A 110,622-nucleotide genomic window follows, 5' to 3' on the forward strand; every position below is an offset into this window, starting at 1 on the left:
GCGGCGCGGTCTGGCCGACGCTGAAGTTGCCATCGGTCACGTAGAGGACCGGATAGTCCGTCTGCTCGTCCTGGGCATACGTCGGCGAGGTCGTCACCCAGACTGCGAACCGGGCGCCCACGGACGTCGACTCCATCTCGAAGTACTCCGTCGCGCCGAACACCTGGTCTGGAGTCATCGCGGAGACGGCCTTGCTCACGTGCTGTTCGCCGTTCTCGGTTTCCTTGTTCATGACAACTCCCTCAGTTCAGCCGGTTCTTGATGATTTCCCCGCCGCGCATGATCAGGTCGAGGTTCCGGCCCTCCACGGCGAGAAGGCCGATGTCCGTGAGCGGGTCGCCGTCGACGACGATCAGGTCGGCATGGGCGTCTGGCGCCACGCAGCCCAGCTTCCCCGTCTGCATCAGGATCTCCGCGCCGACCGACGTGGCCTGTCGCAAGAGCTCGAGCGGCGTGAAGACCTCACGGCGGATCTCGAACTCTCGAGTCTGCTGGGTGTAGAAGCCAGCAAGCAGGTCCGTTCCGAAGGCGAGCTTGACGCCCGCACTTCGCATCAGGTCCAGCCCAGCCATCGAGTCCTCGTGGACAGCGCGGAGATTGTCCATGCGATCGGGCGGCAACCCCATCTCCAGTCCCTGCTCGACGAGCGAGAAGAGGCAGACCATCGTGGGTACGACGTACGCGCCACGGTCCGCGACGAACGCAGCCGTCTCGACGTCGATCAGCGCGGCATGCTCGATGCACCGCACTCCGAACTCGACCGCCCTGCGCGTCGATTCGCTCGACAGGCAGTGCGCGGAGACATAGGTGCGCCGCTCCACGCATTCACGGACGATCGCGCGGATCTCGTCCTCTCGGAACTGGTTCATCCAGATCGGGTCACTCGGCGACATGACGCCACCAGACGCCACGATCTTGATGCAGTGGGCGCCACGGCGCAGTTCCTCTCGCGTGGCCTTGATGCACTCGTCGACACCATCGGCGATCACGCCCGCCCAGTTCATCGAGCCGCACGAGCAGTAGCCGTGCGTGTGGTGCTTCTCGTTGGGGGTGCGGTAGTCGACGTGGCCGCCGGTCATCGACAGGATCTTGCCTGCGTAGAAGAACCGTGGCGCCCTGATCAATCCATCGGCGATGGCAGCAGCCAGGGGGTAGTCACCTCCGCCGATGTCGCGCACGGTGGTGAACCCACTGTCGAGTGCGTGGCCGAGCTTCCTGATCGCATAGGCGGTCCGGTAAGGCGCGTCGCGGTCGTTGAGGACGCGTGGATCGAGGTCGGAGAAGTAGGAGTGGACGTGCATGTCGATCAGGCCCGGCATCAGCGTCTTGCCGGCGACATCGATCCTCTGCGCGTCGCTCGACCGGATCGGGCGATCGGAGACCTCGCGGATCGTCCCGTCCTCGATGAGCACGGTCATGCCCTCGGGACACTCCTCGGACACGCCGTCGAAGATCCGGGCGTTCTCCAGAAGGACCTGCGTCATCGTCGCCACTCTCTTCCATCGTCGGTCGATGCCAGACCAGCCTCCGGCTCGCGGTACCACAACAGCACCACAGCGAGCGCCACGAACGCCATCGATGCGACGAAGACAGAGAAGGCCAGGCGGGAGCCCGTGGCTTCGGTGAGCCACACCGCCACGAAGGGCGTGAAGCCACCGACGATGACGGTGAGGTTGTACGCCGCGGCGCCGGCCGTGACACGGACCTTCGCCGGGAACAGCTCCACGACGTTGATGACAGCGGGAGTGATGAACACCGACAGGGGGATGGCGAAGATCAGTGCTCCCAGGAGCCCGAGGACGAACGTGCCGGTGGCACCCAGCAGGAAGGTGGGCACGACGCCCACTGCCATCGCACCGGCACCGGCGATCAGGACCGGCCTCCGCCCGACGCGGTCGGCCAGGCCGCCCGAGAGCAGGATTCCCACGATGATGACGAGACCGGAGATCGTGTTGATCGTCAACGCTGCTTCCTTCGAGAAGCCGCTGGCGAGCATGTAGGCGAGGTAGGCGGCGACACTGACGTAGACCGCGATCGAGTAGAACGTCCCGAATCCCAGGTACAACAAGATGGCGCGGTGGTTCTGTCGCATGGCGGGCCAGAAGCCTTCCGGGCTCGGCACGGCCTTCGCGGTGTCTCGCTGGGCGTGCATCAGCTGGAACTCGGGCGTCTCCTTGAGCGAGCGCCTGATGTAGAGGCCGATGAAACCGAGAGGCAGTGCCGTGGCGAAGACCACGCGCCACCCCCACGACTGCATCTCCTCGGCCGGCAGCGCGACGGTGAGCAGCGTCCCCAGGGTCGACCCCAGGACCAGGGCACAGAACGTGCTCACCCCCAGGAAGCTCACCATCCGTGCCCGACGATCCGCCGGTGCATGCTCGTAGAGGAACGCGGCTGCGCCGGCCAGCTCGCCACCGGCTGCGATGCCCTGGGCGATGCGGGCGCAGATCAGCAGGATCGGCGCGGCGATCCCGATGGCGGCGTACGACGGGATCAGCGCGACGCAGAACGTCGCGACCGACATCGTGGTGATCGTGACGTAGAGGATGTGACGGCGACCGTAGCGATCACCGATGCGAGCCAGGATCACGCCGCCGACCGGACGCACGAGGAACGCGACCCCGTACGCCGCCCAGGTGTTCAGCATGGCAGCCGTGGGATCGTCGGACGGGAACATTGCCACCGAGATGAAGGCGGCGACCACGCCGTAGACGGCGAACTCGTACCACTCCACGAAGTTCCCGACCGACGCCGCGACGACGGTGCGGCGCAGGCCGGGTTCGTCCGCGACGACCTGACGCTGCTCCAGTCCCTGAACGCTCACGGGATTCTCCCTTCGCTACGGATTCGGTGCTTCACACAACGATGGCCTGTCCTGACCGGTTGAGCAGTACGCATCTGTCGCGACTTCAAATGGGGTTCTGCGACAGGTGTCGACGCGCTGCCGGCACAGGCATCGACGCGAGCAGCTCACGCGTGTAGTCCGAGGCAGGGCTGGAGAAGACACGAGCCGTGGGACCTTGCTCGACGATGCGCCCGCCGGCCATCACCGCGACATGCGTCGCCACGTAACGCACCACAGCCAGGTTGTGGGAGATGAAGAGCACCGTGAGTCCGGTCTCCCGTTGCATCTCCCTGACCAGGTTCAAGATGGCGCCCTGGACGGAGACGTCCAGGGCCGAGGTGATCTCGTCAGCGAGAATGACGGCCGGACGTCCAGCCAGGGCCCGGGCGATGGCGACCCGCTGTCGCTGACCTCCGGAGAGCCGGCTCGGCGCATCGGCCGCCCTGGCAGGGTCCAGGTGAACGAGCTGCAGGAGACGGGCGATCTCGGCCGCCCGCGGCGCTCGCCGGAGCCGCTCGGGCAGTGCCTCGACGATGCTCTGGCCGATGCTCATGCGGGGATCGAGCGAGGAGAACGGGTCCTGGAAGACCATCTGGACCGGGCGGCGACGCCCCTGGTGCCTGACGGGCCGCCCGTCGAGCAGGACCCGCCCCCCGGCCAGGGGCGCGAGACCGACCGCCGCTCTGGCGAGGGTGGACTTCCCCGATCCTGACTCGCCCACCAGCCCCATGATCTGGCCCTCGGGCACGGTCAAGCTGACCCCGTCCAACACGGTGTGGTGTCCGTAGCGGACCGTGACGTCCTCGAAGTCCAGCCTGCTCATCTGACGGCCTCCAGGGTCTCGGCGCGGGCGGGTTCGTCGGCGTGCCAGCACGCCACCTCGCCGATCGCGTCGGCCTCCAACGTGGGCTCCTCCTGGCGACAGCGCTCGCTCACCAGGGGACAGCGGGCGGCGTACGCGCAGCCGACCGGCAGGTGTCGGGGGTCCACCGGATGTCCGGAGATGGTGTCGAGAGGGGCGTGGAGATCGGTCGCCATGTCCGGCACCGCCCCGATGAGCGCGCGGGTGTAGGGGTGGCGGGCCTTGGTGTGCAGGTCTGCGGACGGAAGGTCCTCCACGATCCGCCCGGCGTACATGACGAGCACGCGGTCGCAGATGCTCGAGACGACCGAGACGTCGTGGCTGATCATCAGCAGGGCGGTGCCGTGATCGTGACGCGTCTCCTCGAGCAGGTCGAGCACCTGACGCTGCACGGTCATGTCGAGCGCGGTGGTCGGTTCGTCGGCAACGATCAGTCGTGGTGTACCCATGAGTCCCATCCCGATCATGGCGCGCTGTCGCATGCCGCCGGAGAGCTCGTGGGGATACTGGCGAGCGCGGCGCTCGGGGTCACGCAGGTGGACGGCGCGGAGCCGGTCGACCGCGCGAGCAGCCGCGTCCTGCCGGGTGAGCCCCTGGTGGCGGCGCGCTCCTTCTGCGAGCTGGCCCCCGATCCGCATGACGGGGTTGAGCGAGGTCATCGGGTCCTGGAACACGACGGCGAGAGAAGTCCCGAGCAGCGCGTCGGTCGCGGCACGCGAGCCGGAGCGGAGATCGGTCCTGCAGAAGTCGAGCCGTTCGGCCGTGACCCTTCCCGGCTCCTCGATGAGCTGCGCGATGGCCAGCGCCGTCATCGACTTCCCCGAGCCGGACTCACCCACCACCCCGACGGCTTCGCCAGACCGCAGCGTGATCGAGACCCCGCGCACCGGTGAGATCGAGCCGCACGGCCCCGGGAAGGAGACGACCAGGTCGCGGACGTCGAGCACGACGTCGGCACGGGCGTCCTCCTGCTCATCAGGCCTGCTCGGTCGCACTGCGACCCGTCGGGTCCTCGTCGGCCTCCACCGGGCCCTGCTCCGGGCCTTCGCGCCGAAGGTGCCGGCGGCGGCCTCGCCCGTCAGGTTGAACGCGAGTCCCGTGAGGACGAAGGCGATCCCGGGCACGAGTGCGGCGAGCGGATTGGTGTAGATGCTGGAGAGGCCGTCCTGCATGAGACGGCCCCAGTCGTACTGCGGCGGCTGCACGCCGATGCCGAGGAACGACAGGCCACCGAAGGCGAGGAGCACGCTGCTCGCGGTGACGGTGGCGTTGACCACCAGTGGCTCGGCGACATTGGGCAGCACGTGCCGCACGACGACCCGCAGGGGATGCACACCGGAGATGCGCGCCGCCGCGACGTAGTCGAGGTCCGCAACGCCGGCGCCGAGCGTGTGGGCGAGCCGGGCGAAGGGCGGTGCGATCGCGATCCCGATCGCCAGGACTGCACTCGTCGTGCTGACCCCGAGGATGACCGCGAGGAAGAGGACCATCAGCAGGCTCGGGAAGCCGAGGAGCAGGTTGACGAAGGCCACGACTGGCCGGCCCAACCGCCGCGGGAGGAGCAGCGGGGCCATACCGAGCAGGAGACCGAGCCCGACACCGAGAGTGGTGGCCATCAGCGTGAGGACGAGCGAGAGTCGGGTCGCGACGAGGGTGCGGAAGAAGATGTCGCGGCCGAGGTTGTCGGTGCCTGCCCAGTGCTGCGCTGACGGGCCCGCGAGGATGTCGTAGGTGTCGGTCGCTGTCGCGCGCTCCCCCCAGAGCAGGGGCGCAAGGACGGCGAGCACTGCGAGGACCCCCAGCAGGGTGATCCCGACGATGCCCACGGGGGTGCGCAGCACCTCGGGCCGGTCACGGCGCATCAGGAGTCTCCGATCGTCGAGCGCGGGTCGATGGCGGCGATCGCCACGTCAGCGAGTGTGTTCACCGTGAGCGCGATCGCTCCGTAGGTGAGGACCGCGCTCTGCACCAGCGGGTAGTCCCTGCTCTGGATCGAGGAGACGATGGTGCCTCCCAGGCCGGGCCAGGCGAACACGGCTTCCACCAGCACCGTTCCGGCGACCATGGTGGCGAGCATGATGCCGCTAAGCGTGAGTGTGGCGGTCAGGGCGTTGGGCAGCGCGTGACGCAGGTTGACCCGAAGCGAGCTCAGCCTCTTGGCACGGGCGGTCCGGATGTAGTCGGCGTCCAGCACGGCCAGCATCTCGACGCGGACGATCCGCGCCATCACGGCAGCCGGTCCGACGGACAGGGCCAGCACCGGCAGCACGTAGGACTCGATGCCGTCACGGCCGGCTGCCGGGAAGATTCCCAGGTTCACTGCGAACACCGCGACCAGCGCGACACAGACGACGAACTCGGGAATCGAGCCGAGCACGATGCTGGTGCCGACGAAGGTGAGCTCCGTACGGCGCCGCCGGCCACGCCGGGTCGCGACGGCCATCACGACGCCGACCGGTACGGCGATCGCGAAGGTGAGCACGAAGGCCGGCAAGGCCAGTGAGAGCGTCGCCAGCAACCGCTGACCGATCGTCTCCGCCACCGGGAGCTGGGTCAGGATGGATTCGCCCAGGTCCCCCGTGAGCAGGTTCTGGAGATAGCCCAGGTACTGGTTCAGCAGCGGCTCGTCGAGCCCCAGCTGCGAACGCCTGCTCGCGACGAGGTCGGCGGGAGCACTGGTGCCCAGCGCGGCGCGGACCGGGTCACCGGGGACGAGCTGGATCATCAGGAACGATGCCGTCACCAAGATCCAGAGCGAGACCAGCAACCGCCTCGCCCGCCGGGCTGCGAACCTTCCCCAGTGCCCGCGCGTCCCGCGGGCCGATTCCTCGACCAACACTGTCGGCTCGACCAACACGGTCGGATCAGCCCAGCATTCTGATACTGGTGGGCACCCACAGGAGGCCGGTCCGCTCGAGCTCGGCGCCCTTGTGGAAGGTCATCACGGTGATGTTGGCGAACGGGACGACATCAGCTCTCTGGAAGAGCGCCGCCTCGGCAGCCTCCCACTCGGGGCAGCTGTCGTTGCCGATCTTGGTCATCGCCGCCTGCACGTGGGAGTCGTAGTCGGCGTTGGCGACGGACCCGAAGTTGTTGCCGCCCTGGGCGGGCGAAGGCCCCGACAGGAAGGGCACGAGCACCAGGGGGTTGGGAGCCTTCGGCGATGACCACGTGACGTCCCAGTCACCGGTCTCGAAGAGCGCCGCCGTCTGCTCGGCGACGTCCAGTCCCTTGGCGTCGACGTCCACGCCGAGCTTCTTCCACGCTGCGACCACCAGCTCGGCGGCCGCGGTCTGGCCGGGGCCTTGGCTGCTGTAGATGAACCTGATGGACAGCTTCTCCCCGTCCTTGGTGAGGACTCCGTCGCCGTTCTTGGTCCAGCCGTCCGCCGCAAGAGCCTCTGCGGCTGCCTTCGGATCGGTGGTCGGCAGGTTGCCGTCGACGGTGTTGCCGCCGCAGACGCCGGCGTCCCAGACGGCCAGTGAGGTGGGGCTCGAGCCCCTGCCGGACGTGATCACTCGTAGCAGCTCGGCCAGGTCGAGCGCCTGGGTGAGCGCCTTGCGCACCACCGGGTCGCTGCCGGGTCGGCCGGGTGCCATGTTGTACCAGTGATGGGCGTAGGCGCTCTGGGTCTCCACGGCGTCGATGTTCGCCTTCGAGAGCCGGTCGCCATCAGGTCCGAAGAAGGGGGCTGCGTTGACCTGTCCGCCGAGGATCAGGTTGGCGGCCGTGGCCTCGTTGGCGACGACCTTGAGGACGACTGTCTCCGGAGTTCCGGTCTCGGAGGTCGTGGCGCCGCCGGGACCCCACGCGTAGTCCTCGCGGACGGCAAGGGTGTAGTGGTCGCCCGGCACGGACTCCGTCACCGTGAAGGGCCCTGTCCCGACGGTGCCGTCCTTGAGGCTGTCCCTGTCGTCGAGTCCTGACTGGCACACCATGGGAAGGCGGGTGAAGCCTTCCAGGACGAAGGGGGCGGGAGAGGGGAGAGCGACGGTGACGGTCGATCCCGACGCGCTGGCGTCGGCGTCCGCCGGGACGTAGACACCACGGAAGGGGCTGGCGTTGTCGATGTCGGCGACGTAGTCGATGTTGGCGACGACGGTCTGTGCGTCGAACGCCGATCCGTCCGAGCAGGTGACGTCGTCACGGATCTCGAAGGTGACGGCTTTGTCCGTGACGGTCCACGACGAGGCGAGCTGCCGCTGGATGTCCCCCTTGGAGTCGACGGCCACGAGGGTGTCGTACGCAAAGCTCGCGAGCTCGGTCGCGACGAACGAGGCGTGGGGGTCGAGGTTTCCGGGATCCCCCAGTGTGGCCAACGTGAACGTCTCTCCGTCGACGTAGGCACCGGTGCCGGTCGAGTCGTTGGAGCCACCGCAGGCGGTGAGCCCGGCGGCGACGAGGAGCAGTGGAAACATACGAGCAGCTTGGACGCGGATGGACATGATCAGCGGCCCTCGATTCGGCGATGGTGTGCGGGCGACGGGACACGCAGGTACCTGCACCACGATCTGGGCCTGGTCCGTCAGTCCCGGAGATCGCAGGTGGTGCGCGGCTGCGTTCGAGCCAGTATTGGGTCGCGGAAGCGGCCCTTCATAGCGTCGTCTGTCGCCGTTACGAGGGTGGGAACAACGACAATCGTCGACTGGGTCGGGACCGTCAGTTGTGGCCGTGTGCGTTGACGCGGAAGGCGATCGCGAGGGCGCGCAGCTTCAGGCCGAGGTGGAGAGCGAGGCGATCGTCACCGTTCTGGAGGTTGCGACCAGTCACCTGTTCGATCCGCCTGAGACGCTGGTACAGCGTCGCGCGATGGATGTTCAGGGCCTCGGCGGCGTGCTGGGCGCTACCGCCGAGGTCGAAGAAGGTGGTGAGGGTGGAGATGAGGACTCCGTGCACGTCAGCATCCTCGAGTGCAACGAGGTCCGGGGTCTGGGAAGCCTCGGCCAGATCATCGGGAGCAAGGGTGACCAGCAGCTCGTACGGTCCGAGCTCTCCCCATCGCGCGGTGTTGCCGACGCCGGGCACGAGGACGGCGGTCCGTGCTGCTCGCACCGCCATGCGATAGGAGTCGGCGACCTCATCGAGCCGCTCGACAGTCGGCCCGACCCCGAAGACAAGCGCCGACCGATTGTGCGTCAGATGCTTGAACCTGATGGCGATCCGGTCCGTGATGGCGTCGACCAGGTCGCGGGTCGGCGGCCGTCGCTGCGCGAGGAGTAGCCACGCGCGCGACCGGTGAGTGGCCAGCAGTACGACGTCGTCGGTGACCGCACGGCTGCCTTCTTCGACCGCCGCCTCCAGCTCGACTCCCCTCCCGGCGTGCTCCTCGTCGTCGGCCAGGCATTGCACGGCCAGCACGGTGAGGTGCAGCGGGCTGTCAGGGAAGAGGTCCTCGGCGCGCAGGTCGTCGATCGCCTGCGACCGGATCATCGTGTCCGGCGAGACCAGGTCCCGCAGGATGGCTTCGTGGCGAGCCTGGGAGCGCTGCCGCACCAGGAGACGGCGGTACAGGACGGTTCCGGCGCGATCGGCAGCCTCGCCAGCGGCAGCCACCTCGGCCCGGCTGAGAGTGCCGCCTCGGTCGAGCAGCCACAGGTAGCCGAGGAGCTGGCCCTGGCACCGAACGGGCGCGCACAACCGCGGCGTCGCATCCGGGATCCCCAGCTCGAGCATGCTGGGCTCCGTCCATTGCGCCACACCGTGGGTGCGGACCCGTTCAACGACCTCGGGCGGGACTGTCCGGTTGAGCACGGAGCCAATCCGCACCGGATCTTCGTCGCCGAAGTGTCTGCTCGCTGCCAGGAGCCGGATGCCGGGGTCGTCGATCGCCACCGAACGCTCCAGCCGCTCAGCGAGCTCGTCCACGATGGCCTGCAGCTCGTCCTCAGCCATGGCACGCTCCCCTCGGTGTAGCGACGTGTTCATGGTAGGCGGGCTGCGAGCCGACAATTGTCGTCGAACGAGACGCTTTCGACCGCAGCCAGCGCGTCAGGCCGTGCGGGCCGCCAGCTCCCTTCGCAGGGTAGCGATCTCCGCCTCGGCCGCTGCCAGGCGCTCTCGCATCGAGGCGTGAACCAGCTCGAGCTCCGCCGCGCTGTACCGCGGCGTGATGTGCTGACGGCAGTTCCAGTCGAAGGCCTCGACGGCGACGACGATCCCGCGCTCGACGACGGCGTCCGCGTCCGGCGGCGTGAGACGCTCCACCAGCTCCGGGTCCTCCTCGGCATCGACCACCCGGGCGCGACCGAAGATCTTCAGGCGTTGCTGGCTGGCAGGGTCCAGGACGATCAACGAGACCCGGTCGTCGTGGGCGAGGTTGCCGACGCTGACGTACTGCAGGTTCCCCTTGAAGTCAGCCCACCCGATGGTGTGGTCGTCGAGGACGCGCAGGAAGCCGGGCGGTCCGCCCCGGTGCTGGACGTAGGGCCATCCCGTCGAGCCGACGGACGCGAGGAAGAAGGTGTCCCGCTCGGCGAGGTAGGCCCGCTCGTGCGGGCCGAGTGCGTCCGGTCCGGACAGGTCCGCAAGCGCGCTGGCAGCCTTGGCACCGTAGAAGGTCTGGCTGCCGTAGCGCCCCTGGACCTCCTGGACCTGGTCGGTGAAGGCGATCCCGGCGTAGTGCGTGCTCATCACGGCTCCTGTCTCTGGCGGCGGGACTGCGGACGAACAACATGCTGCGAAACGCTCGGACCCCGAGACTACGAGCCGGAAAGCTGGGGATACAGCTGCTCGAGCGGTCCCGCCAGCGCGTGCTTGACCTGCCGGGAGACGTCGTCGGCGAGCACCTCGTGGGCGCCGGCCAGCAGGCCGTCGTACGCCTGGGCGACGACGTCGGCCGGGTCGTTCTTCTCGACGTCGAGACCGGCCGTCATCGGGGTGTCGGTGTAGCCCAGGTGCAGTGCCGTGACGAGCGTTCCGTTGGCGGCCAGCTGGAGGCGCTGGGTGTTGGTCGCCGACCACAGGGCGGCCTTGGTGGCGCTGTAGCCGTCCCCGATGCCGATCCACGACAGCACCGACAACACGTTGAGGAGTGCTCCTCCTCCGTTCGCGGCGAGCGCGGGCGCGAAGGCATCCGCGACAGCCAGGGGAGCGAAGAAGTTGACCTCGAAGAGGTCGCGCAGCGCGTCCGGCGTCCCGAGCACGGAGGCTCCGTTCGACGCCCCGGCGTTGTTGACGACCAGCGTCACGTCCGGCGCCGCAGCGACCGCGGCGGCCAGGGACGCGGGGTCCGTGACGTCGAGCGTGAGCGGTACGACGCGCTCGTCCGCCCACTCGCGCGGGTTGCGGGCGCTCGCGTAGACCTTCGTCGCGCCGCGGGCGAGGGCCTGGTGCACGAACTCGGTGCCCAGTCCCCCGTTCGCGCCGGTGACCAGGACGACGTCAGTGATGGCCATGTCAGATCCTCTCGATGATGGTGGCGTTGGCGAGGCCGCCGGCCTCGCACATGACCTGCAGGCCGAAGCGGCCCTCGCGCTGCTCGAGCACGTTGAGCAAGGTGGTGGTCAGGCGAGCCCCGGAGCCGCCGAGCGGGTGACCGATGGCGATCGCGCCGCCGTTGACGTTGACCTTCTCAAGGCTGGCGCCGGTCTCGGCCTGCCAGGCGAGCACGACCGAGGAGAACGCCTCGTTGACCTCGAAGGCATCGATGTCGTCGATGGTCAGGCCGGCGCGTTCGAGCACCTTCTGCGTCGCCGGGATGATGCCGGTCAGCATGAAGAGCGGGTCGTCGCCGGCCACTGCGAAGGAGTGGACCCGCGCCCGCGGGCGGAGTCCGAGCCGCTGCGCAGCCTCCTCGGAGGTGACCAGGAGCGCGGCCGCTCCATCGTTGACCGGAGAGCTGTTGCCGGCCGTGACCTTCCAGTCGATCTCGGGGAACCGCTCGGTCCACGCGTCGTCGGCGAAGGCGAGGCGCAGGCCCGCCAGACCCTCGGTGGTCGTGGTCGAGCGGATCGTCTCGTCGGTCGCGAGGTCGTTGACCCGCGCGATCTCGCCGTCGAAGAGCCCGTCCTTCCACGCCCGGGTGGCCCGGTCGTGGGAGAGCGCGGCGAACTCGTCGAGCTGGGTGCGCGAGAAGCCCCACCGCGCGGCAATCCGCTCGGCAGCGATGCCCTGCGGGATCAACGAGGGCGCGTAGCGGGCTGCGACCGTCGGGCCGGCGAAGTCCAGGCCGAGGGTCTGGGAGCCGATCGGGATGCGCGACATCGACTCGACGCCCGAGGCGACCGCGACGTCGTACGCCCCGGCGATGACGCCCTGGGCGGCGAAGTGCAGCGCCTGCTGGCTCGAGCCGCACTGGCGGTCGACGGTCACGCCCGGCACCGATTCGGGGTAGCCGGCCGCGAGGAGTGCCCAGCGCGCGGTGTTGCCCGACTGCTCGCCGACCTGGGCGACGGCACCGCTGATGACGTCGTCGACGACGACCGGGTCGATGCCGGTGCGCTCCACGAGGGCGCGCAGGGGGACGGCGTGCAGGTCCACGGGGTGGATCTCGGCGTAGGCGCCACCGGGCTTGCCCTTGGCAACCGGTGTGCGGACGGCGTCGACGATGACGGCAGACGACATGGTGGATCCCTTCGTGGGGCGGCTTTGTGATCTCCACCCTAGGTCAGTCAGTTGTGTTTTCCAACTGACTTGGTTGTGACTTCCAACCCACTAGACTGATCGCATGTCCACCGACGTCCGCGCCTGCTCGATCGCCCGCACCCTCGAGCTGGTGGGCGAGAAGTGGACCCTGCTGGCCGTGCGCGAGATGGTCCTCGGCAACCACCGCTTCGACGAGTTCGTGCGCTACACCGGCGCCCCGCGCGACATCCTGACCAACCGGCTGCGCAAGCTCGAGGACGCAGGGCTCGTGCACCGCACCCAGTACCAGGACCGGCCGCCGCGGTTCGAGTACCACCTCACCGAAGCCGGCCAGGCGCTGCGGCCGATCATCGGCGCGCTGCGCGCCTGGGGGGACCAGTACGTCGCGCCGCCGGATGGGCCGCCCATGGTGTTCACCCACACTTGCGGGGAGACCTTCCACGCCGCCATGGCTTGCCGCGCCTGCGGACAGATCGCGGAGCCCGGCTCGGTCAGCCTGGTCACCGACACCAGCTGATCGAGTCAGCGGCATCGTGCTGCGGACGCTCCGTCACCCGCGACCAACCGGCCCGCCCCGCTGACTACTGAAAGAAGTGCTGGACGATCGTGCGAGTGCCCCGCGCAAGGCGGCGGACTTCGACGTTGAGGTCCTCGTCGCGACGAACGCCCAGCGCCATCTCGAGGATGTCGTCGTCGCCGTAGGCGTCGCGCAGCAAACGCTCGAACGCGGCGGCGTCTGCGTTCGCCAGTCCTAGAGACCGGGCCAGCTCAGCGATGTCCGGGTAGTCGCGTTCTCGCATCGCGGCCATCTTCATCGCCAGGAGGTGCTCGAGCGGCGCGTACTCCACGTGGAGTCCCGGCGTTGCGGGCAGCGTCTGGGGCGGGCGTGGCGGGATCCACGGTGCGGCGCTCGGATTGAGCCAGGTCGGGGGCAAGCCGTGTTGTCTGGCGATGATCGCTGCCTCGTCGTACACAGCCTGGTCGGTGGCCAGCGCGTCGACGTCGAGGGTGAGCCGGCGGTCGCTGACGGTGAGGGCGATCGCGGCCCCTCCTACGACGTACAGGCCGGCTGAGATGCCGCGCTGGGCCAACCGGTTGTCGAGTTCGGCAAGCAGCGCACGGAGGCGATCGACGTCGAGCTCGATCGGGGCGCTCATGCGGTGATCAGGTCGCGTTGGGCGATGTAGATTCCGCGCTCAGCCAGCCACTCAGGCGTCGCCGCGCGGATGTCGGTCTCCTCGAGCAACAGGTTCGGCAGGACCCACTCGTTCGCCGCACGAAAGTCAGTCCATGCCGGCGGCGTCCGACCGGACGCGGCGAACTCCTGCGCAATGAGGGCTGCGAGCAGCCCATCCCACTTCTCCTCGCCCGTGGTCGACGGTCGGGTCTCCCAGGCGGCGGCCGGTTCATCAGGGCTGGCGAGCATGGCGCGAACCTGGTCTCGGGCCTGGGTGGCGATCTTGAAGGCCCAGCGATCGTCGCCCCGTGCGATCGCCTCCTTCACGGCCTGCCGCGTGCTCTGCGGTGTCATCCACCCGCGCGCGTTGGCCTCGCCCAACGCGGCGCCCTGCCGCAGCGCACGAAGGAAGAAAGCTGCTGAGGGGCTGGCTGCGCCATTGAGGTAGGACGACAGGCGCGAGTGCGAGGTCCCCAGTGCTGCTGCGAAACCGCGCAGGCTCAACCCGCTGCGACGCAAGGCTGCGTGCAGTTGCCTCGCGACGTCCTGCGTGTCCGTGTCCATGGCTCTCCTTCCAGCTCCATGGTACCTGATCAGACACCACACAGCCGGTCGGCAGGACCACGACGCAGCCCGCGTCCCTTACCCGAAAAACGACGAAAGCCCACGTCAACGGCGAGGATGACGTGAGCTTCTGCCTTGTGCGCCTGTAGGGATTCGAACCCCAAACCTTCTGATCCGTAGTCAGATGCTCTATCCGTTGAGCTACAGGCGCCCATCGCTTGCGCGACCGGACGAGAATAGCCGAGGGCGCGCGTCGATGCCGAATCAGGACCACCTGTCGTCGTACGCCGGGTGTGGAAGCATGTCGCCATGGCCGGTTTGCAACCCGAGGACCGGGAGCTCTTCGAGGACGAGGCAACCCGTCTCTACGAGCAGGTTCTTGCCGAAGGCGGGCTCGCTGCGGATGACTCGCGGGTGGCCGGCGCAGCGCCGTTGGGACGCGCCTTCGACCTGTTGGTGCACCTCGGCCTGCTGCAGCTGGACGAGACCCGGAAGACCTGGCGACCCGTCGAGCCGAGCAACGCGCAGTCGCGCGTGGTCACCCCGCTCGGCACCGAGGGCGCCCGGCTGATCGACGAGTCGGCGCGCTGGGCCAAGGCCTTCTCGAACCTGACCCAGAGCTGGCGCCGTTCGCCGGCAGCCACCGAGTCGGGTCCGTTCCTATACCTGCACGGCGAGGCGATCAGTCCGTACCTCACCTCGATCATCGGCGACGCCGAGTCCGAGCTGTTGACGGCACAGCCGCAGACCACCCGCAGCGCCAAGACCGTCGCCGAGGCCGCCACCCGCGACGTGGCAGCGCTGAAGCGCGGGATCTCGATGCGCACGATCTACCAGCACAGCGCCCGGCGTCACCCCGCCACACACAAGTACGTCGCCGACGTGACCCAGCACGGAGCCGAGGTGCGCACGCTCGACGAGTTCTTCAACCGGATGATCGTGGTCGACCGCCGGGTCGCGCTGATCCCGGCCGCCGACAGCCTGGCGACCGCGGTCGTCGTACGCGAGCCGGCGATCGTGGCCTACCTCGTCGACGTCTTCGAGCGTGCCTTCGCGCGCGGCCGGCCGTTCGCCAGCGGCGAGCAGCGGGTGATGAAGGAGATCGCGACCGAGCAGCGTGCGATGACGATGCGGATGCTCATCGAGGGCCACGCGGACGCCGTCAGCGCGAAACGGCTCGGTGTCAGCCCGCGGACCTACGCCGGCTACGTCGCCGAGCTCAAGGACGAGTACGACGCCGAGACGCGCTTCCAGCTCGGTTACATCATGGGGCAGCGCGGAATCGCCGGCCAGGAGACCAGCGGCGGTTGACGCTCAGGGCCGGCGGCCCCAGGGTACGACTCAGTCGCGAATGATCCAGCCCCAGCCACTGTCGGCCTCGGCAGCGGTCGGAACCGCGACGACTCCGACGGCAGCGATGAGTACGGCGAACGCCAGAGCAGCCTTGCGAGCAATGTTCTTCATCGTGATTTCCCCTAGCTAGTGGGGTCCCTCCCGGCTCCCTCCCCCTGGAGTCCGAGACGCGCGACCGTCCCCCAGAAGTGTCGTCGCGCGCGTTTCCATATTGCCGCAACTTCGAGGCATAAGCGAGACCTCCTCCGTGGGCCCGAGTCAGACTGGTGCAAGGTGAGTCAATGACTCTGCATCACACGGTCGAAGGAACTGGGCGACCACTGCTCCTCCTGCACGCCTTCGGACTCTCCGGCAGGACGTGGGCACCCGTGCTGCCGATCCTCGCCGCACAGCGCCAGGTGATCGTCGCTGACCTTCCGGGGCACGGGCGTTCTCCGATGCCCCAGGCACCTGTTGTGCCTGATCCAGCCGGCTACGCGCACGAGGTAGCCGGGTTGCTCGATGCTCTCGGTATCGACCAGGTCGATGTCGCGGGCAACTCCATCGGCGGCTGGACGGCCCTGGAGTTGGCACTCGTCGGGCGAGCAAGATCGGTGGTGGCACTCTCACCCGCGGGCCTGTGGGCCGGCGGCCAGCCGCGGATGCGTGAAGCGGTCTTCCTCGGGCAGCACTTCGGCGCCAGGCTTGCGAACCCGATCATCCCCCGGCTGGCCCGAAGCGCGCGGGGCCGGAGACTCCTGCTCGGCGAGGCCATGACGTCGGCTGCGTCATTGGAGCCGGACGAGGCCGCGGGCCTGGCCCGCGACTTCGCCACCACCGAGCGTCTCCCCACGCACATCCGGACCCGACGCAGTCAGCGGTTCCTGGGCGGCCGCGACCTGACGATCCCGGTCACTGTGGCGTGGGCGGCCGCCGACAGGCTGATCCCGAGATCGGCGCGCCTGCGCGACGAGCTCCCCGCGCACACGACCTGGCTGGAACTGGCCGGCTGCGGCCACGTACCGATGTGGGACGACCCCGGACTGGTCGCTGAGACGATCCTGACCGGAACGGACCGACACACGAGCCGCGCTCCCGAAAAGCAATGAGCCCGAACCCACTTCCGTGGGTCCGGGCCATGCCGATGTCCTGAGACATCACTTGGCGGAGGCGGAGGGATTTGAACCCTCGATGGGGTTGTAGCCCCAAACCCGCTTAGCAGGCGGGCGCCATAGACCGGACTAGGCGACGCCTCCTCCACCATCGGTCGCGAACGACCGAGCAGCGGAGCAAGGTTACAAGCACCGTCGCGCCGCTCCCAATCGACCCGCCCGTGACCCCGCCCGTGACCCCGCCCGTCGTCTCGACGCAGGGGTACGACGGTCAGCGGGCCGCGCCACGCAGGCGGTCGCGGATGTCGCGGGCCAGGTCGTCCTTGTCGGCGGCCACGAGCTCGACCGGGATGGTGGTGGAGCGGCCGTCCCGCAGCCGCAGGACCACGCACTCGATGCCTCGCGGGGCCGCGGCGACCGCGTCCTCGACGTCGCTCCACGGGGCCTCCGCGACACCAGCCGCCCGCACCATCGTGACCCGGTAGCCCGACGAGGTCAGCCGCACCACCACGAGCTTGCTGCGCAGCCACCAGCTCAGCCCGATCAGACCCAGGATGCCGAGTCCCAGGAGAGCCACCAGGACGTCGAGGCTGAGCTCGAAGGTGACGGCCGCGATCGTCGTACCGAGGAGCACGAGGGCCAGCAGCACGAGGTAGACACCGACGAACCGGGCCATCACCAACGGGGCGAGCCGGTACTCGGAAACGGAGGTCGGCCGCACGCTGCTCATGGGGCGATTGAACAAGACGGAACACGGGTCGACCAAAGCGGGAGCGCCCCGTCGTCTAGGCTCGCTTGCTGTCCGAGGCGACGCCTGGCGTCGTACCGGACACGGAGGGGTGCCGGAGTGGCCGATCGGAACCGCCTTGAAAGCGGTCGTAGGGAGACCTACCGCGGGTTCGAATCCCGCCCCCTCTGCTCAATTGGTCGAGCGTGTCTTCGGGGCACTCGGTCGCAGCTGCAACACGTTGTCCGCCTCACTGGGCGCCCGGTCGCGGCTGTAACACGCTGTCCGCCCCACCAGGCGCCCCATGTCAGTGGTAGCCGCCCGTTACAGAGCCCCCTTTGCGCTGACATCGGTCGGCCAGAGGGGCGGACAGCGTGTTACAGCCCACCCGCCGCCGCGCACAGAAGCACGACACGAGGCACGCGGCACGAGGTACGACCGATCGGCTCCGCTGACGCCAGCTCACATCAGCGGCGAGAACCTGCTCGGTTCCGGGCGTACGGCGGCCGCCTGCTCGGCCACGCGACTGCGTCGTCCACGGTTGCCGGTGAGCGCCAGGTCCAGGCGGATCATGGCCAGGCCGATCAGCAGGCCCACCGCCAGTCCGTAGACGACCGACAGCGCCGCTTCCTGGACAGTGACAGCCGGATTGGCGAGCGCGGTCGCGGTGGGCGAGGTCGCGGCGACACCGAACGCGCAGACCCACCAGCCCTGACGGCGTCGGGCCCGCATGTGACACCCGTACGCGAGCGCCGGGACGCCGAGGATGGTCTCGATCGGGCGCGGGAACGCGCCGAGCGTCTCCCGGCTCCAGGTCACCCAGGACAGGAGCTCGTCGACCAGACTGGTCGAGCCGTACCGCCGCAGCAGCTCCGCGTAGAGCAATGTCGCAGCGAGCACCGCGCCGCCGATCGCGACGACGATCAGGCCACGGCGACCCAGGCCGTGGAACCCGGCGCCGAGGCGGAACACGAGCGCGATGGCCCCGAGGAACGCCATCCCCAGGCCGACGTACTCGAAGCGCACGGTCTCGATCACCGGTTCGAACCCGATGGTGGCCAAGGCGCCGATGCCGGCGACGACCAGTCCTGCCGTGCACTCACGCGCCGAGGCGAAGAAGCTCGCGGCGGGGACGGTGATCATGACGCCGAGGACGGCGGCGATGGCCGAGGTGAGCACGGCGGCGCCGGTCAGCAGCAGGTCCTGGTCGCTGATCACAGCGGTCAGGCCGCACCCCAGCGCGAGCAGCCCGAACACCACCGGCCGGCCACCGGTACGGGCAGCGAGAGCCGCGCTGAAGGTGGTGGCGATGACGATCGAGCCGACCCTGCCGAACCAGTCCGGTCCGACGGGGATCATCGCGCAGACCAGTGCCGCGGCTCCGGCGGCGATCAGGACGAGCAGGATCAGCAGCGGCTGGCGGGAGGTCCCGAAGTCACCGAGGCGTTGCTCGATCGGCGCCCGGGAGGGGACACGAGGAGCGCTGCGGGACACGATGCAGGACCTTATCGTCCTCGTCGGCAGCGCGACGGGAGGTGCACGCCCGGCAGCTTGCTGCCCGCCCTGAACCGGAGGCGCGCTCGACCAGTCATCACAGACGCCGGTTGGCCAGGGACGGGTTGACCCGGCGCGCCTCGGCGAGCAGGTCACGATCCAGGACCGCCCGGACGACCTCCGGCGCCTCGACGGACCCCGGGCCGCCTTCAGCCACCACCTCGCCGAACGGATCGACGACCAGCGAGTGGCCGCAGTAGCGCGGCGCGGGCTGGCCGACCGCGACGACGTACACGGTGTTCTCGATGGCGCGCGCGGTGAGCAGGGTGCGCCAGTGGTGCACCTTGCGCGGCCCGGCGACCCAGGCGGCAGGCACCACGATCACCTCGGCCCCGCGGTCGACCAGTGCCCGGGCCAGCTCCGGGAAGCGCAGGTCGTAACAGGTCATCAGGCCGACCTGCCAACCGTTCACCTCGACGACCACCGGCTCGATCGGGCCCGCCGTCAGCCGGTCGGACTCGCGGTAGCCGAAGGAGTCGTACAGGTGCACCTTCCGGTACGACGCCAGGCTGCCCCCACGCACCAGCAGCGTGTTGTAGGGCCGGCTCGGGTCGGGACCCTGCTCGAACATGCCGGCCACGACGGTGGTGCCCTGCCCTGCTGCAGCCGCGGCGAGCGCCGTACCGAACGGGCCGTCCAGCGGCTCGGCGAACGTGCTCAGGTCCGATCCGGCCTCGCCGAAGTCGCGGGCGAAGGCCTCGGGGAAGACGACCAGGTCGGCGTCGGCACCGTGCTCGGCCGTGAGGCGTGCGAGCTCCGCGCGATTGGCGGCCGGGTCGAGCGTGGAGGCGGCCTGCACCAGGGAGACGTGGAGCGTGGGGACCGTCACGGTGCCAGCGTAGGCGTCCGGCTGGGACACTGGCGGGGTGATCGAAGCCGGACTGACCTCGTTCGCCGCCATCATCCTCGCGGGCGGCCAGGCGACGCGGCTCGGCGGCGCGGACAAGGCCTCCATCGAGATCGGCGGCCGCACCCTCCTCGACCGGACGCTCGAAGCCGTCATCGACGCGAGCGAGGTCGTCGTGGTCGGCCACTCGGTGCCCACCGACCGGCCGGTGACCTTCGTCCTCGAGGACCCCCGGCACGGCGGACCCGCGGCCGGCCTGCTCACCGGCCGGGACTCGCTGTTGCGACGCTTCCCGACGCTCGCCGTCCTGGCCGTCGACATGCCGCACCTGACGTCCTCGACGTTCCGCCGCCTGCACGACGCCGCCGTGGGCCACGAGGGCGCCGCCCTCGTCGGCGCGGACGGTCGCCGGCAGCTGACCTACGTGCTGGAGACCGCTCGTCTCGACGCCGTACGGCCCGGACTGGAGGCTCAGCACGGCCTCTCGATCCGCGCCCTCCTCGAGCCGTTCGACCTCGCCGAGGTCGCCCAGGTCGGGCGCGAGGCGCAGGACATCGACACCTGGTCGGACCTGCGCGACGCCGGTTCGGAGACCGACGACCTGCTCTGACCCGGCTCTCACCCTGATCGGCCGTCGTCAGCCCTTGTCAGCACCGGCCCTTGGGGATCACTCTGTTCGGGTGAACCTCCACGACTGGATCGATGAGTTGTGCGACGTCCTCGACATCGAGGCCGAGGCCGACGAAGGCCTCTTGGTGGACCTTGCCGGGATCACGCACGACAACGTGCACCCCGCTGCCGGGGTGGTGACGGCGTTCCTCCTCGGCTTCGCCGCTGGTGAAGGCGGCTCCGACCCGGACGAGGTCGAGAAGCTGGCCGGCCGCGCCCAGGCGCTCGCCGAGGCGTGGGACCGACCGCCCGGCGTGACCGACGAGCCCCAGGTCGACGTGGAGGTCGAGGAGCTCAGCGACGCCGAGTACGACGACCGAGACTCCCTCGTCTGAGTGGTCGCCCGCTGACAGACTGGCCGCATGCGCGCCGTCACCCAGACGGGCCCCGGAGGCCCCGAGACCCTGACCGTCACCGAGCTGCCCGACCTGGTTCCCGGTCCGGGCGAGGTGCTGATCACGGTCGCAGCCACCGCGGTGAACCGTGCCGACCTGCTGCAGCGCCAGGGCTTCTACCCGCCGCCGCCGGGCGCTTCGGAGATCATCGGCCTCGAGTGCAGCGGCACCATCGCGGCACTCGGCGAGGGCGTCGAGACGTGGTCGGTGGGCGAGCAGGTGTGCGCGCTGCTGGCCGGCGGTGGCTACGCGAGCCAGGTCGTCGTACCGGCCGCCCAGGTGATGCCGATCCCGAACGGGGTCGACCTGGTGACCGCCGCCGCACTGCCCGAGGTCGCCTGCACGGTGTGGTCGAACGTCTTCATGGTCGCCGGGCTCGGCCCCGGCGACGTGTTCCTGGTGCACGGCGGTGGCGGCGGGATCGGGACGTTCGCGATCCAGCTGGCCGCTCGCACCGGCGCGCGGGTCTTCACGACCGCCGGGAGCCCGGACAAGCTGGCCCGCTGCCGTGACCTCGGCGCCGAGGTGGCGATCAACTACCACGACGAGGACTTCGTCGAGGTGGTCAAGGCCGCCACCGACGGACGCGGCGCAGACGTCGTCCTGGACAACATGGGCGCGAAGTACCTCGGCCGCAACGTCGACGTCCTCGCCGACGAGGGCCGTCTCGTGATCATCGGCATGCAGGGTGGCATCAAGGCCGAGCTCAACATCGCCCAGCTGCTCGGCAAGCGCGGCGCCGTCATCGCGACCGCGCTCCGCTCGCGGCCCGTCGAGGGCAAGTCGCGGATCTGCGCATCGGTCGTGGAGCACGTGTGGCCACTGGTCGACGACGGCTCGATCGTGCCCGTCGTGTCGGCCGTGCTCCCGCTCGACCAGGTCGGTGACGCCCATCGGCTCATCGAGTCCGGCGACAGTGTGGGCAAGGTCCTCCTGACCCCCTGAACGGGGTTGGCTAGGTTGGATCCATGACCGAGAGCGGCGAAGAGCAGATCGTGGTGGTGGGACCGGACGGGCAGCCGATCGGCACGGTTCCCGCGTCAGCAGTGCAGGCCAGCGAGGACGTCGACGGCAGCGACGTCACCGACGTCACCGACGTCACGAGCGGCGACGACGACGGTGACGACGACGGCGAGCGCTCCCTGGCCGACCTGGTGGAGCAGCCGGCGAAGGTGATGCGGATCGGCAGCATGATCCGCCAGCTCCTCGAAGAGGTGAAGGCCGCGCCGCTCGACGAGGCCAGCCGCAACCGCCTCGCCGCGATCCACCGCTCCTCGATCGCCGAGCTCGAGCAGGGCCTGGCTCCCGAGCTGGTCGAGGAGCTGGAACGGCTGTCGCTGCCGTTCTCCGAGGACGTCACGCCGTCCGAGGCTGAGCTCCGGATCGCCCAGGCACAGCTCGTCGGGTGGCTCGAAGGCCTCTTCCACGGCATCCAGACGGCGATCTACGCCCAGCAGATGGCCGCGCGCGCCCAGTTCGAGCAGATCCGCCGCGCCCTGCCGCCGGGGATGTCGATGGGCGCTCCCGGGCAGTCACCGCTGCAGCAGGAGCAGCCCGGACCGGACGGACAGCCTCATGCCGAGGAGCCTCGCTCCGGCGGGATGTACCTGTAGATCTGGGTCAGAACTTCTGACGGCCCAAGCGACTGATCAGCACCAGGCCGAGCACGCCGATCAGGCTGATCGCACCGCCCGGAGCCAGCAGGCGACCGAGGTCGGGCGTGGAGTCGGCATCGGCCGGCGGCTCGCTGAGGGTGGAGCCGGGGGTCTCGACGGGCGCCGGGGGTACGGCGAGGTACTCGCGCAGCCGGACCACACCGGCCTGGTCGAGGCCGCTCGCGATGACGTACCCGTCGCAGGCGTCCGCACGCAGCTCGGCGGGGGCGCTGCCCCGGGTGAAGAAGATGTAGCGGACGCCGACGCGCAGGGTCCGGTCCGGCACCTCGTCGGTGGGAGTGAACGTGACCTGGACGTACTTGCCCGCAGGCAGGTCGCTCTTCAGCGGCACCTGGACGAACACCCGGTGCTCGCTCGCGCCGGCCGTCCCGCCACCCGGCAGCACGCCCGGGAGCACGCCGTCCACGCGGCCGACGAAGACGTCCTCGGCCGTCGACCCACGTTCGTGGACCGCCGCGCGGTCACTCAGCGCCAGCTCGCCGCATCCGTCGGGCATCCCCGGCGTCGCGCCGGCCGCCGCGGGGAGCAGCGAGAACAGCACGACGGACAGCGCGGAGACGACACGCAGGGGGAGCCTCACGCGCCCATCCCATCAGATTCGAGCGCGGGGAACCAGCGACCCAGCTCCAGCGCGGCGCCGTCCTCGTCGACCGAGGCGGTCACGTCGTCGGCCACTGCCTTCACCTCGTCGACCGATTGGCCCATCGCCACCCCGCGACCGGCCCACTGCAGCATCTCGATGTCGTTGCGTCCGTCACCGATCGCCAGCACGTCCGCGCGGTCGACGCCGAGCTGCCCGGCGACGTACTCGAGGCCGGAGGCCTTGGACACGCCCACCGGGGCCAGGTCGAGCCAGGCGGTCCAGCCGACGACGTAGTCGGTGCCGTGCAGGCCCAGCCGCGACGCGAGCGCCACGAAGTCCTCCGCCGTCGCCTGCGGGTCGCGGATGATCACGCGGCTCACCGGCTCGGCGACCATGTCGGCGACCTCGGCCACGGACGTCGTACCGCCCAGCTCCCCGTCGGGGAACGGAGCGGACACGCGGTAGCCGATGCCGCGCTCCTCGACGGCGACCAGGGCCTCCGGATGCTCCTTGAGTACGGCGGCCACCGCGGCCCGGGCGTCGAAGGTGACCTCGTGCACGACCTCGATGGGCGGGTAGCGCAGCACGACCGCGCCGTTGGACGCGACGATCCAGATCTTCTCGCCGTGACCGTGGAGGTCGAGCTGCTCGGCCACGGACACCATGTTGGCGGCGGAACGTCCCGAGGACAGCACCACGTGGGCGCCCGCGTCGAGCACCCGCTGGATGGACGCATGGACCGCGGGAGTGACCTCCTCGTGGCTCATGCCGAGGCCCTCCACCCACTTGAGCAGGGTGCCGTCGATGTCCAGGGCGACGAGCTTGGGCGTCATCCCTGCACCGGCTCCAGGACCTCGAGGCCATCGAGGTAGGGCTGCAGCGCCTTCGGCACCCGGACCGAGCCGTCGGCCTGCTGGTGCGTCTCGAGGATCGCGACGATGGTGCGGGTGATGGCGGTCAGCGTGCCGTTGAGGGTGGCGACCGGGCCGATCTTGTCGCCGGTGCGGGCCCGGGTGTCGAGGCGCCGCGTCTGGAAGTCGGTGCAGTTCGAGGTCGAGGTGAGCTCGCGGTACTTGCCCTGCGTCGGGATCCACGCCTCGCAGTCGAACTTGCGGATCGCCGAGGAGCCGAGGTCACCCGCGGCGATGTCGACGACGCGGTAGGCGAGCTCGAGCTTCTCGAGGAACTCCTTCTCCCACGCCAGCAGGCGCTGGTGCTCGGCAGCAGCGTCCTCGAGGGTGGTGTAGATGAACATCTCGACCTTGTCGAACCAGTGGACCCGGATGATCCCCTTGGTGTCCTTGCCGTGCGAGCCTGCCTCCTTGCGGAAGCACGGGCTGAACGCCGCATAGCGCAGGGGCAACGACCCGCCGTCGAGGATCTCCTCGGAGTGGTACGCCGCCATCGCGACCTCCGAGGTGCCGACGAGGTACATCTCCTCGCCCTCGAGGCGGTAGACGTCGTCACCGCCACCCTGGTCGAGGTAGCCGGTGCCCTCCATCGCGCTGCGGCGCACGAGCGAGGGAGCGATCACCTGGGTGAACCCGGCGTTGCGGGCCTGGTCCATCGCCATGTTGACCAGCGCGAACTCGAGCTGGGCGCCGACGCCGGTGAGGAAGTAGAAGCGGCTGCCGCTGACCTTGGCGCCGCGCTCGAGGTCGATCGCGCCGAGGATCCGGCCGATCTCGATGTGGTCGCGCGGTTCGAAGCCCTCGGCCGCGAAGTCGCGCGGCGTACCGACCTCCTCGATGACGACGAAGTCGTCCTCGCCGCCGGCCGGGGTCTCCTCGGCCACCACGTTGGGGATCGCCTTGAGGGCCGAGAGCCACTCCTCCTCGGCGACGCCCTGGCTGGCCTCGAGCTCCTTGACCTCGCCGGAGAGCGTCTTCACCTGCGCGAGCAGGGCCTGCTTCTCCTCGCCCGAGGCCTGGGCGACCTGTTTGCCGAAGGCCTTCTGGGCCGAACGCTTCTCCTCGAAGGACGCAATGGCCGCGCGGCGAGCGGTGTCGGCTGCCAGCGCCCGGTCCACGACGTCCGCGGACGCACCACGCTTGGCCTGCGAGGCACGAATGCGGTCGGGCTCGTCACGGAGGATGCGCGGGTCGATCATGCACGCAGGCTATCCGCCCGCCGTACGCCGCCGCTCGCCGGTTTCGGGCATCGCCGAGTTGGGGTTTGTCACGGTCGAGTTGGGGTTTGTCACCCCGACGGCCGTGGCGGGGATACAACTCGACGGTGACAAGCCCCAAGTCGGGGGTGACAAACCCCAACTCGGCATCAAAACGGCGAGATGGGGTCGGGCGACGGGAAGAGCGTGTCGAGCTCGTCGAGGTCCTCGGCGGTGGGCACCCACGCGTTCGCAGCGGCGTTGGCCCAGACCTGGTCGGTCGAGGTGGCCCCGGCGATCACGGACGTCACGGGCTCCTGGGCGAGCAGCCACCCGAACGCCACCGTCGCCTCGGGCACGCCACGGGACCGGGCGAACTCCGAGTAGGCCTTCAGCGTCGGCGAGACCGCGTCCTCGAGCAGGTGCCGGCGGGTGAAGCTGAGCCGCGAACCCTCGGGGGCGACGCCGGAGGCGTACTTGCCGGTGAGCAGTCCGTTCGCCAGCGGGAAGTACGGCAGCACACCCAGCCCGAACTCGCGGGCGGCTGGCAGCACCTCCAGCTCGGCGCGACGGTCGGTGAGGTTGTAGTGGTTCTGTGCCGAGATGAACCGCTCGACGCCGAGCTCGCGGGCGACGTACTCGGCCTGGGCGATCTGCCAGCCGGAGCGGTTGGAGTGGCCGACGTAGCGGACCTTGCCGTCGCGGACCAGGTCGTCGAGTGCCGACAGGGTCTCGTCGATCGGGGTGGCGGGGTCGGGCGTGTGGAACTGGTAGAGGTCGATCCAGTCGGTGCCCAGGCGCCGCAACGACGCCTCGACGGCGTTGCGGATGTAGCGCCGAGAGCCGCGCGCACCGAAGTCCGGGCCGTTGGCGCCGGCAGCGTCCATGCCGAACTTCGTCGCCACGATCACCCCGGACCGGCGCGGGCCGAGCGCGGCACCGAGACGGGTCTCGGCGAGGCCGGGCGTGGCGCCGTACGTGTCGGCGACGTCGAAGAGCGTGATGCCCGCGTCGAGCGCGGCCGCGACGACCCGGTTGGTGCCCTTCTGGGTCTCGGTGGCGGTGCCATGTCGCCCGAGGTTGTTGCAGCCCAGCCCGATCGTGGAGACGACGAGGCCGGAGCGTCCGAGGGCGGCGTACGACGGGGAGGTCATGCCCCGACGGTATCGACCATGCCGATACCTGCGACGGGGTGTCCTAAACTCCGCTGGTGCTCGACCGACCTCGCCGGACTCCGCTCCTGGCCGCCCTGATCTGCCTGGGCCTCTTCTCCGTGATCGCCGTCGCGGTCGCCGCCCAGTGGCCCTGGCTGGTCGACCTCGACCACCGCGGGGAGTCCACGGCCGCCTGGGCCATCGACCAGTCCTGGCTGCGCGACCCGCTGCGAGTGATCGAGGTCGTCTTCGGCACGACCGGGATGACCGTGCTGACGGCCCTGCTCGCGGGCTTCATGTTCCTCAAGGGCCACCGCCGCGCCAGCATCCTGATCGTGGTCGTGATGGTCGCGACCAGCCTGAGCACCTACGGCACCAAGGTCCTCGTCGGCCGGGGTCGCCCCGAGTGGCAGGACCCAGAGTTCTTCCTGCACACCAACGCCTATCCCTCGGGACATGCCACCGGCATCGCCGCGTACGCCGGCCTGGTGATCCTGCTGGCGATCATGCTGATCCGGCGCAGCGGGATCCGCCGGCTGGTCTGCACGCTGGCGGTGCTGGTCGCCGCGACCGTCGCCGCCGACCGCATCCTGCTCGGCCGCCACTACCCGAGCGACGTCGTCGGTGGCGTGTTGTTCGGCGCCGGCATCGTCCTGCTCGGTCTCGCGATCTACAGCCCGCTGCCACGCAGCCACGCCCTCAAGGCCGACCCGCTCCCGGCGGTCTTCCCGCGGGGAGGCAACCTCGCGGTCATCCTCAACCCCATCAAGGTGGAGTCCGTCGAGCAGTTCCAGACGATGGTCAACCAGCTGGCCGCCGACTCCGGCTGGAAGGAACCGCGCTGGCACTTCACCACCGTCGAGGACTCCGGCACCGGGCAGGCCGAGCAGGCGTCCGTCGAGGGCGCCGACCTGGTCATCGTGTGCGGCGGCGACGGCACCGTCCGTGAGGTGTGTGCCGAGCTCGCCGGCACCGGCATCCCGGTCGGCATCGTGCCCGCGGGGACCGGCAACCTGCTGGCCCGCAACCTGCAGATCCCCCTGTTCATCCGGGCCGCGATCGACATCGCCCTGACCGGGCAGGACCGCGCGATCGACATGGTCTCCGTCGATGGCGACGAGCTGGAGCCGACCCACTTCATGGTGATGGCCGGCATGGGCTTCGACGCCGCGCTCATGGAGGGCGTCAACGAGGACATCAAGAAGAAGGTCGGCTGGATCGCCTACGTGCTGTCCGGGCTGAAGGCCCTGATGTTCCCGACGATGAAGCTCGAGATCTCGATCGACGACCTGCCCTTCACCAAGCACCGCGCGCGGACCTGCGTGATCGGCAACGTCGGCAGCCTGCAGGGCGGGATGATGCTGCTCCCGGACGCCGCGATCGATGACGGCCAGATCGACGTCGTGGTGCTGTACCCGCGTCGCTTCCTCAGCTGGATCCCGCTCGTCGCCCGCGTGCTCACCCGTCGTGAGCAGAACGCCGGCGAGGCCGTCGTACGGATGACGGGCCGCAAGGTCGTCGTACGGGCGTCAACGGACGTGCCGCGCCAGCTGGACGGCGACACGATCGGCGCGGGCGCCGAGCTGCGCATGGAGTGCATCCACGGGCGGGTCCTGGTGCGGGTCCCTCGCTGACCGTCGGTGGTCGTGCACTAGCCGTTTACCCTGCCCTGAGCACGCACCTGGTGCGTGCTGGGAGCAGGTAAACGCTCACGGGCAGCGCGGACAGCGCTGAAAGACGCCCCTCCAGCCCCGCCTTTGCAGGATCGTGGCGATCCACCTCGCAGTGCGACAGGCGTCGTTGAAGACCAACCCGTACGTCACCCGCACCGTCACCGCCTCGCTGACTGCCCGTTCGGCGAGGTCGCGCCGCGCATCGACGTCGCGGGCTTCGGGCGAATCGTGGAACGCGAGGCCGTCCGGCTCGACGATGACGCCGTACTCCTCGTAACAGACGTCCTGGTCCGTTCGCTTGCCGGTCGCGTGGCTCGTCCGCTGCCGTTTCCCGCGGGGCAGTCCGTGTGCCCGCTCGACCAGCTGGAGGTAGCCGCGCTCGAGCACCGAGTGCGCGCCCAGCTCCACGTCGTCGATCATTCCCCCGATCAACGAACGACGAGTGACCTTCAGGCGGTCGGCGAGAGCCGGCCGCAGTGTTCGGGGCGTGACCTCACGGGTGTGGCACGCGCGGGTGAGGGCGGCGTAGGCGCCGGCGATGTCGCCCGAGCGGATCCGAGCCTCCATCACATCGATCGTCGCGTGCTCTGGCCCCATGCGAGGTGGTCGTCGACGCCAGTCGACACGTGTCGCGAGATGCGCGGTGCGGTGGACGACCACACCCGCCATCCGTCGAATGGTCCGGTCCTCCCCAACGCACACGTGAACGACGGGCGGGTCACCCCCGGGCATGGCTGACTCGTGACTCAGCGCTGCGGGAGCGCAAGCGAACAGCGCCACCCATTCGCGTTGGGCACGGGTCAGGCGGCCGGTGTGATCGACGTACACCCCAGGACAGGGTGCGGTGAGCTCGCGGCGCCGGACCATTCGGGCGATGTCGTGGTCGGTCGCCCCCAGCTCCAGCAGCTGTTGGCGCGAGACCACGCCGTTCTGTTCGCGCTTGAGCAGCTCCTGCAAGCCCGGGTGGGTGAAGTCGAGGTGACGCGGCATCCGGGGAGGCTGCCATCGGCACGTGGCATCCACCAGACCAGTCATCGCTGCCTGTGGACGGGAGCGTGAACGAAGTGCGTCAACCTGCTGTGGGCACTCACCAGGTGCGGGCTGAGAGCAGGTAAGCCAGCGTCTCGATACGCCCTCGCCCAGGGGCTCGGGCTACTCGACGAACGTGGCGGCGACGGCTTGACGACGGGTTGCCTACGAGCGGGCCATGCGCGCGTGGGCGACCGCCTCGGTCTCCTCGGGCGACAGCTCCTGCTCACTGCTCCACCCGGCCACCGACTTGGCGTAGGTGCGGGCCTCGTTGCGGCCACGGATCGAGGTCAGTACGACGCCGTCGCCGCTGTCGTCCACCAGGGCCAGGGACCACGACAACCGGCCGCCCATCTCGTCGAACGCGTCGTACCGGACCACGGCGAGGTGCCGCAGCGCCCCCACGGCCTCGGCACGCAGGGCAGCCACCTCACGGCGCAGTCCGGCCGCGTCGGCGGGCAGGTCGTCAGCTGCGCTGCCCGCCCGCTTGCTGCCGCTCCTCAGCGCCACGACCAGGGCGAGGACGGCGACGAGGAGGGCGAGGATCGAGAGTGCGACGGCCATGCGGACGAGCGTAGGTGTTCGGCGACTACCCTTTGCGCATGGCTCGCATCGCGTACCAGGGGGAACCCGGCGCCAACTCAGACATGGTGTGCCGACGGCACTACCCGGATGCAGAGGCCGTCCCGTGCGCGTCGTTCGAGGACGTCTTCGCGGCTGTGACCAGCGGTGACTGCGACCTCGCCATGATCCCGATCGACAACTCGATCGCCGGGCGGGTCGCCGACATCCACCACTTCCTGCCGGACTCCGGGCTGCACATCATCGCCGAGCACTTCCTGCGGATCCAGTTCACCCTGATGGCCACCGCGGACGCGTCGCTCGACACGATCAAGACCGTCCACAGCCACGTGCACGCCCTCGGCCAGTGCCGCAAGATCATCCGCGAGCTGGGCCTGACGCCGATCATCTCCGGCGACACCGCGGGCGCCGCCCGCGAGGTCGCGGAAGCCGCGGACCCCCGCCAGGCCGCGATCTCACCGCCGCTGGCCGCCGACATCTACGGCCTGAAGATCCTGCGCGACGACGTCGAGGACGAGGACCACAACACCACCCGCTTCGTCGTCCTCTCCCCCGAGTTCATCGCCGCCCCGCAGGGCCGCGGACCGGTCGTCACGAGCTTCGTGTTCAACGTCCGCAACCTTCCGGCCGCGCTCTACAAGGCGCTCGGCGGCTTCGCGACCAACGGCATCAACATGACCAAGCTGGAGAGCTACATGGTCGGCGGGCACTTCACCGCCACCCAGTTCCTCGCCGAGGTCGACGGCCACCCCGACGACCCCGACCTGAAGCGGGCGCTCGAGGAGCTGACCTTCTTCACGACCGACATCAAGATCCTCGGCGTCTACCCGGCCGATCCGTTCCGGGGCTGAGGCCGGGCCGCTGCCCCCACCCCGGCCCGCCACCTAAGGTGGGCGCATGGTGGCGAACCCTCCGCTCGGCGCGGACAGCGAGGTCGGGCGACTGCGCTCGGTCCTGCTGCACCGGCCCGGTCCCGAGCTCCAGCGGCTGACCCCGCGCAACAACGACCGCCTGCTCTTCGACGGGATCCCGTGGGTCGCCCGTGCCCAGGAGGAGCACGACGCCTTCGCCGAGGCCCTACGCGACCGTGACGTCGAGGTGCTCTACCTGACCGAGCTGCTCACCGAGGCCCTGGCCGTGCCCGCGGCGCGCGCCGCGGTGATCGAGTCGACGCTGACGGGTCCGAGCGGGCGCGACCTGGGCGACCCGGTCCGCGAGTACCTGCGCGCGATGTTCCGCGCCGCCGCACCCGACGAGCTCACCAGGCTGCTCACCGCCGGCGTCCGCAACGACGAGGTGCGGCCCGGGCTCGCGAGCGGCACCCTGGTCACCTCCCTGTTGTCCGACGACACCTTCCTGGTGGACCCGCTCCCGAACCTGCTGTTCACACGGGACTCGTCGTTCTGGCTGCCCGACCGCGTCGCGGTCACGTCGCTGGCGATGCCGGCGCGGCGCCGGGAGACCCAGCTGACCGAGCTGATCTACCACTACCACCCGCGCTTCGCCGGGACCGAACGGCTGCACGGCCACCACCTCGAACACGTCGAGGGCGGCGACGTACTGCTCCTCGCCCCGGGGGTCATCGCCGTCGGCGTCGGCGAACGTACGACGCCCGCAGGTGCCGAGCGGCTCGCCCGTCAGGTCTTCCGGGCCGGTCTGGCGACCACCGTCCTGGCGGTGCCGATCGCGCAGGAGCGGGCGACCATGCACCTCGACACGGTCTGCACGATGGTCGACGTCGACAAGGTCGTGATGTACCCCAACGTCGCGGACACCCTGACGGCGTACGCCGTGACTGCTCGCGAACCCGGCTCGACCGTCATCGACGTCGCCGCGCCCGAACCGTTCCTGGTGGCGGCCGCGAAGGCGATGCAGATCGACACCCTGCACCTCATCGACACCGGGCTGGACCCGGTGACCGCCGAGCGCGAGCAGTGGGACGACGGCAACAACACGCTGGCCCTCGCACCGCGCCTCGCCGTGGCGTACGAACGCAACGACGGCACCAACGCCCGCCTCGAGGAGGAGGGCATCGAGGTGATCCGGATCGCTGGCTCCGAGCTCGGTTCGGGCCGCGGCGGTCCTCGTTGCATGAGCTGTCCGGTGTCGCGCGACCCGCTGGGGTAACCCGACTACCCACGACACGTTGTGACAGTAGTCGTGCGACAGCCTCCCACTGGGGCCTGCGGACGACTAAGGTCAAACCCGAGGTAATGGGGAGCCGGACGGCGGCAACATGTCGTGTCGGGCACAGCGAAAGGGTCAGCATGGCAACGTTCTTCGAGCACTTCACCCCGCAGGAGATCGCGCGGATCAGCGCGACCGGGCGGCGCGTGAAGCTCCCCCAGGGCTGGTCGCCGATCTGGGAGGACACCCCGGCCGACAAGGCCTACATCCTTCTCGAGGGCACCGTCTCGGTCCGTCGTGACGGCCAGGAGATCGCCCAGCTGGGCCCCGGCGACATCGTCGGCGAGGCCGCCATCGTCGGCCACTCCCTGCGCACCGCCTCCATCGTGGCCCTCACGCCCCTCGACACCATCCACCTGACCGACGAGACGCTGACGCAGCTCGACGCCGAGTGGCCCACCTTCCACGAGGCGCTCGTCGAGGTCGCGCAGTCGCGCTTCGGCAACGCCGAGGGCTGATCTCCACGTGTCGTTGCCAGTGACGGGGCAGGACGACCCCGCTGCTGGCAATGACACCGGCGGGGTCGTCGGCGCACTCGAGGAGCACCTGCTCGGGGACCGGCCACAGTTCACCGAGATCCAGGTCGCCGAGCAGTCCGGCGTACCGATCGAGGTCGCCCAGGAGCTGTGGCACCTGCTGGGTTTCGCCCATGTCCGCGACGACGAGGTGGCCTTCGCGCCGGCCGACGTCGAAGCCGTACGGCTGGCGTCCCGCCTGATCTCCCTGGGCGTGCTGAGCCCCGACCGGCAGTCCAGCCTGGTCCGTACGTGGGGCCGGAGCTTCGCCCGGCTGGCCGACTGGCAGGTGGCCTTGCTGGCCGACGTCGCCGTCGAGAGCGGCGCGGACCTGACCGACGGCCTGCTCGCCATCTCCGACGAGGTCATGCCGCTGGTCGAGGAGCTGCAGAGCTACGTCTGGCGCCGGCACCTGTTGAGCGCGAGCGCCCGGTTGCTCGCCGAGACCGGGTCGGGCGCGTCCTCGACGCTGGCCGTCTGCTTCGTCGACATCGTCGGCTACACCTCGCGTTCGCGCACCCTGACCGATCGCGAGCTGGTCACCTGGCTCGAGGACTTCGAGACCACCGTGCTGCGCCTGGCGGTCGACCGCGGCGGCCGGATCATCAAGAACATCGGCGACGAGCTGCTGATCGTGGCCGACGACCCGGTCGCCATGGCCGAGATCGCGGTCGAGCTGACCCGCCGGGGCGCCGATCCCGACGACTCGTTCCCCGCGGTGCGGGCGGGCGTCACGTACGGCGAGGTGGTCACCCGGCTCGGCGACGTCTTCGGCCCGACCGTCAACATCGCCGCCCGGCTCACCTCGATCGCCCGCCCCAACTCCGTGCTCGTCGACAAGGGCGCCTACGAGGCGCTGTCCGGCCTGACGTCCGACGACGACCACGAGGACTCGGGCACGACCCACCACCCGGCGAGCGACGCGTCGTCGTACCGCTTCCGTCGGCTGCGCCGGGTGTCGGTCAAGGGCTACTCACGCCTGCACGTCTGGGCCCTGCACCCTCGCTGAACGACGGGGTCAGGGCGTGAACTGGCCGGTGTAGTGGCAGTCGGCGCCGTCGCGGGTGGCGTAGATGTCGAGGCGCTGGGACCGGTGCGTGATGGTGTGGGTCAGGAGGACGTTCATCGCGTAGTTGTGCGTCACGGGATCGGCCCGATAGACCGGCAGCCACACCGTCGCCCCGGCCAGGGTCCGAGGCGCCTCCTGGTCGTAGGAGAGGGTTCCGCTGTAGCGGAAGGTGTCCCAGTTGGTGGTGCGGACCGAGAAGGCCGCCCCGTAGCTCTGGCAGCTCGCATACAGGGAGATGCCGTCGGAGGTCTTCAGCAGAGGGACTAGGTCGGAGGCGCTCCCGAACACGGTGTAGTCGAAGTCGATGCTCCCGGGGCCCTGCGGCCCGGCAGGCCCGGTCTGGCCCCTGAGCTGGGTGGAGTCGAGGCCGTCGACCTTGTCGGCGTTCAGGTTCGTGACCCGCCCCTTGCCGTTCACGGCAAACGGAGCATTCGCCGAGGACTTCGAGATCAGTGTGAGCACCGAACCGGACGTGGTCCGCGTCAGCTTCGTGGTGGCACCAGCCGAGTTGGACTTGCCGAGGACGAAGCTCGAGCCGGTGGCGGCGAAGCTGGTGTAGTCGACGGCGACCACCAGCATCAGTGCGACGAACACCGTGACGAGAACGGGCTTTGCGTGTCGAAGCGTCTTCATGGTTCCCCCTGGTCAGATTCCCTCGAGGGTGACGCTAGGTGAGATCGGACGGCTTCATCGGCTGTTGGAGCTGATTACGAGTGATCCCCACCTCGGCAGCAATCGCCCGTGGCCTCAGGAGAAGGCCCGCCACACGGCCGCGGTGCTCGCCGTGACCAGACAGGCCAGTCCGAGCGGCAGGAACGTGGCGGTCGCGGTCCACTTGACCGACCGGGTCTCGCGCCAGATGGTCAGCATCGTCGTGCTGCACGGATTGTGGAGCATGCTGAACAGCATCAGGTTGACGGCGGTCAGCAGCGTCCAGCCCCCGGCACCGATCAGCACCGCACCCGCTGTCGCATCGGGGACGTCGAGCATGACGCCCGCCGAGGCCCCGGGCGCCACCACCGGCCCCAGGGTCAGGGTGAGCATCAGGATGGTCGGGATGATGATCTCGTTGGCAGGGATCGCGACGACGTAGGCGAGAAGGACGATGCCGTTGAGGCCGAGCAACCAGCCGGACGCGTCGAGCGCGGACACCGCGTGCGCGGCCAGGCTCGAGTCCCCGACGGTCACGTTGCTCAGCAACCAGATCACCGCGCCAGCCGGCGCGGCCATCACCACGGCCCGGACCAGCACCTTCAGGGTGCGGTCGATCAGGCTGGTGTAGATCGTCCGCATCACCTGCGGCGGTCGATACGGCGGCAGCTCCAGCGAGTAGACCGAGGTCTCCCCGCGCAGCACCGTTCGCGACAGGAACCACGACACGACAAGGGTGGTCACGATTCCGAGGACCGCCACCGTCACCACGGTTCCGGCGGCGACCAGCCCCGCCACACCAGGCGGGGCCAGCGCCCCGACGAAGACGGTGCTCATCAGGATCAGCGTCGGCCAGCGTCCGTTGCAGATGCTGAAGTTGTTCGTGATGATCGCGATCAACCGTTCGCGCGGGCTGTCGATGATCCGTGTGGCCGTCACTCCCGCTGCGTTGCACCCGAAGCCCATCATCATCGTCAGCGCCTGCTTGCCGTGCGCGCCGGCACGGGCATAGAGGCGGTCCAGGTTGAAGGCGACCCGCGGCAGGTATCCGAAGTCCTCCAGCAGCGTGAAGAGCGGGAAGAAGATCGCCATCGGCGGCAGCATCACAGCGATCACCCATGCGGTCCCGAGGTACATCCCGTCGACGACCAGTCCGGTCACCCACCACGGAGCGCCGACGGCGGTGAAGCCGTCACGCACCCACGCATGGCCGTTGGCCACGAGCAGGTCGTAGAGCAGGTCGGACGGCACCGCTGCGCCGGTGATGGTGAACCAGAACACCCCGAAGAACAGGGCCCCCATGACCACGAACCCCCACACCCGGTGGGTGAGTGCACGATCCAGGACCTGGTCGAGCGCGGGGCGCCCCTGCTCCCCGTGCGTCGACACGCTGTGGCGCGTGATGCGATCCGCGTCCTGGTAGATGGAGCTGACCACGCCGTCACCGAAGTCCTTCGGCAACGTGGCACGGAGGCGCTCCGCCGTACCGAGCACGGTGTCGCTGCTCATGACGCGATCCGGGCGGTCTGCTGGCGGGCGAGATCGCCGAGGCTGCCATCGCGGACGGCGCGTTCGGTGCCCGCGTCGCCCTCGAGGAGGCGCAGCGCCACCCAGCGGGCGTTGGCAAGACCGGGGAACTCGGCGCTCAGCTGACCGGCGAGCTCGTCCACGGCCCGGGCGACGACGGGCGCGAGTGCCTGCTGGCGGCGTGGACGAACGCGAGTCTCCCCCGACGTCATGTCCGCGATCCGGCCGAGCAGCTCCGGCACGCCCTCACCCCGGCGGGCCGCCATCGGCACCACCGGCACCCCCAGCTCCCTGCTCAGGTGACGTACGTCGACCTCGATCCCGTGGCGTCGTGCCTCGTCCATCAGGTTCAGCGCCACCACGACCCGGCCAGTGACCTGGAGGACCTGGAGGACGAGGTTCAGGTTCCGCTCCAGCCGCGTCGCGTCGACGACGACGACCGTGACGTCCGGGTCCCCGAACAGCAGGAAGTCGCGCGCGACGTCCTCGTCGCGGCTGTTCGACAGCAACGAGTAGGTTCCCGGCAGGTCGACGACCTTGTACGCCGAACCGCCGAGCGAGAAGCCGCCCTCGGCGCGCGACACTGTGGTGCCCGGCCAGTTGCCGACGTGCTGGCGCAGCCCGGTCAACGCGTTGAAGACCGTGCTCTTGCCGGTATTGGGGTTGCCTGCCAGCGCAACGACAGCGTCACAACCGTCGACGTGGAGGCCGAGCCGCTTCAGGTTCGCGGCATTGTGCAGCGTGCACGATCCACAGGACGCCGCAGGGGTTTCCGCGAGAGGGGACACGGCCGACGGAATCGGCAGGTCGACAGTCATCGGTGTGCCCCATCGTCGACGTCGATGCCCCGTGCCTGACAGCGGCGAAGCGCGATGACCGAACCCCGCACCAGGTAGGCCGTCGGGTCACCGAGCGGGCTGGTCCCCTCGGCCACGATCTCGACGCCCGGCATCACCCCGAGGTCCATCAGCCGACGTCGTTCGGCGCCCTGGGCATCGAGCCCGGTGACCACCGCCCGCTCCGTCCGGCGCAGCTCGTCGAGCTTCACGACGCCGCCGCCGACGACTCGATCCGACCGTGGATCAGGTTGACCACCGCGCAGCTCAATGAACAGCGCTCGCCCCCGACCCGCACCCACATCGGCGCAAGGTCGGACGGGCGTCGTTCGACCTCGATCGACACACCGGGGCGGATGTCGAGCTCCGCCAGGTGCCGCAGGGCGATGCTGTCGGTGTCGTAGACCCGCTGGACCAGGAAGATGTCACCCGGTCCGCTCTGGGCGAGCGGGGTCTCCCCGTGCTCCTCGTGCTTGCCCCGCACGCTGGGGATCGGGTCGCCGTGGGGGTCGCGGTCCGGGAATCCCAGCGCCGCATCGATCAGGTTCTCGAGCCGCGTGCTCAGGTGGTGCTCCAGGACCTCCGCCTCCTCGTGGACCTCGTCCCACGAGACCCCCAGCACCCGGTGCAGGAAGGTCTCGAGCAGCCGGTGCCGTCGTACGACGCTGCGAGCGTGGACTGCGCCGTGCTCGGTCAGAAGTACATGGCCCCAGGTCGTCGTCGCCACCAACCCGCTGTCGCGCATGCGGTGGAGCATCGCGGTGACCGAGGGGGGAGTGACGCTGAGCCGGGCTGCGACGCCCGACGTGCTGGCGGGTTCACCCAGGGAGGTGATCGCGAAGATGGCCTTGAGATAGTCCTCGACGGTGTCGGTCAGCTCGATGCGACAGCAGGCGGAGGACTCGGTTCGAAGTGTCGATGGAGTGCCCATGAGCCGACATTAGGGCGGTCTAAATCTCCGGCCTGTCGCAATCTGAGATGTCAGGAAGCGAGCACTCGGAGGGTCGCTCCGAGCGTCATGGCGCCGACCGCAACGGCCAGCACGACGGGTGCCAGCTGCCTGCCGACGTAGACCGAGGCACCGGCAATGGCCAGGCGCACGAAGTGGTGTCCGTGCGCGGCGTGCGCACCGTCAGCGCGGTGTGCGGGCGCGGTTCCCGGAGCGGACTCCAGCGAGAACGAGTGGATGCACCAGGCCCGGGCCACGAACATGGTGGTCAGCAGCGATCCCAGCAGGAGCAGCAAGGTTCCGACCTCGAATGCGGTCATCGTCCTTCTCCTTCACTGGTCGCACGGTCGGCCACCGATGGGTCCGGTGGATGGCCGACCGTGCGACGAGGGTGTGAACCGATCAGTAGATGTTGGAGGGCCGGACCATGCCCTCGGCCAGGTCGCCGAAGCCGGGCGCCATGATCGCGCCGGGCATCCCCTGGATCTCCTCGACCACCGCGGTCTCCGTGGTGATCAGCAGCGCGGCGATCGAGGCAGCGCTCTCCAGCGCCGCCCGGGTCACCTTGAACGGGTCGATGACGCCGTCGGCGAACAGGTCGCCGTACTGCCCACTCAGTGCGTTGAAGCCATGACCGGTCTGCATCTCGGCGACCCGCGCAACGACCTCCTCACCGTCGTACCCGGCGTTGATGGCGATCCAGCGAAGCGGCTCCGCCAACGCACGGCGGACGACCTCGCGTCCGACGGCCTCGTCACCGGTCAGCTCTACCCGTGACACCGACTCCTGGGCCTGCACGAGGGTGGCGCCACCCCCGGCGACCACACCCTCTTCCAGCGCCGCACGGGTCGCGGCGAGCGCGTCATCGACGCGCAGCATCCGCTCCCGGAGCTCGACGCTCGTGGCGCCGCCGACCTTGATCACCGCGACGGTTCCAGCGAGGCGCGCGAGGCGGAGCTGGAGGCTGTCGCGGTCGGCGTCGAGCCGCGCCCGCTCGAGCTGCGTCTCCAGCTGGCGGTTCCGGGCATCGATCAGGGTCTTGTCACCGTGCCCACCCACGATCGTGGTGCTGTGCTCGGTGATGGTGATCCGGTCGCACGATCCGAGGTACTCACCCGTGATCTCGCTCAGCTCGAGGCCGGTGTCCTTGGCGATCACGTGGCCACCCAGGGCCACGGCGAGGTCCTCCAGCTCGGCGACCCGGCGGTGACCGAAGCCCGGCGCCCGGACCACGCACGAACGCATCGTGTTGTGCATGTTGCCGCCGACCAGGAGCTGCAGCGCCGGACCGTCGACGTCCTCGGCGAGCACGACGAGCGGCCGGTCAGCGCGTTTGGCGGCCTCGATGGTCGGCATGATGTCCTGGACCTGGTTGATCTTCTTGTTGGTCAGCAGGATCACCGGGTTCTCGTAGACCGTCTCCATCTTCTCGTGGTCGGTGACCATGTAGCCGGAGATGTACCCGTGGTCGAACTCGATGCCGTCGACGATGTCGACCGACATCCCGAGGGTCTCGGACTCCTCGGTGGTGACGATGCCGTTGCGACCGACTCGCGCCACCGCCTCGGCGATGACCATGCCGATCGACTCGTCGTCACTCGCTGCGAGCGTGGCGACCCGCTCGAGGTCGTCCTGGCTGGAGACGTCGACGGCCAAGGCGGCGAGGGTCTCGACCAGGATCGGGATCGTGCGCTCGATGCCGCGGCGCACCCGCATCGGGTTGGCGCCGGCCTCGACCGCGCGCATGCCCTCGCGGACCATCGCCTGGGCGAGGACGGTGGCGGTCGTCGTACCGTCGCCGACGACTCCGTTGGTCTTCATCGCCACCTCCTTGACCAGCTGCGCACCCATGTTGGCGAAGGGCTCCCTGAGCTGGATCTCGCGGGCGATCGTCACGCCGTCGTTGGTGATCGTCGGAGGTCCGGTGAGCTTCTCGAGGACCGCGTTGCGGCCTTTCGGCCCGAGCGTGACCTTGACCGCGTCGGCCAGGGCGTTGACCCCGGACTCCAGCAGTCGTCGTGCGTCCTCGTTGAACCGCAGTTCTTTCGCCATGGTGAGCAACCCTTCACGTTTGTCTGGAAATCGGTCTGTTGTTGGGTGGTGCACAGGTGGTGCGTGGTGGTGCGGTGGTGCGTGCTCGGGTCAGGGGACGAGAATCGCCCGGCCCCTGACCAAGCCGTTGTCGAGATCGTCGAGTGCCTGCTGGAAGTCCTCGAGCGCGTACTTCGTGGTGTGGAGCTTCACGCTGCCCCTGGCCGCGAGGACCATCAGCTCCTGCAGGTCGTTGTAGGACCCGACGAGGTTGCCGATGAAGTTGATCTCGGTCGAGATCACGTCGATGGTCGGGACGTCGATGTTCTCGCCGTAACCGACCACGTAGTAGTTGCCTGCGCGGCGCAGCATCGCGATGCCCTGAGCGGTGGCGCCGCCCTCACCGACGAAGTCCACGACCGCCTCGGCGCCGTGGCCCCCGGTGAGCTCCAGGACCTTCACCACCTGGTCGCCGTCCGCCAGGACAGTGACGTCCGCACCGATCTCCCTGGCGAGGTCGAGGGCCGCCTGGTTGCGGTCGACGACGACCAGCGTGGCCGCCGAGATCGCCTTCATCACCTGGATCCCGATGTGGCCCAGGCCGCCGGCCCCGATGATCACGCACACGTCGCCGGGACGAGTGGCGCGTGCCGCTTTCGCCGCTGCGTGGTACGCGGTCAGGCCGGCGTCGGCGAGCGCCGCCACGTCTGACGGTTCCAGGCTGGGGTCGATCTTGACCACACTGCGGGCGCTGGTGAGCAGGTACTCGGCGTACCCGCCGTGGACGTCGATGCCCGGGAACTGGCTGTTCTCGCAGTGCACGTCGTCCCCGAACCGGCACGCACGGCACAGCCCGCACGTGACGAGCGGGTGCACGATCACCTTGTCCCCGACGGCCACGTTGGTGACGGCGTCACCTGTCGCGTGCACCCAGCCGGCGTTCTCGTGACCGATCGTGTACGGGAGCTCGACACCCGTCTTCTCCGCCCACTGCCCCTCGAGCACGTGCAGGTCGGTGCGGCAGACACCGGCCCCGCCGATCCTGACGATCACGTCGAGCGGGCCCTGGACCTCCGGCTCCGGGACCTCGTTCAGCTGGAGCTTGGTGTGGTAGCCGATGACCTGTACTGCCTTCATGCCGTCCTCCTGGTGTTCGTGATGTGCAGGTCGAGCGACTCGTCGTCCTCGTACCGGGTGGCGAGCAACCCGCGACAGAAGTGACCGTTTCCGTCGATGGAGATCCGGACCGACTTGGCGAAACGCAGCTTCATCGGCACCTCCTCGGGAGGTACGGCGACGCCGTGCTCGTCGACGAACACGGGCAGGTCGAGCCCGATGCCGAGCCCGATGGCAGCGCGTCGGCGCAGCAGCGCCTCCCTGGCGCGGCCGGCCGGCAGGTTGCGCAGTCGCAAGCGGTAGATGTCGGACACCGCCAGGCTCGTCGTCCTGAGCTGCGTCTCGATGCACCGTTCCATGGCGGCCATGTGTGCCTTGCGCTGGAACGTCAGCCGCAGCTCTTCGAGGCTGTCCTCCGCCTCGACTCCGAACGTCCCGCGGTACCCCGCGTCCGCCGCGAGTCCCGCGTTGATCTTGTCCGAGTCGTGGTGGTCGTCGAGCAGGACCCGGACCGTCCTGATGTCGTCCACGGACCGCAGCGCATCCACCGCGTCGGATGCCATCAGGTAAGCGAAGTTCGGCGAGCAGAACGACGTCGGCAGCCGGAGGTGCACGGTCACGCCGAGGTCGTCGATGGCGACCGAGCGGACGAAACCGAGATCGGTGATCGGCTCGTCCAGCTCGGGGTCGACGACCGTTCCGAGCGCAGCCAGGACCGCTGACTCGAGAGTCGTCTCGACGGAGACGGCGATGGCCGTCATGACGCCACGGTCTCCTTGGCGCCGGCCGCCACCTCGACACCCGGGTCGGCCGCAGAGGTGGGGATCCTGAGACTTTCGGGAACGTCCAGGTCGTAGAGCGCTGCCGCGTTGAGCCCGAGGATCTTCTTCTTCTGGTCGACGGTGATCGGCGCGTACTCCGTCATGTCCTCCGGGATCTGGAAGTCGACGAACTTCTCGATCAACCACTTCGGCGTCCACAGCGCGTAGTCGCTGGAGAAGAGGATCTTGTCCTCGCCGATCCAGTAGAGGAGCTCGCCGATGATCTGGGCGAAGTAGCGCGGACGCGTGTGGATGAACGGCATCGCCACCGCCAGTCCGCCGTAGACGTTGGACTCCTGGGTCGCGATCCAGCAGAAGTCCTCGAGCCGGGGCAGGCCCACGTGCTCGACGACGAAGTTCAGGTCGAGGTAGTCGGTGGCCACCTTGTCGATGTCCGCGACGTCGAAGGCATCGCGGTCCAGCGGCCGGATGGTCGGACCCTTGTGCACGTGGATGTTGGTGATCCCGAGCTCGATGCACTCCTCGAGGTAGCGGCGCGACCACTTGTCGTCGAGCTTGTAGCCGCGGGAGTCCCCGTGCCACTCGGCCGTGTAGAGCTTGACCCCGCGCAGGCCCATGCGCTCGGCGTCGCGGCGGAGCTGCTCCAGGCCGGCCTGCTCGTTCCGCGGGTCGTAGCAGTGGTTGTACGTCAGCTGCTCCGGGTGCTCCCCGGCCAGGGCGAGGGCCTCCTCGGTCTGGCCGAATCCCGTGTTGTAGAACGCCGTGAGCAGCGCAGGCTGGAAGATCGCGTGGTCGACGTACCCGTCCTGGAAGAGGTCCTTCATCAGGCGCTCGCCGCCGTAGTAGGTGTAGGTGTCGTAGTCCCACACCTCTTCCTCCGGGCTGAGGTTCTTGTGGTAGTCGTAGAAGCAGTCGATGAACTGCTTTCCGTGGACGTTCTTGAGGTTGGCCTCACGGGCGTCCCAGATCGCCACGTGGCTGTCGACCACGTAGTAGTTCTCGCCGTCCTTGCTGTACATCTCGTGCCTCGCTTCTGCTCGTCTGTGGTGGTCTGCGTTGGTCTGTCGTGGAAGTCCCGCCCGGGGCCACAGACCCGGGCCCCGGGCGGGACGGACGTGGCGACTCAGCTCACGGTGAGGTCGAAGCCGATGAACTCGGCCGCGTCCTCAGGACTCGCGAACAACATGGTCTTGTCGTCGAGGTGGACCATCCGCCCGTAGTGGGTCGAGCTGATCTCCTCGAAGGTGGAGCCGTCGAACTCGACGCCGAGGGCGTCGGTGAGCTCGTCGTAGTCGAACTCCAGGAGCCGGACGCCGTCGACGCGGATCATCGACGGGTACTCGGTGAGCTCGACGCCCTCCTTGTTCCCCATCACCTCCGCGACGACGCGGCCGATCGGGGTGTTCATCAGGGTGACGCCACACATGTTGGAGAACTCTGTGGCGGATCCGAACTGCATGGCGGTCACTGGTCAAGCTCCTTCGGGATGTCGAGCCCGAGGTCCTCGAGCAGGAATGAGAATTTCGACTTGGCGTTCTCGAGACTGGTCGCGAAGGTGACCGCCTTCTCGGCGGGCTGCGACCAGATCGGCTGGAGCGCACGGACCGCGGCAAGGCACCGCGGCACCCAGAGGCTCAGCCACTGACCGAAGAGCTCCTTGTTGGCCGCGCCGTGCACCTCGTCCTGGGTGAGCAGGCGGAAGAGCGCCCGCGTGTAGCCGAGGTCGCGGTCATAGTCGTGCTCGCCGGTGCCGACGATCGTGGGCGTGATGTAGTCGCCGTTGCGGGCCGAAATCTGCATCACGAGCTCGGTGCGGAAGAGCGAACCGACGAGCTGCTCGAAGACGATGTTCGTCGCGAACAGCAGCTGGGCCCAGTCGCCCTCGGCGGTGAGCTGCTCGACGACCTCGCGGGTGGGCTGCCACTCCGGCGCCTCCTGCCACACGGCACGATGCGCGGATCCGTCGAACTCGACGTCAGCCTCGGAGAGGTCGAGGTTGAACAGCGCGAGGTCCTGGGCGAAGCGCATCTTGTGCGCCGCGTTGACGGCCACGGCCGTGTTGATCATGTTGCTGGGGCCGGAACGCTGGACCGCGGTGAACACGTGCAGCGCCAGACCGTTCTCTGCGTGCATCCACGCACCGACGTTCCGCTCGATGAACTTCAGCCACGAGGTGTTCCAGTTGTCGTAGACGCCAGCACGCTTGGCGTTCTTGAGGCACAGCTCGACCTGGTGGACGACCGCAGAGTTGTTGCGGTAGATCGACTGCTCCCACTCCTCGTTCGGGTCGAGGAAGGCGTGCCAGTTCGATGACTTCGCCTTGGTCCACTCCTGGGGGTAGCCACCGGGGCCATCACCGAAGCCGTAGATCCAGCCCTGCGTCAGGTGGCGCTCGGGGTCCGGCTGCACGTCGACGGTGACGTCCTCGTACATCGTGGCCCGCAGCTTCGCCGGCTTGTAGTAGTTGTAGGTCCGGCTCTTCGAGCTGGGGAAGGTGAGCGCTCCCGCTTCCGAGTCCGTGAACTCGATCTTGGGAAAGCTGCGTTCCTTCTGGTCGGTGATGTCCGCCATGGGTGTCAACTCCTGCGTGGATGGGTTGGGATGGGTGCTGCTCAGTCCGCTGTGAGCGGGCTGGTGAACGAGTCGTGGAAGACCTGGTCTGCCGGAACTCCCTGCTGGTCCAGGAAGACCAGAGCGGCGTCCACCATGGGCGGCGGACCGCACAGGTAGACCTCGGCCTTCGCCAGGGCCTCCTCGTGACGGGCGACGACGTCGGTGACGTTGCCGGGCTCGGCCCGGAAGCCCAGGGAGGCCGGGTTCACGGGCATCGACTCGGAGAGACAGACCGTGAACTCGAAGTCCCGGAGCTTCTCTCCGAGAGTCGTGATCAGGTCGACGTAGAACACGTCGTCCGGTGTCCGGGCTCCGTAGTAGAACCGCACCGGGCGAGTACTGCCGGTCTCGTTCAGGTGCTTGAGCAGGGACAGGATCGGCGCCATTCCGGCTCCCCCGCCGATGCACACGACCGGAAGGACGTGCGCCTCCTTGAGGGTGAACGAGCCGTACGGTCCGGTGAGGTCCACCTGGTCACCGACGGCCAGGCCGTCGTCGAGGAGCGCGGCGAACCGGCCACCCGGGTACTTCTTGATCAGGAACTCGACCTCGCCCGGTGTCGACTGGGTGCTCGCCATGGAGAAGGAGCGGTGCTCGTCGGTGCCCGGGATCTTGATGTCGGCGTACTGCCCCGGCTTGAAGTCGTACGTCGCCGGCTCCACTGCCGTCAGCCGCAGGGACACGATGTCGCGCGTCATGGCCTCGATCGCGGTCACGCGGGTCTGCACGTCCTGGATCGGCACCCCGCCCAGCAGCTCGTCCTCGTCGAAGTTGAGCAGCTCGATCGTGCAGTCGCTGAAGGCGTGCGAGCGGCAGAGCAGCACGTAACCCTCGTCGACCTCGGCGTCGTTGCAGGCGAAGGTCGAGTAGCGCTCCATCTGGATCTCGCCATCCAGCACGTAGGACTTGCAGGCGGAACACTGCCCCTCACGGCAACCGTGCATGAGATGAATGCCCTGCCGGAAGGCCGCGTCGAGGATGTTCTCGTCCTCGCCGACCTCCATCTCGATGTCGACAGGGTCGAACCTGATCGTGTGCTTGTCCGACACGTGGCCCTCCTTCGTGAATGGGTGGTGGGACCCCGGTGGTGCCGCATCCCCCACGGAGCGGCACCACCGGGTCGAGTGATGTCAGGCGCTGGACTTGGTGCCGTTCGCCATGTAGTCGGCGATGTGCGCCACGCGCTCTTCGTCGGACATCTGGTTGAGGAGCACGTTCGGGCTCATGAACTGGTTGCCGCGGACGTCGTCCAGGGTCCACATCTTCTTGGGATCACTGAGGTCGAGGTGCGGCTGACCGATGAGGGTCTTGCCGTCGTCGCGCACGTAGCCGAGGTTCTGGACGATGTCGGCCAGGTCGGTGTCGTGGTGCAACGTCTCCCACTCGCGGAACCCGGTGAGCCGGCCCATGTTGGGCGTGGGCTTGCCGTCGTACTCGGCCCGGAAGGCCACCGCGTCGGTCCAGTAGCAGGTCTCCGAGCAGTACGTCCGCCACTGGTCGTCGACCTTCTCGGTGACCATGTCCTCACGGATGAGGGCCGGCACCATGCAGGTCCAGCAACGGTGGGGGTACTGGTAGCCCACGTCCTCGAACGCGATCGGCTTGTTGTTGCCCGGGTGGGCGAGCCGGCTGTACTCCTCCCACCACTTGCCGTACTTCGAGTACCAGCCCGGGTACTTGTCCTCGAACCACTCGAAATCCGTGTCGGTCATGGCGTCGATCCGCCAGTAGTTGACCGGCCATCCCGTCGCGAAGAACCGCGCCACTTCGTGCACGTAGCCCTTGTTGACGATCCGGTTCCACGCCTCCTCCACGAGGTCGTGGGGGATGGTGAGGCCGTACTTCTCAAGCGGGATGAGGTAGCTGCGGTAGTAGTCGTCGTAGATCCACCGACGCCACATCTCCGCGTAGCTCTCCCGGTCCTTGCGGCGGTCCTTCGTGCCGTACTCGATGAAGGTGCCGATGGCGGCATCCACCACGCAGTGGTTGTTCCACCACGCGTAGCGCATGTCGCGCTCGAGCAGCGGACGGTTGCGCTCGTCGGCCAGGGCCATCAGCAAGATGGAGTAGCCGTTGGAGATGTGGCGTGACTCGTCGGACTGGACCGAGTGGAAGACCGTCGGCAGCAGGTAGTCACCGTTGGCCGCCGCCTCGTCCGGCATCGCCACGAACAGGGTGTTCGTGAACGCCGTCTCGGCCACCACCGTGAGGTAGATGTTCGCCGCCGTGATGGCGTCCCCGGTGATGAAGCCTTCACCGAACTGGCGACCGATGGTGCCCGCGTAGTTGTTCGCGAACGCCTTCTCGGTCATGTCGAACCCGGCGGGGTCGATGTAGTTGTTCATGTAGAGCTTCTTGAGGTTCATCTGGATCGTCGAGTGACGGACCTCGTCGATCATCTGCACCGCAAGACCGTTGTGGATCTCGGGGTTCGGCACCGCGTCGATGGCCATCGGCATCGCACGGGCGGCCGAGATCTCCGGGAACGGGATGATCGACAGGAACAGCTTCTGCCACTCCAGCCAGCGCTGCTGGACCTGGCGGAACATGTTGCCCCGGATGGCGCCGTCCATGGCGCCGTAGACCCGGTTGTCCTTCTCCTCCTCCATCGGGAAGTAGGACCGCATGATCTGCTTCAGCGGGTCCTTCTTCGGCGCCTTCTCGAAGGTGTAGTCGGTACCGAAACGAGTGGCGGGGGTGGCGAAGGTCGGTTCCCAGGTCAGTTCACTGATCTTCGCGTGGGCTTTGGTGAGACTCTGGCGGCTCAATGCTGCCTCCTTGGTCGGGGCTGGTGAGGTCCCTGATCAAACTCGGCTCAGACCCGGCGGCCGGTCTCAATGTGAGACGTCGATCACATCGCGCGGATCTAATGTCGGACACGTGATGGAAACCCGCTCCTACATCCGCGTCTCCTGGCAGCGATCAAAGGAATCCCTGGTCGACACGGACCATCCGGACCCGACCTTCGTGGACGCGATCGACCGCGACTCCCTGCTCCTGCGGGCCGCACGCCCGGTGCTCTCATCGCTGGCGGCAGAGCTCGCCAACGAGCCGGTCTGCATGATCCTCACCGACAGCCACGGCGTCGTCCTGCTGCGCAGCGGCGGCGACAACTCGCTGATCGGGGCGCTCGACGCCGTCCGCCTGGCTCCCGGCTTCCGCTACAGCGAGTCCGAGGTCGGCACCAACGGCATCGGCACGGCTCTCGAGATCGGCGGGCCGATCCTGATCAACGGGCACGAGCACTACACCGGCAACCTGCGCCCGTTCTCGTGCGCCGGCGCCCTCGTCACGCACCCGGTCAGCGGGGCCTTGCTCGGCGTCATCGACATCACGACCAAGGCCGAGAACACCAACCCGCTCCTGCTCTCCTTCGCCAAGCTCGCCGCTCGGCGAGTCCAGGAACGGATCCTCGAAGAAGCCAACGAGCTCGACGCAGCGCTGCTCGGCGGCTACTACGCGGCCTGCAAGCACTCCGGCGGACCGGTGATCGCGGTCGGCCGGGAGCTGTTCATGATGAACTCGATCGCCCAGCAACACTTCGACGCCGGCGACCAGGCAGCGCTGCTGGACCAGACCAGGGAGACGATCGGTCGCCTCGATCCCGGCACGCTGCTCGCCGACCTGCCGAGCGGTGTGGTCGCACGCCTGAGCTACCAACCGACGTTCGTGGGCGAGGCGCTGGCCGGCGGAATCATCCGGGTCAAGCCGCAGGGCGCTGCGCACAGCCGCGAACCCCAGGGTCCGGCCCTGCCGGGACTCGCCGGCACGAGCGCTGCGTGGCGCCGGGTCAGCCACGAGGTCCGCACCGCTGTCGCGCGGGCGGAGTGGGTGCTGCTGCAGGGGGAGGAGGGCTCCGGGAAGCTGGCCCTCATCGTCGCGGCCCACGACTCCGCTGCCCGGGACCATCGCCTGGCCATCGCCGACGCGCGCGCTGACGATCTCGTCGAGCAGATGACGGCCGACCTCGAGGGTGGCGCCGACATCGTCATCCGGCACGCCCATCTGCTGTCCAGCGAGCAGTTGGACGACCTCGTCGAGCTGTTCCAGCGCGTCCAGGACAGCTCCGTGGCCCGAGACCCCTGGGTCGCGCTGACCACCTACCCGGACGACGGGAATCCCGAGGTCGGAGCACACCTGCTGCACTTCTTCCCGCGCACGGTGTCCGTGCCGCCCCTACGGCACCACGTCGAGGACCTCCCGGCCCTGGTGCGGTCGTTGCTCAATCGCGCCGGCGCCACTGACCTGGTCCTGTCGAAGCCGGCCCTGAGCCAGCTGATGCGCCTGCCGTGGCCGGGGAACGTGTCCCACCTGCGGCAGACGCTGCACGCGATCTGTCGCACCCGACGTTCCGGGAGCGTCGACCTGGCCGACCTGCCGGCGGAGTGTCGGGCGACGGCGCGTCGCAGCCTGACCCGCCTGGAGACCCTCGAGCGCGACGCAGTCATCGAGGCGCTCAAGGTCCACGACGGCGACAAGGCCGCCGCGTCGGAGTCGCTCGGCATGTCACGGGCGACGATCTACCGCCGTATCCGCGAGTACGGGATCGTCACCTGACCAGCCAGGGCGCCTGGCCCTGACCGGTCATGGCACGCGACTCAGGCCTGGTCGACCGCCAGCTCGCCGAGCTCGGACCAGTCGACGCCCGGAACGTCGAAGTTCACGATCCGCGGCGTCTCCACGAGGTACGGCGGCAGCGTCGTACGAGCGTCCTGGAAATGCTGCGAGCCGACGTGCCGACCGCCCGCTTCAGGATCGCGGAAGGCTTCGACCAGGACGTACTCGGTCGGGTCGTCCAGGCTGCGTGACCAGTCGAACCAGAGGCAGCCGTCCTCGGCGCGGGTCGCTTCGGTGAACTCACGGACGATGTCGGGCCAGCGGTCGGCAGCTGCGGGACGGACGCGGAACTTGGCGGTGATGAAGATCATTTCCCCAGCCAAGCACGCCGGTCGACCCTCGCTGATCTCGATCTGAGACGTGCGCTCCCCCAGGGACGGTGCCTCACCAGGCCACGGCAGGGTTGAGCAGGTTGTCGGGATCGAGCGCGGCCTTGATGGCTGTCTGCACGGAGCGCGACGTCGGGTCGAGCTCGCGCGCGAGCCACCCTCGCTTGAGCCGTCCGGTGCCGTGCTCACCCGTGATGGTCCCGCCGAGGTCCAGCGCCTTCTGGGTGATCGCGTCGAAGGCGGCCACGGCCACGGCCCTGCTCGCCGGATCGGTGTCGTCGAAGATCACGGTGGGGTGCAGGTTGCCGTCGCCAGCGTGACCGAAGACGCCGATCACGATGCCGAGCTGCTGCCCGATCTCCTCGATCGCACCGATCAGCTCGACGATCCGGGATCGGGGCACGGCGACGTCGTCCAGCAGCCAGTCACCGAGACGCTCGAGGGCAGGCAGGGCAAGTCGCCGGGCCTCCAGGAGGAGCGCCGCCTCGGTCGGGTCGGAGCTTCGCGCCACGTCGACGGCACCGCACTGTCGACAGATGTCCTCGACCAGGCTCAGCAGACCTGTCGCGTCCTGGTCGTCACTCTGGATCAGGAGGAGGGCAGCCACGTCCCGCCCGAGCCCCATGTGCGACATCTCGTCGACCGCCTGGACGGTCGTGCGGTCCAGGATCTCCATCAGCGACGGAGTCAAGCCGGCTCGGGTGACGCCCGCGACTGCGGCACCGGCGTGGCTGAGGCTGGCGAACGACGCCACGAGCGTCTGCGCCGCAGGCGGGCCCGGCACCAGCCGGACGGTGATCTCCGTGATCACTCCGAGCGTGCCCTCGGAGCCGACGAAGAGCCGGGTGAGGTCGTAGCCGGCGACACCCTTGACCGTACGACGTCCGGTGCGCATCACCCGGCCGTCGGCAAGGACGACCTCGAGCCCGATCACGAAGTCCCCGGTCACGCCGTACTTGACGCAACACATTCCGCCGGCATTGGTCGAGGCGTTGCCACCGATGGTGCACATCTCCACGCTGCCCGGATCGGGCGGGTAGAACAGGCCTGCGGCACTGACAGCGGCCCGCAGGGTCGCGGTGACCACCCCCGGCTGCACGACCGCGAGCCGGTCCTCCACGTCGATCTCGAGGATCTCGTTCATCCGGTGCAGCGACATCACGACGCAGCCCGGTGAAGCGTTCGCCGCACCGCTGAGACCGCTTCCTGCGCCCCGCGCGACCGTCGGTATCCCGAGCTCGTGCAGCACCTTCAGGGAGCGCGAGACCTCGTCGGTCGTCCGGGGCATCAGCACGGCGAGGGGGAGGCAGGAGTCGGTGAACCTCGACTGGTCCCTGGCATAGGAGGCGATCACGTCGGGGTCCGTCACCACGATCTCGGAGGGAAGGAGCTCCTCGAGGGTCCGGAGGCCGCCTTGCTCGCTCGGCGTCATCGCGTTCGTCCCCTGTGATCGGTCAGGCGGGAGTGGACTCCTGATCAATGATGCGCCACGGCGGGACGAAGCCCGCTCCGATCCGTTCGTCCCAGGCACGGAACGACGCGAGAACGCCGTCCGAGGTCTCTGCGTTGGTCTGGTTCTCCGGTCCGGACGCGATGGCGAGCAGGCCGTAGTAGAAGAGCGAGCGCACCTGGGCCTCTGGGCCCTCCTTGTGCTGTTCGAGCTCCCCCACAGCTGCGGGCAGGAATCGCTTCACCAGCCGCTGCGCTCCGAGCCCACCGCTGCGTGCGAGTCGGTGGGCACCGTCCACGATCGCCGCGCGTGCGGTCGCCGTCGCTCCATCGGTGTCCCCGGGTTCGAGATCGAGCTCCACGACGGGCGCATCCGCCAGGGCCCGCAGCAGCAGGCTGGCGATCGTCGCGCCGTGCTCGATCGTGTACGGCGGCGCCGGGGCGTCCGGTCCGAGGAGATGAACGGCCAGCCCGTCGAGGTACAACAGCTCCATGGCAGGCATGGCGTCGGGCGTGAGCTGGCTCAGGCCGGCGACAGCCTGACCCTGCCAGTCGGCGGTGGTGGTGTTCATGGCGCAACTCCGTTCTGAGGGTTCACGGCGCCGTACTCAGCGGACAGCCGTGCACGTGGTCGACGGGGACGACGTCGTTCCACTCGGCAAGACAGATGCGACACAACCGGAATCCCGGACCTCGCTCGATCGAACGGATCACCGGCTCGCCTCCTGCCAGCGCGTTCTGCGCGAACGTGAAGATGCTGAGCTCGTCCTCCGACATGTCCTCACGGGGCCGGTCGACCAGGGTGCGGATCCGGCTCAGCGCGTAGCTCATCCACGCCTCGCGGGTCACCGCCTCGCTGGTCACTCGTCGTCGGATTCGTCACCGTGCCGGTCGACGACCCACGAGCCGTTCGATGCGAGGTGGACGTTCCCGCCCCAGTCCTCCGAGTCCCAGTCGATCATGATCTTTCCCCGTTCAGTGGTGGCTGCGACGGTTGCTGTTCATCAGGACCGTCGGTGATTCACGAACCCCATTCGACCGCTGTTCCGGCTCACCGCGGGTCTCGATCTGAGACGCCCGGGATGGACCTCACGCGGCAGGCGCTGGTGCGCTCTCCGCCTGGCTCGGGGCCGGGAGAACGACCGCGAGGACGCCCGCGAGCCGTGCGGAAGCCAGGCCCAGCAGGACACCGCACAGGAGGGTGGCCGCGCACGAGAGGAACACCCACTCGATCGGTGTGGACAGGACCCCGCCGAACGCTCCGCTCCCCGCAGTCGCGGGATTGCCGAGGGCCTCGACGCTGTTGCCGACTCCGCCGCCGCCTTCCGCCCAGCCGTCCAGGCCGGTGGCGATCCACCAGAAGACGATCGTGGCGAACCCACCGAAGGTCCCGGGGATGAAGTACCAGTCACCGAGGCTGCCCGACGCGGTCACGACCAGCGCCAGCACTCCCGCCGTCGCAGCGATGCCCCAGAAGTCCGGCAGGTCGGCCACCGCCGGGGAGATCCACATGAGCAGGAGTCCGCTGAAGGCGCCGATCACCGAGGCGACGGCCACCTTCCCCGCGGCGGCCCGGTCCGCGCCGGCCGCGAAGAACATCGCCCAGGAGACGAACGCTGCCGGCGGAATCAGGTGGAAGTTGTGGGGGAGTGACAGGCCGATCCCCAGGTCGCCGTCACTGAACCAGTGGAAGCTGAAGTTGAGGGACACCTCCAGCCAGAGGAAGGCCAGCAGACCTACGGCGATGCTGAGCGGCAACAGGGACTTCAGTCGCTGTGTCATGTACGTGTCCTTTGTCGAGTGGCTGTTCCTTGCTGCGTCCATTCGAGTCAGGACGGGTAGTGTGACGTGTCTCACTTTGAGAACCGATGGAGCGCAACGGTGGCAACAGACTCAGCTGAGTGGGCCGTCGCGATCGAACGAGCCCGCGACCGCCTGCTCTCGGGTGCCGGGACGGCCCCCCAGCCGAACGGGCCGCGCGGCGAGATCCTGGCGTCGTGGCGACGCTCGTACGACGACGGCGCCAGTGCCGAGGGGATCAGTGCGCCGTACGACGCGAACCTCAACCTCGCCACGAAGCTCGTGCGAGCCGCCACCCCGGTGATCCAGCGGGTGCAGGAGGACATCATGGGCAGCCCGATCACGGTGATCCTCGCCGACAGCCGGGGCAAGGTCCTCCTGCGCCGATCGGGCGAACGCCAGCTGGAGTCCGCCCTCGACCGGGTCCTGCTGGCACCCGGCTTCAACTACTCGGAGAAGTACGTCGGGACCAACGGGATCGGGACCGCCCTCGAAGGGCGGACCACCTCGCTGGTGCACGGAGTCGAGCACTTCAACGAGGTGCTCCGCACGTACGCGTGCGTGGGTGTTCCGCTGCGCGACCCCAACACCCACCGCATTCTCGGCGTCCTGGACATCACCACCTGGTCGGAGCTGGCGAGCCCGGCGCTCACGGCACTGGTCCGCCAGGCCGGCAGCGTCATCGAGGAAGGCCTCCTCGAGCTCAGCGGCCACGGCGCGAAGGCACTCATGGAGGAGTACCTCCATGCGTCGCGCGGCCGCGGGTCACATGTCCTCGCCGTCAGTGCCGAAGCACTGCTCGCTGCCCCCGCCGTCACCTCGATGCTCGGCGACATGCGTCGCGACGACCTCTGGCCCCTCGCCCAGGATGCGTTGGCGTCGGCCGAGCGGAACAGTGTTCCGATCCTGCTCTCGAACGGCACGCAGACGTCCTTGCAGATGAGGGCGGTCTCGCGCGGGGGCCAGCTCGTGGGAGCGATCATCGAGGTCGTCCCGACCGAGGCGATCCAGTCCACGGCAGCGGCGACGCCCCGCCGGGCGGCCCCGGTCGCCGGCTTCGACGGCCTCAGCCCGGCCACCATGGGAGCTGCGGTGCTGGCGAGCCGTCATGCCGATGAGCGTCAGCCCGTGTGCCTGATCGGTGAGGGCGGCGTGGGCAAACAGATGACGGCTCGGGCAGTCGCGGCCCACCACTTCCCCGCCCGCAACCTGGTGGTGGTCGATGCGGCGGAGACCCCGCTCAGCGGGACCGAGCTCGTTGCCTCCGTGCTGGGCGACCTGCGCCACGGTTCGCCCGTCCTGGTGAAGCGCGCAGAGATGCTCGCCGACGGGGTCCTCACGGACCTGATGTCGGCCGTCGCCGGATCCGAGGACCCGCTACCGGGCTGGCTCGCGTTCAGCCTGCGGACGACCGCTGCCGACGGCCAGGACCAGGCGTCGTCCGAGCTGAGGGCTGCGGGGGTCCCCTTCGTCGCCGTACCGCCCCTGCGCACGCGCATCCAGGACCTCGAGAAGATCGTCCCGGCGATGGTCCGTCGCCACGCAGGGCGTCGACACGTCACCGCGACGCCAGCGCTGGTCGCGCGGTTCACCCGACAGACCTGGCCGGGGAACCTGACCGAGGTCGACGCCGTCGTCAAGCAGATGGTCGCCGACGCCCGGGGCGACACCCTGGACGAGACCGACCTGCCGCCCGAACGAGGCGGGGGACTCCGGCGACACCTGACCCCGATCGAGTGGTTGACCAGGGAAGCCATCGTCGATGCCCTCCGGGCCAACGGTGGCGCCAAGGACAAGGCGGCCGAGTCACTGGGAATGTCCCGGGCGTCGATCTACCGCAAGATCAAGAGCCTGGAGATCGACGTCGACGCGGTCTGACCGGCGTGGGATCAGCGGATGGTGACCTGGCGGTTGGCCAGGCCGTTGCGCGCCGAACGCTCCTCGGTGGTGAGGTCCGCGGTGTTGGCCAGGGCGGCGTCGAGCTTGGCCTTGAAGGTGGTCGCGGCTTCCTCGAGCGGCTCGGGGCCGGTGCCCACCGGCAGGTCCCAGACCGGGGCGAGCAGTCCGTGGGCACGGAACATCCCGACCAGGCGGGCGTCCGGGACGATCACGTCGTCACCGGAGACGTGCAGTCGGGCGAGGGCGTCGAGCAGCACGTCCTCGGGCTCGGGCATCACCCAGCGCAGGTGCTCCTTGGAGCCCATCGCGGTCCAGTAGGCGGCGGTGACCTCGGTGAGGCGCGCGGTCGGAGCGGCGGCGCCGTCGGCAGCCTCCAGCGCCTGGGCGAGCTCGGAACTGGCGTCCATGTCGGACACCCAGAACTCGAAGCCCTCGTGCACCTCGACCTTGAGGTCACCGTCCGCGACGAGGTCCTGGAGTCGCGGGGTGTCCAGGCCGGGGGCGCTGGTCAGGGGGATCATGCCGGCGCCCGGTTCGGCGGCGAGCGCGGCAACCAGGACGGCGCCGAGGTCGCGAGCCGGGTCACCGAAGGAGTGCTGGACCTGCAGGCCGAGCCACACCTCGCCGCTGTCGCGGACCAGCGCCGGGGCAGCGCCGGGGAGCAGGGAGCAGAGCTTGACCACGCGGTCGGCGTACTCACCCTGGAGAGGGAGTACGGCGGTCGCGGCCGGGACGAGCTCGCGCAGTGCCACGACGTCGCACTCCGACGGAAGGCCCTCGAACGGACGCTTGACGAACACGTCGGCACCGCCGGCGGCACCGTGGCAGGCCTTGTAGCGCTTGCCCGAGCCGCACGGGCAGGGCTGGCGCGGACCGACCTCGCCGGCGGGGGTCTCGGTCGCGGTCCCGGATGACTTGGTGCGGTTCTTCTTGGCCATGCGCCGAAACCTACTCGGCGACACCGAAGCGCGTGTCGAGGAGGTCCAGCATGAACCGCGGCTTGTCGCTGATCACGGCCTTGACCCCGAGGTCGAGGCAGAGCTGGAGGTCCTTCTCCTTGTTGACGGTCCACACGTGCACGTCGCGCCCGCTGCGCACGAGGCTGTCCTGCAGCTTCGGGTGCTGGCGCAGCATCTTGATGCCAGGACCCACGATCCAGTCCTTGCCGATGACCCGGCGCAGCATCGGCCACTGGTTCGGCTTGTCGAAGAGCTGCACGAGCTGGATGTCGGGAGCGAGGCGCTCGACGCGCTGCAGCGCGGTGAAGGAGAAGCTCATCACCCGGACCGGCGACCCCGGCTGGTCCCAGCCGAACTCGCGCAGCATCTCGACCAGCCGCTTCTCCACGAGACCGCCGAACCGGGTCGGGTGCTTGGTCTCGATCGCCATCTCGACCCGGCGGTCGTAGTCGGCCACGGTCTCGAGCAGCTTGCGGAGGGTGAGCACGCTGTGGAGTGACTCGTCGACCTCGGGAGCCTCGTCGTCGAGGTCGGCCCACGGGTTCTTCCAGGCGGCGAAGTCGAGCTCGGAGAGGTCGGCGAGGTCCATCGTCGAGACGAGGCCCTTCGTCGAGGCGGTACGACGGAGGTCGCGGTCGTGCACGCAGACGAGGTGCCCGTCGGCGGTCAGTCGGACGTCGCACTCCAGGCCGCCGGCACCCGTGTCGAGTGCCCGGAGATAGGCCGCGAGCGTGTGCTCGGCGAGCTCATGGCTGGCGCCGCGATGGGCAACCACCTGCGGCCGCAGGGGCGGGACGTCCGGCACGCGTCGATTGTGGCAGGCCGACGAGGGGCTTGGCAGCAACACTCAGGGATCGGTCCGGGGTGACTCCGGGTACGACCGGGGTCGGTCCCCGATGTGTCGACGCTCCGCGGCAGGCACCGTGGAGGCATGAGCAACTACGAGAGCTACCCCGCCCCCTCCCCCGGCACCCTGCCGCCCACCGTCGGCCGCCGGCTGACCCGTCGCTCGCACGACAAGATGGTGGCCGGTGTCTGCGGTGGCATCGCCGACCACTTCGGTGTCGACGCGACCGTCGTCCGCCTCCTCCTGGTCGCCGCGATCGTCTTCGGCTCCGGCCTCGGCATCGTCCTGTACGCCGCCGCGTGGTGGCTGATGCCGGAGGCGTAGGGCAGGCTGCTCCGGTGCCCACCCTCGTCGCTCGCCTCCGCGCCGCCGGGTGCGTGTTCGCCGAGGAGGAGGCCGATCTCCTGACAGAGGCAGCCGGTACGCCTGCCGAGCTCGAGGAGCTGGTCGCCCGCCGCGTAGCCGGCGTCCCCCTCGAGTACGTCGTCGGCTGGGTCGCGTTCGACGGCCTGCGGGTCGCGGTCGAACCGGGTGTGTTCGTGCCGCGCCAGCGGACGTCGTACCTCGTCGAGCTGGCGGCGGAGGCCCTGACCGGCATCGACGCGGCCACGGTGCTGGACCTGTGCTGCGGCAGCGGTGCCCTCGGGCTGGCCCTCGCCCACCGGCACCCGCGGACTGCGCTGCACGCGACCGACAACGACCCGGTCGCGGTCGCCTGCGCGGCCCGCAACCTCGAGGCCGTCGGCGGGATCGCCCACCTCGGCGACCTCGACGAGCCCCTGTCCCCCGCACTTCGCGGGCGGGTCGACGTGATCCTCGCCAATGTCCCCTACGTCCCGACCGCAGCGATCGCACTGATGCCGCCGGAGTCCCGCGACCACGAACCCCTCGGGACCGTCGACGGCGGGACGGACGGTCTCGACGTGTTGCGCCGGGTCGCGGCCCTCGCCCCCACCTGGCTCCGGCCAGGAGGCAGTGTCTTCTCCGAGGTGTCCGAGGCGCAGGCCGGCGACGCGGCCACGGCCTTCAGCAACGCAGGACTCGATGCGCAGGTCCGTCACGATCCCGAGCGCGACGCCACCGTCCTCAGCGGGAAGCTCCGCTGACCCCAGCCGACTACTGGATGGGGCTCGCGGCCCCCGACACCTTTTCGAGCAGTGCGTTGAGCCCGTCCTCGTCCGCCTTGCGGCCGGTCACCGAGATCTCCAGGGAAGCCTTGCCGGACGCACCAGCGACCCAGCGGAAGAAGTTGTAACGGAGCCGGTTCGCGCTGTCACGGAAGGTGAAGTAGGCGGTGTCCTCGGTCTGGTTCAGGACGTCGACGCCGACCAGGTCAGGTGAATTCACGAACGCGTCGACCTTGGCCGCGACCAACTGCGCAACGGTCTTCGTCGGACCGATCGCCTGGACGCGCAGGCTGTAACCGCCGACAGCGGGTTCACCATCGGGCCTCCAACGCACGTGGTCCTGCTTGTTGATCTCGGGCGACTCGAGCACACCGGCATCGCTGCTGCCCTTCACCCGGAAGGCCACCCAGCCGGCCGGCGCCGCGTAGTTCCACGCGACCTCGCCGGTCCGCACCACGTGGTTCTCGTAGTCGGCGAGCGCCTCGAGAGCCGGGTAGTCGATGTCCGCGGCAGGTTCACCGGTCGGCGACTCTGCATCATCCGAAGGCGGAGTTTCGCCTTGTCCGTTGGGGGATTCAGCGGTCGGGTTGCCGTCGAGGACGCGCGTGGCGCCGTACGCCGCACCGAAGGCGACGAGCAGCACCAGCAGGACCAGGGCGGCGAGGCGGGCAGCTCCGCCCCGCTTCTCGACACGACCATCGGGCTCTGCGCTCGCCGCTGCTCGACGACCTTCCTCGGGCGGCTCGGGCGGCTGGGCCGGCGTGTCCACCCGCGGCCACGCGGGGGTCGACACCACCGGGTGGCGTGCGACCTGCACGGTCACCGGCGACGGCGCTGCGGCCGACCGCTCCGCCTCCCGGAGCGCCGCGACGAAGGAGGGCACGTCGGGCCAGCGGTCATCAGGGTTGGGCGCCAGCGCGCGCATCAGCACGCCGTCGTACGACGACGGGACGGCGGCGATCGCGGACGGAGGTGGCGGCAGGGTCGGTGCCATCAGGGCGCCGAAGCCGCCCTCGCGCACGAGGCGTCCGGTGAGGAGGTGGTACCCGACGGCGCCGAGGGCGTGGACGTCGGCGCGCAGGTCGAGGCCGATGCCGACGGCCTGCTCGGGTGCCATGTACGCGGGCGTGCCGACGACCTGGGTCAGGCCGCTGGCGTGCAACATCGCCTTCGCCACACCGAGGTCGGCGACCAGCACCTTCTCGCCACCGTCGGGCGTGGAGCGCAGCAACAGGTTCTGCGGCTTGATGTCGCGGTGGATCACGCCGTGGCGGTGCAGCACGGAGACGCCGTCGCCGGCCTGGGCCAGCAGCTCCACGACCCGGGCGTGCGGCAACGTCTCGCCGGGCTGGACGAGGTCGGCCACCGAGCCGCGGTCGGCGTACGACATGACGAAGTACGGCGTGCCGTCGACCTCGCCGATGTCGTAGACGCGCACGACGTGGTCGGAGTCGGCGCGGCGCAGGATGCGCGCTTCCTCGAGGAACCGGTCGCAGACGTCCTCGCGGTGCGCCCAGTTGTCGGCGAGTGCCTTCACCGCGACCAGGGAGTCGAGCTCGTCGTCCTGGTAGAGCCAGACGGTCGCGAAGCCGCCCGCCCCGATCCGATCGATCCGGCGGAGTCTCCCGAGACGCTCCGGCAACGACACGCTGCGTATTGTGCCTCACGGGCAGGCAGGGAAACGTGACGACTCGGAGGCGTGCGTGGTGGAGGACCAGACCGATCGGGCCGACCAGGCCGATCTCGACGAGCTGGCCCTGCGTGCCGCCGCCGGTGACCGTGCCGCGATCGAGGACCTGCTCGCCGCGATCCAGCCGCGAGTACGCCGCATCTGCGGGCGGATGCTGCTGCACCCGCAGGACGCCGAGGAGGCGACCCAGGACGCGCTGCTCCTCGTCGCGACGAAGATCCACACGTTCGGCGGGCGCAGCAGGTTCACCACGTGGCTGCATGCGGTCGCGTCCAACAGCGCCCGGTCGACGTACCGCTCACTGAAGCGGCGGGCCGCCGAGCACGCCGTCGACGAGCTCCCCGTGTACGCCGACCCGCGCACCACGAGCGTGATCGCCGGCAGTCGTCTCGACCTGCTCGACGCGCTCGAGGTCCTGGCCGCCAGCTCCCCGGACCAGGCGGAAGCGCTGGTGCTGCGCGACGTGCAGGAGCTCGACTACAACGAGATCGCGCGGTTGCTCGACACCCCGCTCGGCACGATCAAGGCCCGGATCCACCACGCCCGGCAGGCGATCCGTCCGCTGCTGCGCGTGCAGGACTAGTGCAGAACGAGCTCGATCCGCAGACAACGGACTGCTGATGATTACGTCGAATCACTACCATCCATCCGGGATTGTCAAGACTCCTGACGCGTCATGCTGGTGTCATGACCACTGCTCCAGTCGACGAAGCCGACTCACCTGTCGGGCTCGCACTGGAGGGGACCCTTCATTCCGAGGTCCACGCACGCCTCCACGAGATCCTCGGCGACATCGACCCACAGCGTCTTGAACTGGCAGCCGACGCCCTCGTCGCGCTGTTCACCGGGTGGCACGGTGCGGCGTCCCAGCTGGCTGGCGACGAGCTCCTGGACGCCGTGCGCCACTACCGCGACGACGAATGGCTCGCCGCGTGCCCGCTGAGCCAGGTCGGCGACGGCGACCTGGCCACCCGGCTACGGGTGGTACGCCGGTTGATCCGCGACCAGGTCGACGCCTGCTTCGGCACGTCGCCGTCCGAGCGGTTGCTGCACGCGACCTTCGTGCGGGGCTACTTCGACGCGGCCGGCCACCAGCTGGCCCACCGCGACCTGCACATGAGCCGCTCGACGTACTACCGGATGTTGCGGCGCGGCCGCGCCCGCCTGCTCGCCGTCACTGGTCCGGCGCTCTGAGCGACACCGTCTGCGTCTGGTCCGCGAACCGGCAGCCCGTCGGTTGCTCCTCGCGCACGTCGACGTCGTAGGTCGTCCCTGCCGTCAGGGCGCTCGGAGACGCGTGCGGATAGGACCCGCCGGCCCCCTTGAAGGTGCGGCCGTTGCCGACCGGCTCGAGAGGAATGGTGAACGTCCAGTAGGGCCCGATGTCCTGGTTTCCGGGGCGATCCGCCTTGCGGACCCGCACGGTGCACACCAACCCGGTGGTGTCAGCGTCCGTGTCCCGCACGGTGAGTGACACCTCGACCTTGAGCGGGTCGGTCGCGCTTCGCGGATCGGGCGTCATCGTGAATCCGGCAATACCGGGAACGTAGGGCAGGCCGCTGGCGGCGGCAGCGGACTCCTGGGCACTGGCCTTCGCAGCCGTGGCCACGGTGCCAATGAGCAGGTGCGCCACCGCCGCGCACGGGTCGGCTGCTGCGGCGATCACCGGGGCGTTCAGCTGGTCCCCTGCCACCTCCAGCGCGTCGTCGAACCCGGCCGGCGCCTTCACGGTGTCGCACGGGACGCCGAACTGCTTCATCGCGATGACCGCGAGCTTGTCCAGCTCGCCGGCGGCGATCGCCTCGAGCTCCTCACCCGACGGCAGCGACGGCGGGAGTCCCACCGAGGCCAGCACGGCCGTGATCGCGGCGTTCGTGGCGTAGCCGGTGACCGTCGTACAGTCCTTCGCTGCCTCGCCTTCACCGGCAGCACCCAACACGGCACAGACCGGGTTCAGCTGGGTCAGCACGTCGACCACTGTGCTGATCACGGAGTTGTACGCGTGGGAGACCAGGGAGTAGAGCTCGACCACCACGCCGACCACGACACCTGCCGCGTCGCGGATGAACCTGCCGACCTTGCAGTACCACTCATCGCAGGCCTTGGGAGGCGGGAATGCCCCGGGGCAGTAGCTCCCCGGGACCTGGTAGAGGCGACTCATGCCGTAGGCAAGCAAGGCCTCGTGCGACAGGTTCGCGGTGCTGGGGAACGGCAACCCGCCCGGCCCCCACGGCACCTTCACGTCCAGGCAGCCGGCGTACTTGGGGTTCGGCGCCCGGCCCACGTCCACCTTGACGCTGTTGACGTTGAAGTCCACACCGCCCGTGGCCGACTGGTGGTGCGGCAAGGTCAGGAAGACGCTCGGCGCTGCTGCTGCCGGCCCCTCGACGGCGACGACCCGGACGTGGACGGTGCTGCCTTCCACCGGCAGCTCGACCGGCGGTGCGACGACATCGAGGTCACTCACCGGAACGATCGACGCGAAGTCAGGCTTGTCGCTGAGCGGCCCGCCGAGCGAGAGCGGCTTCAGCGCGAGCGCCGTGCCGCCCGTCCCCTTGCCGGAGCCAGCGGCTGGCTTGTCGGCGCGCGGCAGGTCAGCGGTGTTGATCGTGAACGTGCCCGACACCCCGCCGTCGGCGCCATCGCCGGACACCTCGGACACCCCGGACGCCAGCAGGCCGGGTGGGTTGAGACTCAGGTTGCCGGATCCCGAGACCGAGCTGAGAACCTGCCAGCGGACCCGGGTGGTGGCCTTCGACGCGCCGGTCCAGGTGAAGTCGAGGCTCTTGTCCTCGGACGCCAGCTGGATGCCGTTGGTCGGCCCGTCAGGGCCCTTGACGGACAGGGAAAGGGCAGACGGCTCGCCGATCACCGAAGCGATGGTCCTGTCGCTGTCGAGGACCAGCTCACCGGAGGCGACCGTGAGGGCACTGGCCTCCGTGATCCGGATGACCTGCAGCTGGAGCCGGTTGCCCGCCAGTGCCGGCAGCAGGTGCGCGATCGACGTCCGCTCTCCGACGGCGATCAGCTCGTCCTGCGAGGCGGGCAGGCGTTGCCAGGTCTGGCCGTCGACCGACAGGAGCAGGAACACCGAGCCGGTCGTGCCCGGCGGCAGGATGAGCTCGCCGTCCACGATCGACGCATCGCCAGTCCAACCGGACGACGCAGCACAGGACTCGGGCACGACGACCGAGACCTGGTTCGAGTCGAGTCCCCCCGATCGCGCGAAGAACACGTGGGTGCCGGGCGCAAGGTCGATCCCTGCGGTCCAGCCGTTGGCCTTGGGCTTGCCGAACTGGACCCAGCCGGCACTCGTCCCACCGGCCCGGTAGAAGGTCACCTCGCCCTTGGCTCCGCTCGTCTCCAGGACCACGGCACAGGGCCCGCCCGCATCGTCCAGCGATGCCGTGAGCTCGAAGTCGCCTGCGGCGGCGCCCGGTGTGATCACCGGACTGTTGCCGGTCAGCAGGCCGACGCCGGCGTCGGGCGGGATGGTCGCGAACACGTGCGTGCCGATCGGGATCGGCTGGCCCGCCCGGACGACCTTGCGGTCGACCAGCAGGTTCGTCGCAGGTACGCCGATCCGCGTGGCGACGTCGTCGAGTGTCTCGTCCGGCAGCGTCGGCACCTCCACCGGCACGTCGTCCTTGCCGGGAGCCACGCCGACGAGCACCTGCACCGGCGCCGTCTGCGACACCTTGCCGTCCTTGTCGGTCACGGCGGCGTGAACGGTGTGCCGGCCCACGCTCAGTGCGGGCAGCACGAGGGGGATCTGGCCCGAACCGCCGGGAGCCACGGTGTCGATGACCCGCGCGCCGTCGTACAACGTGACGGCTGCGATGCCCGCGTTGCTGAAGCCCTCGGCCGAGAACCGGAAGGTCGAGCCGACCATGCCCTGACCGGCACCGTCCAGGGAGAGCGTGCTCGCGAACGGCATGCTCGCGTACTTCGCTGCACTGGGTTCGGCTGCCCCGTCGTCCTTCACGTCCTGATGGCGCAGGTACAGCACCGTCACACCGGTCACCAGCAGGGACCAGGCGACGACATGGGCAAGCCAGATCCCGACCCGACGAGTCATGTCGCGAACCTAGGCAATCACAGCACTGCGCGGCACCGCCCCCAGCGCAGATGACACCGATGTGACACCGCAAGCCTTGGCCATGGGGCCGCCGCGACGCCTACCGTCGGCCCATGGGCTGGATCTCCGCTGCGGCCTCGGGTCTGGCAGCTGCCGTCGGCGTGGGCGCCATCGCCGTCGGCCTGAATCTCTCTGCTGCCGCCGGTGAGCCGGATGTCTGGATCGACGGTCCGCTCGCCGAAGCGAGGCTGGAGCCCGGCCCGATCACGGTCAGCGCGCACGCAACGGCCGATGACGAGATCGATGCGCTGGTGTTGAGTGTCGACGGCAAGGAGGTCTCCACGGCGACCGACCTGAAGCGCACCGGCAAGCTCGTCTACGCGACGTTCGAGTGGGACGCCGCCGCGGGCCAGCACGTCCTGGTCGTCACCCAGGAAGGTGGCGCGGCAACCCGTTCGGCCCAGCGCCTGGTGTACGTCGGCGCTCCCGTCGACCCCGCTCCGGCCGATGAGCCCACCCCGACGCCGAGCGAGAAGCCGTCGGAGAAGCCCAGCCCGACCGAGACGCCGAGTGAGTCGGCGTCGCCATCGGAGAGCGCCAGCCCGACCGCCGAACCGAAGCCCGAGCCCAAGCCGACGAAGAAGCCGACCCAGAAGCCGACGGAGAAGCCGACCCCTCAGGCAACGCCGCCGACGCTCGGGGCCGTGACCGTCACGCCCAACCAGGTCGGCCCGACCATCGCCGCCTGCACGGGGAACATCACCGTCCGCGCGAACGTCTCCGGGGCGACCAGCGGATCGGCCCGTGTCTACCGCACGAACCTCAGCAAGGACGTCGGCGGCAGCATCAGCGGCGGCGTCTTCACCGCGACGTTCAAGCAGGCCGACCTCTACGGGTCGAACACCAGCGGCGACTTCAGCGTCTCGGTGACGGTGACGAACAAGGCCGGTTCGATCACCAGGGACGGCGCGTTCTCGGTCTACTGCTCGAAGGACTGATGGGGCTGCGGACTCGGCTGGGCGAGGGGCTGTAACACGCTGTCCGCTCCACTGGCCGCCCCATCACGTCGCAAAACCGGCGCTGTGACGGGCGCCTACCACTGACACGGGGCGCGTAGTGGGGCGGACAGCGTGTTACAGCACCGCCCGGCCGCGCCAAGAGCCCCGCAACCAGAGGCAGGCGAGGCTCAGGTCGCGGACCCGAGGACGACCGTGCCCTCGACGTCCAGCACGGGCGTGCACGTCCCCTTGTCGACGCGGCACCGGTTGATCGACAGCGCCGGAGTGCTGTCGAGCCCGGTCAACGTGACGACGGTGCCGTCGCTGGCCCACTCCGCACCGAGCAGGTAGGTCCCCTTGCCCGGGTCGATCTCGTGCAGGAGCTTGCCGGTCGTCGGGTCGAGGACCTCCAGGTTCGACGGGGACGGACCGTCTCCGGTGGCGATGCCGACGAGGAGCTGCTCGCCGTCGCTGGAGTACGGCGTCGTGGAGGCCGCGCGACGTTCGCACTGCTCCCACCACTGCTCGACGGCGTCCAGCCGGCCGCCGGTCAGGCAGGAGCCGACGGGGTTGTCCGGGGCGTAGTCGGGGTTCTCGGTGTTGCCGTTGGCGTACTTCCCGTTGGCGGACGTGATGGGGACGTCGATGTCGCGCGGGAGGGCGAGCAACGCGTGCGCCCAGTGATCGGTGTCGGTGTCGGCGATCAGGTGGTCGCCGTCCTTCAGCCAACCGGTCAGCACGCCGGTCCCGGAGATGGAGATCCCGGGCAGGGTGTCGCTGCCGACCATGTACTCGTGCTCCTCGCCGGGGCCGTCGATGACGTCGAGCGGCGAGGCCTTGCGGGTCGCGAATTCGGCGACCTTCCAGCTCACCCCGTTGCCGTAGACGACCCGGTCGCGTTCGGACGAGACGTCCCAGAGGCCGCGCCACTCACCGATGCGCCAGCTGGTGCCGTCGGTGGCAATGAAGGTGCCGATCCGCAACGGGTCCCCGCTGTCGTCCTCGGCGCCCTCGACGAACAGCCACCCACCCTTGACCCGCTGGAGCGCGACGACGTCGCCGGTGCCGACCCCGGTCGGCACCGCGACGGACTGGTTGCCGTCGTGGATCGCACCGTCGGCGTAGTAGAAGAGCACGCCGCCCTCGTCCACCGGGGAGGACGGTCCGTCCGTGGGCCCAATCGCCCCGGAGTCCGACCTGTCGTCCGCAGTCGAGGTCGTCCGTACGTCGTCCCGCCCGGCGCTGTCGTCGTCCCCGCCGGTGGCGACAGCGAGCCCGACCCCGCCCGCCGATCCGAGGACGGCAGCGGCGGTGAGGGCAACGATGGTGAGGCGGTTCATGGCAGGTCCTTCATCACGGGGATTCTGTCTGCTCTGATGCCCGAACTCGCGAATTGGTTGCCGCCGCCCGGGACCAGACCGCGTCAGGGGCGCAGGAACTGGGGCGCCAGACCGGCACCCACGCCCGTGAGGTGCCGGGCCAGGGTGTCCGCGTCGGCGGTGATCAGCCCGGACTGCCACGCCAGCACCGTCTCCACGAAGCCGCCGATCCCGACGAGGACGCTCACCCGGAACGCCACCTCGTCGACGTCCTCGCGCAGGTAGGGCCGGGCGAGGTCGATGAGCAGGTCCACGGCCATCTGGATGGTGTCGCGTCGACGCTGCTCGAGCACGGCGCTGCCGGCGTGGTCGCCGAAGATGATCTGGGCCCGCCGGGGCTCGTCCCCGATGTGGTGGACGACGGCCACCACCGCGGCATCGAGCTGCGCGATCGGGTCCCCGTTCGCGTGGGGTGTGATCGCGGCCAGCAGCATCATCAGGGTCTCGTCGCGCATCTGGTCCCAGAGCGTGGCCAGCAGCGCGTCCCGGTCGGCGAAGCTCTCGTAGAAGTAGCGGTCCGTCAGCCCGGCGCGCGCGCAGACCCCGCGCATCGTCACCGCGGCCCAGCCGCTCTCCTGCCACATCTCCAGGGCGGCCGCCACCAGCGTCTCGCGTCGTTCGGTACGACGCTGCTCGGCCGACTTGCCGCCGTAGCTGCGGCGCGGGGCGGGTGAACTTTGCACAGGAACATCTTGACGGCAGGTGCCCTCAGAATGCAATCTGATGGCATGCGCCTTCAGATTGAGTCCCGACGACGTGGCTCCCTCCGCAGCAAGGTGGCCGCAGACCTGACCTCCGTCACCCTGCGCCCGCTCACCCTCGCGATCCCGATGAACCGCCACGGCATCCGCTTCACCCGCGGGCTGGTCGCGACCTGCATGGCTGCCTTCGGCCCACCTGTCCGTGGCAGCCGGATCGTGCGCGTCACCAGGCCAGCAGAAACCGGCCCCACACCCCGCGGCGAGTGGGTGCGCGCGCCCGGGGCCGACCGTGACGACGCCGTGGTGCTCTACATCCACGGAAGTGGCTACGCGATCTGCTCCGCCCGCACCCACCGCGGCATCACGACGCGCCTCTCGGCGAGGACGGGGCTCCCCGTGTTCTCGTGCGACTACCGGCTGGCTCCGTCACACCGCTTCCCCAGCGCCGCCGACGACGTCCGCGCGGCGTACGACTGGCTGATCGGCGAGGGCCACGCACCCGAACGGATCGTGCTGGCGGGCGACTCGGCCGGCGGTCACCTGGCCGTCGACCTCGCTCTCGAGCTGGTCCGCGAGGGCCGGACCTCGCCTGCCGCTCTCGTCGCCTTCTCCCCCGTGCTCGACCTGAGCATGTCGCTGGCGGCCGCCCGCGAACGGATGCGGCCCGACCCGATGACCTCCTCCGCCAAGGCCGCCCGCCTGGTCGACCTGTACGTCGCCGGCGAGAGCCGGGCGCCGCGACGGCGCCTCACCTTCGACGGCGCGGACCGCTTCCCACCCACGCTGGTCCAGGCCGGTGGCCGCGAGATGCTCGCCGCCGACGCGGTCGAGCTCGCGCGCTGCCTCGACTCGGCCGGCTCGAGGTGCGAGCTCGAGGTGTGGCCCGGCCAGATGCACGTCTTCCAGGCGCTCCCGCGCCTGGTTCCCGAGGCGGACCGGGCCCTTGCCCGCGCTGCTGCCTTCGTCGACGCCGAGCTCGAGGCGCAGGGCCGTCGCAGCGCACTGACCCTGGTGAAGGAGGCGTGATGAGCCGTCGTACCCACGATGCCGGAGCAGTGGTGACCGGAGCCGGGAGCGGGATCGGGCGGTCGTTCGCCCGAGAGCTGGCCCGCCGTGGAGGCCGCGTCGTGTGCGCGGACGTCGACGAAGTTGGCCTGAAGGAGACCGTGGCGCTCATCGAAGGCTCTGGCGGTGAGGCCCTGCCGGTGCTGTGCGACGTCGCCGACGTGGCGCAGGTGCAGGCCCTCCACGACGAGGCGCTCCACTGGCTCGACCGCGCACCCCACGTCGTCATCAACAACGCCGGCATCGGCGCCGGCGGCCGCGTCGTGGGTGACGCGCCGCTGGCCGACTGGCAGCACACCATCGCGGTCAACCTGTGGGGCGTCATCCACGGCTGCCACGTGTTCGTCCCCACCCTGCGCGAGGCGGGACGGGGCGGCGTGATCAACGTGGCCTCGGCCGCCGGCTTCACCGCGGCCCCGCGGATGGGTGCCTACAACGTGAGCAAGGCAGGAGTGGTCAGCCTGTCCGAGACCCTGGCGGCCGAGCTGAACGGCACCGGCGTCGCCGTGACGGTGCTCTGCCCCACCTTCGTGAAGACCAACATCTTCGGCGGCGAGCTGATCGAGCCCGGCGCTGCAGGGATGGCCCGCAGGATCGCCGCCGTGGGGGGCTTCTCCGCGGACCGCGTGGCCCGCACGACCCTCAACGCCCACGACCGGGGCCGGTTGTACGTCGTCCCCCAGCTCGACGCGCAGCTGTTGTGGCGCACCAAGCGCCTGCTGCCGGCGCCGTACACCCGGGCGGCCGGGCTGCTGGGCCGCCTGGTCCCCGACGAGTGACACCCGACGCATGACGCCCGCCCCACCACGAGAGGACTCGACGATGAGCTTCGACTTCGACGCCATGTTGCAGACCATCAAGGACAAGCAGTGGTCCCTGGCCGACATCGACTGGGACGCCCCCGGCGCGGAGACCGTGACCGACGAGCTCCGCGCGAAGATGAAGCCGTTCATGGCCGACCTCGTGTGGATCGAGCACGTCGGCGCACGCGGCTTCGCCTCCCTCGCCACCAAGGCGCCGACCCCCACGATCCGGCGGATCTACGAGTACTTCCACGCCGAGGAGCAGAAGCACGCGAACGCCGAGCTTGCGTTGATGAAGCGTTGGGGGATGCTCGACGAGGACGGCACGCCACCCGAGCCGAACATCAACGTGAAGCTCGCGATCAAGGTCCTCGACGAGTACGGCGACGGCCTGCCCCTGACCGGCCTGGCGACCCTGATCCCGCTGCTGGAGTGCGCGCTGGACGGCGCTCTCGTGAAGTTCCTCCTCGACGAGGTCAGTGACCCGGTCTGCCACCAGGTGTTCCGCCACATCAACTCCGACGAGGCACGGCACATCACCGTCGACTTCCAGGTCCTGGAGCTGATCGGCGCCGGGCCCCTGCACAAGCTCGTCATCGAGTCCGTCGCCCTGCTCAAGCCGCAGGTCGTGCTCGGCCTGATCGTGGTGTTCGTGCCGCTGATCAACAAGATGCGCGACAACATCGTGGCGATGGGCCTGCCCGAGCAGAAGCTCTACAACGCGGTGAAGAGGTTCGCCACGATCGGCTCGCGTGGCGACTTCACCCAGCGGATCCCGGCGTACCACGTGCTCCGCGCCCAGGCAGCGATGGTGGTCGACCGCACCTCGCCGTACCACCGCCTGCTGGCCGACCCCATGGTCCGGCTGACCTCGTTGGTCCCCGCGCGGCTCCTGGGCAAGCCGCAGGCCTGGGTCGACGAGCTCACCCACGAACCGATCGCGTCGTGAGTGCCGTGACCAGCACCACGGCCAGCGCCGCCGACTACGACGGCCTCCTGCTGCAGGGCGGGCAGTGGCGCGGGCGAAGCTTCACCGGCCTGCGCGTCGCCGTACTCGCTCCGGGCCGCGAGGCAGCGCTGATCGTGCCGGACGTGGTCCGCACGGCACGGTCGGTCAAGGTGTTCCAGGAGGAGCCCGACTGGCTCGTCGCGTGGCACCTGCCGCTCCCCCGGCTGCTCGCACGACCGGCCGCCCGCCTGAGCCTGCGGTGGTCGGTCCCCGACCCGTGGACCCGTCGCCGCCTCACCCCCGACGGCCGCTTCAACACCCGTCGTCCCCGCGTCGACGGGCGGTACTACGCCGCGCTGCGTCAGCCGGGCTGCACCCTGATCACCTGGCCGGTGTACGCCTTCGTGCCCGACGGGGTCCGCAGCGCCGAGGGCATCGAGCACCGCGTCGACTGCATCGTCCTCGGCACCTCGTCCGTGTTCGCCACCGCCAGCTCCCGAGAGGACGTCCCCGCATGACCGTCGAAACCCCTGCCCACGAGGTCGTCATCATCGGCGGCGGCTTCTCCGGCATCGGTGCCGCCATCCTCCTCGACAAGGCCGGCTTCTCCGACTACCTGCTCCTCGAGGCCGGTGACGGCCTCGGGGGCGCCTGGCACTGGAACACCTATCCGGGCGTCGCGGTCGACATCCCCTCGTTCAGCTACCAGTTCTCCTTCGAGCAGATGTCGGGCTGGTCGCGCGTCTACGCGCCCGGCCGCGAGCTCAAGGCGTACGCCGAGCACTGCGTGGACAAGTACGACGTCCGGCGTCGTACGCGCCTGCGGACGAGTGTCGTCTCGGCGACCTTCGACGACGACGCCCACCTCTGGCGGCTCGACACGGACCGGGGCGAGGTCATCACCGCACGGCACGTGGTCAGTGCCACCGGCGTGCTGACCCAGCCGAAGCTGCCGGACATCGACGGGCTGGCCGACTTCGCCGGCACGGTGATGCACACCGCGCGCTGGGACCACGACGTCGACCTGACGGGCCGCCGGGTCGCGGTGATCGGGACGGGCGCCTCCGCGGTGCAGGCGATTCCCCGCATCGCGGAGCAGGTGGAGCACCTCACGGTGTTCCAGCGCACGCCCATCTGGTGCCTGCCCAAGCCCGACGCCCCGTTGCCGCGTCCCGCCCGCGCCGGGCTGCGGCTGGTCCCCGGTGCCCGACGGGTCGCCCGGCTGGCCAGCCAGTCGTTCGTGGAGGCGACCTTCCCCGTGGCCGCCCACTTCGCGGGGATCGTCCCGATCGCGGCGGTGGGCGAGCGGATCGGCCGTACCTACCTGCGCCAGGCGGTGCGTGACCCGGAGGTCCGGGACAAGCTCACTCCTCGGTACGCCCTGGGCTGCAAACGGCCCAGCTTCTCCAACGCCTACCTGCCGGCGTTCAACCGTGCGAACGTCACGCTCGAGACGTCCGGCATCGCCGCAGTGACGGCGAACGGCGTCCGCACGACCGACGGCACCGAGCACGAGGTGGACACCCTGGTCCTCGCCACCGGCTTCAAGGTGTTCGAGAAGGGCAACATGCCGCCGTTCACGGTGCGCGGAGCCGAGGGCCTGGACCTGGAGAAGTGGTGGGAGGAGAACCGCTTCCAGGCCTACCAGGGCGTGAGCGTGCCCGGGTTTCCCAACTTCTTCACCATCCTCGGCCCGTACGGCTACAACGGATCGTCGTACTTCAACCTCATCGAGACGCAGACCGCCCACATCCTGCGGTGCCTGCAACGGGCCCGCCGCGACGGGGCGACCCGGGTCGAGGTCACGCCCGAGGCAAACGCGCGCTACCTCGAGCAGGCAATGGGCCGCCGCAAGCACCAGGTGTTCTTCCAGGACTCCTGCAGCCAGGCCAACAGCTACTACTTCGACGCCAACGGCGACGTACCGTTCCGGGCGGCCACGACGCTGGAGACCATGTGGACCAGCCGGCGCTTCCCGCTCGACAACTACGCGTTCAGCAGCTGAGCGGACCTCACACCTGATCGGGGTGGGTTGCTGTCACGGGCTGACAGCGATCCACCCCGTTGCGTGTCAGGCCCCTTTTCCGCTCCTCTCCACAGGCGCCACCGGCGCAGGTGTCAGCGTCCGGCTGGGCGGGGACGCCTGGTTGCCATGGAAGAGATCAGGCACCTGCTGTCCATTCAGGACGGGGTGATCGCGCGACGCCAGGCCCTTGCTGCCGGTTGCCCGCCGACCACCATCAGGCGGCTGCTTCGGCGACGTGAGTGGGTCACGGTCCATCCGGGGGTGTACGTCGACCACACCGGACCGCTCACCTGGCGCCAGCGTGCGTGGGCTGCCGTGCTGTTCCACTGGCCGGCCGCGCTCGACGGCCGGTCGGCGCTGCGAGCACACGAAGGCCCGGGGCGCCGGCAGCACGACGACCGCGGCCCGATCGAGGTCGTCGTCGCGCATGCGCGGCGGCCGGTTGCCGTCGAGGGGATCCGGGTCCGGCGTTCACGCCGCTTCGACGAGGCGGTCCAGCTCGACCTGCACCCGCCGCGGCAACGCTACGACGACGCCGTGATCGAGCTCGCGGACCGCTCCCCGGACGAGCTCCGGGCCATCGCCGTACTGGCTGACGCGTGCGGCAGCCGGCGCACCACCGCGCTTCGCCTCCAGCAGCAACTGGCCGCGATGGGTCGGGTGACCCGTCGGAGCTGGCTGACCGCCGTCCTGGCGGACGTCGCGGAGGGGACCTGTTCGGTCCTCGAGCACGGCTACCTGACGCGGGTTGAGCGCGCGCACGGCCTGCCGCGCGGGCTTCGCCAGGTCGCTGCCCGTGACGGCGCCGGTCGCCGCATGTACCGCGACGTCCTCTACGTCGGCCGAAGGCCACCGTGGCGCCAGATCGTCGAGCTCGACGGGCGGCTCGATCACGACTCGTCTGCGGCTCGCGACCGTGACCTGGAGCGCGACCTCGACGCTGCGCTCGAGCTCACGGACACCGTGCGGCTCGGCTACGGCCAGGTCTTCGCGCGGTCGTGCTCGACCGCTGCCAAGCTCGGAATCCTGTTCCAGCAACGCGGCTGGCAGGGCGCGCCGACCACGTGTCCCCGGTGTCAGAGCTGATCGGGGTGGGTTGGTGTCACGGGCTGACAGCGATCCACCCCGTTGCGGTCGTGGCGGGGTGGAGCCTCAGAGCTCGGCGATGATCCGGGCCCGCGTGGCGTCGTACTCGTCGCGGCTGACGAGGTCGCGCCGCAGCAGGTCGTCGAGCTCGGCGAGCCGCTCGCCGGCGGTGCGGTTGTCGACCGGCGCTGCAACGGCGGGGGCGGGGGCGGCGGGGGCTGCAGTCATCGGCTTCGCCGAGGCCCAGTCGATCTCCCACTCCTGCGTCTCGGGGTCGACGAGCACGGGGACCTCGCCGGCGTACAGCAACGGCATCCGCATCGCCGGAACGATCTTCTTGCTCTCCACCTCGAACGGCGCGATGTCGTTGCCGTGGATCCGCAGCCGCAGGGCGATCAGCGGTTCGCCGTTGATCTCGATGTTGGTCGGCTCGAAGGACAGCACCTGCGCCTGCGCCGGGCGGCCCTTCTGCTTCAGCACGAAGCTCTTCATCTGCGACCGGTAGCGATTGATGCCGATGGTCAGGCCGATCACCAGGTCCAGCGCGGTGATGCCGATGCCCGTGGGCAGCAGCCACCCTGTGCCCGGCTCGTCCTCGATCGCGAGCCCCATGATCAGGAAGATCGGGCCGACGATGCCGCAGACGAACATGAAGAGCACGATCGGCAGGACGGCGCGGAGCAACGACGGCGGGCGCGGAGCTTCTTCGGGAGCGAGACTCACGGGGTCAGCGTAGGGGTTTCGAGGCTCGCTGCGCTCGCACCTCAACCACCGCTCCGGCCAGCTGCGCTCGCACCTCAACCACCGCTCCGGCCAGCTGCGCTCGCACCTCAACCACCGGGGCGGCTACGCCTGTGAACGCAGGTACCGCCCGAAGTGCGGCACGGTGAACGCGATCCGGCCCCGCTCACCGGAGTAGATGAGCCCCTTCTTGAGCAGCGAGTCACGGGCCGGGGAGAGCGACTGCGGCTTCTTCCCGAGTACGACGGCCACGTCGGACGTGGCGACGGAGCCGACCGGGTCGTCGGCCTCCTCGCTCGCGGCGTCGGCCATGGCGCGCAGGTAGTCGCGCTCGGCGGGGGTGGCGCGCTCGAAGCGGGAGCCGAAGAACCCGACGGCCAGCTCGCGCTCGGCCTCCGGTCCCGCGACCGCGACGTCGTCGGCGGTGATCGGGGTGCGGGGAGCGATGTCCCAGACGGATCGGCCGTAGGCCTGGATGAAGTAGGGGTAGCCACGGGTGGCGTCGTACATCGCGCTCAGCGCCTCGGGCGTGAACTCCGCTTCCTCCTCACCAGCAGGGGCGACGAGGGCGCGGTCCGCGGCGTCGCGGGAGAGACGGTCGATGCGCTGGTAGGAGAACAGCCGCTCGGAGTAGGACTTGCTGGCCGACAGCACCGCCGGCAGGTGCGGCAGGCCGGCGCCGACGACGATGACGGGCAGGCCGTTCTGGCTGAGCTCGTGGCAGGCCGCACAGAGCGCGGAGATGTCGTCAGGTCCGAGGTCCTGCATCTCGTCGATGAAGATGCCGACGCCCTTGCCGACATCGGCCGCGAGACCGCCGACGTCGGTGAGCAGCTCGACCAGGTCGATCTCGATGTCGCCGGAGTCCGCACGACCGCGGACCGCCGGTGCGTCGATCCCGGGACTCCACCGCTCACGCAGCTTCGCGTCCACACCCGCGTCACGTTGGGCGAAGGAGCGGATCACGCCGAGCACGTGGTCCGCCTCGGAAGCCTCCGGGTGACCGAGCTCCCGCACTGCCTGGTGCAGCGCCGAGGAGAGGGGGCGGCGCAACGACTGGTCGGGCCGCGCCTCCAGCTTGCCGGTCCCCCAGCCCTTGCGGACCGCCGCCGACCGGAGCGCGTTGAGCAGCACCGTCTTGCCGACACCGCGCAACCCGGTCAGCACCAGCGAGCGTTCGGGCCGGCCGCGAGAGACTCGTTCGAGCACCACGTCGAACGCCGAGAGCTGCTCGTCGCGGCCGGCCAGCTCGGGGGGACGCTGACCCGCGCCGGGGGCGTACGGGTTGCGGATCGGATCCATGATCCGACGCTATCGGGATCTCTAGCCTCAGCCTTAGATCCCGCTAGCGTGTCGGATCGACCAGCTTCAGCTGGTACGGCGACGGCCCCTGAAGAGGACTCCGGCTCCGGCGAGGACGCTGCCGGCGCCGAGCGCCAGGACCCACGGCTCGACCTGGGCACCGGTCGCGGGGAGGAGCGCAGCGGACTGCTCATCCGTTGCACCCATCACCTCGCCGGGCACCTCGTCGCCGAGACCGTCGACCTCGCCCAGGTCGTCCCCGGTGTCCACGACCTCCTCGACGTCGTCGGTGTCGGTGCCGTCGTCCGTGTCGTCGGTGTCGTCCACGCAGGCGGCCGTGGCCGGGATCTCCGGCGTGACCAGGACCAGCTCGGTCCAGGCGGCAGCCGTCTCGACGTCGTGCGCGGCCGCGTCGACCACGGTCACCGCGGACCCGTCGACCTGCGACCAGCCGTCGCCGGCGGGCGCGGACGCCGACACGACGTCGGTCTTCTCCACGGAAGGCGTTCCCGGACGCTCGGCACCCGTGGCGGTGAAGCCGTCAGGAGCGGCCGAGGCCCAGACCTCTTCGGTCGTGGCCGCGGCGGTCTGCGTGAAGGCGCCCTTGACCCAACCGGCACCTGCCGGGGTGTCACCGTCGGCCAGCTCGGTCGTCTGCGTCGACGTGCTCGCGACGCGCGTGTCGCCGGTCGAGCTCGAGCCGGCCGGGCCGGCATCGCCCTCAGGAACCCACGTGGTCACGTCGTGCGACAGCTCGGGCACCGCAGGAACGGCGGCCTGGTCGACGATCCACTCGGTCACCGTCACGGCCGGGGTCACCTCGATCACGCGGGTGGCACCCGTCGGGGACCAGCCCTTGCCACCCGGTCCGGCATTCCAGCCCTCTTCCTCCCAGCGGCGGTTGCCGGTCTGCTGCTGGAGGAACTCGGCCTCGGTCATCGTGACAGCCGGTTCGACGACCCGGGTCTCCTCGTGACCGACCTCGGGGATCGCGGGCACGAACGCCCGGTCGGTCACGGTCTGGACCCAGGCCCGCTCGATCGCGTCGACCTGACGGCTCCACGACCACGTGCCCTGGGCCGGAGTGACGGTCCGGGTGTACTCGAGCTCGGTCGTCGGGACCGCGCGCTGCCACAGCCACTCGGCGTGGGTGACCTCGCCGATGGTGGTCACCACCGCGGGGTGGTCGACGGACGAGTACACCGCCGGCACAGCGGGCTGGCCGCAGGTGACGTCGTCGGCGGCATGGGCGGCCCCGGCAAGTGCGAGCGGCGCGAAGCCGAAGACGGCGGCGGCAGCGAGGGAGACCGGGGCGATCAGGCGCTTGTTCATGGGGGACCTCTGGATCTTGGGGGGGGTGGGTCGCGCCCGAGTGCGATGACCGACCAACCCGGCCGGGACCACCGAGGTCACTGTCGCCGGCCACAATCGGGACAAGGTCCCGATCGCCGCGTGAACGGCGCTCTAGGCTGATCCCGTGCCCGAACTGCCCGAAGTCGAGGCGCTGGCCCTGGACCTGCGGGGCCGGCTGGCCGGCCGCGCCATCACCCGGGTCCACATCGCCGCGTTCAGCGCCCTGAAGACCTACGACCCGCCCCTCGCCGCGATCGAGGGAGCCCTCGTCGACGACGTACGACGCCACGGCAAGTTCCTCGACATCGAGGCCAGCGGCCTCCATCTCGTGCTGCACCTCGCCCGCGCCGGCTGGATCCGCTGGAAGGACGACGTCCCCGCGCTGCCGCCGCGACCGAACGCGAAGTCCCCCCTCGCGGTCCGGGTCGTGCTCGACGAGCACGACGGCCAGACCCCCGGCCTCGACATCACCGAGGCCGGGACCAAGAAGTCACTGGCGCTCTTCCTGGTCCGCGACCCGCTCGACGTGCCGCGCGTCGCGTCCCTGGGTCCCGATCCCCTCGCCGACGAGTTCACCCTCGAGCGGCTGGCCGGGATCCTCAAGGACGCCGGCCGCAAGCAGCTCAAGGGCGTGCTCCGTCAGCAGGGCACCATCGCCGGCATCGGCAACGCCTATTCCGACGAGATCCTGCACGCCGCGCGGATGTCGCCGTTCAAGCCGGCCGACGGGCTGACCGACGACGAGCTCGCAACACTGTACGACGCCGTGCGCACCACCCTCGGTGATGCCGTCGAACGCTCCCGGGGACTGCACGCGAGTGAGCTCAAGGCCGAGAAGAAGTCCAACCTGGCCGTGCACGGCCAGACGGGCAAGCCGTGCCCGGTGTGCGGCGACATCGTCCGCGAGGTGTCCTTCGCCGACTCGAGCCTGCAGTACTGCGCGACCTGCCAGACCGGCGGGAAGCCGCTCGCCGACCGGCGGATGAGCAAGCTGCTGAAGTAGGGATACTGGTTCCATGATCCCCTCAGTCGAGACCGATGGTGTGCCGAACCCGCTGCCCGAGGGCCTCGTTGTCCTCGACGTCCGCGAGGACGACGAGTGGGCCGCCGGGCACATCGACGGTGCCGTGCACATTCCCCTCGGAGACCTGCCGGGGCGCCTGGGCGAGTTCGTGGAGCTCGAGCCGGAGCAGGCGCTGATCGTGTGCAAGGGCGGGGGCAGGTCCGCGCGGGCGGTCGCCTACCTCGTCCAGCAGGGGTACGACGCCGTGAACCTGGTCGACGGGATGATCGGGTGGGAGCGGGCTGGCCGGGCCATGGTTGCCGACACCGGCCAGCCGCCCACCGTCATCTGACCAGGGTCACTGGTTGGCGCTCTCCGTCAGGTTCTCGAGCTCCTCCTGGAGGCTCTCGAGGTCCTCGGGCGAGATGTCGCTCGGGAGGCCCGTCGGGACGTCCGACGGAAGGTCCGACGGGTCGATCGACGGGTCGGAGCCCTCGTCGGCACCGTCGTCCGAGCCCTGGTCGGAGCCGTCGTCGGTGTCGGAGCAGGTCTCGTTCTCGTACTTGTTGTACGCCTCGACCTTCTCCTTCTCGTCCTTGGACAGGTCGGCCTCGAACGGGTCCTCGCCGTCCTCGGCCTCGAAGGCCTTCTTGAGGTCGTCGCCATCGAGGCTCTTGACGGCGTCGAGCTGGATCTCGAAGCCCTCACGCTCCTCGTCGGAGATGTCGTCGGGGGTGCCGACCTCTTCGATCTTGTCGGCGCTCTCCTTGATCAGGTCGACGGCCTTGTCATAGTCCTTGTCGGTGATCGCCTTGCCGAACTCCTCGCTGCCGGCGTCTCCGACGGCCTTGCAGTAGTCGTCCTTCGACGCGTCGGTCGGAGCGCCACCGCCACAGGCGGAGAGCGAGAGGGCAAGCAGGACAACGGCACCTGCTGCAGCCAAGGGGCGCTTGATCGGGGTCATCGAGGTGATTCCTTTCCTGGAGTCACGGGTCACCGAGCTGTGCCCGCGGACAGGACAGTGGCGGTGAGCCAACTGCCCACCACACCTTGCCCTGCGGATCTCAGACTATTCACAGGTTCGGAAAACGACAGATGGCCGGCGGTTGGCCGGCCATCTGCGAAGTGGTTTGCGAGGAGATCAGCAGGTCACTCGGTGAGCTGGTCCGCGCATTCCTTCTGGGCGTAGGTGAAGAACTTCTCGACGTTCTTGTTCTCCTCGTCGGAGACGCCGGGCAGGTTGTCCTCGCCACCCTTGTCGCCGAACTCCTTCTTCGCCTCGTCGTAGTCCAGGTCGGTCACCACGTCGACCACGGTCTCGAAGCCCTCGCGCTCGTCGTCGCTGATCTTCTTGGGCGTGCCGACGTCACCCAGGTCGCCGTAGGCGCCCTGGATCTTCTTCCACTCGTCCTCGGTGGGCTCGTCGCCCTTGAGGTCGGTGGAGGCGGTCACCACGTCCTCGATCCCGCCGCAGAAGTCCTTCGAGGAGGCGTCGGTCGGGTAGCCCCCGCCGCAGGCGGTCAGGGAGAGGGCCAGCAGGACGCCGGCACCGAGAGTGGCCAGGGGGCGCTTGATGGAAGTCATTGCGAGAACATGTCAGGCCACGCGACGTTGAGCAAGCCCTCGAGCCTTCCGACGTACGACGCCCGCGAGATCTCGGTCACGCCCAGCCCCTGCAGGTGGGGGGTGGCCCACTGGACGTCGATCAGGCGCTGACCCGCAGCACCGGCCGGGTCGGCCCGCAGTCCCTCGACCAGGCCGAGCAGCGCCACCTTCGAGGCATCGGTCTCGTGGTGGAACATCGACTCCCCGGCGAACAGGCCGCCGATCGCGACGCCGTACAGGCCTCCGACGAGGCGGCCCTCGCGCCACGTCTCCACGGAGTGGGCCCAGCCGAGCCGGTGCAGCTCGCCGTAGGCCCGGGCGATCCGCTTGTTGATCCAGCCGTGGGGCCGGCGCGGGTCGGCACAGGCGGCGACGACGTCGTCGAAGGCGGTGTCGACCCGGATCTCGAACAGCCGCGCCGAGCGCCGCAGCGATCGCGAGACCCGGAGCCCGTCCAGCGGCAGGACACCGCGGCGCGCAGGACTCCACCACCCGACGCTGCGGCCTTCCGGCATCGGGAACAGGCCGGTCCGGTAGGCGGCGAGCAACGTGCCCGGTTCGAGGTCGGCGCCCATGCCGACCAGGTCGCTGGCGTCGGAGGACCCGTCGTCGTCGTACCCCTCCACCGGTCCCTGGGCCGGAAGGGCCGCAAGGTCCGCGCGACTCGGGAACTCCCAGGGAGTAGGGGGCGGTTCGACGGGCACGCGAGTCACCCTACGGTCGGCTGCGGTCTGGCCGCGGACACTAGGATCGAACCATGGCATCTGGTCTCAAGAAGGGTCTCGCGGTGGAGGCCGCCCGGCGGATCGCGCCGAAGGTCACCACCATGGCCCCCGGACTGACGCAGTCGTTCGTGCGGGAGGCGCTGAACCGGGCGATCGCCGGTGCCGGTCCGCTCCACCCTGCGGCCGAGGCTGCCGAGACGCAGCTGCGCGAGCAGCACGGCAACGTCGACAAGGCCGTGCGGGAGCTCATCCAGAACCACGTCGCCTACGCCGGTGTCGAGGGCCTGACCACCAACCTCGGCGGACTCGTCACCGCCACCCTCGTGGCCCCGGCCAGCATCGCCGGCCTCGCCCTGATCCAGTGCCGGATGGTGGCCGGAATCGCCCACCTGCGGGGCTACGACCTCGCCGACCCGCGGGTGCGCAACGCCATCCTCGTGGCGATCCTCGGCGACGACACCGTGGTGAAGATGGTCAAGTCGAAGAAGCTGCCGGCTCCGCCGATGGCCATCGCCACCGCGCCCCACCACGACCCGGACCTCGACCGCACCGTGTCCACCGCCCTGGCGACGGAGATGATCTCGCGGGTGATCGGGAAGCGGCTGGCCACGACCATCGGCAAGCGGGTGCCGGTCGTCGGCGGTGCCGTCGGCGCAGCCACGGACGGCTGGAGCACGTGGCGGGTCGGGCGCTACGCCGACCGGGAGTTCCTGCCCCGCACCGTCCGGTAGGCCCCGAGCACCTTGGTGCCGCCGGCGCTGTTCTCGAGCCACTGGACGGTCCGCTCCATCGACCGCTGGGTCCGGGTGACCCGGGCCTCGGCCAGCTCGCGGTGGAGGGTCTCGATCTCGCCGCGCAGCCGGTCGTTCTCGTTCTCGCGGTGGACGGCCTCGACCAGCAGCGCACGCAGCGCATCCACCGCCGCGCTGGCGACCTGACGCTCGGACGGCCGGTCCGGGTCGGACCACTTCTCAGCCTTCGGCCGGGTCCCCCGAAGGTCGGCGAGGTCCCCCACGACGTCGTACTTCCTGGCGGAGAGCTCGGCGATCCAGTCCTCGGTCAGCTCCGCGATCCAGTCGAACTGGTCCGGGGGGAGGGCCAGGCGCGGCGAGTCGGTGCGCGCCGACAGGGTGCGGTGCGCGAGCAGCTCGCGAACCAGGAAGCGGTAGTGGTGGGCACGCAGGTCGCCGGCCGCAGCCCGGTTGATGCGGCGCACCAACGTCGTCTCCGGGACGCCGAGGCTGACGTTGGCGCGGTCGGCACCGAGGTCGAGGTCCAGGTCGTCGAGACCGAAGGCCGCGCTGAACCGCTGCCACAGCACCTCCGGTGCCCCGCCCGGACGCGGCACCGTGACGATGTGGATCCGCTCGGGGGGAATGGTCGCTCCCCAGCGGGCCAGGATGTCGGGGATCTCCTGCACGCCCCAGAACCACGAACCCACGCGGTCACTGCGCTCGGGATCGCGGATCAGCTCGAGGAAACGCGCGAACCGGAACTTCGCCCGGTGCTTGACGTTCTCCTGCCACTCGGCCGGGATCTGGCGGACCAGGTCGCGCGCCGAGACGATCAGGTGGACCTCGGTGCCGCTGCCGTCGGGCTCGTGGCCGAGGGAGGACAACGCGCGAGCGACCTGGGTACGGGACGCGGTGGCGAGGATCTCGTGGCTGATGATCGAGATGCCGTCGTGCTCGCGGACGGTCTGTGCCAGTCGGTCCCAGGCACCGACGGCTTCCTGCTCGAGTCCGCCCCAGGGCAGCCGCATCAGGTCGAGCGCCGCCAGGAAGTGGGCGTCGAAGCGGTCCGCTGGATAGTTCACACCCTGCTCGAGGAGCCGGTCGCGGTTCTGGAAGAGCACTTCCTGGAGGTACGACGTCCCCGTCTTGGGCGTCCCGACATGGAGGAGGACCCGGCGACTCACGTTGCCTCCTTCACGGGCGGGCGCACAGGATCGAGCAGCAGGCCCAGCGCGAGCGCCAGCACCTCGGTGGCGTCCGGTTCGACGGTGTCCTGCGCGAGTGGACCCGGCAGCAGTCGATCGAGATCGCCGAGGACAGGGTAGCCAGCAGCGGCGATCTCGTGGTGGGTGCGTTCGGCCTGTGTCGCGAGCCAGGTCTCCCAGTTCCGGGGCACGGTCGGAGTCGGCCCGCCGCGGCCGTCGAGCCGACCGACCAGGGCGCCGCGGAGCAGGCGGGGACGTGCCTCGGACGGCACCAGGCCACCGAGCGGTTGGCCCACCCGACGGACCAGGTCGACGCCGTTCGCGCCGAGCCGTGGCGGTTCCGGGATCCCGGGGACACCGAGCTCGGCCGCCAGCGCCGACGTGTCGATGACGACCCGGACCTGGTCGGCGCCGTACCGCTGCGTCGCTGCGGCGGCCATCCGGGGGAGGTCGGCGCGCGGGGGCAGGCGGCCGGCAGTCGCGAAGATCTCCACGAACTCCTGCCACGTCGGCCCGCCCTGGTCGAAGGCTCGGGCGGTCCACGCGTCGGCGACGACCGCGCCGAGGTCGTCGGCGAGGAGGTACGCCGTTGCGCCGCGCCCACCGGGGCGCAGACCCTGCGCCTCCAGCGCGGCGGTCACCGCACGTGCGCGCCACGGCACTCCGACGACGACGAACGGCGCCTGCTGCGGCCGCCGCGCGTCACGGACCCGTTCGGCGAGACCGCGCCGCTGGGGCGGGGCCTCCTCGATGGCGGCGATGTCATCGGCGATCAGTCCGGCCGCGACCCTGAGGAGCTCGTGCGCGGGCAACGCGTCCGGGTCGACCGGACGCGGTCCGAACCGCTCCGGCTCACCGGCCCCGAGGACGGGCAGGTCACCACGACCGCGGCCGGTGACGCCCGCGGCCAGGATCCGGTCGGCGGTGGCTCGCGGAAGCGTCCGGCCGGCGGCCTGCGCAGCGACGTTCGCGCGCCGCAGCAGGCCGAGCTGCTGGGCCCCCGGGAGGTACGTCGCGAACGGCTCCGCCTCGCCCGGCTCGGCCTGGTCCAGCCAGCCCTGCCAGGGGATCGTGCTGCCGCCGCGCAGTGCAACGGCCCATCCCCAGGCCCGCTGTTGCCCACTCATGGAGCAACCGTAGCGCTGGCTCAGACCGCGCCCATCAGCGCACGAACCACTGCGGACGGGCTGGGACGCCCCAGCTGCTGGGCCATCCAGCCGCTCGTCTCGACAACGGCTGCGAGATCGACGCCGTGCTCGATGCCCAGGCCGGTGAGGAACCAGACCAGGTCCTCGGTGGCGAGGTTGCCCGTGGCGCTCTTGGCATAGGGGCACCCGCCGAGGCCGCCGGCGCTGGCGTCGTACGTCGTCACGCCGGCCTGGAGGCCCGCGTGCACGTTGGTCAGGGCCTGGCCGTACGTGTCGTGGAAGTGCAGCGCGAGCCGGTCCGGGCTGACGCCTGCTGCCGCGAACGCGGCGACCAGCGCGCGCACGTGGCCGGCGGTCGCGACGCCGATGGTGTCGCCGAGGCTGAGCTGGCCGACCCCGAGGTCGAGCAGTCGCTTGCCCACAGCGACGACCTGCTCGATCGGTACGGCGCCCTCCCACGGGTCGCCGAAGCACATCGACACGTAGCCACGGACGTCCATCCCTGCGGCCAGCGCCCGGGCGATGGTCGGCTCGAACATCTCGAACTGGGACTCGAGCGAGCGGTTGAGGTTCTTCTGCGCAAAGGTCTCGGTGGCCGAGGCGAAGACCGCGACGTGACGGAGGCCGAGCTCGATGGCGCGATCCAGGCCCCGCTCGTTGGGGACCAGGACCGGCAGGTCCAGGGCTGACTCGCCGAGATCGGTCGTCAGGCCGGTCATCAGGTCGGCGGCGTCGGCGAGCTGGGGCACCCACTTCGGGCTGACGAAGCTCGTCGCCTCCACGATCGGCAGGCCGGCAGCGAGCAGGCGCTGCACGAACGCCGCCTTCACCTCCGTCGGCACGATCGCCTTCTCGTTCTGCAGGCCGTCGCGCGGACCGACCTCGTAGATGGTGACCGCCGTCGGCAGGCCGGGCTCGGGCACCACCATCGGGAGGGCGGTCATGACTCCTCCTGCGAGACGACGAACAGGACGGCCCCGAGGGCCACCTGCTGGCCGGTCACCGCGGCGACGCTGGCCACCGTGCCGTCGTACGGCGCCTTGAGCGCGAGCTCCATCTTCATCGCCTCGATGACACCCAGGACGGTGCCCTCGGTGACCTGGTCCCCCTCGGCAACACGGACGTCGAGGACCGTGCCGGGCATCGGGGACACGATGGTGCCGTTGCTGACCGCGGCACCGTGGTCGGTGCTCGCGTCGGGACGGATGAAGACGTAGCGCTGGCCGTGGTGCGCGAGCTCCACGCCGTGTACGTCGACGCGGGACGTCATGCGAACTGGCTGCTCCGGCGACCACTTCGCATGACTTCCCGCAGCCAACGTCACCGGCTCGTCGAACTCGACGACCGTTGCTGCAGGGGCGCCACCCATCCGGAAGCCGTCGCCGGCGAACGGCCCCTCGGACGCGCTGTTCGCGTCGAGCCAGAGCCGGGCAGCGATCTCCCGCGCCGGCGCGGGATCGGGGACGGGGACCTGATGACGGTCGAGCCAGGCGGTGTCGATCCCGCCGGGCTCAGCGAACTCCGGGCCGTCGGCGAGCGCACGCAGGAATCCGGTGTTGGTGGTCAGGCCGAGGATCACGGTGACGTCGAGCGCCGCAACGAGGCGGCGTCGGGCCGACTCCCGGTCCCTGCCGCTGACGATGACCTTGCCCAGCATCGGGTCGTACGACGTGCTGACGACCTGACCGGACTCGAGGGCGTGGTCGACGCGCGCGTCAGTGGGCCAGTGCACCGTCGTTGCGGTACCGGCCTGCGGGAGGAAGCCACCGAACGCGTCCTCGGCGTAGATCCGGGCCTCGAGCGCATGGTCACCGAACATGATGCCGGCCTGGTCGAACGGCAGCGGCTCCCCTGCGGCGACAGCGAGCTGAAGGGCGACCAGGTCGGTCCCGCTGTGGATCTCGGTGACGGGATGCTCCACCTGGAGCCGGGTGTTCATCTCCAGGAAGTAGAAGTCACCCGTCGACGCGTCGAGCAGGAACTCGATCGTGCCGGCGTTGCTGTAGGCGACAGCCGCGGAGAGCGCGACCGCGGAGTCATGGATGCGCCCGCGCAGCTCATCGGCCAGAGCCGGTGCCGGCGCCTCCTCGATGACCTTCTGGTGCCGGCGCTGCACCGAGCACTCGCGGGTGCCGAGGTGGACGACGTGGCCGTGCTCGTCGCCGAGCACCTGGACCTCGATGTGGCGACCGCGCTCGACGTACTTCTCGATGATCATCGTGTCGTCGCCGAAGGCGCTGGCGGCCTCGCGCTTCGCCGCGGCGATCGCGGGCTCGAGCTCGGCGGCGGAGCGGACGACGCGCATGCCCTTGCCGCCGCCACCGGCGGCAGCCTTGACCAGGACCGGGTAGTGGTCTCGAGACGGTTGCTGGGCAACCTCCTCGACCAGCGCACCGGTCTCGTCGAGCACGAACGACGGCACGACGGGGACGCCCGCAGCGACGGCGAGGTCGCGGGCCGCATCCTTGCGACCCATCTGCTCGATGACGGTCGGCGACGGTCCGACCCAGGCGATGCCGGCGCCGGTGACCGCACGGGCGAACCCGGCGTTCTCGGACAGGAAGCCGTAGCCGGGGTGGATCGCGTCGGCACCGGCCTCCTTCGCGGCAGCCAGGACGGCGTCGGCATCGAGGTAGCTCGGGATCCGGATCGCGACGTCGGCGTCGCGCACGTGCAGTGCCGTGGCGTCGACGTCGGTGTGGATCGCGACGGTGCGGATGCCGAGGTCCTTGCAGGTGCGGAAGACGCGGCGGGCGATCTCGCCACGGTTGGCCACCAGGACGGTGTTGATCACTGTGTCGGTCATCGTCATCACATCCGGAAAATGCCGTAGGAGGGCGCCGGAGTGGGCACCGCGGACGTGATGTCGAGGGCCATGCCGAGGACACGCCGGGTGTCGGCGGGGTCGATCACACCGTCGTCCCAGAGCCGCGCCGTGGCGTAGTACGGCGACCCCTGGGTCTCGTACTGGTCGCGGATCGGCTGCTTGAACTCCTCGTCGTCCTCGCGGCCGGCAACGGTGGCGAGGACGCCGGCGGCCTGCTCACCGCCCATCACGGAGATCCGGGAGTTGGGCCACATCCAGAGGAAGCGCGGGTCGTAGGCCCGCCCGCACATGCCGTAGTTGCCGGCGCCGAACGAACCACCGATGACGACGGTGAACTTGGGGACGACCGAACACGCGACCGCCGTGACCAGCTTGGCGCCGTCGCGGGCGATGCCGCGGTTCTCGTACTCGCGACCGACCATGAAGCCGGAGATGTTCTGCAGGAACAGGAGCGGGATGCCGCGCTGGTTGCACAGCTCCACGAAGTGCGCGCCCTTGAGGGCCGACTCGCTGAACAGGATGCCGTTGTTGGCGACGATCCCGACCCGGTGCCCGTGGATCCGGACGAACGCACACACCAGCGTCTCGCCGTACAGCTGCTTGAACTCCTGGAACCGGCTGCCGTCGACGAGGCGACGGATCACCTCGCGGACGTCGTACGGCGTCCGGGTGCTCGTCGGGACGACGTCGTAGATGCTCTCCGGCGGCTCGAGCGGGTCCTCGACCGGCGCGAGGTCCCCTCCGGTGGTTGAGGTGCGAGCGGAGCGAGCCTCGAAACCCGTGGGATCCGGGAGGGTGCTGACGATCCCGCGGAGAATCCGCAGCGCGTGCGCGTCGTCGTCGGCGAGGTGGTCGACGACGCCGCTCTTGCGGGCGTGCACGTCACCGCCGCCGAGGTCCTCGGCCGTGACGATCTCGCCGGTCGCGGCCTTCACCAGCGGCGGGCCGCCGAGGAAGATCGTGCCCTGGTTCTTCACGATCACGGTCTCGTCGGACATCGCCGGGACGTAGGCGCCGCCGGCGGTGCAGGAGCCCATCACGGCGGCCAGCTGCGGGATGCCGCGTGCGGACATGTTGGCCTGGTTGAAGAAGATCCGGCCGAAGTGCTCGCGGTCGGGGAAGACCTCGTCCTGCTTGGGCAGGAAGGCGCCGCCGGAGTCGACGAGGTAGAGGCAGGGCAGGTGGTTCTCGGCCGCGATCGTCTGCGCCCGCAGGTGCTTCTTGACCGAGATCGGGTAGTAGGTACCGCCCTTGACGGTCGCGTCATTCGCGATGACGAGGCAGTTGCGGCCCTGCACGCGACCGACGCCGGCGACCATTCCGGCCGACGGGACGGCGTAGTCGTCACCGTCCTTGCCGTACATCCCGAACCCGGCCAGCGGCGCGATCTCCAGGAAGGGGCTTCCGGGGTCGAGCAGACCGTCGACCCGGTCGCGCGGGAGCAGCTTGCCGCGGTCCGTGTGCTTGGTGCGGGCCGCCTCGCTGCCGCCCAGGCGCACACGGGCCAGCCGCTCGCGCAGCTCGGCGGTCAGGTCGGCGAGGGTGGGTTCGCTCGTCGTGGTCTCGGGCACGAGTCGAGGTTAACGATCATTAACCTGACTCGCAAGGGGTGAACGCCCGCTAACCTCAGCACGTGAGCGAGATCAGCCGACGGGAGCAGATCCTGGACACTGCGGCCGACCTCTTCGCGGCCCGCGGGTTCCACGGCGTTTCCGTCGCCGACCTCGGTGCGGCCTGCGGCATCTCCGGCCCGGCGCTCTACAAGCACTTCCCGTCCAAGCAGGCGATGCTCGCCGAGATGCTGACCTCGATCAGCGAGCGCCTGCTCGACGTCGGCCGCGAGCGCGTCGACGGCGGCGGTGGTGACGCCGCCCTGGCCCTGGCCGGCCTGGTCGACTGGCACGTGGAGTTCGCGCTGTCGCACCGCCCGCTCATCGTCGTGCAGGACCGGGACTGGGAGTCGCTGCCCGAGGACGCCCGGGTGCAGGTACGACGCCTCCAGCGCTCCTACGTCGACCTCTGGGCCGACCAGCTGCAGACCCTGCGGCCCGCACTGAGCCGGCCGGCCGCGCACGCCGCCGCCCAGGCCGCCTTCGGACTGCTCAACTCCACGCCCCGCGCCGGCCACGACATCCCCGACGCCGAGCTGCGCGACCTGCTCGGCTCGATGGCACTGGCCGCGCTCGGCGCACTGCAGACGAGCTGACCCGGACGTCAGTCCTTCTCGTCGTACCCGCCCGAGTCGCTGATGTCGCCGATCTCGCGACCGCTGATCGTCGGCCAGTCGTTGTTGGCGTCCAGGCCGTCGAGACCGGAGTTGAGCGTGGTCCACATGCTCAGCTTCACCGTGACGTTCTCGTCGAAGTACCCCTCGAGCGTGTTGGCGTAGCCGATCGTCGCGGTGAGCGCCTTGCCGATCACCTTGATCGCGGGGCCGGCGTCGAAGGTGACCCACTGGCCCGCGTCGGTGCCGTCCTTGATGCCGTCGAGCACCGTGTCGACGACGTCGAGGAGCACGTCGATGCAGTCGCGCCAGGTCTTGCGGATCTGGAGCGCACCCTCGGCACACGCCGTGGCCGCCGCCTTCAGGCCGAGGTCCACACCGTTGATGGCGGCGACCTGCTCCTTGACCACGGCGTCGTACGACGTGAACGCGTCGCCCGACCAGCTGTTGGCCAACCGGGCAGTGATGTCGTTGACGACGCGCTTCTCGTCGCGGATCCGGCCGGCCGCGGTGATGTAGGCCTGGTTCATCTGCATCAGCACCCACGGGTCGCCGGTGATGTCGGAGACCGTGTCCCAGAGGTCCTCGCAGAACTTCTCGAAGTCGTCCCACAGCTTCTCGATCTCGTCCTCGAGGTTGCCCTTGGCCCACTCGTAGGCGGCCTTGAGACCGGGGCTGACGACCCAGGCCCACCGGCTGTCGAGTCCCTTGGCGATGATCGAGTTGTTCCAGGTGTCGATGACGTCCTGGACACCCTCCTCGATCTTCTTCTGGATGTCCTCGAGCTTGAGCTCGGTGTCATCGGTGTAGTCGGAGTAGTAGTCGTACTCGGTCATGCCGGTGTCCCGTCGAGCTTGTGGAACTGGTCCTTGACGTCCAGGTCGGTGGCGCCGAAGTCCTTGGCGACGTCACGCAGGGCGGTGCCCACGTCGTTCATCACCTTCTGTCCGGCGAGGAGCGCATCCGCCATGGCGGTGATGAACGTGTCGTGCTGGGCGGGAATGCCCGCCCGGTCGGCGTACCAGCCGAACTTCGAGCCGTTCGACTCGTAGCCGACGATGTCGGAGTAGGCGTTGTGGAGCTCGAGGCCGATGCCGTCCCAGCCGGCAGCGGCATCGACGAGGGCCTTGAGGCTGGCCTTCATGACCATGATCAGTCTCCTAGCGAGTAGCGGGTTGCCTGCAGGATCGCGAGCTCGAGGTGCTCGGAGCGCACGCCGCCGAGCCAGTCCGCGTCCACCTGGATCTCGGCGAGGTCACCGCGCGCCGAGCGCTGCACGGTGAGGAAGCCGTTGTCGGAGTGCCCGGCTGCGGGCCTGCGACGTGGCGCGGGACGAGCCCCGCGCGCCGCGCGACGCTCGAGTGACGCCGCACGGGTGACGATCTCCGGGCCGCGGTTGCGGACCTTGAGCCCGCCCCCGCCGGCCAGCGAGCGGTCGGCGCGGGCGATCCACTCGTCGGCCTGCCCGTTGAGCTGGAGGACGGCGTACAACCGCTCGCCGTCCGCGGCGAAAAAGGCCTCGGACAATGCGGTCTCGAAGGGCTCCGGGTGCCGGAGACCGCCGATGTCGAGCACCTGCACGTCGATGACGCGCTTGGCGGCATCGACCGTGACGGTCAGCGTCTGCGCGCGGTTCGTTCCGGAGGTGGGCGCAACCTCGACGAAGGCATCCGGCCGGTCCTCGGCAAGGACCTGCAGAAGACGCTCGCCGGCGGGATCCAGGTGGGTCATGTCGTTCCTCGGTCGTGGGCGATGGTGACGGACTCCGCCTGCCCGAACTCACCGACGGCAAACCTGTCGTGTTTCGGCCGGACGGCTCGTGGCAGGCTCAGGAGGTGACGTCGATGCGTGTTCTCGTGTGCGCCCTGCTGCTCCTCGGACCCCTGGCCTCGGGCTGTTCGGAGGAGGACGACCCGGCCCCGGCGGTCGAGCCGGCCGCCCTGCCGGAGAACCTCTGCGACGTCGTACCCGCCCACCTGCGGGAGCAGTGGGGGCTCGCCGAGAAGACGCACGACACCTCGGCCCTGATCAGCGCGACGACCGCTGGATGCGCCCTCACGGGTCGCTACCTCGGGTCCCCCCTGACCCTGCTCCTGCAGCTGACCTCGTTCGGGGGCGAGGACCGCAAGCACGCCCGGTCCGAGATGACGACCCAGCTGGAGCTGGCGTGCGCCGACCTCTCCCTCGCCGCGAGCGCGTCGGCGGAGCTGACGACCGACGACAACGGCTGCAGCCTCCGTGAGCCCACCGGAGACGTCGCACAGGTCGCGCGCTCGATCCCCGCCTCAGGGGTCGCCGAGGTCTCGGTCACCTACGACGGGGAGAACCCGTCAGCCGTGGCCGCCGAGACCCAGCGGCTCCTCGAGACCCTGACCAGCGACCCGGCCGAGCTGCGGTAGCCGTCCCCTCGCTCAGAACCCGGGCGCCGCCCGCTCCAGGATCGGGGCGAGGTCGAGGCCGGCGGGCAGGGTGCCGAAGGCGCTGCCCCAGTCGCGCGACAGCCGGCTCGCGCAGAACGCGTCCGACACCGCGGACGGCGCGTGGCGCAGCAGCAGGCCTGCCTGGAACACCACCGCGATCTGCTCGACGATCCGGCGGGCGCGCAGCTCGATGTCGTCGAAGCCGGTGAGCTCCTTCTTGAGCGACGACACGGCGTCGTCGTACCGCGGGTCGGCACCGGCGGCCAGCTCGGCCTCGGTGAAGAACGCGTCCAGGGCCAGTGGTTCGCGGCCGATGGCGCGCAGGGCGTCGAGCGCGGCGACGTTGCCGGAACCCTCCCAGATCGAGAGCAGCGGGAGCTCGCGGTAGATCCGGGCCAGGTCGAAGTCCTCGGTGTAGCCATTGCCACCGAGGCACTCGAGGGCCTCACCGGCGACGGCAGGACCGCGCTTGCAGACGTAGTACTTCGTCGCCGCGAGCGCGAGCCGGCGCAGCGCCGCTTCACCCTCGTCACCGTTGATCGCACGGTCGTTGGCCCCGGCGAGCCGCATCATCGCGGTCGTCGCGGCCTCCGACTCGAGGGCCAGGTCGGCCAGCACGTTGCGCATCAGCGGCTGGTCGATGAGGTTCTTCCCGAACGCGGCGCGGTGCTGCGCGTGGTGGGTGGCCTGCACGAGCGCGGCCCGCATGCCCGACGCGCTGCCGATGACGCAGTCGAGGCGGGTCATGTTGACCATCTCGACGATGGTCTTGACGCCCTTGCCCTCCTCACCCACGAGCCAGCCGACGGCGTTGTCGTACTCGATCTCCGACGACGCGTTGGACTTGTTGCCGAGCTTGTCCTTGAGCCGCTGGAAGCGGATCGGGTTGGCCTCGCCGCCCGGCAGCACGCGCGGCAGCAGGAAGCAGGAGAGCCCGCCGGGCGCCTGGGCGAGGGTCAGGAACATGTCGGACATCGGCGCCGACGTGAACCACTTGTGCCCGACGATCCGGTACGTCCCGTCGGCCGCCCCGTCGATCGGCAGGGCCGTGGTCGTGTTGGCGCGTACGTCGGAGCCGCCCTGCTTCTCGGTCATCGACATGCCCGCGATCAGGCCGGTCTTGGTCTCCGGGTCGCGCAGGCCGAAGTCGTAGGAGCGGTTGGTGAGCAACGGCTCGAAGCGCGCCGCGAGCTCGGGATTCGCACGCAGGGCCGGGACGACGGCGTACGTCATCGAGATGGGGCAGCCGTGGCCGGCGTCGACGTTCCAGGCGTAGAACTTCGCGGCGCGGGCGACGTGGGCGCCGGCGCGGTCCTCGGCCCACGGGGCCGCGTGGATGCCGTGGGAGATCGCCGTCTCCATCAGCCGGTGGTACGACGGCACGTACTCGACCTCGTCGATGCGGTTGCCGTAGCGGTCGTGGGTGTGCAGGCGCGGCGGGACGCGCTCCGCGAGCCGCCCCCAGTCGCGGGCCTCCGCGGTGCCGGCGAGTCGGCCCACCTCGTGGATCTCTTCGAGCGCCCAGCCGGCGCCCTCGCGCTCGATCCCCTCCAGCAGGGCCGGGTCGGCGGCGGTGTCGTGGCCGACGAGCGGCGGCACCTGGTTGAAGACCTCGTGCGTGTTCATGCTTCTCATCCCTTGTTCGTGACGTTGCTCGTGGAAGGTCCGAAGTCGTCGTACGGCGCGCCGTCGCGCTCGCGCACCGCCTGGCGGAAACCCGCCTCTGCGGCACGTTGCTGGAAGGCGTAGCCCTCGCGGGTGTGCCGGGAGATCCCGTCGAAGACGGTGGAGATCATCTGGCTGTTCTGGACGCCCTGGGCGAGGAGGGCGGAGTTGAGTGCGAGCTTCGCCATCACCAGCTGGTTGAGCGGCATGGCGGCGATCCGTTGCACCAGCACCTCCGTGCGTTCGGCGAGCTGGTCGGGCTCGGGCGCCTCGATCGCCAGGCCCCACTCGGCGGCCTCACGGCCCGAGAGGCAGTCGCCGGTGAAGAGCAGCCGCTTGGCTCGCTGGTCGCCGAGACGGTGCGCCCACAGACCGGCCGACGGCACTCCCCAGACCCGCGTGGGCGGGTAGCCGATCTTGGCGTCGGCGGCGATCAGGATCTGGTCGCAGTGCAGCGCGATGTCGGTGCCGCCGGCGACGCAGAACCCGTGGATGCTGGCCACGGTCGGCTTGTTCGCGTGCAGCAGGCTCGCGAAGCCGCGGGTGAAGCGACTCATCATCGCGTAGTCGACCATCGGGTCCCAGGTGCCCGCAGGGTCGTGGTTGTGCATCTGGACCGTCGGGTCGAGCACGGTGCCGGCCGTCGGGACGTTGCCCACCCGGTGGTCGAGCTTGTCGAGACCCCCGTCCATCAGGTGCTCCGCCGAGGCAGCCAGGTCGTAGCCGCCACAGAAGCCCTTGCCCCTCCCGCTCAGCACGATGACGTGCACGCGCGGGTCGAGATCGGCCCGCTCGACGGCGTCGGCCAGCTCCACCGGCGTGTCCGGGGTGATCGAGTTGCCCTGCTCGGGGCGGTTGAACGTCAACCGCGCGACACGGCCGTCCACCTCGTAGGTCAGCGTCCGGTACGACGGCGCGTCCGCGACCGGACCGGTCGCACTGCGGTACGGCGATCCGGGCCCGTCGGTTGCGGGGCGGCGCCAGGGAGCCTCGTCGGTCATGTCACCACGTTACATTTGGATCAACGACTGTGTCCAGCGTTGTAACAACCGGTCCTGCGTGGGAAGGTGGCGCCGTGCCTACCGATCCCACGTCGCTGCCACAGCTGTCGGCGCGGTCGGTGCTGCTGAGCCTGCTGCTCGGCTCGCACCCGGACCGGATGAGTCCCGCTGCCCTGGTCCGCGCGGGCGAGCACTTCGACATCCCCGCCTCGACCGTGCGCGTGGCGCTGACGCGGGCCGTGGCTGCCGGTGACCTGCGTCGAGACGACGGGGACTACGCCCTCGGGAAGCGCCTGGCCCGCCGCCAGCAGCACCAGGACGAAGCCGTCCTCGACGCCGAGATCGAGTGGGACGGTTCCTGGGAGATGGCGGTGGTGGTCGTGTCCGGTCGCTCCGGTCCCGAGCGCGCCGCCCTGCGCGACCTGCTGGCCGGGCACCGCCTCGCCGAGCTGCGTGAGGGCGTGTGGACGCGTCCGGCGAACCTGAGCCGCCCCCGCGGGTATGCCGACGACGTCGTGCTCAGCACCTTCTCCGTCCGGCCCGACGGTGACCCGGCCGGCCTCGCCGCCGACCTGTGGGACCTGACCGGTTGGGCGAAGGACGGTCGCACCCTGCTGCGGATGCTCGCGAAGGCCACCGCTCCGGCAGCCCGCCTGGCCGTCGCCGCGGCGTTGGTCCGTCAGCTCGCCAACGACCCCCTGCTCCCGGCGGACCTGCTGCCGCGCAACTGGCCCGCGGACGAGATGCGGCAGACGTACGCGGCCTACCAGGCCGAGCTGCGGGTCCTGGCCCTGCCGGACTGAGCGAGCGTCAGACCAGGCCCTCGGGCAGGTCCTCGCCCGACTCGAACAGCTGGAGCGCGCGCCGGGCACGCAGCGCCGCGTCGACCACGATCTCGACGTCGTCGGCGAGCTCCGACGTCGGCCGGTCCTCGTTCGAGGCTCCGCGGGAGGTGGCGCGCTCGTGCAGCTCGGCCAGCAGCGCCTCGCGGTCCAGCCCGCGCAGGGCGAACAGCACCAACGGATCGGCGTCGACGAGCCAGCCGACCTGCAACAGGACGGCCAGCGCGTGCGCGCACGGGTCGAGGTAGTGCGGGCACGTGCAGGTCGCGGAGAACTCGCCGCCGTACGGCAGGAGCTCGACCCCGACCTCCTCGACGTGCTCGACGAAGTCGTGGGGCAGGTTGCCGGCCAGCAGCTCGGCGATCCGCCCCGACTCCGCAGCCACCACGTCGACCAGCGCCCGCCGGGAGTCCTCCTCCAGCGTGGGTACGACGATCTCGACCGTCCACGCGTCCTCGCCCTCCCGCACGGCAGCGAGCAGGTTGCCCGCGTCGATGCTGATCCCACCGACGTCGCCGCGGCGCGCGCTGGCCCGGCCGGGGCGCAGCTCGGCGTCGGAGTAGGCCGCCTCCTCGACGGCCCGCTGCCACGCCTTGCCCCACCACGAACGGACCCCACGCCGCGGCAGCGTCTGGCGGACGAAGGTCGTGCGCATCAGTCGTCCCGCTCGTCGATGCCGTCGGAGAGCAGGGCCTCGCGGCGCTGCTCCTTGCGCAGGGTGACCAGGTCGCGCAGCTCCTCGTTGCCGAGCTCGGTCAGGGCGGCCTCGCCCCGCGCGAGCACGGCATCGGCGAGGTGCCGCTTGCGGTCCAGGAGCGCGGCGACCCGCTCCTCGATGGTGCCGCGGGTGACCATCCGGTGCACCTGGACCGGCTTGGTCTGGCCGATCCGGTAGGCCCGGTCGGTGGCCTGGTCCTCGACCGCGGGGTTCCACCACCGGTCGACGTGGATGACGTGGTCGGCGCGGGTGAGGTTGAGGCCGGTGCCGCCGGCCTTGAGCGAGAGCAGGAAGACCGGCACGCCCTGCTCGTCGTCGGCCTGGAACTTGCGCACCATCGCCTCGCGGGCACTGACCGGCGTACCGCCGTGGAGGAACTGGTGCGGCACACCCGCGGCGGTGAGGTGCTGCTCGATCAACCGGGCCATGGCGACGTACTGCGTGAAGACGAGCACGGCGCCGTCCTCGGCGAGGACGGTGGCGACCAGCTCGTCGAGCAGCTCGAACTTCTCCGACCGCCCGGACAGGCGGGCGCCGGCGCCCTGCTTGAGGAACTGGGCGGGGTGGTTGCAGATCTGCTTGAGGCCGGTGAGCAGCGCGAGCACCAGCCCGCGCCGGGTCTCCTCGTCGGCGCGCTCGATCCGCTCCATCGAGTCCTTCACGAAGGCTTCGTAGAGGACGACCTGCTCCCGGGTCAGGCCCAGGAGGTGGTCGGTCTCCGTCTTCGGCGGCAGCTCCGGCGCGATGCCCGGGTCGGACTTGCGGCGCCGCAGCAGGAACGGGCCGATGAGGTCGGCGAACTGACGTGCCTTGGTCGGCTCCGCACCGGACTCGATCGGTGCCGCCCACACCCGCCGGAACGCCTGCCGGCTGCCGAGCAGGCCGGGCACGCACCAGTCGAGGATCGACCAGAGCTCGGTGAGGTCGTTCTCGACCGGCGTGCCCGTCAGCGCGACCCGCGCCCGACTGGGCACCTGGCGCAGCGCCCGAGCGGTGGAGGTGCGCGAGTTCTTCACGTGCTGCGCCTCGTCGGCCACGACGAGGTCCCAGTCGATCGCAGCCAGGGTCACCGGGTCACGGCGGAGCGTGCCGTACGTCGTCAGCACGAAGCCGGCGTCTCGATACGCCGCTCCTTCGTCGCGGCTACTCGACGACCCTGTGGCCAAGCCGTCCAGCGAACGGGCTCCCCCGTGGAACCGTCGTACGGCGAGGCCCGGCGCGAACTTCTGGATCTCGCTCTCCCAGTTGCCGAGAAGGCTGGCCGGGCACACGACGAGCGTCGGGCCGCCGCGCGAGGCGCCGCTCTCGAGGCGGTGCAGGTGCAGCGCGATCAGGGTGATCGTCTTGCCGAGACCCATGTCGTCGGCCAGGCATGCACCGAGGCCCAGCCCGGTCAGGTCGGCCAGCCAGGTCAGGCCGTGGCGCTGGTAGTCACGAAGGCTGGCGTCGAGGCCGTCCGGTGCGGGCAGCGGATCACGGGTGGCAGCAGCCAGGACCTGCTCGCGCACCTTGAGCAGCGAGGCGCCCACGATGACCTGCGCGGTCGCGGGCTCGGCGGGCTGGGCCGCGGTGGCGTCGGTGGCCGGCAGGTCCGTGACGCCGGTGAGCGCGGCGGCCAGCGCCTGGGCACCGGTGGCCTTGCGGATCAGCCGCTTGCGGGCGCGCTGGGCGGTCGTCGGGTCGACCACCGTCCACGCCCCGCGGAGCTTGATGACCGGGCTCGCCGCAGCGGCCAGCTCCGCCATCTCCTCCTCGGTCAGCGGGTCGCCGTGCAGCGCGATCTGCCACGAGAACGAGAACAACCCCTCGGTCGAGAACGGGCTGTCCTGCAGCGGCAGCTCGGGGTTGCGCTCGACCTTCCCGCCCTTGCCGGAAGGGTCGGGCCGGCGATCGAGCACCGCCCGCGCGGTCAGCTCCGGGCCGAGGGCACGCGGCCAGTGGACGTCGACCCGGGCGCTGCGGAGCGGCCCGACGTGGTCGAGCAGGCTGGAGATCTCCTCGCCGTCGAGGGTGAGCTGGTCGGGCACGGACAGCGCGAGCAGCCGGTCGAGGGTCGGCCAGACGTCGGCGGCGGCCCGGAGCGCGATGCTCGCGTGGATCCGGGAGCGGGCACCGAAGCCGTGCTCGGCCGCGCCGGCGGTCCACAGCAGCGCCGCGTCGGCGACGTGGAGGGGATCGCGTTCGTCGTGGACCTGCAGCACCACCCGGACCGAGCCCGCGACGAGCTCCTCCTCGGCCGCCTCCACCCGCAACGAGATCCGCACCAGCTCGGGCAGCGGGCTGCCGTCCTCGGACAGCCCCGCCTCGGAGTTGGCGGTGCGTTGACGTGCGGTGCGTTCGGCGAGGCGTTGGCGCACCCGCTCCGCGAACGCCTCCGGCTCGCGCCTGGTTCCGGCATCGTCGGGTGCCGGTCGAGCGCGCACGGCGGGCGCTGCTCGCGGCATGGTGTCGGCGACGGCGTCGAGGACCTGGCGGACCAGCCCGACGGCTTCGGCGGGCGGGAGGTCGTCGTACGACCGGGCCTCCGCGAGGCGTCGTACGGCGTCGTGGTCGCGGTCGTCGAGGCCGTCGACCCGCCAGCCGGTGGCCCCGTCAGCGGCTGGGGCGACCTTGCCGGCGGCGACGAAGCGCAACGCCAGCAGGGCCGCTCCGCTCAGCAGCGCCACGCTGGGATGGGCGTCGTCGCGGGTGTGCGCGCGGCTGAGCACTGGCAGCGCGGCATTGACCGGGAGGGCGATCGTGCGCGCGCCGGGAACCTTGTCCGTGAACTCGATCGTCGGCGGGTCGCCGGCCCGGAATGTCGCCGGGCCGGTGACGGGAACGAAGCTCACCGGAGCGACAGTAATCCCCGGGCCCGACAGCTGTTCGGTGGCCGTCGCGCAGCCCGGACCTATGGCGTCACCATCCACTGCACGAGCTGCCACACGAGGCCGTTGCCGTCGGCGAACTGGCAGTAGCGCTCGCCCCACGGTTCGGTCTCGGGCGGCGTGACGACCCTCGCCCCGGCGGCGGCGATGCGGGCGAACTGCTCGTCGAGGTCCTCGACGACGAAGACCAGCAACAGACCCTGCCCTGCGGATCCGGCAACCTCCGGCGGCCGGAAGGTCTCCAGCCCGGTGCGCAGGAAGATCACGTTGACGCCTGCGGACGGATGCTCCAGCGACACGAACCCGTCAGCAGCCATCGCCTCGGTGAAGCCGAAGTGATCGATGGCGAAGCTCGCGGACGTTGCGACGTCGGGGACGTTGAGGGAGATGGCGGTGGACGTGACGTGCATGGTGCGCTCCTTGTTCGGGACCAACCCGCGTCGATCAACTCTGTACGTCGTACAACGTACAGTGTTCTAGGATGATTCCCGACCAGGAGGAAACGTTGCCGCGCTCGCTGATCGACCTGCTCTGGCGGGACCACCCCGACGCCCCGACCGCGGGCACCCGCGGCCCGCGGGCCCGGGTCTCGACGGGCGATGTCGTGGAGGCAGCGGTCCGATTGGCCGACACCTCTGGCCTGGCGGCTGTCACGATCCGGCGGCTCGCCGACGCGCTCGACGTGTCGACGATGTCGATCTACACCCACGTCAACAGTCGCGACGACCTGCTCGTCCTGATGGCCGACTTCGCACACCTGGCGATGGAGCGGACTCCCTACGGGCGTCTCGGCTGGCGCACTCGGGTGCAGCGGGTGGCCGAGTCCAACCTCGCCCAGCTCCGGACACGCCCGTGGCTCCACGACATCGACGACGACCGGACGGCGCTCGGGCCCGGCACGATCGCCAAGTACGACCACGAGCTCGCCGCGCTCGTGCCGCTCGGGCTCACGCCCGAGACCTGCGACGCCGCCCTGACCTTCGTCCTCGACTTCGTCAGCGCTTCTGCGCGGGCGCTCCGCACCGACCCTCGCGCGGGCGAGATGGCCGCGCACTGGCCGGAGTGGAGCGTGCGGCTCGGCGCCTACCTGGGCGACGACTTCCCGCTGGCGCAGAGCGTGGGCGCCGCTGCCGGCGAGGCGATGGGGGCGGCATCCAGCCCGTCCCTGGCGTGGGACTTCGGCCTCGCCAGGGTGCTGGACGCACTGGCCGCGCTGGCGCCGCCCCGATCCTGATCAGATCGCGTTCGCGACCGACTTGCCTCGCAGTCGGGCAAGGCCGATGCCCCCGAGGAGCAGTACGGCGCCGGCCACGGCCAGCGCACCCGACCACTGGCTCGGGTGCTCTGCGGCCAGTGCGACGCTCGCCATCGGCACCAGGACCGTCGGCATGGCGATGGCCAGGATCGAGAAGCCGGAGTGGTTCGAGATCGCGGCGGCCAGGGCCCACAGGATCGTGAGGACCGCAGCGAGACCGAGGACGACCCAGACGTCGGACTCCTTGAAGCCGAGGTCGTTGGACGTCGCGAGATAGCTCGAGGACTCGTCGTCCTCGAAGTCCGGCATGCCGACCATGCCGCCGAAGAACCCGCCGAGGAAGCGGGTGATCAGGAACGTCGCCATGATCCCGGTGAAACCGACCAGACCGGCGACGCCGACCACGACTCCGCTCACGGCCCGGCTGGGGAGCACCCAGCCCAGCACGGTGACAGCCACGACGAACACGGCGACCAGGACGGCGGCCGTGACCTGCTCGTTGCCGTCGACGCTGTCGGCCACGAAGTCATCGAACGCCAGGCCGTAGATGATCGCGAGACCAGCGATGGCGACGACCACGAACGCGGCCCGCCTCGCGCCGACGTACCCGATGATCGCGAGCACGACGAGCACGGCGCCGGTGAGGTAGCCCATCCAGTTCTCGTCGCTGTCGATGCCGACGTTGAGGACGACAGCAGTCGCGAGGATGCCGACCACGCCGGGCCAGGTGACGACCTCTTCACGGGCCCGGCCGCCGACCCGGCGGCGGGCGACGATCGAGCCCAGGAAGGCCACGAGCAGCAGAACGCCGGTCGCGCCGAGGCCGACGCCGAAGTTGGACCAGTCGAGGTCGCCGTCGTCGGTCGCGCGACTGCGGATCGCCGAGATCACGACAGCCGCACCGAGCAGGCCGGTGCCGACAGCGATCAGTGCGCCGGTGCCGCCGGCCTTGGAGGCCTTGGTCGGGAACTCCGGGTCGATCGGGCCGCCCGGCTGGGCCGCCGGGTCCGGCGCGCCGAACGCGCCGAAGGGCAGGAGGCTGTCGTCGGGTGACTCCGGCGCCGGAGGTCCGGCGTGCGCGCCGCCGTGGGCGGGGCCGGCCTGGCCCGGGGGCACCATCACGGTCTCGGAGGGCTGCGGGTCTGCCGGACGCATCACCGTCTTGTCGGGCTGGAACTGGGGCGGGACGGGCGCGCTCGGCGGCGGAGGCGGCGGCGGTGCGTCGCCCGAGGCCGCAGCGGGATCCGGCGTGCCAGGAGTGGGAGCGTCGTCGTTCATACCCGCCAATCTAGGCTCGCCGGGGCCCGGATCGGGGGAGGCTGCAGTCCAGACGCGGGTTGTCAGACGAGGATCCGCCCGGTGATCGGTGGCAGGTCGGCCAGCGTGACGATGCCGGGCTCGGCTGCCACGACGTACGGCACGGCGTTGGTGACGGGCAGGGCGGTGTAGATCATGCCGAGGCCCATGAATCCCGGCTCGGTCCAGCCCTCCGGCGGCAGGCAGTGCAGCACGGTGCGCATGTTGGGGACGCCGAACACCTGGATCACGTGGCCGTGCGCGAGCGGCTTGGGCGGGTCGACGTGGCTGCCCATCGTCCAGTTGAAGCCGACGCTGACGACATTGCGGTCGCCGACCCAGCCACGGTGGTAGCCGAGGACACCGGCAACCGTGCCCTCCGGGATCTGCATGAACCCCAGGTCGGAGTCGCCGGTCGCCGCGGTGAAGGTGACGTCGAAGGTCATCCGGTCCAGGGTCACGCCCATCGCGTCGGCCATCATGGCGGCGGACTCGGCGAACACCTCGCTCTCGACGCGCACCTTCTCGGCGAGGCCCGGTGTCGCCGGGTCCTGCGAGAAGCCCATGGCGGTCTGGGTCTCGGCCGACTCGTACGTCGAGCAGTCGACGGACTCGGTGATCCGGACCTCGTCGACCCACTCGCACGACCCGCTCAGGGTCATCGCGATCACGTTGGTCATGCCGGGGTGCGCGCCGCTGCCGAAGATGGTGGCGTTGCCCTGGCTGCACGCCTTCTCGATGCGGGCGCGGTCCTCCGGCGACTGCTTGCCGCCGGTGATCCAGGCCGCGCTGGTGCAGACGTTGACCCCGCTCTCGAGGAGCGCGACCAGCTCGTCGACATCGGGCCAGAGCGGGTTGTAGCAACACGCATCGGGCTTCAGCGCGAGCAGTGCAGCGACGTCGTTGGTGGCGATCACGCCGGTCGGCTCCGGCCAACCGCACAGCTCGGCGGCGTCCTTGCCCACCTTGTCCGCGCCGTGGGCGTAGACGCCGACCAGCTCGAGGTCGGGCCGGGCCAGGATCGCGTGTGCGGACCGGCGCCCGATGTTGCCCGTCGTCCACTGGAGGACACGGAGGGGTCGGTCGAAGCGGGGCGCACTCATGGCGCGAGACTAGAACGCGTTCTAGTTTCTGTCGAGGGTGTCGACTAGTTCGTCAGCCCCAGCACCAGCGGTACGACGGCGGCCGCTCCGGCGTCGTACAACGCCGCCGCGCCGAGGGTCAGCGACCACCCGGTCACGCTCCGGTCGTCGACGAGCAGCACCCGGGCGTCGCGCACCGCGGCGGGATCGTCGAGCTGGAGGGCGCAGCGGCGCGACACCGCCGCCACCCGTTGCGCGGAGTTCGTGGCGCCGCGATCGGGACCCACGGAGAGGTCGACGATCCCCCAGCGGCCGACCACGGGGACCTGGAGGAAGCGGGACAGGCCGCTGGCCAGGTCGGCCGTCAGCTGCGGGCGGCGCTCGGACTCGCTCACCACGATGGCGTCCACCTTCGGCTGCCAGTCCTGGAGCATCGCGACCATCGCCCGAGCCAGGGAGACGGGCACCGGACCGTCCTCGGCGTCGAACGCGAAGAGTCCCCGCAGCGCGGCACCGTGGCCGAGGTCGGTCGCCCGCGCGATCGCACGGCCGGTCTCGGCGGGCTGGCGGATCTTGCCGGACAGGCTGACCCCGATGGCCGACAGGCCGGTCGGCCAGAGCTTGCGTGGCTCCAGCGGAACCCCCGGGCGAGCCAGCCGGTCGGCTGCCTCCACGACCGCCGCCTCGGACACGTCCGTCGACAGGGCCAGGCCGCCGCAGTTGTCGCACCGCCCGCAACGCCAGGCCGGATCGGCCAGCACCTCCGGATCGTCCAGCTGCCCGCGCAGGAACCGCATCCGGCACTCGTCCGAACCGAGGTACTCGAGCATCGCCTGCTGCTCGGCCGCCCGGGACGCCGCCACCCGCGCGTAGCGGTCGGCGTCGTAGGACCACTCCTGGCCCGTCGACTCCCAGCCACCCCGCACCCGGCGCACTGCCCCGTCGACGTCGAGCACCTTGAGCATCGTCTCCAAGCGGGTGCGGGACAGGTCGACCCGCGGCTCGATGGCAGCGGTGCTCAGCGCCCGGCCTTCCCCCGACGACTCGGCGAGGACGGCGAGCGTCTCGCGCACCAGCTCCTCCCGCGGGAAGGCTAGGGAGGCGAAGTACGCCCAGATGTCGCGGTCCTCGATGGCCGGCAGCAGGACCACGGAGGCCCCCTCGGGCGGCAGGTTCACGCCACGGCCGGCACGGCCGACCTGCTGGTAGTAGGCGACCGGGCTGCTCGGCGCACCGAGATTGACCACGAACCCCAGCGACGCGTCGAAGCCCATCCCGAGCGCGCTGGTCGCCACCAGCGCCTTCACCTCACCGTCGAGCAGGGCCTGCTCGAGCGCCAGCCGCTCGGTCTGCTCGGTCTGGCCGGAGTACGCCGCCACGTCGTGCCCGCGCGAACGGAGATAGCCCGCGACCTCCTGGGTCGCGGCCACCGTCAGGCAGTAGACGATCCCGCTGCCGGGCTGTTCGGACAGGTGGTCCGCCAGCCACGCGAGCCGCTGCTCAGCGGTCTTGAGGCGCACCACGCCGAGGCGGAGCGACTCCCGATCGAGGCTGCCGCGCAGCACGAGGGTGTCCGCACCCAGCTGCTCGGAGACGTCGTCGGTCACGCGCTGGTTGGCCGTCGCGGTCGTCGCCAGCACGGGGATGCCGGTCGGCAGGTCCTGCAGGAGCGTGCGGATCCGGCGGTAGTCAGGACGGAAGTCGTGGCCCCAGTCGGAGATGCAGTGCGCCTCGTCGATCACCAGCAGGCCACAGGTCGCGGCCAGCCGGGGCAGCACCTCGTCCCGGAAGCCCGGGTTGTTGAGCCGCTCCGGACTCACCAGGAGCACGTCGATCTCGCCGGCCTGGATCGCTCCGTGCACCTGTTCCCACTGCTCCACGTTGGTGGAGTTGACCGTGACCGCCCGGATCCCGGCCCGCTCCGCAGCGGCGATCTGGTTGCGCATCAGGGCCAGCAACGGCGAGATGATCACGGTCGGACCCGCACCGCGCTCCCGCAGCAGCAGCGTCGCCACGAAGTAGACCGCCGACTTGCCCCACCCGGTGCGCTGCACGACCAGCGCACGCCGCCGGTCCTCGACCAGCGCGGCGATCGCGGCCCACTGGTCGTCGTACAACGTGGCATCGGGGCGCCCCACCAGCGCCTGCAGGTGCTCCTCGGCCCGCTCCCGCGGGTCGGTCCCGGGCACGGCCGAGGTCGGTGACGTCATGGGTCGTGTCTACCAGCGGACTCCGACCCGACATTTTCCTCGACGAATCTGGACATTCCCGGGACACCCATCCATCCACCCGCTAGTCTTCTGATCGCAGCCGCAGGAGACCCGAGACTCTTGCGGCTGCACCTTTTTTGTCTGGCGCGAGCGCGGCTCCGCCTCGGGGGCGGCAGCAAGCTGCCGGGCGGCGGCTCTCGCCGCGCTGCCGCGCGTTTGTCTGGCGCGAGCGCGGCTCCGACGAAGAGGCGGCAGCAAGCTGCCGGGCGGCGGCTCTCGCCGCGCTGCCGCGCTCGCAGTTGGCTTGCGCTCCGGTTGGGTTGGGCTGGCGGCAAGACAACCGCACGGGTCCCGCGCGTTGGCCAGGTCATCGGGGTAGTCCTGATCAACCAGGTTGAACGCGGGTTCCCCAATGTCGTCGTACGGCACCGCAGGCCGACAGCGCAACGGAACCGGCGACCGACTCCCTCGTCGCTGCCGCCTGAAATCCGGGCTCCCGACCGACGCAACCCGGCCGTGAGTCAGCAGCGAGCCAGCCGGGGGCGACGGGATCAGCGCGGAGCCGTCCCGGAACCCCACCAGATCCGGGCGACCTCGAACCGCGAACCGGCGTCCCAGCGCGACCGGATGTCGCCCAGGTGCTTCTCCACGCTCTTGACGGCGATCCCCAGCTCCGCAGCGACCTGCTTGTTCGTGCGACCAGCGGCGACCAGGGCCGCCACCTCCGCCTGACGAGGGCTCAGGGCCGGCGTGGTGGGTGGCGCGGCGCCCTCGATCCGGCCCACCGCGGCGAGCAGGCCCACGCGGGTCGCGACACCGAAGGCGCAGAGCACCCGGGAGATGTGGGTCCTGACGGTGCCGGGTGAGAGGTGCAGCTCCATGGCGATCTCCTCGACGCCCCGGCCGGCGAGGATCGCGCGCGCCACCTCCGCCTCTCGGGCCGACAGGGCCGACCAGCCACCTCCGGCGATCGGGGGAAGCCGGCGCCCTGAGGCGGCCAGTGCAGCGGTCGCGGAGCGGCGTACGGCGGCGTGGCCCGTGCGATCGCTCTCGGCGACCAGGGTGCGGAGCGTGCGCGACGCGGCCCCGGGCTCACTGAGGGCCAGTTGGGCGCGAGCGACCAGGAGGTCACCGTCGGCCACCTCGAACTGCCGCCCGGCCGCCACGGACAGCTCGACGCTTCGCTTCGCGAACTCGATCGCTGCCTCGGGGTCTCCGCTGGCCAGCGCGTGCCGGGCCTGTCCCCGCAGCACCACGGTATCCGCGATCGGGTGCCCGGCAAGCCGGCCGAGTCCGACGAGCCAGGCGGCGGCCGCCTCGTCGTCGCCCTCTTCGAGAGCGGAGATCAGCAGGATCTCCAGGCCGAGGGCGCGGTCGATGATCGTGCAACGACTGAGGTCCTCGTCAGCCCCGGCACGAAACGTCATCGCGGCCGACGTGGCCGCATCGCCGACCGCCATCGCTCCGTAGGCCAGCAGCATCAGGGCGCCACGGTCGATGTAGTCGTGGGGCGTGTCAGGCACGTGGCGAGCCACCGGGAGCGAGACCTCGACACCCGCGTCGTCCCCCGCGAAGCCGTGCACCAGCGCGGCGACCGACCCGATGAGGTCCGCGACACGCGTACCCGGCACCACCGTTTCCATCATCGGTCCGAGCAGCCCGAGAGCGTCGTCGACCCGTCCGGAGAAGGTCGCCTCCCGCACCTGGCAGATCACCATCAGCGGGGCAAAGGGGTGGCCCGCCCAGGCCGCGGCCGGCGCCGGGCCACTCCGGTGGACAGCGGCGGTGTCATCGATGCGCACGCTGACCATGGCGGCCTCCGCGACGAGGTAGCGGACACAGGACCACCACGGCGACCCCGGAGCTGCCGCCGTGCCGACCAGGTCACGAGCCACGGTCCAGGCATCACCCGGGTCGGTGAACTCGTCACCCGTCGCCGCGAGGGACAGCGCGGCGGCGCACACCGCCCGAGCGTCGTCGTCGGCCGCGGCCGCCAGCCCTTCGGCCGCGCGCGCCGTCGCATCGGCGAAGTCGCCCCGCCAGAAACCTGCGACGCCCGCCAGGCCGAGCGCGGCCGGGTCACCGTCGGCCTCCCAGGCCGCGACACACTCGTCGATCGCGATCTCGGCGGTGCCCGCAGCGAGGTGATCGAGCACGCCCGCCATCAAGGCCCCCCGGTCCATGGCGAGCAGCGTGCCACGCCGGCCCGACGCGGGGGCACAATTACGCCAAAACCCCATGGCCGCAGCGGGCCTGACCCGCGAGAGTTGGTGCAGGGCCGGTCACGTCCCGGGTGCCGCAATTGTGGGGGTTGCGGTGGTTCCACCTCCGGGGCGGACCGCCCCTTTGTGCGCTACCCGCCGCGGTGAACCGCGCCCGAGCCCCACCAGATCCGGGCCACCTCGAACCGCGACCCGGCGTTCCACCGCTCCAGGATGTCGCCGACGTGCTTCTCGACGCCCTTGACCGAGATGCCGAGATCGTCGGCCACCTGCTGGTTGGTGGCGCCGGTGGCGACCAGGCGCGCGACCTCGGCCTGGCGGGGGCTCAGCGGCGTCGGCACGGTCGAGGGCGCGACCCGCCCCTCCCCGACGGCTGCGAGCAACCCGATCCGGGTCGGTACGGCGAAGGCGCACAGCACGCGCGAGACGTGGGTCCGCACCGTGGCCGGTGACAGGAACAGGGCAGCGGCCATCTGGTCGACCTCGAGACCTTCCAGCACGCAGCGGGCGATCTCCCGCTCGCGCTCGGACAGCGCGTCCCAGCCGCCGCCCGCGACGGGGGGCAGCCGACGCCGGGCCGGTTGGAGGGTCGAGGCCGCGGATCGTCGTACGGCTCGGTGGCCGTTGGCGTCGGTGGCGTTCACCAGGGCGCGCAGGTCGCGGCTCGCGCCGGCAACATCGTTCCCGGCGATCCGGGCCCGCGCGAGGACGATCTCGCCCTCGGCCGCCTCGACCCCCCGGCCCTGCGCCCGGCACACCTCGATGCTCGTGGTCGCGGCCGTCACGGCCGCCGCCACGTCACCGACGACGAGCAGGTAGCGGCTGCGCACTCGGTCGACGGTCGGTGCCGACGTCGGGTGGTCGGCAAGGGTCATCAGGCTCGCGAGCCAGGTCTCCGCGGCCGGCAGGTCCTCCTCGGCGAGCGCGGCCACCACGAGCAGCTCGAGCCCCAGCGCCCGGTCGATGATCGTGCAGGCCCCGAGGTCGCCGTCGTCACCGGCCTGGAACACCAGGCGAGCGGCGGTCGGTACGTCCCCGATCGCGATCGCACCGAAGGCGAGGAGCAGCAGCACACCGCGGTCGACGAAGTCGCGCTCCCCTTCGTGCACGATCGGCGTCAGCTCCCGGCTCCGGGACACCCCACCGGCGTCGTCGGCATTCCCGAGGACGAGCCCGGCCACCGCCTCCACGACGCCCTCGAGGCGGGTGCCGGGTTCGGTCGCGGCGCGCATCGGCTCGATCAACGCCGTGGCCTGGTCGATGTTCCCGGAGAACACGGCCGTCCGTACGGCGCACGCCACCATCATGGCGGCGAAGGAGTGGCCGGACCACGCCGTACCCGGCAGCGACCCGGAGGCGACCACGCGCTGCGCGTCGGCCAACCGGGCACCGACCAGAGCCGCCTCGGCCAGCAGGTAGCGGATCGCCGTCCACCAGGCGGAGTCCGGTTCCGGGGCGGCGTCGAGAAGCGCCCACGCATCGCTCCAGGCCGGCTCGGGCAACGCAGCCACGTCGCCGGCCGCAGCGAGGGACTCGGCCGCGAACGCCAGCGCCCGCGTCTCGTCGTCGTCGGCCGAGGCAGACGCCAGGACCGCCCAGCGCGTCGCGCCGGCGAAGTCGCCCTGCCAGAACCCGCACACGGCCGCGAGGGCGGCCACCACGGGATCGCGGTCTGCATCCCAGGCAGCGGCGCAGTCGGCGGCGGCGACGGGTACCGTGCCGTCGGCAAGATGGGTGAGCACCTCGCCCAGCCAGCCCACCCGGTCCATGCAGGCAACGTAGTCGATCCGCCGATTACGCCGATCCCCTACTACCGCGCTGTGCCCCGGAGACGAGAAGGTCGGGTCTGACTTGTGAGGGGACATTGATGAAGCGAGCTTGGCTTGCCGGACTGGTGGTCGTGGGTGCACTCGCCGCGGGATGCGGTGACGACGGTGCCGACAACAACTCCGGGGACTCCGGCGACAACACCGGTGCTGCGGAATCGAACGATGGCGGCGACGGCGAGACGGCCGAGCTGCCGAAGTTCTGCGATCTCCTCACGCCCGATCAGGTGTCCGCAGCTGTGGGGGCTGCGGTCACCCTGACCACCGGTCCCTTCGATGCCTGCGAGTTCAAGCAGGAGGACCCCCGGGCCGTCAGCGGATCGGTGGGGTCGGTCGAGGTCGACACCGGCAACGGCGGGTTCGACGGCTACCAGTCCGGCATCACGGGCACGCTCACGAACCCGGTCGAGCACCCGGTCGAGGGTCTCGGTGACGGCGCCTTCGTCACCACCGGCACCTTCGGAACGGGCGAGAGCCTGCAGACCGCGGGCGGTGTCCTGGTCGGCGGTACGGTCCACACCGTGAACCTCTCGCAGGCGTCCGGGATGGCTGAGGGCGAACTCGTCGCCATCGCCGAGAAGCTGCTCCAGCTCCTCGTCGACGCCGCCTGAGAGTGGAGTTGGTTGGGTGAGAGTGACCTCTGGGTCACTCTCACCCAACCAACTCACCAGATCCGGACGCGCGCCTCGGGCTCCAGCCACAGCCCGTCACCCGGCACGGTCGAGAAGACCTCGTGGAACTCGTCGAGGTTGCGCACGATGTTGGCGCGGAACTCCGGCGGGCTGTGCGGGTCGATGGTGAGGTACTGCGTCTCCTGCTCGATCCGGCGCTTGGTGCGCCACACGTAGGCCCAGTTGAAGAACAGCGTCTTGCGGTCCTCCAGAGTGGCCTCGGTGCCGGCCGCCTCGGCCGCGATCAGGAACGCGGTGTGCGCGATGGTCAGGCCGCCGAGGTCGCCGATGTTCTCGCCGACCGTGAGCGAGCCGTTGACCTTCTCGTCGGGCAGGTTGCGGGGCGAGAAGGCGTCGTACTGCTCGATGAGCGCCTTGGACTTCACCTCGAAGGCGGCCTTGTCGTCGGCGGTCCACCAGTCGTTGAGGTTCCCCTCGCCGTCGTACTGCGCGCCCTGGTCGTCGAAGCCGTGGCCGACCTCGTGGCCGATCACCGCGCCGATGCCGCCGTAGTTCTCGGCGGGCAGGGCGTCGGGGCTGAAGAACGGCTTCTGCAGGATCCCGGCCGGGAAGCAGATCTCGTTGGTGCCGGGGTTGTAGTAGGCGTTGACCGTCTGCGGCAGCATGAACCACTCGTCGCGGTCGACCGGCGCACCGATCTTGGCGAGCTGGCGGTCGGTCTCGAACCCGGCGGACGCCTGCGCGTTGGCGACCAGGTCGTCCGACACCACGGGCAGCGCGCTGTAGTCGCGGAACTTCGTGGGGTAACCGATCTTGGGGCGGAAGGTCGCGATCTTCTCGTACGCGCGTCGCTTCGTCTCCTCCGTCATCCAGTCGAGCTTGCCGATGGACGTCTTGTACGCCGCGAGCAGGTTGGCGACCAGGTCGTCCATCATCGCCTTCGACGTCGGCGGGAAGTGCCGGTCGACGTACTCCTTGCCGACGGCCTCGCCCATCGCGCCCTCGACGAACGAGACGGCACGCTTCCAGCGGGCCCGCAGCTCGGGCGTGCCGGACAGGGTCCGGCCGTAGAAGTCGAAGTTGGTCTGGACGAAGTCGTCGGAGAGGTACGGCGCCGCCGACCGCAGCACGCGCGAGGTGAACCAGTCGCGCCAGGTCTCGATCGGCGTCTCGTCCAGGACCTTCGAGAGGTGCTCGAGGTACGACGGCTGGCGGACCACGACCTCGGCGATGGTCGCCTGCGGGCCGGTGAGCTGCCCGCCCAGGTTCGTGACGTAGGCGTTCCAGTCGAAGGCGGGGCACAGCGCCCGGAGCTCGTCGCCGGTCAGGCGGTTGTAGGTCTTCTGCACGTCGCGGGTCTCGGAGCGCTCCCAGTGGCCCAGGGCCAGCGCGGTGTCGAGGTCGAGGATGCGCTGCGCGGCACCCGCGGCGTCGGGGTGAGCGGCAAGGGTGAGGAGGCGCTCGAGGTAGGCGAGGTAGGCCTCGCGGATCTCGGCGAACTTGTCCTCGCGGTAGTAGGACTCGTCGGGCAGCCCGAGGCCACCCTGGACGAGGTGGAAGAGGTAGCGGTCGGACTGGCGGTCGTCGGTGTCGACGTAGGACCCGAAGAGGCCGTAGCCGCCGATCCGCTCGAACTCGCCGAGGAAGGCCGCGACGTCGCGGACGTCACGCAGGCCGGCGACCGCGTCGACCAGGTGCTGCACGGGCGCGAGGCCGGCCGCCTCGACCCGGTCGGTGGCCATGAAGGAGTTGTAGAGGTCGGCGATCTTGCGTGCGTCCTCGTTCGCCGGCGCCCCCGTGGCGAGCTCGGTGATGATGGCGCGCACGTCCTCCTCGGCCTGGTCGGCCAGCTGGACGAACGGCCCCCAGCTCGACCGGTCGGCGGGGATCTCCGTCTCGGCCAGCCAGGCCCCGTTGACGTGACCGAAGAGGTCGTCCTGGGGGCGGGTGTCGAGGTCCATGCCCGGGCGGGCGTCATCGAGGATGCTCACGAGCCAGAGCCTATGACCTGACGCCCAAGGTCGGCGGTCAGGACCATCGTCCTGACTTCTCGCGGCTGGCTCACCCGACGGTGCGCCCCGCCGATGCGTGTTCCATGGCGAAGAAGATCGGACTGCTGCCCTGCATCGTGCTGGGCCTCGTGCTCAGCGTTGCTGCGGCACCGGCCGACGCCTCCCCTGCCCCGTCGCAGGGCACGGCCCGGCTCACGTCGAGCGCGCTCAGGACCGCAGCGGCGACCGGACTGGTCCAGCGTGTCCTGGAGGACCAGGTCCTGGCCCTGACCAACCGCCAGCGGCGGGCCCACGGCTGTGGCGCGCTGCGCAGCTCCACCGCGCTGCGCAAGTCGGCCCGGGGCCACACCGTCACCATGGCGGCCCAGGACGAGATGTCGCACCAGCTGCCCGGCGAGGTGAAGTTCTCCACCCGGATCACCCGGGCCGGCTACACCAACTGGCGGCTCGTGGCGGAGAACGTCGCCAGGGGATTCAGCGGCCCGCGGGCCGTGGTCAGGGCCTGGATGAACAGCCCCAGCCACCGCCGCAACATGCTGAACTGCCGGCTGCGCGACCTCGGCGTGGGCGTGGTCCTGCAGGACGGACAGCTGTGGTGGACCCAGAACTTCGGACGCCGCTGACCTGTTCGCAGGGATCCGGGAGAGATGGCCGTCCGCCGGGTAACGCTAGTCCGAACGGACTATCGCGGACCGGACGCGCCACCGGTGTGGCGACCCACCCCCGCTGGTGACCATTGACACATGCGTCACTGGGGGATCAAGAACATTGTCATCGGCCTGCTCGTCGTCGTCGCAGCAGCCTTCGCACCTACTACAACCGGAACCGCGGCAGCCACGACCGTCGCACCGACCACGAGCATCGCGAGCGACCAGCTCGCCGGTCGCTTCGCGGTCAATGCGTTGCTCGAGAACGCCGTACTGCTCATCACCAACATCAAGCGCCTCGCGGTCGGCTGTCGCCCGCTGAAGCTCAACGGCGACCTTCGTGAGGCCGCGCGCAAGCACTCGTACGTCATGGCCCGCAACGACCTCATGTCGCACCAGCTGTCCGGCGAGTACTCGCTCGGCCGCCGCATCACGCTGGCCGGCTACACCGGCTGGCGCAAGGTCGCCGAGAACATCGCGGCCGGCTACAGCACCGCTCGCCTCGTCGTGCGCGCCTGGTGGGCCAGCCCGTCGCACCGCCGCAACATCGCCGACTGCACGCTGCGCGAGATCGGCATCGGCGTGGTGCCGTACGGCGGTCGGTACTGGTGGACCCAGGACTTCGGCCGACGGTGATTCTGCGGGATGTCCCCCACCCGGGGACATCGCGCCACCATGATGTCCCCGTGCGCGCGCTCTTTACCTTCATCGGTACGGCGGCCGTCCTCTCGGGGCTGCTGATCGGACCCACTGCCCACGCCGCTCCAGCCGGAGCGGCGTCGGCCGTTCCGGCCAGGGCCAGCACGGCCGCCCTGATGGAGCGTGACGTCATCACGCTGATCAACCAGGCACGGGCCCGCAAGGGCTGCGGTGCCCTGCGCATCATGACCTCGCTGCAGGCTTCGTCGGGGAGGCACGACGCGCTGATGGCGAGAGCCCGGCGACTTTCGCACCAGTTCCCCGGCGAGGCGACCCTGCGGACCCGGGTCGCCGCCGCGGGCTACACCGGCGCCAAGATGCTCGGCGAGGTGCTGGCAGCCGGGCCGACCACGGCGTCCTCAGCGGTACGGCGGTGGATGAGCAGCACGATCCACCGGGCACTGCTGCTCGACTGCAGGTTCCGCGCCGTCGGCGCCGGCTACGCGGTCAGCGCCGACGGCAACCGCTGGTGGACCATCGACCTGGGCCGTCGCTGACCCAGGTCGTCCGCGTGGCTCAGTCCCTGAGCCGCACGACGGACTTGCCGAGCGTGGCGCGTGCGTCCATGTCGATCAGTGCCTGTCCGAACTCGTCGCTCCCGTAGACCTTGCCGATGGGCGGCTTGACGATGCCCGCCTCGATCATCGGCACGAGCTGCGCCCACTGCTGCCGCATGTAGCCGGGGTGCGAGAACGCGTACTCACCCCACCCGACGCCCCGGACGTCGGTGTTGTTGAGCAGCAACCGGTTGACCTTGACCTCGGGGATGCCCTCGCCGGCCGCGAAGCCGACGACCAGCACCCGGCCCTGGC

110 protein-coding genes and 3 tRNA genes (2 of these 113 only partly in view) are annotated in these 110,622 nt (G+C 70.1%); 37 read left to right on the plus strand and 76 right to left on the minus strand.

The genetic code is table 11. The annotated features are described in order from the left end of the window. The 11 genes from ASD84_RS10350 to ASD84_RS10400 all read right to left on the minus strand — a co-directional run. On the minus strand, window positions 1–232 hold the beginning of the coding sequence (locus ASD84_RS10350; protein WP_235531057.1) for an alpha/beta hydrolase. It extends 692 nt beyond the left edge of the window; the window shows 232 of its 924 coding nt (coding positions 1–232); it begins with the start codon at window positions 230–232; its stop codon lies beyond the left edge, outside the window. Between the two features lie 10 nt (window positions 233–242). Next, on the minus strand, window positions 243–1,484 hold the full coding sequence (locus tag ASD84_RS10355; protein WP_056710907.1) for a metal-dependent hydrolase family protein: 1,242 nt from the start codon (window positions 1,482–1,484) through the stop codon (window positions 243–245). After that, window positions 1,481–2,824: an MFS transporter gene (locus ASD84_RS10360; protein ID WP_056709735.1), complete on the minus strand. Its 1,344-nt coding sequence runs from the start codon at window positions 2,822–2,824 to the stop codon at window positions 1,481–1,483. Before ASD84_RS10360 ends, ASD84_RS10355 begins: the two co-directional genes overlap by 4 nt. Before the next feature lie 85 nt (window positions 2,825–2,909). Next, window positions 2,910–3,668: an ABC transporter ATP-binding protein gene (locus ASD84_RS10365; protein WP_056709737.1), complete on the minus strand. Its 759-nt coding sequence runs from the start codon at window positions 3,666–3,668 to the stop codon at window positions 2,910–2,912. Further along, the gene (locus ASD84_RS10370) at window positions 3,665–5,569 is read right to left on the minus strand and encodes a dipeptide/oligopeptide/nickel ABC transporter permease/ATP-binding protein (protein WP_056709738.1); all 1,905 of its coding nucleotides are present in this window, start codon (window positions 5,567–5,569) and stop codon (window positions 3,665–3,667) included. Before ASD84_RS10370 ends, ASD84_RS10365 begins: the two co-directional genes overlap by 4 nt. After that, window positions 5,569–6,564: an ABC transporter permease gene (locus ASD84_RS10375; protein WP_321164023.1), complete on the minus strand. Its 996-nt coding sequence runs from the start codon at window positions 6,562–6,564 to the stop codon at window positions 5,569–5,571. Before ASD84_RS10375 ends, ASD84_RS10370 begins: the two co-directional genes overlap by 1 nt. Window positions 6,565–6,571: 7 nt before the next feature. Then, a complete protein-coding gene (locus tag ASD84_RS10380; protein WP_056709743.1) occupies window positions 6,572–8,125 on the minus strand; it encodes an ABC transporter substrate-binding protein in 1,554 nt (517 codons plus the stop codon). Window positions 8,126–8,366: 241 nt separating this feature from the next. Beyond that, window positions 8,367–9,599, minus strand: coding sequence for a PucR family transcriptional regulator (locus ASD84_RS10385; RefSeq protein ID WP_056709744.1), 1,233 nt, complete (start codon window positions 9,597–9,599; stop codon window positions 8,367–8,369). 96 nt (window positions 9,600–9,695) lie between these two features. Then, complete coding sequence (locus ASD84_RS10390) at window positions 9,696–10,337, minus strand: pyridoxamine 5'-phosphate oxidase family protein (RefSeq protein ID WP_056709746.1); 642 nt, start codon at window positions 10,335–10,337, stop codon at window positions 9,696–9,698. Between the two features lie 68 nt (window positions 10,338–10,405). Next, window positions 10,406–11,101, minus strand: coding sequence for an SDR family oxidoreductase (locus tag ASD84_RS10395; protein WP_056709748.1), 696 nt, complete (start codon window positions 11,099–11,101; stop codon window positions 10,406–10,408). Between the two features lies 1 nt (window position 11,102). Continuing rightward, window positions 11,103–12,269, minus strand: a complete 1,167-nt coding sequence (locus ASD84_RS10400) for a thiolase family protein (protein WP_056709750.1) — start codon at window positions 12,267–12,269, stop codon at window positions 11,103–11,105. Window positions 12,270–12,372: 103 nt separating this feature from the next. On the opposite strand from ASD84_RS10400, the gene ASD84_RS10405 reads away from it, so the two are divergent. Next, window positions 12,373–12,807 (plus strand): winged helix-turn-helix transcriptional regulator, encoded by a 435-nt coding sequence (locus tag ASD84_RS10405; protein ID WP_056709752.1) that lies wholly within the window; start codon window positions 12,373–12,375, stop codon window positions 12,805–12,807. A 64-nt stretch (window positions 12,808–12,871) separates the two neighbouring features. On the opposite strand, the gene ASD84_RS10410 is transcribed toward ASD84_RS10405, so the two are convergent. The 3 genes from ASD84_RS10410 to ASD84_RS10420 all read right to left on the minus strand — a co-directional run bounded on the left by ASD84_RS10410 (window position 12,872) and on the right by ASD84_RS10420 (window position 14,242). After that, window positions 12,872–13,447: a hypothetical protein gene (locus tag ASD84_RS10410; protein WP_056709754.1), complete on the minus strand. Its 576-nt coding sequence runs from the start codon at window positions 13,445–13,447 to the stop codon at window positions 12,872–12,874. Next, window positions 13,444–14,031, minus strand: coding sequence for a helix-turn-helix domain-containing protein (locus ASD84_RS10415; protein WP_056709756.1), 588 nt, complete (start codon window positions 14,029–14,031; stop codon window positions 13,444–13,446). Before ASD84_RS10415 ends, ASD84_RS10410 begins: the two co-directional genes overlap by 4 nt. Window positions 14,032–14,169: 138 nt before the next feature. Next, a tRNA-Arg gene (locus ASD84_RS10420) sits at window positions 14,170–14,242 on the minus strand. Window positions 14,243–14,340: 98 nt separating this feature from the next. On the opposite strand from ASD84_RS10420, the gene ASD84_RS10425 reads away from it, so the two are divergent. Continuing rightward, window positions 14,341–15,342: a hypothetical protein gene (locus ASD84_RS10425; RefSeq protein ID WP_056710909.1), complete on the plus strand. Its 1,002-nt coding sequence runs from the start codon at window positions 14,341–14,343 to the stop codon at window positions 15,340–15,342. A gap of 30 nt (window positions 15,343–15,372) precedes the next feature. Here ASD84_RS10425 and ASD84_RS26010 read toward each other — a convergent pair whose 3' ends face one another. Continuing rightward, window positions 15,373–15,495, minus strand: a complete 123-nt coding sequence (locus ASD84_RS26010; protein ID WP_268788466.1) for a hypothetical protein — start codon at window positions 15,493–15,495, stop codon at window positions 15,373–15,375. 170 nt (window positions 15,496–15,665) lie between these two features. On the opposite strand from ASD84_RS26010, the gene ASD84_RS10430 reads away from it, so the two are divergent. Next, window positions 15,666–16,472 (plus strand): alpha/beta fold hydrolase, encoded by an 807-nt coding sequence (locus tag ASD84_RS10430; protein ID WP_082573278.1) that lies wholly within the window; start codon window positions 15,666–15,668, stop codon window positions 16,470–16,472. Between the two features lie 53 nt (window positions 16,473–16,525). Here the strand turns inward: ASD84_RS10430 and ASD84_RS10435 are convergent. Both ASD84_RS10435 and ASD84_RS10440 read right to left on the minus strand, forming a co-directional pair. Next, a tRNA-Ser gene (locus ASD84_RS10435) sits at window positions 16,526–16,619 on the minus strand. A gap of 127 nt (window positions 16,620–16,746) precedes the next feature. After that, window positions 16,747–17,205: a hypothetical protein gene (locus ASD84_RS10440; RefSeq protein WP_056709760.1), complete on the minus strand. Its 459-nt coding sequence runs from the start codon at window positions 17,203–17,205 to the stop codon at window positions 16,747–16,749. Window positions 17,206–17,308: 103 nt separating this feature from the next. On the opposite strand from ASD84_RS10440, the gene ASD84_RS10445 reads away from it, so the two are divergent. Continuing rightward, window positions 17,309–17,393, plus strand: a tRNA-Ser gene (locus ASD84_RS10445). Between the two features lie 271 nt (window positions 17,394–17,664). Here the strand turns inward: ASD84_RS10445 and ASD84_RS10450 are convergent. Together ASD84_RS10450 and ASD84_RS10455 are read right to left on the minus strand one after the other, a co-directional pair. Continuing rightward, window positions 17,665–18,696, minus strand: coding sequence for a hypothetical protein (locus tag ASD84_RS10450; RefSeq protein ID WP_056709762.1), 1,032 nt, complete (start codon window positions 18,694–18,696; stop codon window positions 17,665–17,667). A 97-nt stretch (window positions 18,697–18,793) separates the two neighbouring features. Next, complete coding sequence (locus ASD84_RS10455) at window positions 18,794–19,585, minus strand: carbon-nitrogen hydrolase family protein (RefSeq protein ID WP_056710911.1); 792 nt, start codon at window positions 19,583–19,585, stop codon at window positions 18,794–18,796. Between the two features lie 37 nt (window positions 19,586–19,622). On the opposite strand from ASD84_RS10455, the gene ASD84_RS10460 reads away from it, so the two are divergent. The 4 genes from ASD84_RS10460 (at window position 19,623) to ASD84_RS10475 (ending at window position 22,280) form a co-directional block, all read left to right on the plus strand. Then, window positions 19,623–20,213 (plus strand): molybdenum cofactor guanylyltransferase, encoded by a 591-nt coding sequence (locus ASD84_RS10460; protein ID WP_056709764.1) that lies wholly within the window; start codon window positions 19,623–19,625, stop codon window positions 20,211–20,213. Between the two features lie 70 nt (window positions 20,214–20,283). After that, a complete protein-coding gene (locus ASD84_RS10465; RefSeq protein ID WP_056709768.1) occupies window positions 20,284–20,607 on the plus strand; it encodes a DUF6457 domain-containing protein in 324 nt (107 codons plus the stop codon). A 27-nt stretch (window positions 20,608–20,634) separates the two neighbouring features. Continuing rightward, window positions 20,635–21,612 (plus strand): NAD(P)H-quinone oxidoreductase, encoded by a 978-nt coding sequence (locus ASD84_RS10470; RefSeq protein WP_056709770.1) that lies wholly within the window; start codon window positions 20,635–20,637, stop codon window positions 21,610–21,612. Window positions 21,613–21,635: 23 nt separating this feature from the next. Beyond that, entirely contained in the window at window positions 21,636–22,280 is a 645-nt protein-coding gene (locus tag ASD84_RS10475; protein ID WP_056709772.1) for a bacterial proteasome activator family protein, read from the plus strand. Window positions 22,281–22,287: 7 nt separating this feature from the next. Here the strand turns inward: ASD84_RS10475 and ASD84_RS10480 are convergent, their stop codons facing one another. The 4 genes from ASD84_RS10480 to ASD84_RS10495 form a co-directional block, all read right to left on the minus strand. Then, complete coding sequence (locus ASD84_RS10480) at window positions 22,288–22,923, minus strand: hypothetical protein (RefSeq protein WP_056709774.1); 636 nt, start codon at window positions 22,921–22,923, stop codon at window positions 22,288–22,290. Further along, entirely contained in the window at window positions 22,920–23,759 is an 840-nt protein-coding gene (locus ASD84_RS10485; RefSeq protein WP_056709775.1) for an HAD family hydrolase, read from the minus strand. The genes ASD84_RS10480 and ASD84_RS10485 overlap by 4 nt, the downstream gene beginning before the upstream one ends. Then, entirely contained in the window at window positions 23,756–25,036 is a 1,281-nt protein-coding gene (serS, locus tag ASD84_RS10490) for a serine--tRNA ligase (protein ID WP_056709777.1), read from the minus strand. Before serS ends, ASD84_RS10485 begins: the two co-directional genes overlap by 4 nt. A 167-nt stretch (window positions 25,037–25,203) precedes the next feature. Further along, window positions 25,204–26,187: an aldo/keto reductase gene (locus ASD84_RS10495; protein WP_056709779.1), complete on the minus strand. Its 984-nt coding sequence runs from the start codon at window positions 26,185–26,187 to the stop codon at window positions 25,204–25,206. A gap of 56 nt (window positions 26,188–26,243) precedes the next feature. On the opposite strand from ASD84_RS10495, the gene ASD84_RS10500 reads away from it, so the two are divergent. After that, window positions 26,244–27,821 carry a YegS/Rv2252/BmrU family lipid kinase gene (locus tag ASD84_RS10500; protein ID WP_056709781.1) on the plus strand — a complete coding sequence of 526 codons (1,578 nt, stop codon included), beginning with the start codon at window positions 26,244–26,246 and terminating at the stop codon, window positions 27,819–27,821. A 75-nt stretch (window positions 27,822–27,896) separates the two neighbouring features. Here the strand turns inward: ASD84_RS10500 and ASD84_RS10505 are convergent, their stop codons facing one another. Further along, window positions 27,897–28,850, minus strand: a complete 954-nt coding sequence (locus ASD84_RS10505; RefSeq protein ID WP_056709783.1) for a type IV toxin-antitoxin system AbiEi family antitoxin domain-containing protein — start codon at window positions 28,848–28,850, stop codon at window positions 27,897–27,899. Between the two features lie 204 nt (window positions 28,851–29,054). Beyond that, window positions 29,055–29,453, minus strand: a complete 399-nt coding sequence (locus ASD84_RS10510; RefSeq protein WP_056709785.1) for a DUF4446 family protein — start codon at window positions 29,451–29,453, stop codon at window positions 29,055–29,057. A 38-nt stretch (window positions 29,454–29,491) separates the two neighbouring features. On the opposite strand from ASD84_RS10510, the gene ASD84_RS10515 reads away from it, so the two are divergent. The 4 genes from ASD84_RS10515 to ASD84_RS10530 all read left to right on the plus strand — a co-directional run bounded on the left by ASD84_RS10515 (window position 29,492) and on the right by ASD84_RS10530 (window position 33,182). Next, window positions 29,492–30,322: a prephenate dehydratase gene (locus ASD84_RS10515; RefSeq protein ID WP_056709786.1), complete on the plus strand. Its 831-nt coding sequence runs from the start codon at window positions 29,492–29,494 to the stop codon at window positions 30,320–30,322. A 46-nt stretch (window positions 30,323–30,368) separates the two neighbouring features. Then, entirely contained in the window at window positions 30,369–31,598 is a 1,230-nt protein-coding gene (locus ASD84_RS10520) for an arginine deiminase (protein ID WP_056709788.1), read from the plus strand. Between the two features lie 140 nt (window positions 31,599–31,738). Continuing rightward, on the plus strand, window positions 31,739–32,116 hold the full coding sequence (locus ASD84_RS10525) for a Crp/Fnr family transcriptional regulator (RefSeq protein WP_056709790.1): 378 nt from the start codon (window positions 31,739–31,741) through the stop codon (window positions 32,114–32,116). 7 nt (window positions 32,117–32,123) lie between these two features. Continuing rightward, window positions 32,124–33,182, plus strand: a complete 1,059-nt coding sequence (locus ASD84_RS10530) for an adenylate/guanylate cyclase domain-containing protein (protein WP_235531059.1) — start codon at window positions 32,124–32,126, stop codon at window positions 33,180–33,182. A 9-nt stretch (window positions 33,183–33,191) separates the two neighbouring features. Here ASD84_RS10530 and ASD84_RS10535 read toward each other — a convergent pair whose 3' ends face one another. The 14 genes from ASD84_RS10535 to ASD84_RS10600 all read right to left on the minus strand — a co-directional run bounded on the left by ASD84_RS10535 (window position 33,192) and on the right by ASD84_RS10600 (window position 46,515). After that, window positions 33,192–33,875, minus strand: a complete 684-nt coding sequence (locus ASD84_RS10535; protein WP_056709795.1) for a hypothetical protein — start codon at window positions 33,873–33,875, stop codon at window positions 33,192–33,194. A 114-nt stretch (window positions 33,876–33,989) separates the two neighbouring features. Further along, window positions 33,990–35,402: a nucleoside recognition domain-containing protein gene (locus ASD84_RS25495; RefSeq protein ID WP_056709798.1), complete on the minus strand. Its 1,413-nt coding sequence runs from the start codon at window positions 35,400–35,402 to the stop codon at window positions 33,990–33,992. Further along, window positions 35,399–36,238 (minus strand): FeoB small GTPase domain-containing protein, encoded by an 840-nt coding sequence (locus ASD84_RS25500; protein ID WP_056709800.1) that lies wholly within the window; start codon window positions 36,236–36,238, stop codon window positions 35,399–35,401. Before ASD84_RS25500 ends, ASD84_RS25495 begins: the two co-directional genes overlap by 4 nt. Continuing rightward, window positions 36,235–36,468 carry a FeoA family protein gene (locus tag ASD84_RS10550; RefSeq protein ID WP_156391750.1) on the minus strand — a complete coding sequence of 78 codons (234 nt, stop codon included), beginning with the start codon at window positions 36,466–36,468 and terminating at the stop codon, window positions 36,235–36,237. Before ASD84_RS10550 ends, ASD84_RS25500 begins: the two co-directional genes overlap by 4 nt. Then, window positions 36,465–37,187 carry a metal-dependent transcriptional regulator gene (locus ASD84_RS10555; protein WP_056709802.1) on the minus strand — a complete coding sequence of 241 codons (723 nt, stop codon included), beginning with the start codon at window positions 37,185–37,187 and terminating at the stop codon, window positions 36,465–36,467. Before ASD84_RS10555 ends, ASD84_RS10550 begins: the two co-directional genes overlap by 4 nt. Before the next feature lie 50 nt (window positions 37,188–37,237). Further along, the gene (locus ASD84_RS10560) at window positions 37,238–37,525 is read right to left on the minus strand and encodes a hypothetical protein (protein WP_056709808.1); all 288 of its coding nucleotides are present in this window, start codon (window positions 37,523–37,525) and stop codon (window positions 37,238–37,240) included. A gap of 82 nt (window positions 37,526–37,607) precedes the next feature. Beyond that, on the minus strand, window positions 37,608–39,257 hold the full coding sequence (gene groL, locus ASD84_RS10565) for a chaperonin GroEL (RefSeq protein ID WP_056709809.1): 1,650 nt from the start codon (window positions 39,255–39,257) through the stop codon (window positions 37,608–37,610). Window positions 39,258–39,347: 90 nt separating this feature from the next. Continuing rightward, entirely contained in the window at window positions 39,348–40,373 is a 1,026-nt protein-coding gene (locus tag ASD84_RS10570) for an NAD(P)-dependent alcohol dehydrogenase (RefSeq protein ID WP_056709811.1), read from the minus strand. After that, window positions 40,370–41,113 (minus strand): iron-sulfur cluster assembly protein, encoded by a 744-nt coding sequence (locus ASD84_RS10575; RefSeq protein WP_056709812.1) that lies wholly within the window; start codon window positions 41,111–41,113, stop codon window positions 40,370–40,372. Before ASD84_RS10575 ends, ASD84_RS10570 begins: the two co-directional genes overlap by 4 nt. Further along, window positions 41,110–42,153, minus strand: coding sequence for an amidohydrolase family protein (locus ASD84_RS10580; protein ID WP_056709814.1), 1,044 nt, complete (start codon window positions 42,151–42,153; stop codon window positions 41,110–41,112). The genes ASD84_RS10575 and ASD84_RS10580 overlap by 4 nt, the downstream gene beginning before the upstream one ends. Window positions 42,154–42,257: 104 nt before the next feature. Continuing rightward, a complete protein-coding gene (gene mimD, locus ASD84_RS10585; protein WP_235531093.1) occupies window positions 42,258–42,593 on the minus strand; it encodes a propane 2-monooxygenase effector subunit MimD in 336 nt (111 codons plus the stop codon). A 5-nt stretch (window positions 42,594–42,598) separates the two neighbouring features. Beyond that, window positions 42,599–43,705, minus strand: coding sequence for an aromatic/alkene monooxygenase hydroxylase subunit beta (locus tag ASD84_RS10590; protein ID WP_056709818.1), 1,107 nt, complete (start codon window positions 43,703–43,705; stop codon window positions 42,599–42,601). Window positions 43,706–43,746: 41 nt separating this feature from the next. Further along, entirely contained in the window at window positions 43,747–44,796 is a 1,050-nt protein-coding gene (locus tag ASD84_RS10595; protein ID WP_056709821.1) for an FAD-binding oxidoreductase, read from the minus strand. 81 nt (window positions 44,797–44,877) lie between these two features. Further along, window positions 44,878–46,515 (minus strand): methane monooxygenase, encoded by a 1,638-nt coding sequence (locus ASD84_RS10600; RefSeq protein WP_056709823.1) that lies wholly within the window; start codon window positions 46,513–46,515, stop codon window positions 44,878–44,880. A 115-nt stretch (window positions 46,516–46,630) separates the two neighbouring features. Here ASD84_RS10600 and ASD84_RS10605 point away from each other — a divergent pair, with 115 nt between their 5' ends. Further along, entirely contained in the window at window positions 46,631–48,304 is a 1,674-nt protein-coding gene (locus tag ASD84_RS10605) for a sigma-54-dependent Fis family transcriptional regulator (RefSeq protein WP_082573280.1), read from the plus strand. Between the two features lie 41 nt (window positions 48,305–48,345). On the opposite strand, the gene ASD84_RS10610 is transcribed toward ASD84_RS10605, so the two are convergent. From ASD84_RS10610 to ASD84_RS10630, 5 genes are all read right to left on the minus strand, one after another. After that, on the minus strand, window positions 48,346–48,675 hold the full coding sequence (locus tag ASD84_RS10610; protein ID WP_056709825.1) for a putative quinol monooxygenase: 330 nt from the start codon (window positions 48,673–48,675) through the stop codon (window positions 48,346–48,348). A 73-nt stretch (window positions 48,676–48,748) separates the two neighbouring features. Further along, window positions 48,749–50,125 (minus strand): FAD-binding oxidoreductase, encoded by a 1,377-nt coding sequence (locus tag ASD84_RS10615; RefSeq protein ID WP_056709827.1) that lies wholly within the window; start codon window positions 50,123–50,125, stop codon window positions 48,749–48,751. Between the two features lie 22 nt (window positions 50,126–50,147). Next, window positions 50,148–50,714: a hypothetical protein gene (locus ASD84_RS10620; protein ID WP_056709829.1), complete on the minus strand. Its 567-nt coding sequence runs from the start codon at window positions 50,712–50,714 to the stop codon at window positions 50,148–50,150. Window positions 50,715–50,736: 22 nt separating this feature from the next. Further along, window positions 50,737–51,006, minus strand: coding sequence for a hypothetical protein (locus ASD84_RS10625; protein WP_056709832.1), 270 nt, complete (start codon window positions 51,004–51,006; stop codon window positions 50,737–50,739). A 225-nt stretch (window positions 51,007–51,231) separates the two neighbouring features. Further along, window positions 51,232–51,924, minus strand: coding sequence for a DUF1097 family protein (locus tag ASD84_RS10630; RefSeq protein WP_056709834.1), 693 nt, complete (start codon window positions 51,922–51,924; stop codon window positions 51,232–51,234). Between the two features lie 99 nt (window positions 51,925–52,023). Between ASD84_RS10630 and ASD84_RS10635 the strand changes: the two genes are divergently transcribed. Next, window positions 52,024–53,820 carry a sigma-54-dependent Fis family transcriptional regulator gene (locus tag ASD84_RS10635; protein ID WP_056709837.1) on the plus strand — a complete coding sequence of 599 codons (1,797 nt, stop codon included), beginning with the start codon at window positions 52,024–52,026 and terminating at the stop codon, window positions 53,818–53,820. Between the two features lie 11 nt (window positions 53,821–53,831). Here ASD84_RS10635 and ASD84_RS10640 read toward each other — a convergent pair whose 3' ends face one another. Further along, complete coding sequence (locus ASD84_RS10640) at window positions 53,832–54,779, minus strand: DUF5926 family protein (RefSeq protein WP_056709839.1); 948 nt, start codon at window positions 54,777–54,779, stop codon at window positions 53,832–53,834. A gap of 10 nt (window positions 54,780–54,789) precedes the next feature. Then, window positions 54,790–55,605 (minus strand): glycerophosphodiester phosphodiesterase family protein, encoded by an 816-nt coding sequence (locus ASD84_RS10645; RefSeq protein WP_056709841.1) that lies wholly within the window; start codon window positions 55,603–55,605, stop codon window positions 54,790–54,792. A gap of 126 nt (window positions 55,606–55,731) precedes the next feature. On the opposite strand from ASD84_RS10645, the gene ASD84_RS10650 reads away from it, so the two are divergent. Both ASD84_RS10650 and ASD84_RS10655 read left to right on the plus strand, forming a co-directional pair. Continuing rightward, the gene (locus ASD84_RS10650) at window positions 55,732–55,971 is read left to right on the plus strand and encodes a PspC domain-containing protein (RefSeq protein WP_056709843.1); all 240 of its coding nucleotides are present in this window, start codon (window positions 55,732–55,734) and stop codon (window positions 55,969–55,971) included. A 14-nt stretch (window positions 55,972–55,985) separates the two neighbouring features. Then, window positions 55,986–56,753: a putative protein N(5)-glutamine methyltransferase gene (locus ASD84_RS10655; RefSeq protein WP_056709845.1), complete on the plus strand. Its 768-nt coding sequence runs from the start codon at window positions 55,986–55,988 to the stop codon at window positions 56,751–56,753. A 10-nt stretch (window positions 56,754–56,763) separates the two neighbouring features. Here the strand turns inward: ASD84_RS10655 and ASD84_RS10660 are convergent, their stop codons facing one another. After that, window positions 56,764–58,422: a serine/threonine-protein kinase gene (locus ASD84_RS10660; RefSeq protein WP_056709847.1), complete on the minus strand. Its 1,659-nt coding sequence runs from the start codon at window positions 58,420–58,422 to the stop codon at window positions 56,764–56,766. 58 nt (window positions 58,423–58,480) lie between these two features. Here ASD84_RS10660 and ASD84_RS10665 point away from each other — a divergent pair, with 58 nt between their 5' ends. Together ASD84_RS10665 and ASD84_RS10670 are read left to right on the plus strand one after the other, a co-directional pair. Continuing rightward, window positions 58,481–59,047, plus strand: coding sequence for an RNA polymerase sigma factor (locus ASD84_RS10665; protein WP_056709850.1), 567 nt, complete (start codon window positions 58,481–58,483; stop codon window positions 59,045–59,047). Between the two features lie 104 nt (window positions 59,048–59,151). Then, window positions 59,152–59,658, plus strand: a complete 507-nt coding sequence (locus ASD84_RS10670) for a hypothetical protein (RefSeq protein WP_056709852.1) — start codon at window positions 59,152–59,154, stop codon at window positions 59,656–59,658. Here ASD84_RS10670 and ASD84_RS10675 read toward each other — a convergent pair. Beyond that, entirely contained in the window at window positions 59,639–62,542 is a 2,904-nt protein-coding gene (locus tag ASD84_RS10675; protein WP_056709855.1) for a hypothetical protein, read from the minus strand. The genes ASD84_RS10670 and ASD84_RS10675 overlap by 20 nt on opposite strands. Window positions 62,543–62,655: 113 nt before the next feature. Between ASD84_RS10675 and ASD84_RS10680 the strand changes: the two genes are divergently transcribed. Then, a complete protein-coding gene (locus ASD84_RS10680) occupies window positions 62,656–63,540 on the plus strand; it encodes an Ig-like domain-containing protein (RefSeq protein WP_056709857.1) in 885 nt (294 codons plus the stop codon). 188 nt (window positions 63,541–63,728) lie between these two features. Here the strand turns inward: ASD84_RS10680 and ASD84_RS10685 are convergent, their stop codons facing one another. Continuing rightward, entirely contained in the window at window positions 63,729–64,880 is a 1,152-nt protein-coding gene (locus tag ASD84_RS10685; RefSeq protein ID WP_056709859.1) for a hypothetical protein, read from the minus strand. Window positions 64,881–64,963: 83 nt separating this feature from the next. Beyond that, the gene (locus ASD84_RS10690) at window positions 64,964–65,602 is read right to left on the minus strand and encodes a TetR/AcrR family transcriptional regulator (protein WP_056709862.1); all 639 of its coding nucleotides are present in this window, start codon (window positions 65,600–65,602) and stop codon (window positions 64,964–64,966) included. Between the two features lie 45 nt (window positions 65,603–65,647). Between ASD84_RS10690 and ASD84_RS10695 the strand changes: the two genes are divergently transcribed. From ASD84_RS10695 to ASD84_RS10720, 6 genes are all read left to right on the plus strand, one after another. Beyond that, complete coding sequence (locus tag ASD84_RS10695; RefSeq protein WP_200954486.1) at window positions 65,648–66,646, plus strand: alpha/beta hydrolase; 999 nt, start codon at window positions 65,648–65,650, stop codon at window positions 66,644–66,646. Further along, on the plus strand, window positions 66,646–67,464 hold the full coding sequence (locus ASD84_RS10700) for an SDR family NAD(P)-dependent oxidoreductase (protein WP_056709864.1): 819 nt from the start codon (window positions 66,646–66,648) through the stop codon (window positions 67,462–67,464). The genes ASD84_RS10695 and ASD84_RS10700 overlap by 1 nt, the downstream gene beginning before the upstream one ends. Window positions 67,465–67,507: 43 nt before the next feature. Further along, window positions 67,508–68,437, plus strand: coding sequence for a ferritin-like domain-containing protein (locus ASD84_RS10705; RefSeq protein WP_056709866.1), 930 nt, complete (start codon window positions 67,508–67,510; stop codon window positions 68,435–68,437). Beyond that, window positions 68,434–68,955 carry a hypothetical protein gene (locus ASD84_RS10710; protein ID WP_200954487.1) on the plus strand — a complete coding sequence of 174 codons (522 nt, stop codon included), beginning with the start codon at window positions 68,434–68,436 and terminating at the stop codon, window positions 68,953–68,955. Before ASD84_RS10705 ends, ASD84_RS10710 begins: the two co-directional genes overlap by 4 nt. Further along, window positions 68,952–70,442, plus strand: a complete 1,491-nt coding sequence (locus tag ASD84_RS10715; protein ID WP_056709868.1) for a flavin-containing monooxygenase — start codon at window positions 68,952–68,954, stop codon at window positions 70,440–70,442. Before ASD84_RS10710 ends, ASD84_RS10715 begins: the two co-directional genes overlap by 4 nt. Window positions 70,443–70,589: 147 nt before the next feature. Beyond that, a complete protein-coding gene (locus tag ASD84_RS10720) occupies window positions 70,590–71,549 on the plus strand; it encodes a type IV toxin-antitoxin system AbiEi family antitoxin domain-containing protein (protein ID WP_056709870.1) in 960 nt (319 codons plus the stop codon). Window positions 71,550–71,615: 66 nt separating this feature from the next. On the opposite strand, the gene ASD84_RS10725 is transcribed toward ASD84_RS10720, so the two are convergent. The 3 genes from ASD84_RS10725 to ASD84_RS10735 form a co-directional block, all read right to left on the minus strand. Next, window positions 71,616–72,272 carry an SHOCT domain-containing protein gene (locus ASD84_RS10725; protein ID WP_156391754.1) on the minus strand — a complete coding sequence of 219 codons (657 nt, stop codon included), beginning with the start codon at window positions 72,270–72,272 and terminating at the stop codon, window positions 71,616–71,618. A gap of 123 nt (window positions 72,273–72,395) precedes the next feature. Continuing rightward, entirely contained in the window at window positions 72,396–73,592 is a 1,197-nt protein-coding gene (locus ASD84_RS10730) for an ATP-binding protein (RefSeq protein WP_056709873.1), read from the minus strand. Between the two features lie 66 nt (window positions 73,593–73,658). Next, window positions 73,659–74,924, minus strand: coding sequence for an LPXTG cell wall anchor domain-containing protein (locus ASD84_RS10735; protein ID WP_056709875.1), 1,266 nt, complete (start codon window positions 74,922–74,924; stop codon window positions 73,659–73,661). Between the two features lie 145 nt (window positions 74,925–75,069). On the opposite strand from ASD84_RS10735, the gene ASD84_RS10740 reads away from it, so the two are divergent. Next, window positions 75,070–75,948 carry an Fpg/Nei family DNA glycosylase gene (locus ASD84_RS10740; RefSeq protein ID WP_056709879.1) on the plus strand — a complete coding sequence of 293 codons (879 nt, stop codon included), beginning with the start codon at window positions 75,070–75,072 and terminating at the stop codon, window positions 75,946–75,948. A 13-nt stretch (window positions 75,949–75,961) separates the two neighbouring features. Continuing rightward, complete coding sequence (locus ASD84_RS10745; RefSeq protein WP_056709880.1) at window positions 75,962–76,300, plus strand: rhodanese-like domain-containing protein; 339 nt, start codon at window positions 75,962–75,964, stop codon at window positions 76,298–76,300. Between the two features lie 6 nt (window positions 76,301–76,306). On the opposite strand, the gene ASD84_RS10750 is transcribed toward ASD84_RS10745, so the two are convergent. The 3 genes from ASD84_RS10750 to aat form a co-directional block, all read right to left on the minus strand. Then, complete coding sequence (locus tag ASD84_RS10750) at window positions 76,307–76,912, minus strand: hypothetical protein (protein ID WP_056709882.1); 606 nt, start codon at window positions 76,910–76,912, stop codon at window positions 76,307–76,309. A gap of 185 nt (window positions 76,913–77,097) precedes the next feature. Beyond that, window positions 77,098–77,532 carry a hypothetical protein gene (locus tag ASD84_RS10755; RefSeq protein WP_056709885.1) on the minus strand — a complete coding sequence of 145 codons (435 nt, stop codon included), beginning with the start codon at window positions 77,530–77,532 and terminating at the stop codon, window positions 77,098–77,100. Continuing rightward, entirely contained in the window at window positions 77,529–78,257 is a 729-nt protein-coding gene (aat, locus tag ASD84_RS10760; protein WP_056709887.1) for a leucyl/phenylalanyl-tRNA--protein transferase, read from the minus strand. Before aat ends, ASD84_RS10755 begins: the two co-directional genes overlap by 4 nt. Window positions 78,258–78,310: 53 nt before the next feature. Between aat and ASD84_RS10765 the strand changes: the two genes are divergently transcribed. Continuing rightward, window positions 78,311–79,009 carry an EcsC family protein gene (locus ASD84_RS10765; RefSeq protein ID WP_056709889.1) on the plus strand — a complete coding sequence of 233 codons (699 nt, stop codon included), beginning with the start codon at window positions 78,311–78,313 and terminating at the stop codon, window positions 79,007–79,009. On the opposite strand, the gene ASD84_RS10770 is transcribed toward ASD84_RS10765, so the two are convergent. The 5 genes from ASD84_RS10770 to ASD84_RS10790 are packed head-to-tail and all read right to left on the minus strand — an operon-like array spanning window position 78,970 to window position 85,763. Further along, the gene (locus tag ASD84_RS10770) at window positions 78,970–80,196 is read right to left on the minus strand and encodes a hypothetical protein (RefSeq protein ID WP_056709891.1); all 1,227 of its coding nucleotides are present in this window, start codon (window positions 80,194–80,196) and stop codon (window positions 78,970–78,972) included. The two genes, ASD84_RS10765 and ASD84_RS10770, sit on opposite strands and share 40 nt — an antisense overlap. Beyond that, on the minus strand, window positions 80,193–81,344 hold the full coding sequence (locus ASD84_RS10775) for a hypothetical protein (protein ID WP_056709893.1): 1,152 nt from the start codon (window positions 81,342–81,344) through the stop codon (window positions 80,193–80,195). The genes ASD84_RS10770 and ASD84_RS10775 overlap by 4 nt, the downstream gene beginning before the upstream one ends. Window positions 81,345–81,364: 20 nt before the next feature. Continuing rightward, the gene (locus ASD84_RS10780; RefSeq protein WP_056709906.1) at window positions 81,365–82,309 is read right to left on the minus strand and encodes a hydroxymethylglutaryl-CoA lyase; all 945 of its coding nucleotides are present in this window, start codon (window positions 82,307–82,309) and stop codon (window positions 81,365–81,367) included. After that, window positions 82,306–84,171 carry a biotin carboxylase N-terminal domain-containing protein gene (locus ASD84_RS10785; RefSeq protein ID WP_082573404.1) on the minus strand — a complete coding sequence of 622 codons (1,866 nt, stop codon included), beginning with the start codon at window positions 84,169–84,171 and terminating at the stop codon, window positions 82,306–82,308. The genes ASD84_RS10780 and ASD84_RS10785 overlap by 4 nt, the downstream gene beginning before the upstream one ends. A 5-nt stretch (window positions 84,172–84,176) precedes the next feature. Then, window positions 84,177–85,763 carry a carboxyl transferase domain-containing protein gene (locus ASD84_RS10790; RefSeq protein ID WP_056709909.1) on the minus strand — a complete coding sequence of 529 codons (1,587 nt, stop codon included), beginning with the start codon at window positions 85,761–85,763 and terminating at the stop codon, window positions 84,177–84,179. 62 nt (window positions 85,764–85,825) lie between these two features. Here ASD84_RS10790 and ASD84_RS10795 point away from each other — a divergent pair, with 62 nt between their 5' ends. After that, on the plus strand, window positions 85,826–86,398 hold the full coding sequence (locus ASD84_RS10795) for a TetR/AcrR family transcriptional regulator (protein ID WP_056709912.1): 573 nt from the start codon (window positions 85,826–85,828) through the stop codon (window positions 86,396–86,398). Window positions 86,399–86,406: 8 nt separating this feature from the next. On the opposite strand, the gene ASD84_RS10800 is transcribed toward ASD84_RS10795, so the two are convergent. Genes ASD84_RS10800 through ASD84_RS10810 form a run of 3 tightly spaced genes read right to left on the minus strand, consistent with a single transcriptional unit; the run spans window position 86,407 to window position 88,147 of the window. Further along, window positions 86,407–87,252, minus strand: a complete 846-nt coding sequence (locus ASD84_RS10800; protein ID WP_056709914.1) for a WXG100 family type VII secretion target — start codon at window positions 87,250–87,252, stop codon at window positions 86,407–86,409. Further along, window positions 87,249–87,566 (minus strand): hypothetical protein, encoded by a 318-nt coding sequence (locus tag ASD84_RS10805; protein WP_056709916.1) that lies wholly within the window; start codon window positions 87,564–87,566, stop codon window positions 87,249–87,251. Before ASD84_RS10805 ends, ASD84_RS10800 begins: the two co-directional genes overlap by 4 nt. A 2-nt stretch (window positions 87,567–87,568) precedes the next feature. After that, window positions 87,569–88,147: a hypothetical protein gene (locus ASD84_RS10810; RefSeq protein WP_056709918.1), complete on the minus strand. Its 579-nt coding sequence runs from the start codon at window positions 88,145–88,147 to the stop codon at window positions 87,569–87,571. Between the two features lie 113 nt (window positions 88,148–88,260). Here ASD84_RS10810 and ASD84_RS10815 point away from each other — a divergent pair, with 113 nt between their 5' ends. Further along, on the plus strand, window positions 88,261–88,815 hold the full coding sequence (locus ASD84_RS10815) for a hypothetical protein (RefSeq protein WP_156391756.1): 555 nt from the start codon (window positions 88,261–88,263) through the stop codon (window positions 88,813–88,815). Window positions 88,816–88,827: 12 nt separating this feature from the next. On the opposite strand, the gene ASD84_RS10820 is transcribed toward ASD84_RS10815, so the two are convergent. Then, complete coding sequence (locus ASD84_RS10820; RefSeq protein WP_056709921.1) at window positions 88,828–90,462, minus strand: acyl-CoA dehydrogenase family protein; 1,635 nt, start codon at window positions 90,460–90,462, stop codon at window positions 88,828–88,830. Between the two features lie 5 nt (window positions 90,463–90,467). After that, window positions 90,468–91,502: a crotonase/enoyl-CoA hydratase family protein gene (locus ASD84_RS10825; RefSeq protein WP_056709923.1), complete on the minus strand. Its 1,035-nt coding sequence runs from the start codon at window positions 91,500–91,502 to the stop codon at window positions 90,468–90,470. A 74-nt stretch (window positions 91,503–91,576) separates the two neighbouring features. On the opposite strand from ASD84_RS10825, the gene ASD84_RS10830 reads away from it, so the two are divergent. After that, window positions 91,577–92,305 carry a PaaX family transcriptional regulator C-terminal domain-containing protein gene (locus tag ASD84_RS10830; RefSeq protein WP_056709925.1) on the plus strand — a complete coding sequence of 243 codons (729 nt, stop codon included), beginning with the start codon at window positions 91,577–91,579 and terminating at the stop codon, window positions 92,303–92,305. Between the two features lie 7 nt (window positions 92,306–92,312). Here ASD84_RS10830 and ASD84_RS10835 read toward each other — a convergent pair whose 3' ends face one another. Genes ASD84_RS10835 through ASD84_RS10845 form a run of 3 tightly spaced genes read right to left on the minus strand, consistent with a single transcriptional unit; the run spans window position 92,313 to window position 96,339 of the window. Next, window positions 92,313–92,999: an SWIM zinc finger family protein gene (locus tag ASD84_RS10835; protein WP_056709926.1), complete on the minus strand. Its 687-nt coding sequence runs from the start codon at window positions 92,997–92,999 to the stop codon at window positions 92,313–92,315. Then, window positions 92,999–95,893 carry a DEAD/DEAH box helicase gene (locus ASD84_RS10840; protein ID WP_056709928.1) on the minus strand — a complete coding sequence of 965 codons (2,895 nt, stop codon included), beginning with the start codon at window positions 95,891–95,893 and terminating at the stop codon, window positions 92,999–93,001. The genes ASD84_RS10835 and ASD84_RS10840 overlap by 1 nt, the downstream gene beginning before the upstream one ends. Before the next feature lie 59 nt (window positions 95,894–95,952). Then, window positions 95,953–96,339, minus strand: a complete 387-nt coding sequence (locus tag ASD84_RS10845) for a VOC family protein (RefSeq protein WP_056709930.1) — start codon at window positions 96,337–96,339, stop codon at window positions 95,953–95,955. Between the two features lie 71 nt (window positions 96,340–96,410). Between ASD84_RS10845 and ASD84_RS10850 the strand changes: the two genes are divergently transcribed. Further along, the gene (locus ASD84_RS10850; RefSeq protein ID WP_200954489.1) at window positions 96,411–97,163 is read left to right on the plus strand and encodes a TetR/AcrR family transcriptional regulator; all 753 of its coding nucleotides are present in this window, start codon (window positions 96,411–96,413) and stop codon (window positions 97,161–97,163) included. On the opposite strand, the gene ASD84_RS10855 is transcribed toward ASD84_RS10850, so the two are convergent. From ASD84_RS10855 to ASD84_RS10875, 5 genes are all read right to left on the minus strand, one after another. Further along, on the minus strand, window positions 97,164–98,462 hold the full coding sequence (locus tag ASD84_RS10855) for a hypothetical protein (RefSeq protein WP_056709932.1): 1,299 nt from the start codon (window positions 98,460–98,462) through the stop codon (window positions 97,164–97,166). Window positions 98,463–98,524: 62 nt separating this feature from the next. Then, window positions 98,525–99,583, minus strand: a complete 1,059-nt coding sequence (locus ASD84_RS10860; RefSeq protein WP_056709934.1) for a dihydrodipicolinate reductase — start codon at window positions 99,581–99,583, stop codon at window positions 98,525–98,527. Between the two features lie 44 nt (window positions 99,584–99,627). Beyond that, window positions 99,628–101,772: a RecQ family ATP-dependent DNA helicase gene (locus ASD84_RS10865; RefSeq protein ID WP_056709936.1), complete on the minus strand. Its 2,145-nt coding sequence runs from the start codon at window positions 101,770–101,772 to the stop codon at window positions 99,628–99,630. Window positions 101,773–102,323: 551 nt separating this feature from the next. Further along, window positions 102,324–103,955: a helix-turn-helix transcriptional regulator gene (locus ASD84_RS10870; RefSeq protein ID WP_156391758.1), complete on the minus strand. Its 1,632-nt coding sequence runs from the start codon at window positions 103,953–103,955 to the stop codon at window positions 102,324–102,326. Between the two features lie 170 nt (window positions 103,956–104,125). Further along, the gene (locus ASD84_RS10875; RefSeq protein ID WP_056709941.1) at window positions 104,126–105,763 is read right to left on the minus strand and encodes a helix-turn-helix transcriptional regulator; all 1,638 of its coding nucleotides are present in this window, start codon (window positions 105,761–105,763) and stop codon (window positions 104,126–104,128) included. A gap of 98 nt (window positions 105,764–105,861) precedes the next feature. On the opposite strand from ASD84_RS10875, the gene ASD84_RS10880 reads away from it, so the two are divergent. Further along, a complete protein-coding gene (locus ASD84_RS10880) occupies window positions 105,862–106,431 on the plus strand; it encodes a hypothetical protein (RefSeq protein WP_082573283.1) in 570 nt (189 codons plus the stop codon). Between the two features lie 53 nt (window positions 106,432–106,484). Here the strand turns inward: ASD84_RS10880 and ASD84_RS10885 are convergent, their stop codons facing one another. Further along, window positions 106,485–108,443, minus strand: a complete 1,959-nt coding sequence (locus ASD84_RS10885) for a M13 family metallopeptidase (RefSeq protein WP_056709945.1) — start codon at window positions 108,441–108,443, stop codon at window positions 106,485–106,487. A gap of 104 nt (window positions 108,444–108,547) precedes the next feature. Between ASD84_RS10885 and ASD84_RS10890 the strand changes: the two genes are divergently transcribed. The 3 genes from ASD84_RS10890 to ASD84_RS10900 all read left to right on the plus strand — a co-directional run bounded on the left by ASD84_RS10890 (window position 108,548) and on the right by ASD84_RS10900 (window position 110,307). Beyond that, a complete protein-coding gene (locus tag ASD84_RS10890) occupies window positions 108,548–109,087 on the plus strand; it encodes a CAP domain-containing protein (protein ID WP_056709947.1) in 540 nt (179 codons plus the stop codon). A 120-nt stretch (window positions 109,088–109,207) separates the two neighbouring features. Next, window positions 109,208–109,747, plus strand: a complete 540-nt coding sequence (locus tag ASD84_RS10895) for a CAP domain-containing protein (RefSeq protein WP_056709950.1) — start codon at window positions 109,208–109,210, stop codon at window positions 109,745–109,747. 50 nt (window positions 109,748–109,797) lie between these two features. Continuing rightward, a complete protein-coding gene (locus tag ASD84_RS10900; protein WP_056709952.1) occupies window positions 109,798–110,307 on the plus strand; it encodes a CAP domain-containing protein in 510 nt (169 codons plus the stop codon). 19 nt (window positions 110,308–110,326) lie between these two features. Here the strand turns inward: ASD84_RS10900 and ASD84_RS10905 are convergent, their stop codons facing one another. After that, window positions 110,327–110,622 carry the final stretch of an NADPH:quinone oxidoreductase family protein gene (locus ASD84_RS10905; RefSeq protein WP_056709954.1) on the minus strand. It continues 670 nt past the right edge of the window, so 296 of the gene's 966 nt are visible here — the last part of the coding sequence; its start codon lies off the right edge, out of view; it ends in the stop codon at window positions 110,327–110,329.

The sequence above is a fragment of the Nocardioides sp. Root682 genome (genome assembly GCF_001427795.1).
GTDB lineage: Bacteria > Actinomycetota > Actinomycetes > Propionibacteriales > Nocardioidaceae > Nocardioides.

Excerpts from the sequence above, each read along its gene's own strand:
- ASD84_RS10355 (WP_056710907.1), bottom strand. The coding sequence starts at position 1,484 with ATGACGCAGGTCCTTCTGGAGAACGCCCGGATCTTCGACGGCGTGTCC.
- ASD84_RS10365 (WP_056709737.1), bottom strand. The coding sequence starts at position 3,668 with ATGAGCAGGCTGGACTTCGAGGACGTCACGGTCCGCTACGGACACCAC.
- ASD84_RS10370 (WP_056709738.1), bottom strand. The coding sequence starts at position 5,569 with ATGCGCCGTGACCGGCCCGAGGTGCTGCGCACCCCCGTGGGCATCGTC.
- ASD84_RS10380 (WP_056709743.1), bottom strand. The coding sequence starts at position 8,125 with ATGTTTCCACTGCTCCTCGTCGCCGCCGGGCTCACCGCCTGCGGTGGC.
- ASD84_RS10385 (WP_056709744.1), bottom strand. The coding sequence starts at position 9,599 with ATGGCTGAGGACGAGCTGCAGGCCATCGTGGACGAGCTCGCTGAGCGG.
- ASD84_RS10390 (WP_056709746.1), bottom strand. The coding sequence starts at position 10,337 with ATGAGCACGCACTACGCCGGGATCGCCTTCACCGACCAGGTCCAGGAG.
- ASD84_RS10395 (WP_056709748.1), bottom strand. The coding sequence starts at position 11,101 with ATGGCCATCACTGACGTCGTCCTGGTCACCGGCGCGAACGGGGGACTG.
- ASD84_RS10400 (WP_056709750.1), bottom strand. The coding sequence starts at position 12,269 with ATGTCGTCTGCCGTCATCGTCGACGCCGTCCGCACACCGGTTGCCAAG.
- ASD84_RS10405 (WP_056709752.1), top strand. The coding sequence starts at position 12,373 with ATGTCCACCGACGTCCGCGCCTGCTCGATCGCCCGCACCCTCGAGCTG.
- ASD84_RS10410 (WP_056709754.1), bottom strand. The coding sequence starts at position 13,447 with ATGAGCGCCCCGATCGAGCTCGACGTCGATCGCCTCCGTGCGCTGCTT.
- ASD84_RS10415 (WP_056709756.1), bottom strand. The coding sequence starts at position 14,031 with ATGGACACGGACACGCAGGACGTCGCGAGGCAACTGCACGCAGCCTTG.
- ASD84_RS10425 (WP_056710909.1), top strand. The coding sequence starts at position 14,341 with ATGGCCGGTTTGCAACCCGAGGACCGGGAGCTCTTCGAGGACGAGGCA.
- ASD84_RS26010 (WP_268788466.1), bottom strand. The coding sequence starts at position 15,495 with ATGAAGAACATTGCTCGCAAGGCTGCTCTGGCGTTCGCCGTACTCATC.
- ASD84_RS10430 (WP_082573278.1), top strand. The coding sequence starts at position 15,666 with ATGACTCTGCATCACACGGTCGAAGGAACTGGGCGACCACTGCTCCTC.
- ASD84_RS10440 (WP_056709760.1), bottom strand. The coding sequence starts at position 17,205 with ATGAGCAGCGTGCGGCCGACCTCCGTTTCCGAGTACCGGCTCGCCCCG.
- ASD84_RS10470 (WP_056709770.1), top strand. The coding sequence starts at position 20,635 with ATGCGCGCCGTCACCCAGACGGGCCCCGGAGGCCCCGAGACCCTGACC.
- ASD84_RS10475 (WP_056709772.1), top strand. The coding sequence starts at position 21,636 with ATGACCGAGAGCGGCGAAGAGCAGATCGTGGTGGTGGGACCGGACGGG.
- ASD84_RS10485 (WP_056709775.1), bottom strand. The coding sequence starts at position 23,759 with ATGACGCCCAAGCTCGTCGCCCTGGACATCGACGGCACCCTGCTCAAG.
- serS (WP_056709777.1), bottom strand. The coding sequence starts at position 25,036 with ATGATCGACCCGCGCATCCTCCGTGACGAGCCCGACCGCATTCGTGCC.
- ASD84_RS10495 (WP_056709779.1), bottom strand. The coding sequence starts at position 26,187 with ATGACCTCCCCGTCGTACGCCGCCCTCGGACGCTCCGGCCTCGTCGTC.
- ASD84_RS10505 (WP_056709783.1), bottom strand. The coding sequence starts at position 28,850 with ATGCCGCGTCACCTCGACTTCACCCACCCGGGCTTGCAGGAGCTGCTC.
- ASD84_RS10510 (WP_056709785.1), bottom strand. The coding sequence starts at position 29,453 with ATGGCCGTCGCACTCTCGATCCTCGCCCTCCTCGTCGCCGTCCTCGCC.
- ASD84_RS10515 (WP_056709786.1), top strand. The coding sequence starts at position 29,492 with ATGGCTCGCATCGCGTACCAGGGGGAACCCGGCGCCAACTCAGACATG.
- ASD84_RS10520 (WP_056709788.1), top strand. The coding sequence starts at position 30,369 with ATGGTGGCGAACCCTCCGCTCGGCGCGGACAGCGAGGTCGGGCGACTG.
- ASD84_RS10525 (WP_056709790.1), top strand. The coding sequence starts at position 31,739 with ATGGCAACGTTCTTCGAGCACTTCACCCCGCAGGAGATCGCGCGGATC.
- ASD84_RS10535 (WP_056709795.1), bottom strand. The coding sequence starts at position 33,875 with ATGAAGACGCTTCGACACGCAAAGCCCGTTCTCGTCACGGTGTTCGTC.
- ASD84_RS25495 (WP_056709798.1), bottom strand. The coding sequence starts at position 35,402 with ATGAGCAGCGACACCGTGCTCGGTACGGCGGAGCGCCTCCGTGCCACG.
- ASD84_RS25500 (WP_056709800.1), bottom strand. The coding sequence starts at position 36,238 with ATGACTGTCGACCTGCCGATTCCGTCGGCCGTGTCCCCTCTCGCGGAA.
- ASD84_RS10555 (WP_056709802.1), bottom strand. The coding sequence starts at position 37,187 with ATGGGCACTCCATCGACACTTCGAACCGAGTCCTCCGCCTGCTGTCGC.
- ASD84_RS10560 (WP_056709808.1), bottom strand. The coding sequence starts at position 37,525 with ATGACCGCATTCGAGGTCGGAACCTTGCTGCTCCTGCTGGGATCGCTG.
- groL (WP_056709809.1), bottom strand. The coding sequence starts at position 39,257 with ATGGCGAAAGAACTGCGGTTCAACGAGGACGCACGACGACTGCTGGAG.
- ASD84_RS10570 (WP_056709811.1), bottom strand. The coding sequence starts at position 40,373 with ATGAAGGCAGTACAGGTCATCGGCTACCACACCAAGCTCCAGCTGAAC.
- ASD84_RS10575 (WP_056709812.1), bottom strand. The coding sequence starts at position 41,113 with ATGACGGCCATCGCCGTCTCCGTCGAGACGACTCTCGAGTCAGCGGTC.
- ASD84_RS10580 (WP_056709814.1), bottom strand. The coding sequence starts at position 42,153 with ATGTACAGCAAGGACGGCGAGAACTACTACGTGGTCGACAGCCACGTG.
- mimD (WP_235531093.1), bottom strand. The coding sequence starts at position 42,593 with ATGCAGTTCGGATCCGCCACAGAGTTCTCCAACATGTGTGGCGTCACC.
- ASD84_RS10590 (WP_056709818.1), bottom strand. The coding sequence starts at position 43,705 with ATGGCGGACATCACCGACCAGAAGGAACGCAGCTTTCCCAAGATCGAG.
- ASD84_RS10605 (WP_082573280.1), top strand. The coding sequence starts at position 46,631 with ATGGAAACCCGCTCCTACATCCGCGTCTCCTGGCAGCGATCAAAGGAA.
- ASD84_RS10610 (WP_056709825.1), bottom strand. The coding sequence starts at position 48,675 with ATGATCTTCATCACCGCCAAGTTCCGCGTCCGTCCCGCAGCTGCCGAC.
- ASD84_RS10615 (WP_056709827.1), bottom strand. The coding sequence starts at position 50,125 with ATGACGCCGAGCGAGCAAGGCGGCCTCCGGACCCTCGAGGAGCTCCTT.
- ASD84_RS10620 (WP_056709829.1), bottom strand. The coding sequence starts at position 50,714 with ATGAACACCACCACCGCCGACTGGCAGGGTCAGGCTGTCGCCGGCCTG.
- ASD84_RS10630 (WP_056709834.1), bottom strand. The coding sequence starts at position 51,924 with ATGACACAGCGACTGAAGTCCCTGTTGCCGCTCAGCATCGCCGTAGGT.
- ASD84_RS10640 (WP_056709839.1), bottom strand. The coding sequence starts at position 54,779 with ATGGCCAAGAAGAACCGCACCAAGTCATCCGGGACCGCGACCGAGACC.
- ASD84_RS10650 (WP_056709843.1), top strand. The coding sequence starts at position 55,732 with ATGAGCAACTACGAGAGCTACCCCGCCCCCTCCCCCGGCACCCTGCCG.
- ASD84_RS10670 (WP_056709852.1), top strand. The coding sequence starts at position 59,152 with ATGACCACTGCTCCAGTCGACGAAGCCGACTCACCTGTCGGGCTCGCA.
- ASD84_RS10675 (WP_056709855.1), bottom strand. The coding sequence starts at position 62,542 with ATGACTCGTCGGGTCGGGATCTGGCTTGCCCATGTCGTCGCCTGGTCC.
- ASD84_RS10680 (WP_056709857.1), top strand. The coding sequence starts at position 62,656 with ATGGGCTGGATCTCCGCTGCGGCCTCGGGTCTGGCAGCTGCCGTCGGC.
- ASD84_RS10685 (WP_056709859.1), bottom strand. The coding sequence starts at position 64,880 with ATGAACCGCCTCACCATCGTTGCCCTCACCGCCGCTGCCGTCCTCGGA.
- ASD84_RS10695 (WP_200954486.1), top strand. The coding sequence starts at position 65,648 with ATGCGCCTTCAGATTGAGTCCCGACGACGTGGCTCCCTCCGCAGCAAG.
- ASD84_RS10700 (WP_056709864.1), top strand. The coding sequence starts at position 66,646 with ATGAGCCGTCGTACCCACGATGCCGGAGCAGTGGTGACCGGAGCCGGG.
- ASD84_RS10705 (WP_056709866.1), top strand. The coding sequence starts at position 67,508 with ATGAGCTTCGACTTCGACGCCATGTTGCAGACCATCAAGGACAAGCAG.
- ASD84_RS10715 (WP_056709868.1), top strand. The coding sequence starts at position 68,952 with ATGACCGTCGAAACCCCTGCCCACGAGGTCGTCATCATCGGCGGCGGC.
- ASD84_RS10720 (WP_056709870.1), top strand. The coding sequence starts at position 70,590 with ATGGAAGAGATCAGGCACCTGCTGTCCATTCAGGACGGGGTGATCGCG.
- ASD84_RS10730 (WP_056709873.1), bottom strand. The coding sequence starts at position 73,592 with ATGGATCCGATCCGCAACCCGTACGCCCCCGGCGCGGGTCAGCGTCCC.
- ASD84_RS10735 (WP_056709875.1), bottom strand. The coding sequence starts at position 74,924 with ATGAACAAGCGCCTGATCGCCCCGGTCTCCCTCGCTGCCGCCGCCGTC.
- ASD84_RS10745 (WP_056709880.1), top strand. The coding sequence starts at position 75,962 with ATGATCCCCTCAGTCGAGACCGATGGTGTGCCGAACCCGCTGCCCGAG.
- ASD84_RS10750 (WP_056709882.1), bottom strand. The coding sequence starts at position 76,912 with ATGACCCCGATCAAGCGCCCCTTGGCTGCAGCAGGTGCCGTTGTCCTG.
- ASD84_RS10755 (WP_056709885.1), bottom strand. The coding sequence starts at position 77,532 with ATGACTTCCATCAAGCGCCCCCTGGCCACTCTCGGTGCCGGCGTCCTG.
- ASD84_RS10765 (WP_056709889.1), top strand. The coding sequence starts at position 78,311 with ATGGCATCTGGTCTCAAGAAGGGTCTCGCGGTGGAGGCCGCCCGGCGG.
- ASD84_RS10775 (WP_056709893.1), bottom strand. The coding sequence starts at position 81,344 with ATGAGTGGGCAACAGCGGGCCTGGGGATGGGCCGTTGCACTGCGCGGC.
- ASD84_RS10780 (WP_056709906.1), bottom strand. The coding sequence starts at position 82,309 with ATGACCGCCCTCCCGATGGTGGTGCCCGAGCCCGGCCTGCCGACGGCG.
- ASD84_RS10785 (WP_082573404.1), bottom strand. The coding sequence starts at position 84,171 with ATGACCGACACAGTGATCAACACCGTCCTGGTGGCCAACCGTGGCGAG.
- ASD84_RS10800 (WP_056709914.1), bottom strand. The coding sequence starts at position 87,252 with ATGACCGAGTACGACTACTACTCCGACTACACCGATGACACCGAGCTC.
- ASD84_RS10805 (WP_056709916.1), bottom strand. The coding sequence starts at position 87,566 with ATGGTCATGAAGGCCAGCCTCAAGGCCCTCGTCGATGCCGCTGCCGGC.
- ASD84_RS10810 (WP_056709918.1), bottom strand. The coding sequence starts at position 88,147 with ATGACCCACCTGGATCCCGCCGGCGAGCGTCTTCTGCAGGTCCTTGCC.
- ASD84_RS10815 (WP_156391756.1), top strand. The coding sequence starts at position 88,261 with ATGCGTGTTCTCGTGTGCGCCCTGCTGCTCCTCGGACCCCTGGCCTCG.
- ASD84_RS10820 (WP_056709921.1), bottom strand. The coding sequence starts at position 90,462 with ATGAACACGCACGAGGTCTTCAACCAGGTGCCGCCGCTCGTCGGCCAC.
- ASD84_RS10825 (WP_056709923.1), bottom strand. The coding sequence starts at position 91,502 with ATGACCGACGAGGCTCCCTGGCGCCGCCCCGCAACCGACGGGCCCGGA.
- ASD84_RS10835 (WP_056709926.1), bottom strand. The coding sequence starts at position 92,999 with ATGCGCACGACCTTCGTCCGCCAGACGCTGCCGCGGCGTGGGGTCCGT.
- ASD84_RS10845 (WP_056709930.1), bottom strand. The coding sequence starts at position 96,339 with ATGCACGTCACGTCCACCGCCATCTCCCTCAACGTCCCCGACGTCGCA.
- ASD84_RS10850 (WP_200954489.1), top strand. The coding sequence starts at position 96,411 with ATGATTCCCGACCAGGAGGAAACGTTGCCGCGCTCGCTGATCGACCTG.
- ASD84_RS10855 (WP_056709932.1), bottom strand. The coding sequence starts at position 98,462 with ATGAACGACGACGCTCCCACTCCTGGCACGCCGGATCCCGCTGCGGCC.
- ASD84_RS10860 (WP_056709934.1), bottom strand. The coding sequence starts at position 99,583 with ATGAGTGCGCCCCGCTTCGACCGACCCCTCCGTGTCCTCCAGTGGACG.
- ASD84_RS10865 (WP_056709936.1), bottom strand. The coding sequence starts at position 101,772 with ATGACGTCACCGACCTCGGCCGTGCCCGGGACCGACCCGCGGGAGCGG.
- ASD84_RS10870 (WP_156391758.1), bottom strand. The coding sequence starts at position 103,955 with ATGGACCGGGGGGCCTTGATGGCGGGCGTGCTCGATCACCTCGCTGCG.
- ASD84_RS10875 (WP_056709941.1), bottom strand. The coding sequence starts at position 105,763 with ATGGACCGGGTGGGCTGGCTGGGCGAGGTGCTCACCCATCTTGCCGAC.
- ASD84_RS10880 (WP_082573283.1), top strand. The coding sequence starts at position 105,862 with ATGAAGCGAGCTTGGCTTGCCGGACTGGTGGTCGTGGGTGCACTCGCC.
- ASD84_RS10890 (WP_056709947.1), top strand. The coding sequence starts at position 108,548 with ATGGCGAAGAAGATCGGACTGCTGCCCTGCATCGTGCTGGGCCTCGTG.
- ASD84_RS10895 (WP_056709950.1), top strand. The coding sequence starts at position 109,208 with ATGCGTCACTGGGGGATCAAGAACATTGTCATCGGCCTGCTCGTCGTC.